Annotated in this window: 82 protein-coding genes and 7 pseudogenes (2 of these 89 running past the window's edge); 40 read left to right on the forward strand and 49 right to left on the reverse strand. The window is 68.7% G+C overall.

What is annotated here, in order from left to right:
* The 5 genes from OHA88_RS10965 to OHA88_RS10985 all read right to left on the reverse strand — a co-directional run.
* Positions 1 to 67 carry the beginning of a cytochrome P450 gene (locus OHA88_RS10965; RefSeq protein ID WP_328625331.1) on the reverse strand. The gene continues 1,532 nt to the left of window position 1, outside the view, so only the first 67 of its 1,599 coding nucleotides appear in the window; it begins with the start codon at positions 65 to 67; the stop codon falls past the left edge of the window.
* A 109-nt stretch (positions 68 to 176) separates the two neighbouring features.
* Positions 177 to 791 carry a GTP-binding protein gene (locus tag OHA88_RS10970; RefSeq protein ID WP_093779424.1) on the reverse strand — a complete coding sequence of 205 codons (615 nt, stop codon included), beginning with the start codon at positions 789 to 791 and terminating at the stop codon, positions 177 to 179.
* Positions 772 to 1,143, reverse strand: coding sequence for a DUF742 domain-containing protein (locus OHA88_RS10975; RefSeq protein ID WP_328625332.1), 372 nt, complete (start codon positions 1,141 to 1,143; stop codon positions 772 to 774). Before OHA88_RS10975 ends, OHA88_RS10970 begins: the two co-directional genes overlap by 20 nt.
* On the reverse strand, positions 1,140 to 1,547 hold the full coding sequence (locus OHA88_RS10980; protein ID WP_030929977.1) for a roadblock/LC7 domain-containing protein: 408 nt from the start codon (positions 1,545 to 1,547) through the stop codon (positions 1,140 to 1,142). Before OHA88_RS10980 ends, OHA88_RS10975 begins: the two co-directional genes overlap by 4 nt.
* Complete coding sequence (locus OHA88_RS10985) at positions 1,544 to 3,142, reverse strand: sensor histidine kinase (protein WP_328625333.1); 1,599 nt, start codon at positions 3,140 to 3,142, stop codon at positions 1,544 to 1,546. The genes OHA88_RS10980 and OHA88_RS10985 overlap by 4 nt, the downstream gene beginning before the upstream one ends.
* Before the next feature lie 307 nt (positions 3,143 to 3,449).
* Here OHA88_RS10985 and OHA88_RS10990 point away from each other — a divergent pair, with 307 nt between their 5' ends.
* Positions 3,450 to 3,689 (forward strand): hypothetical protein, encoded by a 240-nt coding sequence (locus tag OHA88_RS10990; RefSeq protein WP_328625334.1) that lies wholly within the window; start codon positions 3,450 to 3,452, stop codon positions 3,687 to 3,689.
* A 42-nt stretch (positions 3,690 to 3,731) separates the two neighbouring features.
* Here the strand turns inward: OHA88_RS10990 and OHA88_RS10995 are convergent, their stop codons facing one another.
* Complete coding sequence (locus OHA88_RS10995; RefSeq protein ID WP_266999790.1) at positions 3,732 to 4,238, reverse strand: MarR family winged helix-turn-helix transcriptional regulator; 507 nt, start codon at positions 4,236 to 4,238, stop codon at positions 3,732 to 3,734.
* A complete protein-coding gene (locus OHA88_RS11000) occupies positions 4,235 to 6,046 on the reverse strand; it encodes an FUSC family protein (RefSeq protein WP_328625335.1) in 1,812 nt (603 codons plus the stop codon). Before OHA88_RS11000 ends, OHA88_RS10995 begins: the two co-directional genes overlap by 4 nt.
* A 36-nt stretch (positions 6,047 to 6,082) precedes the next feature.
* On the opposite strand from OHA88_RS11000, the gene OHA88_RS11005 reads away from it, so the two are divergent.
* Positions 6,083 to 6,208 carry a hypothetical protein gene (locus tag OHA88_RS11005; protein WP_443044210.1) on the forward strand — a complete coding sequence of 42 codons (126 nt, stop codon included), beginning with the start codon at positions 6,083 to 6,085 and terminating at the stop codon, positions 6,206 to 6,208.
* Positions 6,208 to 7,602 (forward strand): 3-carboxy-cis,cis-muconate cycloisomerase, encoded by a 1,395-nt coding sequence (gene pcaB, locus OHA88_RS11010; protein ID WP_328625336.1) that lies wholly within the window; start codon positions 6,208 to 6,210, stop codon positions 7,600 to 7,602. Before OHA88_RS11005 ends, pcaB begins: the two co-directional genes overlap by 1 nt.
* A gap of 58 nt (positions 7,603 to 7,660) precedes the next feature.
* Here pcaB and OHA88_RS11015 read toward each other — a convergent pair whose 3' ends face one another.
* Complete coding sequence (locus OHA88_RS11015; protein WP_328625337.1) at positions 7,661 to 8,305, reverse strand: GNAT family N-acetyltransferase; 645 nt, start codon at positions 8,303 to 8,305, stop codon at positions 7,661 to 7,663.
* Positions 8,306 to 8,442: 137 nt separating this feature from the next.
* Positions 8,443 to 9,309 (reverse strand): phospholipid scramblase-related protein, encoded by an 867-nt coding sequence (locus OHA88_RS11020; RefSeq protein ID WP_328625338.1) that lies wholly within the window; start codon positions 9,307 to 9,309, stop codon positions 8,443 to 8,445.
* A gap of 102 nt (positions 9,310 to 9,411) precedes the next feature.
* Here OHA88_RS11020 and OHA88_RS11025 point away from each other — a divergent pair, with 102 nt between their 5' ends.
* From OHA88_RS11025 to OHA88_RS11040, 4 genes are all read left to right on the forward strand, one after another.
* Complete coding sequence (locus OHA88_RS11025) at positions 9,412 to 9,855, forward strand: hypothetical protein (protein WP_328625339.1); 444 nt, start codon at positions 9,412 to 9,414, stop codon at positions 9,853 to 9,855.
* 63 nt (positions 9,856 to 9,918) lie between these two features.
* Positions 9,919 to 10,569, forward strand: coding sequence for a DUF3105 domain-containing protein (locus tag OHA88_RS11030; protein WP_328625340.1), 651 nt, complete (start codon positions 9,919 to 9,921; stop codon positions 10,567 to 10,569).
* A 26-nt stretch (positions 10,570 to 10,595) separates the two neighbouring features.
* A complete protein-coding gene (locus OHA88_RS11035) occupies positions 10,596 to 11,216 on the forward strand; it encodes a DUF305 domain-containing protein (protein ID WP_328629650.1) in 621 nt (206 codons plus the stop codon).
* 109 nt (positions 11,217 to 11,325) lie between these two features.
* Positions 11,326 to 12,570 carry an ROK family protein gene (locus OHA88_RS11040; RefSeq protein ID WP_328625341.1) on the forward strand — a complete coding sequence of 415 codons (1,245 nt, stop codon included), beginning with the start codon at positions 11,326 to 11,328 and terminating at the stop codon, positions 12,568 to 12,570.
* 76 nt (positions 12,571 to 12,646) lie between these two features.
* Here OHA88_RS11040 and xylA read toward each other — a convergent pair whose 3' ends face one another.
* Entirely contained in the window at positions 12,647 to 13,816 is a 1,170-nt protein-coding gene (gene xylA / locus OHA88_RS11045) for a xylose isomerase (RefSeq protein WP_328625342.1), read from the reverse strand.
* Positions 13,817 to 14,088: 272 nt separating this feature from the next.
* Here xylA and xylB point away from each other — a divergent pair, with 272 nt between their 5' ends.
* The 3 genes from xylB to OHA88_RS11060 all read left to right on the forward strand — a co-directional run bounded on the left by xylB (position 14,089) and on the right by OHA88_RS11060 (position 17,825).
* Positions 14,089 to 15,573: a xylulokinase gene (xylB, locus tag OHA88_RS11050; RefSeq protein WP_328625343.1), complete on the forward strand. Its 1,485-nt coding sequence runs from the start codon at positions 14,089 to 14,091 to the stop codon at positions 15,571 to 15,573.
* A 120-nt stretch (positions 15,574 to 15,693) separates the two neighbouring features.
* On the forward strand, positions 15,694 to 16,980 hold the full coding sequence (locus OHA88_RS11055) for a VWA domain-containing protein (RefSeq protein ID WP_266999810.1): 1,287 nt from the start codon (positions 15,694 to 15,696) through the stop codon (positions 16,978 to 16,980).
* Positions 16,980 to 17,825, forward strand: a complete 846-nt coding sequence (locus OHA88_RS11060) for a hypothetical protein (RefSeq protein ID WP_328625344.1) — start codon at positions 16,980 to 16,982, stop codon at positions 17,823 to 17,825. The genes OHA88_RS11055 and OHA88_RS11060 overlap by 1 nt, the downstream gene beginning before the upstream one ends.
* Positions 17,826 to 17,871: 46 nt before the next feature.
* Here the strand turns inward: OHA88_RS11060 and OHA88_RS11065 are convergent, their stop codons facing one another.
* Positions 17,872 to 18,561, reverse strand: coding sequence for a ThuA domain-containing protein (locus OHA88_RS11065; RefSeq protein ID WP_328625345.1), 690 nt, complete (start codon positions 18,559 to 18,561; stop codon positions 17,872 to 17,874).
* Between the two features lie 154 nt (positions 18,562 to 18,715).
* On the opposite strand from OHA88_RS11065, the gene OHA88_RS11070 reads away from it, so the two are divergent.
* The 3 genes from OHA88_RS11070 (at position 18,716) to OHA88_RS11080 (ending at position 22,637) form a co-directional block, all read left to right on the forward strand.
* The gene (locus OHA88_RS11070) at positions 18,716 to 20,524 is read left to right on the forward strand and encodes an ABC transporter ATP-binding protein (protein WP_328625346.1); all 1,809 of its coding nucleotides are present in this window, start codon (positions 18,716 to 18,718) and stop codon (positions 20,522 to 20,524) included.
* 184 nt (positions 20,525 to 20,708) lie between these two features.
* Positions 20,709 to 22,076, forward strand: coding sequence for a cytochrome P450 (locus OHA88_RS11075; protein WP_328625347.1), 1,368 nt, complete (start codon positions 20,709 to 20,711; stop codon positions 22,074 to 22,076).
* A gap of 162 nt (positions 22,077 to 22,238) precedes the next feature.
* The gene (locus OHA88_RS11080; protein WP_326606730.1) at positions 22,239 to 22,637 is read left to right on the forward strand and encodes a DUF6221 family protein; all 399 of its coding nucleotides are present in this window, start codon (positions 22,239 to 22,241) and stop codon (positions 22,635 to 22,637) included.
* 135 nt (positions 22,638 to 22,772) lie between these two features.
* On the opposite strand, the gene yicI is transcribed toward OHA88_RS11080, so the two are convergent.
* Together yicI and OHA88_RS11090 are read right to left on the reverse strand one after the other, a co-directional pair.
* Positions 22,773 to 25,058: an alpha-xylosidase gene (gene yicI / locus OHA88_RS11085; RefSeq protein WP_328625348.1), complete on the reverse strand. Its 2,286-nt coding sequence runs from the start codon at positions 25,056 to 25,058 to the stop codon at positions 22,773 to 22,775.
* Positions 25,059 to 25,119: 61 nt separating this feature from the next.
* Positions 25,120 to 28,002, reverse strand: coding sequence for a glycoside hydrolase family 3 C-terminal domain-containing protein (locus OHA88_RS11090; protein WP_328625349.1), 2,883 nt, complete (start codon positions 28,000 to 28,002; stop codon positions 25,120 to 25,122).
* Between the two features lie 572 nt (positions 28,003 to 28,574).
* Here OHA88_RS11090 and OHA88_RS11095 point away from each other — a divergent pair.
* The 7 genes from OHA88_RS11095 (at position 28,575) to OHA88_RS11125 (ending at position 39,737) form a co-directional block, all read left to right on the forward strand.
* Complete coding sequence (locus OHA88_RS11095; RefSeq protein WP_328629651.1) at positions 28,575 to 30,179, forward strand: extracellular solute-binding protein; 1,605 nt, start codon at positions 28,575 to 28,577, stop codon at positions 30,177 to 30,179.
* A gap of 102 nt (positions 30,180 to 30,281) precedes the next feature.
* Entirely contained in the window at positions 30,282 to 31,373 is a 1,092-nt protein-coding gene (locus tag OHA88_RS11100) for an ABC transporter permease (protein ID WP_328625350.1), read from the forward strand.
* The gene (locus tag OHA88_RS11105) at positions 31,370 to 32,353 is read left to right on the forward strand and encodes a carbohydrate ABC transporter permease (protein WP_328625351.1); all 984 of its coding nucleotides are present in this window, start codon (positions 31,370 to 31,372) and stop codon (positions 32,351 to 32,353) included. Before OHA88_RS11100 ends, OHA88_RS11105 begins: the two co-directional genes overlap by 4 nt.
* A 76-nt stretch (positions 32,354 to 32,429) precedes the next feature.
* Positions 32,430 to 34,700 (forward strand): sialidase family protein, encoded by a 2,271-nt coding sequence (locus OHA88_RS11110; protein WP_328625352.1) that lies wholly within the window; start codon positions 32,430 to 32,432, stop codon positions 34,698 to 34,700.
* 14 nt (positions 34,701 to 34,714) lie between these two features.
* Entirely contained in the window at positions 34,715 to 36,691 is a 1,977-nt protein-coding gene (locus tag OHA88_RS11115) for a beta-galactosidase (RefSeq protein ID WP_328629652.1), read from the forward strand.
* On the forward strand, positions 36,688 to 38,985 hold the full coding sequence (locus tag OHA88_RS11120) for a glycosyl hydrolase family 95 catalytic domain-containing protein (protein ID WP_328625353.1): 2,298 nt from the start codon (positions 36,688 to 36,690) through the stop codon (positions 38,983 to 38,985). Before OHA88_RS11115 ends, OHA88_RS11120 begins: the two co-directional genes overlap by 4 nt.
* Before the next feature lie 44 nt (positions 38,986 to 39,029).
* Complete coding sequence (locus tag OHA88_RS11125) at positions 39,030 to 39,737, forward strand: GH12 family glycosyl hydrolase domain-containing protein (protein ID WP_328625354.1); 708 nt, start codon at positions 39,030 to 39,032, stop codon at positions 39,735 to 39,737.
* A 54-nt stretch (positions 39,738 to 39,791) separates the two neighbouring features.
* Here the strand turns inward: OHA88_RS11125 and OHA88_RS11130 are convergent, their stop codons facing one another.
* Together OHA88_RS11130 and OHA88_RS44570 are read right to left on the reverse strand one after the other, a co-directional pair.
* Positions 39,792 to 40,802, reverse strand: a complete 1,011-nt coding sequence (locus OHA88_RS11130; RefSeq protein WP_326818134.1) for a LacI family DNA-binding transcriptional regulator — start codon at positions 40,800 to 40,802, stop codon at positions 39,792 to 39,794.
* A 207-nt stretch (positions 40,803 to 41,009) separates the two neighbouring features.
* A pseudogene (locus tag OHA88_RS44570) lies at positions 41,010 to 41,150 on the reverse strand (carbohydrate ABC transporter permease); the annotation flags it as partial.
* Positions 41,151 to 41,193: 43 nt separating this feature from the next.
* Between OHA88_RS44570 and OHA88_RS11135 the strand changes: the two are divergent.
* On the forward strand, positions 41,194 to 42,408 hold the full coding sequence (locus OHA88_RS11135) for an ATP-grasp domain-containing protein (RefSeq protein ID WP_328625355.1): 1,215 nt from the start codon (positions 41,194 to 41,196) through the stop codon (positions 42,406 to 42,408).
* Between the two features lie 88 nt (positions 42,409 to 42,496).
* Here OHA88_RS11135 and OHA88_RS11140 read toward each other — a convergent pair whose 3' ends face one another.
* Complete coding sequence (locus OHA88_RS11140; RefSeq protein WP_443044211.1) at positions 42,497 to 43,750, reverse strand: cytochrome P450 family protein; 1,254 nt, start codon at positions 43,748 to 43,750, stop codon at positions 42,497 to 42,499.
* Positions 43,747 to 45,045 carry a cytochrome P450 gene (locus OHA88_RS11145; RefSeq protein WP_328625356.1) on the reverse strand — a complete coding sequence of 433 codons (1,299 nt, stop codon included), beginning with the start codon at positions 45,043 to 45,045 and terminating at the stop codon, positions 43,747 to 43,749. The genes OHA88_RS11140 and OHA88_RS11145 overlap by 4 nt, the downstream gene beginning before the upstream one ends.
* 270 nt (positions 45,046 to 45,315) lie before the next feature.
* Here OHA88_RS11145 and OHA88_RS11150 point away from each other — a divergent pair, with 270 nt between their 5' ends.
* Entirely contained in the window at positions 45,316 to 47,988 is a 2,673-nt protein-coding gene (locus OHA88_RS11150; RefSeq protein WP_328625357.1) for a glycoside hydrolase family 31 protein, read from the forward strand.
* A 207-nt stretch (positions 47,989 to 48,195) separates the two neighbouring features.
* Here OHA88_RS11150 and OHA88_RS11155 read toward each other — a convergent pair whose 3' ends face one another.
* Positions 48,196 to 50,238 carry a hypothetical protein gene (locus tag OHA88_RS11155; protein WP_328625358.1) on the reverse strand — a complete coding sequence of 681 codons (2,043 nt, stop codon included), beginning with the start codon at positions 50,236 to 50,238 and terminating at the stop codon, positions 48,196 to 48,198.
* 210 nt (positions 50,239 to 50,448) lie between these two features.
* Between OHA88_RS11155 and OHA88_RS11160 the strand changes: the two genes are divergently transcribed.
* Positions 50,449 to 50,622, forward strand: coding sequence for a hypothetical protein (locus OHA88_RS11160; protein ID WP_328625359.1), 174 nt, complete (start codon positions 50,449 to 50,451; stop codon positions 50,620 to 50,622).
* A 92-nt stretch (positions 50,623 to 50,714) separates the two neighbouring features.
* On the opposite strand, the gene OHA88_RS11165 is transcribed toward OHA88_RS11160, so the two are convergent.
* Both OHA88_RS11165 and OHA88_RS11170 read right to left on the reverse strand, forming a co-directional pair.
* A complete protein-coding gene (locus tag OHA88_RS11165; protein ID WP_328625360.1) occupies positions 50,715 to 50,927 on the reverse strand; it encodes a DUF397 domain-containing protein in 213 nt (70 codons plus the stop codon).
* On the reverse strand, positions 50,924 to 51,778 hold the full coding sequence (locus OHA88_RS11170) for a helix-turn-helix domain-containing protein (protein ID WP_328629654.1): 855 nt from the start codon (positions 51,776 to 51,778) through the stop codon (positions 50,924 to 50,926). Before OHA88_RS11170 ends, OHA88_RS11165 begins: the two co-directional genes overlap by 4 nt.
* A 166-nt stretch (positions 51,779 to 51,944) precedes the next feature.
* On the opposite strand from OHA88_RS11170, the gene OHA88_RS11175 reads away from it, so the two are divergent.
* On the forward strand, positions 51,945 to 52,409 hold the full coding sequence (locus OHA88_RS11175; RefSeq protein ID WP_328625361.1) for an ATP-binding protein: 465 nt from the start codon (positions 51,945 to 51,947) through the stop codon (positions 52,407 to 52,409).
* A gap of 169 nt (positions 52,410 to 52,578) precedes the next feature.
* On the opposite strand, the gene OHA88_RS11180 is transcribed toward OHA88_RS11175, so the two are convergent.
* From OHA88_RS11180 to OHA88_RS11210, 8 genes and pseudogenes are all read right to left on the reverse strand, one after another.
* Positions 52,579 to 53,091, reverse strand: a complete 513-nt coding sequence (locus OHA88_RS11180; RefSeq protein ID WP_328625362.1) for a hypothetical protein — start codon at positions 53,089 to 53,091, stop codon at positions 52,579 to 52,581.
* A gap of 163 nt (positions 53,092 to 53,254) precedes the next feature.
* A complete protein-coding gene (locus OHA88_RS11185; RefSeq protein ID WP_328629655.1) occupies positions 53,255 to 53,506 on the reverse strand; it encodes a 5-methylcytosine restriction system specificity protein McrC in 252 nt (83 codons plus the stop codon).
* 130 nt (positions 53,507 to 53,636) lie between these two features.
* The gene (locus OHA88_RS11190; protein WP_328625363.1) at positions 53,637 to 54,698 is read right to left on the reverse strand and encodes an alpha/beta hydrolase; all 1,062 of its coding nucleotides are present in this window, start codon (positions 54,696 to 54,698) and stop codon (positions 53,637 to 53,639) included.
* Positions 54,699 to 54,721: 23 nt separating this feature from the next.
* Positions 54,722 to 55,981: an esterase/lipase family protein gene (locus OHA88_RS11195; RefSeq protein WP_328625364.1), complete on the reverse strand. Its 1,260-nt coding sequence runs from the start codon at positions 55,979 to 55,981 to the stop codon at positions 54,722 to 54,724.
* Positions 55,982 to 56,493: 512 nt separating this feature from the next.
* Positions 56,494 to 56,933: pseudogene (locus OHA88_RS44575) on the reverse strand (ATP-binding protein).
* Between the two features lie 143 nt (positions 56,934 to 57,076).
* Positions 57,077 to 57,439: pseudogene (locus tag OHA88_RS11200) on the reverse strand (IS110 family transposase); the annotation flags it as partial.
* Positions 57,440 to 58,885: 1,446 nt separating this feature from the next.
* A complete protein-coding gene (locus tag OHA88_RS11205) occupies positions 58,886 to 60,202 on the reverse strand; it encodes an epoxide hydrolase family protein (RefSeq protein ID WP_328625365.1) in 1,317 nt (438 codons plus the stop codon).
* A gap of 502 nt (positions 60,203 to 60,704) precedes the next feature.
* On the reverse strand, positions 60,705 to 61,697 hold the full coding sequence (locus tag OHA88_RS11210; protein ID WP_266999883.1) for an alpha/beta fold hydrolase: 993 nt from the start codon (positions 61,695 to 61,697) through the stop codon (positions 60,705 to 60,707).
* Positions 61,698 to 62,097: 400 nt separating this feature from the next.
* Between OHA88_RS11210 and OHA88_RS11215 the strand changes: the two genes are divergently transcribed.
* Positions 62,098 to 63,258 carry an ATP-grasp domain-containing protein gene (locus OHA88_RS11215; protein WP_328625366.1) on the forward strand — a complete coding sequence of 387 codons (1,161 nt, stop codon included), beginning with the start codon at positions 62,098 to 62,100 and terminating at the stop codon, positions 63,256 to 63,258.
* Positions 63,259 to 63,353: 95 nt separating this feature from the next.
* Here OHA88_RS11215 and OHA88_RS11220 read toward each other — a convergent pair whose 3' ends face one another.
* Positions 63,354 to 65,471: a PQQ-dependent sugar dehydrogenase gene (locus OHA88_RS11220; protein WP_328625367.1), complete on the reverse strand. Its 2,118-nt coding sequence runs from the start codon at positions 65,469 to 65,471 to the stop codon at positions 63,354 to 63,356.
* 59 nt (positions 65,472 to 65,530) lie between these two features.
* Positions 65,531 to 66,493, reverse strand: a complete 963-nt coding sequence (locus tag OHA88_RS11225) for a hypothetical protein (RefSeq protein WP_328625368.1) — start codon at positions 66,491 to 66,493, stop codon at positions 65,531 to 65,533.
* 731 nt (positions 66,494 to 67,224) lie between these two features.
* Here OHA88_RS11225 and OHA88_RS11230 point away from each other — a divergent pair.
* Positions 67,225 to 67,698, forward strand: a complete 474-nt coding sequence (locus OHA88_RS11230; RefSeq protein ID WP_328625369.1) for a hypothetical protein — start codon at positions 67,225 to 67,227, stop codon at positions 67,696 to 67,698.
* Positions 67,699 to 67,793: 95 nt separating this feature from the next.
* On the opposite strand, the gene OHA88_RS11235 is transcribed toward OHA88_RS11230, so the two are convergent.
* Positions 67,794 to 69,881, reverse strand: a complete 2,088-nt coding sequence (locus OHA88_RS11235; protein ID WP_328625370.1) for a hypothetical protein — start codon at positions 69,879 to 69,881, stop codon at positions 67,794 to 67,796.
* Positions 69,882 to 70,589: 708 nt separating this feature from the next.
* Between OHA88_RS11235 and sph the strand changes: the two genes are divergently transcribed.
* Positions 70,590 to 71,570 (forward strand): sphingomyelin phosphodiesterase, encoded by a 981-nt coding sequence (gene sph / locus OHA88_RS11240; RefSeq protein WP_328625371.1) that lies wholly within the window; start codon positions 70,590 to 70,592, stop codon positions 71,568 to 71,570.
* 251 nt (positions 71,571 to 71,821) lie between these two features.
* On the opposite strand, the gene OHA88_RS11245 is transcribed toward sph, so the two are convergent.
* Positions 71,822 to 72,286 (reverse strand): transglycosylase SLT domain-containing protein, encoded by a 465-nt coding sequence (locus OHA88_RS11245; protein WP_443044363.1) that lies wholly within the window; start codon positions 72,284 to 72,286, stop codon positions 71,822 to 71,824.
* Between the two features lie 647 nt (positions 72,287 to 72,933).
* Positions 72,934 to 73,500 carry a histidine phosphatase family protein gene (locus OHA88_RS11250; protein WP_328625372.1) on the reverse strand — a complete coding sequence of 189 codons (567 nt, stop codon included), beginning with the start codon at positions 73,498 to 73,500 and terminating at the stop codon, positions 72,934 to 72,936.
* 185 nt (positions 73,501 to 73,685) lie between these two features.
* Between OHA88_RS11250 and OHA88_RS11255 the strand changes: the two genes are divergently transcribed.
* Positions 73,686 to 74,510, forward strand: a complete 825-nt coding sequence (locus OHA88_RS11255) for an N-formylglutamate amidohydrolase (RefSeq protein ID WP_328625373.1) — start codon at positions 73,686 to 73,688, stop codon at positions 74,508 to 74,510.
* A 111-nt stretch (positions 74,511 to 74,621) separates the two neighbouring features.
* On the forward strand, positions 74,622 to 75,302 hold the full coding sequence (locus OHA88_RS11260; protein ID WP_328625374.1) for a DUF899 family protein: 681 nt from the start codon (positions 74,622 to 74,624) through the stop codon (positions 75,300 to 75,302).
* A gap of 318 nt (positions 75,303 to 75,620) precedes the next feature.
* On the opposite strand, the gene OHA88_RS11265 is transcribed toward OHA88_RS11260, so the two are convergent.
* The 5 genes from OHA88_RS11265 to OHA88_RS11285 all read right to left on the reverse strand — a co-directional run bounded on the left by OHA88_RS11265 (position 75,621) and on the right by OHA88_RS11285 (position 79,328).
* The gene (locus tag OHA88_RS11265; RefSeq protein WP_328625375.1) at positions 75,621 to 76,277 is read right to left on the reverse strand and encodes a contact-dependent growth inhibition system immunity protein; all 657 of its coding nucleotides are present in this window, start codon (positions 76,275 to 76,277) and stop codon (positions 75,621 to 75,623) included.
* Positions 76,278 to 76,290: 13 nt separating this feature from the next.
* Complete coding sequence (locus OHA88_RS11270) at positions 76,291 to 76,590, reverse strand: RNase A-like domain-containing protein (protein WP_328625376.1); 300 nt, start codon at positions 76,588 to 76,590, stop codon at positions 76,291 to 76,293.
* A 72-nt stretch (positions 76,591 to 76,662) separates the two neighbouring features.
* Positions 76,663 to 77,226 (reverse strand): hypothetical protein, encoded by a 564-nt coding sequence (locus OHA88_RS11275; RefSeq protein ID WP_328625377.1) that lies wholly within the window; start codon positions 77,224 to 77,226, stop codon positions 76,663 to 76,665.
* A 27-nt stretch (positions 77,227 to 77,253) separates the two neighbouring features.
* The gene (locus tag OHA88_RS11280; protein ID WP_328625378.1) at positions 77,254 to 79,023 is read right to left on the reverse strand and encodes an RNase A-like domain-containing protein; all 1,770 of its coding nucleotides are present in this window, start codon (positions 79,021 to 79,023) and stop codon (positions 77,254 to 77,256) included.
* Positions 79,023 to 79,328 carry a WXG100 family type VII secretion target gene (locus OHA88_RS11285; protein WP_328625379.1) on the reverse strand — a complete coding sequence of 102 codons (306 nt, stop codon included), beginning with the start codon at positions 79,326 to 79,328 and terminating at the stop codon, positions 79,023 to 79,025. The genes OHA88_RS11280 and OHA88_RS11285 overlap by 1 nt, the downstream gene beginning before the upstream one ends.
* 233 nt (positions 79,329 to 79,561) lie before the next feature.
* On the opposite strand from OHA88_RS11285, the pseudogene OHA88_RS11290 reads away from it, so the two are divergent.
* Together OHA88_RS11290 and OHA88_RS11295 are read left to right on the forward strand one after the other, a co-directional pair.
* Positions 79,562 to 80,035 (forward strand): annotated as a pseudogene (locus OHA88_RS11290) (transposase); the annotation flags it as partial.
* Between the two features lie 112 nt (positions 80,036 to 80,147).
* On the forward strand, positions 80,148 to 80,546 hold the full coding sequence (locus OHA88_RS11295) for a WXG100 family type VII secretion target (RefSeq protein ID WP_328625380.1): 399 nt from the start codon (positions 80,148 to 80,150) through the stop codon (positions 80,544 to 80,546).
* A 326-nt stretch (positions 80,547 to 80,872) separates the two neighbouring features.
* Here the strand turns inward: OHA88_RS11295 and OHA88_RS11300 are convergent, their stop codons facing one another.
* The 5 genes from OHA88_RS11300 to OHA88_RS11320 all read right to left on the reverse strand — a co-directional run bounded on the left by OHA88_RS11300 (position 80,873) and on the right by OHA88_RS11320 (position 85,713).
* On the reverse strand, positions 80,873 to 81,634 hold the full coding sequence (locus OHA88_RS11300; protein WP_328625381.1) for an inositol monophosphatase family protein: 762 nt from the start codon (positions 81,632 to 81,634) through the stop codon (positions 80,873 to 80,875).
* The gene (locus tag OHA88_RS11305) at positions 81,631 to 82,257 is read right to left on the reverse strand and encodes a 2'-5' RNA ligase family protein (protein ID WP_328625382.1); all 627 of its coding nucleotides are present in this window, start codon (positions 82,255 to 82,257) and stop codon (positions 81,631 to 81,633) included. Before OHA88_RS11305 ends, OHA88_RS11300 begins: the two co-directional genes overlap by 4 nt.
* On the reverse strand, positions 82,254 to 83,087 hold the full coding sequence (locus OHA88_RS11310) for a carbohydrate kinase family protein (RefSeq protein ID WP_328625383.1): 834 nt from the start codon (positions 83,085 to 83,087) through the stop codon (positions 82,254 to 82,256). The genes OHA88_RS11305 and OHA88_RS11310 overlap by 4 nt, the downstream gene beginning before the upstream one ends.
* Before the next feature lie 20 nt (positions 83,088 to 83,107).
* The gene (locus OHA88_RS11315; protein WP_328625384.1) at positions 83,108 to 84,373 is read right to left on the reverse strand and encodes a DUF4145 domain-containing protein; all 1,266 of its coding nucleotides are present in this window, start codon (positions 84,371 to 84,373) and stop codon (positions 83,108 to 83,110) included.
* 71 nt (positions 84,374 to 84,444) lie between these two features.
* Entirely contained in the window at positions 84,445 to 85,713 is a 1,269-nt protein-coding gene (locus tag OHA88_RS11320; RefSeq protein ID WP_328625385.1) for a hypothetical protein, read from the reverse strand.
* A 619-nt stretch (positions 85,714 to 86,332) separates the two neighbouring features.
* On the opposite strand from OHA88_RS11320, the gene OHA88_RS11325 reads away from it, so the two are divergent.
* Complete coding sequence (locus OHA88_RS11325; protein WP_328625386.1) at positions 86,333 to 87,793, forward strand: amino acid permease; 1,461 nt, start codon at positions 86,333 to 86,335, stop codon at positions 87,791 to 87,793.
* Between the two features lie 172 nt (positions 87,794 to 87,965).
* Here the strand turns inward: OHA88_RS11325 and OHA88_RS11330 are convergent, their stop codons facing one another.
* The 6 genes and pseudogenes from OHA88_RS11330 to OHA88_RS11340 form a co-directional block, all read right to left on the reverse strand.
* Positions 87,966 to 89,639, reverse strand: a complete 1,674-nt coding sequence (locus OHA88_RS11330; protein WP_328625387.1) for an SWIM zinc finger family protein — start codon at positions 89,637 to 89,639, stop codon at positions 87,966 to 87,968.
* A gap of 509 nt (positions 89,640 to 90,148) precedes the next feature.
* The gene (locus tag OHA88_RS44580) at positions 90,149 to 91,000 is read right to left on the reverse strand and encodes a 3-keto-disaccharide hydrolase (protein ID WP_443044364.1); all 852 of its coding nucleotides are present in this window, start codon (positions 90,998 to 91,000) and stop codon (positions 90,149 to 90,151) included.
* A gap of 78 nt (positions 91,001 to 91,078) precedes the next feature.
* A pseudogene (locus tag OHA88_RS44585) lies at positions 91,079 to 91,282 on the reverse strand (PKD domain-containing protein); the annotation flags it as partial.
* A gap of 9 nt (positions 91,283 to 91,291) precedes the next feature.
* Positions 91,292 to 93,241: pseudogene (locus tag OHA88_RS44590) on the reverse strand (ThuA domain-containing protein); the annotation flags it as partial.
* Positions 93,242 to 93,244: 3 nt separating this feature from the next.
* Positions 93,245 to 94,273: pseudogene (locus OHA88_RS44595) on the reverse strand (ThuA domain-containing protein); the annotation flags it as partial.
* 203 nt (positions 94,274 to 94,476) lie between these two features.
* The gene (locus OHA88_RS11340; RefSeq protein WP_328625389.1) at positions 94,477 to 95,454 is read right to left on the reverse strand and encodes a multicopper oxidase domain-containing protein; all 978 of its coding nucleotides are present in this window, start codon (positions 95,452 to 95,454) and stop codon (positions 94,477 to 94,479) included.
* 882 nt (positions 95,455 to 96,336) lie between these two features.
* On the opposite strand from OHA88_RS11340, the gene OHA88_RS11345 reads away from it, so the two are divergent.
* From OHA88_RS11345 to OHA88_RS11380, 8 genes are all read left to right on the forward strand, one after another.
* Entirely contained in the window at positions 96,337 to 98,331 is a 1,995-nt protein-coding gene (locus tag OHA88_RS11345; RefSeq protein WP_443044365.1) for an OmpL47-type beta-barrel domain-containing protein, read from the forward strand.
* A 355-nt stretch (positions 98,332 to 98,686) separates the two neighbouring features.
* Positions 98,687 to 99,847: an ROK family transcriptional regulator gene (locus tag OHA88_RS11350; RefSeq protein ID WP_328629657.1), complete on the forward strand. Its 1,161-nt coding sequence runs from the start codon at positions 98,687 to 98,689 to the stop codon at positions 99,845 to 99,847.
* A gap of 125 nt (positions 99,848 to 99,972) precedes the next feature.
* Complete coding sequence (locus OHA88_RS11355; protein WP_328625390.1) at positions 99,973 to 100,134, forward strand: hypothetical protein; 162 nt, start codon at positions 99,973 to 99,975, stop codon at positions 100,132 to 100,134.
* 336 nt (positions 100,135 to 100,470) lie between these two features.
* Complete coding sequence (locus OHA88_RS11360; protein WP_443044366.1) at positions 100,471 to 101,709, forward strand: Ig-like domain-containing protein; 1,239 nt, start codon at positions 100,471 to 100,473, stop codon at positions 101,707 to 101,709.
* A gap of 710 nt (positions 101,710 to 102,419) precedes the next feature.
* Positions 102,420 to 104,297: a CocE/NonD family hydrolase gene (locus OHA88_RS11365; RefSeq protein ID WP_328625392.1), complete on the forward strand. Its 1,878-nt coding sequence runs from the start codon at positions 102,420 to 102,422 to the stop codon at positions 104,295 to 104,297.
* A 493-nt stretch (positions 104,298 to 104,790) separates the two neighbouring features.
* Positions 104,791 to 105,444, forward strand: coding sequence for a hypothetical protein (locus OHA88_RS11370; protein ID WP_328625393.1), 654 nt, complete (start codon positions 104,791 to 104,793; stop codon positions 105,442 to 105,444).
* 297 nt (positions 105,445 to 105,741) lie between these two features.
* Positions 105,742 to 110,025, forward strand: a complete 4,284-nt coding sequence (locus OHA88_RS11375) for an AAA family ATPase (RefSeq protein ID WP_328625394.1) — start codon at positions 105,742 to 105,744, stop codon at positions 110,023 to 110,025.
* 726 nt (positions 110,026 to 110,751) lie between these two features.
* Positions 110,752 to 115,343, forward strand: the 5' portion of a protein-coding gene (locus tag OHA88_RS11380) for a DEAD/DEAH box helicase (RefSeq protein ID WP_328629658.1). The gene runs 115 nt beyond the window's last position; 4,592 of the gene's 4,707 nt are visible here — the first part of the coding sequence; it begins with the start codon at positions 110,752 to 110,754; the stop codon falls past the right edge of the window.

Here is a 115,343-nt window from a genome sequence, read left to right on the forward strand (position 1 = left end):
CCGGGCACTCGGGCGGTGGAACCGGCCCCGCGGCCGCGCCGGGCTCGTATTGGAAAGGGGTTGTCACGATCGCTCCAGGGATGAGGCTGCCGAGATCGGATGTGTACGGGCGAGGGATCGAGCGGGTGCCAGGGTGTCCAGCGGAGTGCGCGTGGGGCGGGCACAGCCCGGTGGGGTCAGCCGAGTGGGACGGCCAGGCTGTGCAGATAGCGCATCAGGGTCATCAGCACATCGCGGCTGGACGCGCGCAGTCTCGCGTCGCAGTCGATCATCGGAACCTCGTCCGGCAGGTCCAGGGCGCTGCGCAATGCCTCGACCGGGTGCTTCGGGGCGTCCGGGAAGGTGTTGACGGCGACGACGAACGGCACGCCGCGCTCCTCCAGACGCCCGATCACGTCGAAGCTGACTTCGAGGCGCCGGGTGTCGATGAGCACGACGGCTCCGAGCGCGCCCTCGAAGAGTCCGTTCCACAGGAACCAGAAGCGTTCCTGGCCCGGGGTGCCGAAGAGGTAGAGGATCAGCTCGTCGCTGATGCTGATCCGGCCGAAGTCCATGGCGACGGTCGTGGCGGTCTTGCTCTCCACCCCGACGTTGTCGTCCACGCCGACGCCGGCCTGGGTCATGGTCTCTTCGGTGGTCAGCGGCCGGATCTCGCTGACGGAACCGACCATGGTCGTCTTGCCGACCCCGAACCCACCGACTATCACCACCTTCACAGCCGCTGTGGCCGTGGTGGGCAGGATGTCCTCGGTCCTGGGGCCGGTGATCGTGTCAGAGTTTCTGAAGTCCATGCATCACCGCTTCGAGAAGGGACCTGTCCGGGAGTGTGGCGCGGACGATGGGCGCGCGCGATTCGATCAGTTCGGTCGTGAGGAGATCGGTGAGGAGCGAAGTCACCACGCTGAACGGCAGGCTGAGGTAGGCCGAGATCTCGGCGACGGATAACGGTGCCTGGCAGAGCCGCAGGATCACGGCCTGTTCGGGCTGGACCGTCGGCGCCGGTTCCACCTTCGCGACGATCATCGTGACCAGGTCGAGCGCCGCCCGCTCGCTGCCGTCGGGATCGCCGGTGAGCACGTACAGCCGTTCCGGATCGCTCAGTGCCGGTTCGGCCTTTCGGCGTTCTCGTCGGGGAGAACTCATCCGGCCTGCCCGTCATGACGCGGCGGGCTCGTGAGGTGGGCGCCGATCCTGACGACCATGTCGCGCATCCGTGCTCCGACGAGTCCCGCGTCCACCGTCTCTCCGGCGAGGACCGCGAGGTAGGCACCGGTCCCGGCGGCCATCAAGTAGAAGAAACCGCCGGTGACTTCGATGACGACGAGCCGCATCATCCCGTCGCTGTACGGGATTTCGGAGGCGACGGCGGCGGCCAGGCTCTGCAGTCCGGCGCAGGCAGCCGCCAGCCGGTCGGCGACATCGGGGTCACCGCCGTGCCGGGCGATGCGCAGGCCGTCCGCGGAGAGCACCACGATCTGATGAATGTCCGGAACGTCGTCGGCCAGTTCCTTGAGCATCCAGTCCATATTGCCCCGCTGCTGGATCACTTCAGATCTCCCTTGTCCCACACATCGTCAGAGTCTTCGCCGGTCTTCGGCTCCTGCGGCACGCCGTTGACGGCGTTGGTGAATGCCTCCAGCCAGAGTCCGGGCGGCGGCTCCTTGGCGCTGTCGCTACCGTTGCGCTGCCCTGCGGCGGGGGCGGTCGACTGCGCGGGGAGATTGTGCGAGCCGAGCGGTGCGCGGCCGCGGCTGCGGCGCTGCGGGAGGCCGCCGGAGGTCCACTCGGTCACCACGGGGGCGTCGTCCCCCATGGCGGACGCGGACGCGGGGGCGGCCGGCCGGGAGTCGGAGGCGACCGGTCCGGTGGCCGGGCGGGATTCCACGGGGAGAGGCTGGCGGCGCTTGCTGCGCGGCGGAACGACGTGCTTCATGTTCGAGAGGTCGATGTCGCTGGTGGGCCTCGACGTGGCGCCGATGCCGTGGGCGATACCGGGTGCGGGGCCGGTGGTGATCATGGCGCGGGGCACGACGAGGACGGCGCGGACCCCGCCGTACGCGGACTGCCGCAGTGAGACCTGGAGGTCGTACATCCGGGAGAGCCGGCCGACGACGGCCATGCCGAGCCGCGGGGACTCGCCGAGGTCGTTCATATTGGATCCGGCCTGCGCCCTGGCGAGCATGTTCTCCGCCCGTTCGCGGGCCTCCTCGCTGAGGCTGACGCCGCCGTCCTCGATCTCGATGGCGATGCCGGACTGCACCTCGACCGCGGTGACGTGCACCCGGGTCTGCGGCGGCGAGTAGCGGGTGGCGTTGTCGAGGAGCTCGGCGCAGGCGTGGATGAGCGGCTCGACCGCGGTGCCGATGATGGCGACCTTGGCGATCGAGTGCAGATCGACACGCGGGTACTCGAGGATCCGGGACATGGCGCCACGCAGCACACTGAACAGCGGTACGGGCTTGGGCCATTGACGGCTGGGGCGGGCACCGCCGAGCACCGCGATGGAGTCGGCGAGGCGGCCGATCAGCGCGGTGCCGTGGTCGATGCGCAGCAGGTCGTCGAAGACGTCGGGGTTGCGACCGTGGTGCTCCTCCATCTCCCGCAGCTCGGAGGCCTGGCGGTGGACGATCGCCTGGACGCGCCGGGCGACGTTGACGAAGGCGCGCTGTCCGGAGTCACGCATCGCCTCTTCGTTGTCGATGATGTCCAGCACCGTGCGGACGAGGGCGCGTTGGGCATCGGGAAGATCGCGGTACGTCTCGTCGGAATCGACGACGTCGCGCAGTACCTCGTCGGGCGAGTTGCCCACCCGGAGCCGGTGGATCGCGGCCGGCAGCAGCTCCTTGCTGATCCGAACGGCCTCTTCGTCATGGGTGGCGAGGCGATGTTCAAGGACGGCGAGGCGGCGTTCGTACTCGGCGCGCTGCCTGCGCATCGCGCGCCCGCGGCGGGCGAGCACGACGCCGAGTGAGGCGACCACGACGGTGGCGGCGGCTCCGCACCAGACAACTACTGTCCGCGCGGGCTCGGAGACCAGTGCCGCGGCGGCGGCAGTCGCACCGGCCATCAGGAGCACGGGGAGCAACGCGGCGCGAGCGACGGGAATTTCTCTGTCGATCGGCGGTGATTCAACTCGAACCATCTAAGACCTCTGACGGTTGATTCGGGAGGTATGCGCGCATCCAGGGCGCGCAGGAACAAGTGCTCGAATTCATATCAACTCGACTTCACTGCGCGTGAGCTTAGCCAGATAGAAACAGTGCTTCGGCATATTCGCCCAACCCCCTGCGTGAGCGTTCCGGCGGTAATACACTCACGAGTTTTTGCACGCACCGACTTCAGCCGTGTGCGAGGAGTGACGAAGCGCCCTAACGCGAGCGATGTGACGACTCACGTACCGCTGTGCGGGACATTGTCAGGACTTACTTTCGGAGAGGGGTACGGCGGTAGTGGAGTTGGCAGACCGCATCGATCGCCGAATGGGCCATTCCGTCCCACTCCGAGGTACGCAGGCACACGCGATCGCGTACGGCGTGCTCTACCTGGCCTCCGACGAGTCCCGCATCGTGACCGTCACCGAACTCGTCGTGGACGGGGGCTGCACGGCGGTCAGAGCCGCCACCCCCGATTGCGTGCTGATCCTGGCCGCGCATCCGTGGGTCGGCCGACGGCCGGAGCGGGCCGTCTGACGGCCGTCGCCCGCCCGGGCGCAGCGGGGTCCGGTGCGTGGGTCAGCGCCGGGCCCCGCCGATGCGTCCCTCCAGCTGGACCAGCAATTCGCTGAGCTGCGCACTGAGTTCGCCGCGGGTCCGCTCGTCGAGACCGGAGAGCACGGCGCGTTCGTACGCCAGCTGCCGGGGCAGCAACTGGTCGACCAGGGCGCGCCCCTCCTCGGTCAGACGGACGTGTGTGACGCGCCGGTCGCGCTCGTCGCTGCGGCGGTCGACCAGGCCGCGCTCCTGGAGGATCCGGAGGCGCTTGGTGACGGCCGCACCGGAGGAGAACGTCTCCCTGGCCAGCTCGCCGGGCGTGAGTTCGCGGTCGGTACGCCGTACGGCGCCCAGCAGGTCGAATTCGGCGCGGGAGAGTCCGGCGGCGCGCAGCGGGGCATCCTCCGCCTGCTGGAGCAGGGCGGCGCAGCGGTTGATGCGGCCGATGAGTTCCATCGGTCCGGTGTCCAGCTCCGGGTTGACGGCGTGCCACTGCCGTACCACCGAGGCGACGATGTCGTCGGTCACACCGCTCCGTTCTCCGGGGCGGGGGCGATCAGCCCCTGCCGTGTTGCTGTCGCCGCGAGCGTACGGTGTCCGGCCTGCTCAGCCGCGAGAATGTGCTCCTCGGGCAGGGCGCGCTGCCACCATTCGCCGGCTGCCGTGTCGCCGGCCTCGCGCAGTTCGACGAGCGATCCGGTGAGCCTGCGGCGGGCTGCATCGAGGGCGACGGGCGCCGGCGCCGGGGCGGCGATCGTCTGTACGGCGTGGGCCCGGGCCCGGACGGTGGCGGCGAGGGCCCGTTCCAGGCGTCCGGTGGCCCGTCGGTTGGTGACGGCCATGGCGGCGAGGATTCCGACGACGGCGCCGATGACGGTGTCCAGGACACGGTCGCCGATGAGCTCTCCGGCCGGGTGCGTGCCGCCGAACTCCAGCACGAGGAGGGCCATCGGGGTCACGGCTATGGAGCCGAGCCAGTAGTTACGGGTGATCAGGGCCTCTGCGGCGAAGTTGAAGAAGAGGCAGCAGCCGATGAGTGCGAGTGAGCTCGTCCGGGAGACGGGGAGGACCGCGGCGAAGACGAGCACACCGAGGAGGTTGCCGAGGGTGCGCTGCAGGGCGCGGTTCCAGGAGAGCGTGACATTGGCCTGGTAGAGGGAGGCGGCGGTGACGATCGCCCAGTAGGGGCGGCCGACGCCGACGGCCATCGAGACATATCCGGCGAGGGCGCAGCCGATGAGGGTGCGGGCGGCGATGGGCAGCAGCGGGGAGCCGGGGGCGAGTGCGCGCAGCACCGCCCGGCGGGCGTCGCGTCGGCCTGCGGTCCGGCGCGCGGCCCGCTCGGCGTCGATCCCGAAGAGCTCCTCGGCGGTGCCGGGGGCGGGCGGCGGGGTGGGAACGGGGCCGCGGGCCCGGGTCTGCCGGGCCCAGGCGCGGAGCCGGTCGGGGCCGGCGACGCCGGCTTCGCGGTCGTGGTCGCCGGTGCGGGTGCCAACGGCCGTAGGGGCGAGCTCGCTGTCGAGGTCCGCCGTACGGGCGTGGCCGCCGCCGACCCGACGCGCGTGGACACCGGGGTGCGCACCCAGGGCTCCCCGGGCGAGCGCGGCTTCGGCGTGGACGACGAGCCGCTCCAGCTCCCGGCGTACGGGGGTGGGTCGCCCGGCGGCGAGCAGTGTCTGCCAGGCCGTGTGGACGGCGGCGGCCGCGGCGTGCCGGGTGCGGTGACCGGGGTCGTCCGCGTACGCGGCGGCAGCGGCCAGGGCTCGGGCGGTCGCGCGCCGCTCAGGACCCTCCCGCCGCAGCAGCGCGGGCCCGACGCTGACCAGCCAGGAGACCGCGCCCGCGGCCGCTGTCAGCGCCAGGTGTCCGGGCACCTGGCCGAGGTGCTGCGGGGCGAAGAGTGCGGCCGAGGTGACGAAGGTGAAGATCACCGGTCCGGGCGGCCCGATGCGGGTGGCGTCGCAGAGCACCTTCTGCCCGGCCGCGAGAAGCGCGCCGACGGCGATCAGCACGGCGGTCGAGTCGGTGAGTGAGGCCGTGACCAGCGATATCGCCATGCCGACGAGCATGCCGACGACGACTCCGGCGACGGTACCGGCGCGGCGGGCGTACGGGAGGCTGTGGCCGTACAGCGCGCAGAGCGAGCCGGCCATCGTGTACATCACGAGGTCGAGCCGGCCGAAGGCGAAGAGCGCCAGATTCGGTACGGCGGAAGCGACGACCACGCTCAGCGCCGGCTTGAACCACATGTCCGAGGGGCGGGTCAGGCGCAACGGGCCGACCAGGGGGAGTCTGCGGACGGAGGGCTGCCGGGTACGAATGGATGAATCGCTCACCCAAATACTTTAGCAGGTATTACACTCGTAAAACAATTGCTCGACTCGCCGGGTACGGAGCGCCGGGCCACACTGATCGCGACGCCCATGGACCGGCGCACCCGCCGGTTCGACATCCGACTGCACGGCGCCGGCGAAACGGTCCTCATGGAGTTCAGCTGATGTACGAGAGCGATGCCGGCCTGCTCGCCCCCGGGCGGGCCGGCTCCCCCGCCGAGGCCACCACCGGCGACAGCGCCTTCCTTCAGGCGATGCTCGACGCCGAGGCCGCGCTCACCCGCGCCCAGTCCACCTGCGGACTCGCCCCCGCCGACGCGGGGCGCGCGGTGACGGAGACCGCGGACGCCGACCGCTTCGACGTACGCGACCTGGCGCTGCGGGCCCGCTCCGGCGGCAACCCCGTCATCCCCCTGGTCGCGGACCTCACGGCGGCTGTTCCCGAGGACGCCCGGCCGTATGTGCACCGGGGTGCGACCAGCCAGGACATCCTCGACACCGCCGCGATGCTGGTCGCCTCACGGACGCTGGCAACGGTGCTGGACGACCTGGAGCGGGCGGCGGGCGAGGTGGCACGGCACGCGACCACCCACCGCGACACGCAGATGGCGGGGCGCACGCTCACCCAGCACGCCGTGCCGACGACGTTCGGGCTGAAGGCTGCGGGGTGGCGTGCGCTGATCCTCGACGCCCGGGACCGGCTGACTACGGTACGGGCGTCGCTGCCCGCCCAACTGGGTGGCGCAGCAGGCACGTTGGCGGCCTTCTCCGCCTTCTCCGCCCCCTCCGTCGCACCGGAGGACACCGAGGGGCAGGAGGACGCCGACGGGCAGGGAGAGGCCGACCTGCTTGCTCTGGTCGCCGCCTACGCGCGCGAACTCGGGCTGGCGGAACCGGTGTTGCCCTGGCACACCCTGCGTACCCCGATCGCCGATCTCGCCGGTGCGCTCGCCTTCACCGCGGGCGCTCTCGGCAAGATGGCCGCCGATGTGCTCACGCTCTCCCGCACCGAGATCGGCGAGGTCGAGGAGGAAGAGTGGGGCGGTTCGTCGGCCTTGCCGCACAAGGCGAATCCGGTGCACGCCACGCTGATCGCGGCGGCCGCCCGCCGCGCCCCGGGCCTGGCGGCCACCCTGTACGGCTCGCTGACCGCCGAGGACGAGCGGCCCGCCGGGGCGTGGCACGCCGAGTGGGAGCCGCTGCGCGATCTGCTGCGGCTCGTCGGCGGCGCCGCGCGCGACGGCGCCGCACTCGCGGCCGGACTGCGGGTCGTCCCGTACGCCATGCGGGAGAACCTTCAGCTCACCGACGGTCTGATCGTCTCGGAGCGACTGGCTGCCGTGTTCGCCGGCCGGATCGGCCGGGCGCGAGCCAGGGAGGTGCTTTCAGGCGCGGCGGACCGGGCCCGCTCCGAGACCGCCGACCTCTCCGATGTGCTCTTCGACGTCCTCCGCGAGGAACCCGAGCTCGCCGGCCTCGATCTGGCGGAACTGACCGACCCCGCCCGGTACACCGGGTCCGCGGGCCTCCTCACCGACCGGGCACTGGAACGCCGATGACTCCTCCGCCCGACCGTCTGCCACCGTGGCATTCGGCACGGGCAGGACGCTGCCATCCCTAGAGTCCTTCGGGACGGGCACCCCGACCGGCGGGCACGCTCGCCCCGTCGTCCCGGATCCGGGCATGGATGTGCATGTCGTGCCAGCCGTCGGCGTGCAGATGACCCCGCCGCCGGGTGCCCTCCAGCGCGAAGCCCGACTTGGTCGCGACGCGGCAGGACGCCTCGTTCATGACCGAGTGGGCGAGCTCCAGACGCTCGAAGCCGACCTCGTCGAAGGCCCATCCCGCCACGGCGGCCACGGATCTGGGGGCGACGCCCTGCCCCCGGGCGGCGGGCAGGGTCCAGTAGGCGCATTCGGCCTGGCCGATGCTCAGCATCAGCGAGCGGAGCGAGATCCGTCCGAGCAGTTCCTCGGCTCCGTCCGGCGCACCGTCCTTCGGGCGGACGACCGCCCAGTGGACACCGGTCTCGGCGTGCCAGGCGTCCTGCCACTGTTCGATCCAGTCGCGGGCCTCGTCCTGGGAGTCGGCCCGCCGCAGGTGCCAGCGTTGGATCGCCGGGTCCGAGAAGGCGGCGAGGACGGCGGGTGCGTCGGTGCACTCCCACGGTCGCAGGAGCAGGTCGCCGGCGACCTGCAGGGCGGGCTGCGCACCGTCCGCGAGACGGCCGGAAGGGATGTGGGGCGGCACCAGGTAGGGCATGCCTGTCATCGTCCCACCGGGGGGGCGCCCGTCCCGGGCAGCGGCCGTTCGGCCTTCCCGGCGACAAGCCTCCGCCCGCGCCCCCGTACACGTGTGTACGGATGCGCGGGCGGTGTGTGCCGTGCGGAAGGGGCTGGTCAGCCGAGGCCGCGGGCGTCCTGCTTGAGGGCGGTGTCCACGGTCAGTGCCGTCGCCACGACGAGGCTCAGCAGCGGCTCGGGCAGCTGGTAGTGGATCTGCAGCACGTAGTTGTCCGCCGTCGTGAAGAGCGTCTTCGCGAGGCCTTCCCAGGTCTTGGTGATCCGGGCGATCTCCGCGTCGTTGTGGTCGACGATCGCGAAGTTCCAGGCGCGCCAGTTCTCCGCCTTGATGGCACCGATCTTCTGACCGTCGACCATGATGGCGAAGTTGATCTTGCCGATGGCGTTCTGCTGGACGATCTCGCCGACCGGGCTGCCGTCCGGGCGCTGCACGACGACCCGGGACTTGATGAACTTCGCCGGGCGGGTCAGGAGCAGCTGCGGCTGACCGTACGCGTCACGGATCTCGAGCTTGTGGGTGAGGTACTGGTCGATGCTGGAGACGAACCGCAGCACCTTGCGCAGCACGCTCTGGCCGACCTGGATGACCGAGCCGATCGTGTTGCCGTGCTGGTCGAAGACGCTGTACTCGTTCGTCACCTCGATCAGCTTGGCCTTCTGGTTCACGACCAGGACCTGCTGGTTGAAGAGCGAGGCGCCGCCGGGGACGCCACCCTGCTGAGGCTGCGCCATCTGCTGAGGGGCGAACTGCTGGGGCGCTGCCTGCGGCTGAGCGGCGGCCTGCTGGTGCTGGGGGGCGGCCTGCTGCTGGGGCACCTGCCCCTGGACCGGCGCCTGGGGCTGCTGTCCGCCGGCCGGGTTGGTGTGCTCGGTCCACTGGGAGCCGTCCCAGTAGCGCAGCAGCTGGGGCGCGCCATGAGGGTCCGGGTACCAGCCCGCAGATACGTTCGAGTGCGTTGTCACCGGGGCACACTATCCCGCCGCTCCGACAGCGGAACCCTCAACTGCCGCATCCACAGGCTCCCCATACTTCTTGAACTTTCACACACCGCTACGATGTCGGTGATGACCAGGTTCGGAGAACGGCCCTACACGCGGCGCGATGACGTCCGTGTGTCTGCCGTTCTCGGCTGGCTGTTCGCCGTACTCGCCGTGGTCTCGTGCTGTTCGCTCGCCGAGACCGGCGTGGCCGCGCACCACGCCATGACCGCGACGGTGACCGCGACTCCCACTCCGGTCACGGCTCCCGGCGCGACTCCCCCGTCGACCGCGCGCATCGTCGTCGTGGCCGAGGCTCCGGGCGGCCGGGGCGCCGGCAGTTCCTGCCACGGCGCCTCGGAGCACGCGACACACGCCGTCCTGTCCCCCCAGGCCGCCCCCGTCGCACTCCCCACCTCCACGGTCGTCGCACCGGAGGGCCGGCTCACCGGCGCCGCCGGTATCCGCGGCCCCTCCAACGATGCCGCGGGCGCCGTCGACCGCCTCCGTCTCCAGGTTCAACGGACCTAGAAGCAGGCCCGGTTCCTCCGCCTGCCCACTTTCCGTACATCGTGTTGAACCCGAGGACTCCCCATGGCTTCCGCCAAGAAGCAGCACAGCCCTGCCGCCGCGCGCCGCGCCAAGCTGGAGGAGGCCCGCCGCAAGGAGCGGGCCCGCGAGCGCCGTAGCCGCATCATCACCATCGCCGCGTCCATCGCCGTCGTCGCCGGACTCGTCGCGGGCGGCGGCTATCTGATGTCCGCCGCCGACAAGCAGGACGCGGCAGAGGAGCAGGCCAAGTCCTCCCCCGTCCGAGGCGAACGGAGCTGGGACAAGCTCACCCAGAACCATGTTCAGAAGAAGGTCGACTACCCGATGAACCCGCCGGTCGGCGGCGACCACAACCCGGTGTGGATGAACTGCGACGCCGACGTCTACACCGCGCCGATCCCGAACGAGAACGCCGTCCACTCGCTGGAGCACGGCGCCGTCTGGGTCACGTACAACGAGAAGGCGAAGCCCGCCGACATCGAGAAGTTCACCGAACGCGTCGGCAGGACGCCGTACTCCCTCATGAGCCCGGTGAAGGACCAGGACGCCCCGCTGGTCCTCAGCGCCTGGGGCAAGCAGGTCACGGTGAAGAGCGCGACCGACACACGCGTCGCGCAGTTCTTCACCAAATACGTCCAGGGGCCGCAGACTCCGGAGCCGGGCGCCGCGTGCACCGGCGGGATCGCCCAGTGACGTCCTCGGTCCGCACTCCCTGGCGGATGGGTGCGGCGGGAGCTGCGGTGCTGCTGCTGGCTCTGGGGCTGGTCGCGCTGATGCTCGTACGCCCGACCTCGTCGTCCACCCCGCAGGAGGCGAACCGGGCGGCCGCGCCCGCGGACGCCTCGGTCGATGTGGGGTTCGCCCGTGACATGTCGATCCACCATCAGCAGGCGGTCGAGATGTCGTTCATCGTCCGTGACCGGACGGCCGACGAGGACGTGCGGCGGCTCGCGTACGACATCATCAACACCCAGGCCAATCAGCGCGGCATGATGCTCGGCTGGCTGGACGTGTGGGGCCGCGCCAAGAGCTCGAGCCGCCCGCCCATGGAGTGGATGGGCCACGCGGTCGAGCCCAGGGGCGACGGATCGCTGATGCCGGGCATGGCGACCGACACCGAGCTGGACGCACTGCGGGCGGCGAAGGGGAAGGACGCCGAGGTGATGTATCTCAGGCTGATGACCGTGCACCACCGGGCCGGTGCGGAGATGGCACAGGCGGCGGCCGCCGGGGCGGGCACCGACGAGATCAGGAACCTGGCGGCCGGCATGGCCCGTGGCCAGCAGTCGGAGATCGCGCTGATGGCGGACATGATCGAGGAGCGCGGCGCCACGGCATGAGCCGGACGGTCCGGGCTCGGTGGTCCCGCACGCAGGGGACCACCGAGCCGGGTCCGGAGCGGGCTCCGGACCGTACTGACGTACGGCATCGCATAGGCTCATCAGCGATATGAAGAGCAACCTCACGACGCTGGGGCCCAAGGCCGACAAGGACACCGTGCGACGGAGCAACCTCAGCCTGGTACTGCGAGCCGTCCGTGACGAGGGCGACCGCGAGGCGACCAGGGCCGGGGTGGCCGCACGCGTGGGGCTGACCCGTGCCGCCGTGTCCTCGCTGGTGGAGCAGCTGCTCGACAGCGGGTTCCTGACCGAGTCGGGCAAGACGTTCAGCGGGCAGGCCGGACGCCCCGGCACCGCACTCAAGGTGGCGCGCACCGGTCCCGCCGGGCTCGGCGTGGAGGTCAACATCGACTATGTGTCGGTGTGCGTCGTCGATCTGGCCGGCACCGGCCGGGTCCGGCTGACCGAGCACCTCGACAACCGGGGCGCCCCGCCCGCCGAGGTGCTGGCGCGGGCCGCCGGGATCGCGGCGCGCACCCTGGACTCGGCGGCCGAGCAGGAGCTGTTCCCGGTCGGGGTGGCGCTCGCACTGCCCGGTCTGGTGTCCGGCGGCGCGGTGCGTCAGGCACCCAATCTGGGCTGGAACCAGGTGCCGGCCGAGGAACTCTTCGCGGCCTCGCTCGCCGCGCTGCGTCCCGGCCGCACGGAACTGCCGGTGAGTTCGGAGAACGAGGCCAATCTGGCGGCGCTGGCCGAGCTCTGGTTCGGCGGGCTCGACGAGATCCGCAGCTTTCTGTATCTGACGGGTGAGATCGGCGTCGGCGGCGCCCTGGTCATCGACGGTGAACTGCTGCGCGGTGCGCACGGGTTCGCCGGGGAGATCGGGCATGTGGTGGTCGACGCGGACGGGCCGGAGTGCCGGTGCGGTTCGCGCGGCTGCCTGGAGCAGTACGCGGGACAGTCGGCACTCCTGCGGGCGGCCGGGATCGAGGAGACCGGCCGCGGCAGCGGGGTGGCCGAGCTGGAGCGGCGCACCCGGGCCGGGGACGAGCGGGCGGTGGCTGCGGTGGCCGATGCCGGCCGGATGCTGGGCCGGGTGCTGTCCGGGGCGGTGAATCTGCTCGACCCGGACGCGGTGGTGCTCGGCGGGATCTACCGGGGCCTGATGCCGTGGCTGTCGGCGCCCGCCGACGAGGAGCTCACGGACAGGGTGGTGTCCGGGCTGTGGTCCCGCAGCGGCGGGCGGCTGCGCGCCTCGTCGGTCGCGGGCGACGCCGCGCGGGGTGCGGCGGCGCTGGTGATGCAGGACGTGCTGGCCGACCCCGTGGCGTACGCGGCGCGGGCGGCGGGCTGACCACGAGGGATGTGCGGGCGGCGGGCCGAACCGGGGTGTGCGGCCGCCGGACAGGTCCGGCGGCCGCGCCCTGGCGTCAGCGGACCCCGAGCAGGTGGTCCAGCGCCAGCTGGTCCAAAGCCTCGAACGCCATGCTGCGCTCCGCTGCCGCGGTCACATCGAAGTCCTCGTACGCCGACCGGTCGGCGAGCAGACCCGCCACGCCGTCCTCGGCGGTGGGCAGGGCCAGCTCGTCGAGCCGGGACGCGCGCAGTGCCTCCTGCACGACCGGGTCGGCGCGGAAGGCGGCGGCGCGCTCCTTGAGGATCAGGTAGTTGCGCATGCAGCCGGCGGCCGACGCCCAGACACCGTCGTAACCCTCGGTCCGCGGCGGCTTGAAGTCGAAGTGGCGAGGGCCCTCATATCCGCCGGTCTCCAGGAGGTCGACGAGCCAGAAGGCCTGGCGCAGGTCGCCGGCGCCGAAGCGGAGGTCCTGGTCGTACTTGATGCCGGACTGGCCGTTGAGGTCGATGTGGTAGAGCTTGCCGGCCCACAGGGCCTGGGCGATGCCGTGCGGGAAGTTCAGTCCGGCCATCTGCTCGTGGCCGACCTCGGGGTTGACGCCGTACATCTCGGGGCGCTCGAGGCGCTCGATGAACGCGAGGGCGTGGCCGACGGTGGGCAGCAGGATGTCGCCGCGCGGCTCGTTCGGCTTCGGCTCGATCGCGAACCGCAGGTCGTAGCCCTGCTCGACGACGTACTCGCCGAGCAGGTCGAAGGCCTCCTTCATCCGGTCCAGCGCCACCCGTACGTCCTTGGCGCCACCGGACTCGGCGCCCTCACGGCCGCCCCAGGCCACATACGTGGTGGCGCCGAGCTCGACGGCGAGGTCGATGTTGCGGATGACCTTGCGCAGCGCGTAGCGGCGCACGTCGCGGTCGTTGGAGGTGAAGCCGCCGTCCTTGAACACCGGGTGCGTGAACAGGTTCGTCGTCGCCATGGGCACGACGAGACCGGTCGCGTCCAGCGCCTGCCGGAACCGCTTCACGAGGCCTTCGCGCTCGGTGTCCGTGGAGCCGAACGGGATCAGGTCGTCGTCGTGGAACGTCACACCGTACGCACCGAGCTCCGCGAGCCTCTGGACGGACTCGACCGGGTCGAGCGCCGCGCGGGTCGCGTCGCCGAACGGGTCGCGTCCCTGCCAGCCCACCGTCCACAGACCGAACGTGAATCGGTCTGCCGGGGTGGGCGTGAAGCGTTCCGTCATCGTCTGACCACCTTCGGTGCAGTCGGGTCCGCAACCGATCGAGGCCGCCGAACCCCTATTTGTTCAGTGTCATGATTAATCTTGCACGGCACCCTTCCGCACCGTAACCCCTCGTCACCCACCGTCTCCATGAATCCAGGGACGCCCCTGGTCCGAACGCACGCGATCGCGTAATTTGTTTTCAGCACGATCAAATCGTTCGCACCTGTGCCCACCAGCACACCAGTGCATCCACACACCCGCACACCCGCACCGCGAGAATGAGGTAACCCATGCCGCCGCGTACCGTCGTCATCGGCGTGGACAGCTCCACCCAGTCCACCAAGGCGGCCTTCGTCGACGCCGCCACCGGTCAGCTGCTCGCCGTCGGACGTGCCCCGCATGTCGTCACGGGTGAGGCGGGGGCCCGCGAGACCGACCCCGAGGTTTGGTGGCAGGCACTGCGCGCCGCCGTCGCCGCCGGACTGAAGGAGTCCGGCGTACCCGCCGCGGACGTCACCGGCATCGCGGTGGCCGGTCAGCAGCACGGCCTGGTCGTCCTCGACCGTGAAGGCCGGCCGCTGCGCCCCGCCCTGCTGTGGAACGACACCCGCTCCGCCCCGCAGGCCGCCGCCCTCACCGCCGCACTGGGCGGTGCGGCCGCCTGGACCGCCCGCACCGGGTCGGTGCCGGTGGCCTCCATGACCGCGTCGAAGTGGCAGTGGCTGCGCGAGAACGAGCCGGAGACCGCCGCCGCGACCGCGGCGATCCGCCTCCCGCACGACTTCCTCACCGAACGGCTGACGGGCGTGGCCGTCACCGACCCCGGCGACGCGTCGGGCACCTGCTGGTACTCCACCGCCACCGGTGCGTACGACCCCGAGCTTCTCGAACTGCTGGGCCTGGACCCCGCCTTGCTGCCCGAGGTGGCCACGACCGGAGCGGCCCGGGCCGGTTCGCTGACCGCCGAAGCGGCACAGACGCTGGGGCTGCCGGCCGGGATCGCCGTGGCGGCGGGCACCGGGGACAACATGAGCGCCGCGGTCGGCCTCGGTCTCGGTGGCGCCGGACTGCTGGACCACCCGGTACTCAGCCTCGGTACCTCGGGTACGGTCTTCGCCGCCTCCGGGACCCGGCCCGCATCGGCGGCGCTCTCCGGTTTCGCCGCGGCGGACGGTACGTACCTCCCGCTGGCCTGCACGCTCAACTGCACGCTCGCCGTGGACAAGGTCGCCACCCTGCTCGGCCTGGACCGCAACGACACGGCACCCGGCGGCGAGGCGGTGCTCCTCCCCTACCTCGACGGCGAACGCACCCCCGACCTGCCCACGGCCTCCGGCCTGCTCACCGGCCTCCGGCACGACACCACCCCCCAGCAGCTCCTCGGCGCCGCCTACGAAGGCGCGGTCGTCACCGTGCTGCGCGCCCTCGACGAACTGCTGCGGGCCTGCGGGCTCGACCCGGCGGACCCCGAGGTGGCCGCCCGGCCGCTGCGCCTGATCGGCGGCGGTGCACAGGGACACGCCTGGGTGGAGACGGTACGACGGCTCTCCGGACGGCCCGTCATCGTGCCCGGCAGCGGCGAACTGGTGGCGCTGGGCGCGGCCGCACTCGCCCAGGCGGCGGCCACGGGACAGGACCCGGTCGCGATCGCCACCTCTTGGGACACCGGTGACGACACCCAACTGCCGCCCGTCGAAAGGGACACGGAGACCTGGGAGCGGGTCGGCTCGGTGCTGGAGCGGGCCGCGGAGCCACTGCTGGGTGGGGTCAAGTAGCGCGGTGACCTCCCGCGTTCACCGGGTTGCGCAGCCCCCGGCCGCGCATTTGCCGTCAATCACCGGACGGGCCTGATTGCCGGTTTGGGGATGCCATGTGATCTTCACTAGTATCCGGCGATGATCATAAGAAGAAGGCTGACGGTCGGGGTGGGCATTCTGCTTGCCACCCTGACCGCCGGGCTCGGCACGGCCCTCCCCGCCGCTGCCGATGAAGCCCCCACCAAAGCCTCCCCCAAGGTCGAGCTGGTACTCGACGTCAGCGGCTCCATGCGGACCCGTGACATCGACGGCCAGTCCCGGATGACCGCGGCGAAGCAGGCGTTCAACGAGGTCCTGGACGCGGTGCCCGAACAGGTGCAGCTCGGCATCCGGACCCTCGGCGCCGACTACCCGGGCGACGACCGGAAGGTCGGCTGCAAGGACACCAAGCAGCTCTACCCGGTCGGCCCGCTCGACCGCACCGAGGCGAAGACCGCGGTGGCGACCCTGGCCCCCACCGGCTGGACCCCGATCGGCCCGGCCCTGCTGGGCGCAGCCGACGATCTCGAGGGCGGCGACTCCACCCGCCGCATCGTGCTGATCAGCGACGGCGAGGACACCTGCGGCCCGCTCGACCCGTGCGAGGTGGCACGCGACATCGCGGCCCGCGGCATCCACCTCGTCATCGACACCTTGGGCCTGGTGCCGAACGCGAAGATCCGCCAGCAGCTCACCTGCATCGCCGAGGCGACCGGCGGGACGTACACGGCCGTCCAGCACACCGATGAGCTCTCCGATCGTGTGACCCAGTTGGTGGACCGGGCGGCCGAGCCCGTCGTCACCCCGGTGGCGACCGAGGGCGCGGACAGCTGCTCCGCCGCCCCGCAGCTCAAGGCGGGTCTCTACACGGACCGCCAGAAGTTCGGCGAACACCGCTGGTACCGGGTGGATGTGCTGCCGGGTCAGGAGCTGCGCGCCTCGGTGAGTGTGTCGGCGGACCGAGCCGTCAACAACGACTACGGTGTGCTGCTGCGTGCCGTCACCGTGCACGGCCGCGAGATCGTCAGAGGGTCGGAGTCCGGCACCGGTCGCACCGACGCGATCTCGTCCGGTCTGCGCTACCCCAAGCCCGAGCAGGACGACACGGACAGCACGGACGGCGAGGACAAGCCCGCCGCGGAGACCGTCTGCCTCCAGCTCAGCAACTCCTTCTCGGCCCCCGCCTCCGTGAAGACCTCGCCGGGCATGCCGGTCGAGCTGACTGTCGACGTGGTGGACGCGCCGGACGACGCGGCCGACGCCGCCGCGTTCGGTCTCGGCCGCGGCTGGTGGCTGCTGGGCGTACTCGTCCTGACCGGACTGATCGCGGGTCTGCTCCTCGGCTGGATCTCGCGCTGGCGCATCGCCGTATGGAGGACCAACTGATGGTGCGTACAAGACGAGTACTCGCGGGTGCGCTGCTGGCCGGGTTCGCCCTGCTGACGTCGGCGGGGGCGGCCGCGGCCGACGACCCGTCCGCGAGCCCGAGCCCGAGCGCGTCCGACGGCAGTACGGGTCCCACCGAGGCGGGTACCACATTCCGTACCGCCACGGCGATCCAGCAGAACCAGCGCGCCACCGCGGGGGCGTCCACGGGTGACTACCTGTACTGGGTGTTCCCCGCCGACGCGGGCCAGCGGGCCACCGTCAAGGCGACGGTCACCCTGCCCGAGAGCGCGACCCGGCACGGCGTGTCGACCTGGCAGGTCGATGTGTACGACGGGCTGCGGCGCCGGCAGGCCTGCATGTACGGCCACCAGACCAGGAAGGCGGCCGCGGACGCGTCCACGGTCGAGCTCTCCTGCGTCCTGCGGACCGTCCGTGCCTGGTCCGAGCCGTGGGCCGACGACCCGCTGCCGGGCAGCTACTACGTACGCCTCACCGTCGTCGATCTGCCGTCGGCCGATCTCGGGCAGCCGGTGCGGACCGAGGTCGAGGTGACGGCAGCCGACAAGGGCGGGGCCCACGACGTCGACGGCGCACTGAGCGAGCCTCTGGTGCCCGGGGCGTCCTCCGCGCGGCAGACGTCCGACGACGCGTCCTCGGGCGACGAGTCCACGACCCGGGTGTCGCTCGGCAGCGAGCCGGACGACGGCTGGGCCTCCGGCTGGTGGACGGACCGCTGGATCTGGACCGTCGGCGGTGGCGTCCTCGGTGCGCTCGCGGCCGTGTTCGGCTACTCCCTGACCCGCGGCAGCGGCCGCCCGTCCCGGGTCCCGCCGGGCGTCTGACCGCCCCTCGGCCGCGCTCCGGCCCTCTCCACGGCGCCTTCGCCCCTCATTGCGGGGCGGGGGCGCCGTGGTGCGACAGGCCGACATGGCGGAGTCCGCCGAGGAGATGGGCGCGGAACGCGGGGTCGCGGTACGCCTCGCGGGTGTGCCCGAGCGCGGTGTAGAAGACCCGGGCTCCGGCATGTTCATGGGCCCAGACAAGGGGATGGTCGGCTCCCATGCCGCCGCCTTCGTACGAGGACTCGTCGGCACTGGCGAGCACCCGCACACTGGCCCGCGGGTTCGCCCGGAAGTCGTACCACTCGTCGGTGAACTCCCAGGTGGCGTCCAGATGCGCGGTCGCCGGGTGACCGTGGTCCTCGACGATCACCGTTCCCGGCTGGAGGGCGGGATGGCGGTCGAACCTGGCTCCGAGGAGTTCGCCGTAGAACGGCCAGTCGTACTCCGTGCAGGCCGCGGCATGCACGCCCATGAACCCGCCGCCCGCGGCGCAGTACGCCCGAAGTCCGGTGCGCCCGGCACGGGTGAGGACTTCCCCGCTGGTGGAGAGGAACACCACGGCGGCGTAGCCGGCGAGCCCGCTCTCGAAGACGTCCGGCGCCTCTGTCGCGTCGACGGCGAAGCCGTGCCCGGCACCGAGTTCACGGAACGCGGTGACTGCGTCGGGGATCGAGTCGTGGCGGTAGGCGGTGGTACGGGTGAAGACGAGAATCTTCGGAAGACTGCGCGACGCCATCACATGCTCCGGAGGCCGGCTCGGACGGGACGCCCCTCATCATGCGCGCCGGACGAGCACGATCTCACCGACTTCCGGACGGGGCCGGGGACGATCGGATCCAGCTGGTGGAAAGGGGCTTGTGCTGTTCGATCCGCCGGGATTCGCTTGTCCCATGCAGCGAACGGTCTCTTCGTACCACCATGCGCATGACCACGCATCCCACCGACCGGGCACGCTCGATCACCGTTACCGGGGCGAGCACCCGGTGCGCACCCTCGGCTATCTTCTGCGCCCCGACCGTCGACGCATCGCGATCGCCGCAGCCGCCTTCGTCGTCAAGCACAGCCCCGTGTGGCTGCTTCCGCTGATCACGGCGAACATCATCGACGTAGTCGTCCAGCACCGCCCCGAACGGGAGTTGTGGCTCAACGCGGGCGCACTGCTGTGCGTGCTCGTCCTCAACTACCCGATGCATCTGCTCTACGTGCGCTGCCTCGGCGGCAGTGTCCGTCGGATGGGCACCGCACTGCGCGACGCGCTCTGCCGCCGCATGCAGCAGCTGTCCATCGGCTACCACTCGCGGACGAGCGCGGGCGTTCTCCAGGCCAAGGTGGTCCGGGATGTGGAGAGCGTCGAGCAGATGGTGCAGCAGTCCGCCGACATGGGGCTGGCCGCCGTCATCACGCTGATCGGCGGGCTCACCGTCATCGCCGTCCGTGTTCCGTCGTTCCTGCCGGTGTTCCTGGTGGTCGTCCCGGCGGCCGCCCTGCTGGTCATGCGGCTGCGGGCCCGGCTGCGGAGCCACAACGAGTCGTTCCGGCAGGAGGTGGAACAGCTCTCCGCCCGGGTGAGCGAGATGACCAGCCTGATCCCCATCACCCGCGCCCACGGCCTGGAGCGCACGGCGCTCGGCCGCGTCGACGGTTCGCTGCGTCAGGTCTTCACGGCCGGCCTGCGCCTCGATCTGCTCAACGGCCGCTTCGGAGCGCTCGCCTGGATCCTGCTGAACTCGCTCGGCGTGGCCTGCCTGGCAGGATCGGCCCTGGTCGCGTACCACGGCTGGCTGCCCATCACGGCCGGCGACGTGGTGATGCTGAGCGCCTTCTTCACCACGCTCACCGGATCGATGACCACGCTGCTCAGCCTCGCGCCGATCATCAGCAAAGGCCTGGAGTCGGTACGTTCGGCCGGCGAGGTCCTTCAGGCTCCGGACCTGGAGAGCAACGCGGGCAAGGACCGGGTCGACGAGGTGCAGGGCCGTATCGACTTCGAGCGGGTCGGTTTCGGTTACGACGGAGTGGACAGCCCCGCTGTCGAGGACTTCACCCTGTCGGCGCGCCCCGGCGAGACGGTCGCTCTGGTCGGCGCCTCGGGGGCAGGCAAGTCGACGGTGCTGAACCTCCTCATCGGCTTCATCCGCCCGACGTCCGGCCGCATCCTGCTGGACGGCACGGACATGGCCACCCTGGATCTGCGCAGCTACCGCCGGTTCCTGTCCGTCGTGCCGCAGGAGTCCATCCTGTTCGAGGGCAGCATCAGGGAGAACGTCACCTATGGCATGGGCGAAACCGACGAACAGACGGTCCGCCAGGCCCTGCGTGACGCGAACGCGCTCGACTTCGTCGAAGACCTGCCCGACGGCCTGTCGACGGTCGTCGGAGAGCGCGGCGCGCGGCTGTCGGGGGGCCAGAAGCAGCGGCTCGCCATCGCCCGCGCGCTGATCCGCAACCCCCGGGTACTGATCCTGGACGAGGCGACCTCGGCCCTGGACACCCGCTCGGAGGCCCTGGTCCAGGAGGCGCTCGCCCGGCTGATCCACGGCCGCACGGTCTTCGTCGTCGCCCACCGGCTCTCCACCATCCGGGCGGCGGACCGCATCGTGGCCATGGACCGGGGCCGGATTGCCGAAGTGGGGACCCATGAGGAGCTGGTGGGGCGGGGCGGGGTGTACGCGGGGTTGCAGCCGGCGAAGTCCGCGTAGGGCGCCCCGGCGCAGGGACGAGCACGATACGCCCGACCACACTCCCGTAACGCGGCACGGTTACCCTCGACAACTCACGTACTCCACAAGGCAGATGGGCTTTCCACTCCATCGGCCACCGTGGAGTCCAGCCATGTCGCCGCGTACCGGATCCGGGTACGCCACCAGCGAGCGGAGACCTTTCATGTCCACGGAGACCGGCCCCGCCGTCGATGCCGAGCCGAGCCGCCACGTACCCGTACCGGGCCCCAAGGGGCTGCCGTTTCTCGGGAATCTGCCGCAGTTCGGGAAGAACCCCCTGGCCTTCTTCGAGCGGCTGCGCGGGTACGGGGACATGGTGAGCTGGCGCTTCGGTCCCAACTCCTGTGTGTTCATAGCCGATCCGGGGTGCATAGGCGAACTGCTCACCGAGACGGAACGCACCTTCGACCAGCCGGCGCTGGGCATCGCGTTCCGCACCGTGATGGGCAACGGCGTGGTGGTGGCGCGCGGTCCGGACTGGCGGCGGAAGCGGTCGCTGGTCCAGCCGTCGGTACGGCCGAAGCAGGTGCGGTCGTACGCGGCGACGATGGCGGGCAGCGCGGTGGAGCTGGCGGACACCTGGTCCGGCAGTGAACGCATCGACATCAAGCGGGAGATGGCCGCGCTGACGCAGAAGATCGCCGTCCGCACCATCTTCGGGGTGGACACCCCGGCGGACGCCGAGGCGATGGGCCGGGCGATGGATGTCGCCCAGCAGGAGATCGGCAAGGAGTTCAGCGGCATCGGCGCGCTGCTCCCCGACTGGGTGCCGACGCCGGGCAGGGCCAGGATCAAGAAGGCCGCCGCGGTCATCGACGCCGAGGTGGGCCGGGTCGTCGCCCGGCACCGCGACGGGGACGGTGAGCGCCCCGACCTGCTGAGCCGGCTGCTGACCGCGGTGGACGAGAACGGCGCGCAGCTCACGGACAAGGAGATCCGCGACGAGACCGTCACCCTCTACATCGGCGGGCACGAGACCACCAGCTCCACCCTGGTCTGGGCGTGGTACCTGCTGTCCCGCAACCCGCAGGCGCGCGCCGCGCTCACCGAGGAGCTGGACCGGGTGCTCGGCGACCGGGAGCCGGAGTTCGACGACTACGCGCGACTGACGTACACCCAGGCCGTGGTCAAGGAGACGTTGCGGCTGTACCCGACGATCTGGCTGGTGACCGGGGTCGCCAAGGAGGGGGCGCGGATCGGCGGCGTGGACATGCCGAAGGGCACCAGGGTGTGGACGAGCCAATGGGCGACGCACCGCGACGAGCGGTGGTTCCCGGAGTCCGAGGAGTTCCGCCCGGAGCGCTGGGACGCCGAGAACGGCGACGACATCGCGGAGTACGCCTGGTTCCCGTTCGGCGGCGGTCCCCGGGTCTGCCTCGGTACGCGGTTCGCGATGGTCGAGGCGGTGCTGATCCTGGCGGTGCTGGCGCGCCGGTTCGAACTGGAGGTGGACGCGGGCGACGTCAACCCCGTGCCCACGCTGACACTCCAGCCGGACCAGGATGTCATGGCGACGGTACGGGCCCGGTAGTCCGCCGGGAGCGTGTCCGGATGGCGGAACGGTCGCGGGCGCGATGTGCAGCCGCCGTCCGCCTTACGGCATCCTCGTGCTGAACGAGTAGTCCGGCCCCGGACCCGGTGGGTGATCACGCCGGAGCGGGGCCGCACCTGACGGCGGAGGATGCGGAACCCGATGACTGACAACTCCGAGATGGTGGCCTTCGTGCGGGCGCGCCTGGCCGAGGAGGAACAGGTTGCGCGAGCGGCCGGCGGCCAGAGTTGGCGGTGCCCGGCCGAGACGCCGGGGGAGGTCCACGACCGGACCGGTGCCATCGCGTTCAGCCTGCGGACACATGGTTACGACGATCACATCGCCCTGCAGGACCCCGCGCGCTCGCTCCGCCGCATCGAGACGAGCAGGGTCCTGCTGGACGAGTACGAGGAGGTCGCCGCCCTGGACGCCGACCGTCCCCACCACGACTTCGCCTCCGGCCGCGCGGTCGGACTGGGCTTCGTCGTACGGCAGATGGCCGCGGAGGACGCCGGGCACCCCGACTACCAGGCGAAGTGGCTGCCCCGGTTCACCCAGTGACGAACCGTCCGTGCGGCGCGGCGCCACCCGCGCCACTCCCGCGGTCGGGGTGGTGTCCCGCAGGACCGGCGTGCCCTCGCCCCGCCCCCGTGGCGCGGGCCGAGGGCACGTCCGTGCGGGCGTCGACGCGCCCCCTCAGACCGCCGGCACCTCCACCGTCCCCGCTCCCTGCCCCGTCGCCCCGGTTTCCTCCACGATCACGCGGTACGGACGGTCCGTCCCCTCGGCGGTGACCTGCGTCGAGCCCGAGGCACTGTCCCGTACGACCCGGAAGGCCGCCGCAGCGGCGCCCGTCTGGTCGACCAAGGTGACAACCGTGTCGGTCGTCGCGGGCGCCGGGCCGAAGGCCCGCAGCGTCAGGCCGTCCAGCCAGTCGCCGTCCGGACGCTGGTCGTCCGCGCCCCACGGGAGTACCGCGCCGGGGCGGACCAGGAGCGGAAGGCTGTCGAAGCCGTGCATCTCGTGGCGCCAGGCCGGTCCGGTGACCGTTTCGCCGGTCAGGAGGTGGGTCCAGGTGCCTTCGGGGACGTAGTACTCGACCTGGCCGTCCTCCGTGAAGACGGGGGCCACCAGCAGGTCCGGGCCGAGCATGTACTGACGGTCCAGCATCCGGGTGGTCGGGTCGGCCGGGAACTCCAGCAGCATCGGCCGCATCATCGGGATGCCCGTGCGGTGGGCCTCGGCCGCCACCCCGTACAGGTACGGCATGAGGCGGTGCTTGAGGAGGGTGAACTTCCGGGCCACGTCCACGGCCTCGTCGCCGAACGCCCACGGCACGCGGTACGACACGTTGCCGTGCAGCCGGCTGTGCGAGGAGAGCAGGCCGAAGGCGAGCCACCGCTTGAAGACCGCGGGGTCGGGGGTGCCCTCGAAGCCGCCGATGTCATGGCTCCAGAAGCCGAAGCCGGACAGCGACAGCGACAGACCACCGCGCAGCGACTCCGCCATCGCGGTGAACGAGGCGAAGCAGTCGCCGCCCCAGTGGACCGGGAACTGCTGGCCGCCGGCCGTCGCCGAGCGGGCGAAGAGCACCGCTTCGCCGTGCCCGCGCTCCTTCTCCAGGAGTTCGAAGACGGTCCGGTTGTAGATCTGCGCGTAGTAGTTGTGCATCCGCTCCGGGTCGGAGCCGTCGTGCCAGACGACATCCGTCGGCACCCGCTCACCGAAGTCCGTCTTGAAGCAGTCGACGCCCTGGTCGAGAAGGACCCGCAGCTTGGCGTTGTACCACTCGCGGGCGGCCGGATTGGTGAAGTCGACGAGTGCCATGCCGGGCTGCCACAGGTCCCACTGCCAGATGTCGCCACCGGGACGGCGCACCAGATAGCCGTGCTCGGCGCCCTCCGCAAAGAGCGGCGACTTCTGGGCGATGTACGGGTTGATCCACATGCTGATGCGCAGTCCGCGTTCCTTGAGCCTGGCCAGCATGCCGACCGGGTCGGGGAAGACGTCCGGGTCCCATTGGAAGTCCGACCACTGGTATTCGCGCATCCAGAAGCAGTCGAAGTGGAAGACCGACAGCGGGATGTCCCGCTCCGCCATGCCGTCGACGAACGAGGTGACGGTCTCCTCGTCGTACGACGTGCAGAACGAGGTGGTCAGCCAGAGGCCGAACGACCAGGCCGGGGGCAGCGCGGGCCGGCCGGTGAGGGCGGTGTAGCGGGCCAGGATGTCCTTCGGCGTCGGCCCGGCGACGATGTAGTACTCCAGCGACTGGTCCTCGACGCTGAACTGCACCTGGCCGACCGACTCCGAGCCGATCTCGAAGGAGACCTTGCCGGGGTGGTTGACGAAGACGCCGTAGCCGCGCGAGGAGAGGTAGAACGGGATGTTCTTGTAGGCCAGGTCGCTGCTGGTGCCGCCGTCCGCCTGCCAGATGTCGACGGTCTGGCCGTTCTTGACGTACGGGGTGAAGCGCTCGCCGAGTCCGTAGATGTTCTCGCCGACGTCCAGGGCGAGTTGGGCGATCATGTGATGGGCGCCGTCGGGGGTGGTGGCGAAGGCGGTGCCCTTGCTGTCCACTCCCGTCAGGCGGCGGCCCCGGGCGTCGAGGAACGTCATGCCCCACGGTCCGTCGCCGTCCATGCGCAACGTCAGCGGGCCGCTGGTCAGTTCGGTGACCGCGCCGTCCCGGCGAGTGCGGGCGGCGGCGGTCGCGGTGTCGAGTCCGGGGAACTCGAAGTCCGGTCCGTGGTTGACCTTGCCGGCGTGATGGGTGGTGCGCACGCCGATGATCCCTTCGGCCGGGGAGAAGCAATCGACCGTGATGAGGGGGGTGTTGAGGGTGTCGCCGCGCTGCTGGACCTGCTTGACCGCGGCGTAGGCGGTGAACTGGTCGGCGTCGACCCGCAGGTCACGGATCTCGGTCGCGTAGCAGGCGCGGACGCCCTCTCGCATGAGCCAGAAGCCGTCGGTGAACTTCATGAGGACTCCTTGCCGGGGGCAACTGGACGGAGGTGAGAGTCAGGACGTGGATACGGCGGGGTCACTCGGTTGCTCCCGGGAAAGCGATTCGGGCCAGACGCACCGTGCCCCGCAGCGTGACCTGTACGTCCCGCACGCCGGAGGCGGTCAGCGGCGTCTCGTGGCCGCGGTAGTCGTAGGGTCCGTCGGTGGCGGGGATGTCGACGGTTGTCGTGCGGCCGTCGACCGTGATCTCCACGGAGCCCTCCCCCGCCGCGGACACCTCGACGGTGCGGGTACCGGCCGCGAAGTCGCAGCGCCGGAAAAGGAGTTCGTTCACGGGGGCGGTGGCGGTGACGGCGTCGCCGTCCGTCTTCGTGCGGTCGACGATCTCGGTGCCGAACTGCTCGTCGTAGTCGGCCGCCTCGAGTCCGTGGTGCAGGACAGGGCGGGGGCCGGACGGTTCGCCGTCGACCGTGACGGCGGTGGTGAGCCTGATGTCCGCGGAGGAGGCTCCGGCCTGGACTTCGTACCCCCCGGGTTCGACGGTCCAGCGGCTGTGCGCCACGTCCCAGTGGCCCAGTTCGGTCACCGGGACGGCGAACTCGATGCGCTGCCCGGCGCCCGGCGCGAGGTGCAGACGCCGGTGGCCGACGAGCTGACGCAGGGGCCGGACGACGGACGGTTCCTGCGCTCGTACGTAGAGCTGGGCGACCTCGTCGGCGGCGACGACACCCGTGTTGGTGACGTTCACCGACACGTTCAGCCGGTCACCGTCCCGCTCGGCCGTCAGCCCGGAGTAGGAGAACGCGGTGTACGACAGTCCGTGGCCGAACGGGTAGAGCGGCGTGCCCTGGTAGTAGAGGTACGTCTGCCGTGAACCGATGATGTCGTAGTCGAGCAGGCCGGGCAGCTCCGCGTCGGAGGTGTACCAGGTCTGCGGGAGCCGGCCTGCCGGGGAGACGTCGCCGGACAGGATCCGGGCGAGCGCGGTCCCGGCTGCCTGGCCACCGTGCGCGGTCCACAGCAGGGCCGGGAGTGCGGCCGCAGCGTCGGTGAGTGCGTACGGGTAGGCGGAGGTGACCGCCAGCACGGTACGCGGGTTCGCGGCGTGCGCGGCACGCCAGAGGCGTGCCTGGTGGGCAGGCAGGTCGAGGGTGGTGCGGTCCTCGGTCTCGCGACCGTTGATGTGCGGGTCGTTGCCGACGACGACGATCACGGTGTCGGCGGCCGCGGCCGCGCGGGCGACGGCGTCCTCGCCGCGCTCGACGACCTCGATCTCGAAGACGGCGGCGGCCGGTCCGGCGCCCGTCCCGGCGTGTCCGGAAATTTTTTCGTCCACCCCGGCAACCTTTACGCCGTCGGCGGCAACCGAGACGTACCCACCCGTTCCGATGTGCACAAGGCGGTGCCCCCCGGCGTGACCTTCCACCTTCTCCCAGCGGAATGTCTCCTGGACGATCCAGCCGCCGGGTTCGTCCGCGGACGCGCGTACGTAACCGTCCTCGGCGACCGACAGATAGCGGCCGTCGGGGTCCCTCAGGGTGAGGACGCCGTTGCCCCAGTCGACGAGCGCCAGCTCGGACGGGGTGTCGCCGCACGTCAGTGGCGGAAGGTCGGTGCGGCCGGCGAGGAGCGCCGGGTCGAGGGCGCCTTCCGCGCCGTGGCCGGTGCCGGTGCCGGCGTCGGCAGGGATCTGCAGCCAGCCCGCCGCACACTTCAGACGGACCAGGTCGGCGCCCTCCGCGAACGTCACCCGGTCCGCGCCGAACCGGGTCCGCACTCCGTCGAGCGGGGTGGACCGGTGGATCAGCGTGCCGCTGTACCAGTCGAGCTTGCAGGCGTCGGCGAGCAGGCCGACGACCGCGATCGTCCCGGGCGCCCCGGGGTCGAGCGGCAGCAGACCGTCGTTCTTCAGCAGGACCACGGCCTGTTCGGCGGCCTCCTGGGCGAGCGCCCGGTGTTCGGCCGTGTCGAAGGCGGTGGTGTCCGCGTACGGGTCGAGGCCGGAGTCGAACTCCCCCAGCGAGTAGCGCAGTTCGAGCAGGCGGCGGACAGCCGTGTCGATGTCGGCCTCGTCGAGGAGGCCCTGCTCCAGTGCGCGGCGGATGCGGCCGGTCATGACGGTGGAGTCCTGGCCGTGGTCGGTGAAGCTGTCGACTCCGGCCTTCAGCGCGGCGGCCGTGGCTTCTTCATGGGTGTCGAAGTAGTGCTCGGAGTCGACCAGGTTGGACGGCGCCCCGGCGTCGGAGCAGACCACGAGCGACTGCTCGGTCCAGCGTCGCAGCTGCTGGGACAGGAGCGGCGAGACATGGTTGGGCCGCCCGTTGACCAGGTTGTAGGCGGGCATGACGCCTGCCACCGCGCCCGCCCGCACGGCGTCGCGGAACGCCCGGAGGTCGTACTCGTGCAGCACCCTCGGACGGACCGACGAGGAGGAGGTGTCCCGGTCGGTCTCGTTGTTGTGGGCAAGCCAGTGCTTGAGCACCGGGGCGGTGCGCCAGTAGTGCGGGTGGTCGCCGCGCAGTCCCCGGGTGTATGCGACGGCAATGGCGGAGGTCAGGGCGGCGTCCTCCGCGTACCCCTCCTCGCCGCGCCCCCACAGCGGATGGCGCAGCAGATTCACGGTCGGGGCCCAGACGTTGAGACCGACCCGGTCGTCCTTGGCCCGCTTGGCCCGGACCTCGTTGCCGACTGCCTCGCCGACCCGGCGCACCAGGTCGTCGTTCCAGGTGGCGCCCAGGCCGACGGCCTGCGGGAAGACGGTCGCGGGGCCCATCCAGGCCACGCCGTGCAGTCCCTCCTGACCGGTGCGGAAGGCGCCGATCCCGAGCCGGTCGACCGCGGGTGCGAACTGGTGCAGCATCGCGATCCGCTCGTCGAGGGTGAGCCGCTGAAGCAGATCGTCGATGCGCCGGGCGAAGGGCAGTCGCGGATCGCGGAAGGGCTGCGGTTGTTCCGTCACGTGCGGGTCCCCTTGGAGAGGTGGGAGGTTTTGCGATGTCCGGGCCTGCTGAGGAACTCCCAGGCCTCGGAAGATCTTTCGAAGCGCTTCGATGCTCTGCGTCAACCCCCACGGGTGTCAAGGGTGCAGCCTCGCCATTCACAGCCAACCGGGCTCGATCACGCCGGGAAACGGTTGGGAAACACGTCGGAGGAATCTGGAAACGGGCTCTTGTGCCTCCGGGGCCCTTCACTTAATCTCGCTGCAACATCGAAGCGCTTCGACAGAGTTTCGATGGGGCGCCGGTCGCCCGCAATCTCCTCGATCTCCCGGGACGGTGACACGTTCTGTCACCGTGTCACCTCTTGTTGAACCGCTTCACCTAGGCCGGTTCAGCCGGTTCCACCGGTCCGTCCGGTTCTACCGGCCCCATCCGGCTCAACCAGTAACGCCCCACCTCAGACACAGGAGCCGAACGGCGGTCGCCCGCCGTGTGTCGTCCTGGTGCGCCTCGAAGGGTTGACGCAATGACGCCGAATTCCTCCCCCGCCTCCACCGCCCCGAGCCGACGGAGCTTCCTCGCTTCGAGCGCAGTGGCCGCGGTCGCCGTGGCCGGCGGGGTACCGCTGCTCGCCGCCTGCGGCGGCGGCTCCGGTTCCGGGAGCAAGGAAGGTACGACGACGGGCAAGGCGCTCAAGAAGGTCCTGCCGAACTACGTCCCGTCGAACCTGGTCCAGCCCGACGTGGCGGGCGTCAACGGTTCGAGCCCCGGCTTCACCGAGCTGCCCGACCCGTTGGTCGCCTCGGTGAAGTCCGCACCGGGCAAGGGTTCCGCGTTCCGGATCATGACTCCGCTGTGGGGCACCGTCCCGAAGAAGAACAACCCGTACTACACGGCCGTGAACAAGGCGGTCGGCGCGACCCTGAACTTCGACCCGCAGGACGGCAACACGTACCAGGACAAGATCGGCGCGGTCCTCGCCGGCTCCGACATCCCGGACGTCGTGACCATCCCCGGCTGGAACATGCAGGGCCAGATCCGCAACGCGATCACCGCCAAGTTCGCCGACCTGAGCCCGTACCTGGCCGGTGACGCGATCAAGAAGTACCCGAACCTGGCGAACATCCCGACCGGCGCCTGGCAGTACTCCGTCTTCGGCGGCAAGCTCCGCGGTCTGCCCATGCCGCAGCCGGTCCTCGGCAACGCGATCTTCTACCGCAAGGACCTGATCGGCTCCGGCGCCGTACCGGGCAGCGCTGCCGACCTGCTGGCCTTCGGCAAGGAGTACACGGACGCGAAGAAGAAGGTCTGGGCCTTCGACGACCTGTGGACCTGCATCCAGAAGATCTTCGGGCTGCTGCCCGACGCCCCGCACTACTGGAAGCTGGAGAACGGCAAGCTCGTCCACAAGATCGAGACGCAGGAGTACCGCGAGGCGCTCGCCTTCGCCCTCAAGCTTCACGACGGCGGTTACGTCCACCCGGACGCCGAGGCCGGCAAGGACGCCGACTCCAAGATCCGCTTCACCGGCGGACGCGTCCTGATGTACAACGACGGCACCGGCGGCTGGAAGGGCATGGTCACCGAGCAGGCCGCCGCCAACCCGAAGTTCGACATGCAGGCGCTGGACTTCTTCAACCAGGACGGCGGAAAGCCGGTCCTGTGGCAGGACGACCCGGCCGGCATCTTCACCTTCCTCAGCAAGACGCTGCCGAAGGCGAAGATCGAGGAGTTCCTCGGTATCGCCGACTTCGCCGCGGCGCCGTACGGCACCAAGGAGTTCATGCTCACCAACTACGGCGTGCAGGACACCCACTACACGATCAAGGACGGGGTGCCGACCTTCACCCCGCAGGGCATCCAGGAGGCCCAGCCCTCCACCTTCCTGTTCCTCGCCTCACCTCCGCACACCATCGCTTTCCCGGACGAGCCGCAGCTGGTGAAGGACTACGCGGGCTGGATGGCCCGGCAGGCCCCGAACGTCAAGAAGCCGCTCTTCTTCGGCATGCAGATCGTCGAACCGCAGCGGTACGCGTCCCTGTACACACCCTTCGACGACCTGCAGAAGGACATCCGGCGCGGCCGCAAGAAGGTCAGCGACGTCGACGCCGCGGTGACGACCTGGAAGAACAGCGGCGGCGACAAGCTGCGCGCCTGGTACCAGGACATTCTCGAGAAGAACGGCTCCGGCAACTGACGCGTACGGCGGACACGGACCCGTACGCACGACAGCGAGACGGCCGCCGGGCGCAGGGACGCCCGGCGGCCAGGGCGGAGAGCACGACATGGGGAGCACACGGTGAAGCCACGGGCCACGGTTGCGACCGAAACGGACCGAGCGGCCGACCGGGCGACGGGCCCGATCGGCGACGGCGGGAGCGGGGACAGCAGGAGCGCGGACAGCAACAGCACCGCAGGCGGCAGGGACAGCAGCACGAAGCCCCGAGATGCGGCCAGGACTCGACCGGCAGCGGGCGGCATCACCTGGCGCCTGCGTCTGCGCCGGGACCGCACGCTGGTCCTGATGACGCTGCCCGCCATCGCCCTGCTGCTGATCTTCAACTACATCCCGCTGCTCGGAAACATCGTGGCCTTCCAGGACTACGACGTGTACGACCTGGGCATCACCGGCAGCCCCTTCGTCGGCTTCGACAACTTCACCCGGATCTTCGAGGACTACCGCTTCTGGCAAGTCCTCATCAACACACTGGTCATCTTCCTCACTCAGCTGCTCCTCTTCTTCCCCATCCCGATCGCCATCGCCCTGCTGCTCAACACGATCATGAGTGCGCGGGTACGGGCCTGGGTGCAGGCTGTCGTCTATCTGCCGCACTTCTTCTCCTGGGTGCTCGTCGTCACCGTCTTCCAGCAGATGTTCGGCGGGGCCGGCCTGGTCGCGCAGTGGCTGCGCGAACACGGCCATGAGGGCTTCGACCTGATGACCAATGCGAGCTTCTTCAAGTTCCTGGTCACCGCACAGGCCGTGTGGAAGGACGCCGGCTGGGGCGTGATCGTCTTCCTCGCCGCGCTCGCCGCCGTCAACACCGATCTGTACGAGGCGGCGGCCGTCGACGGTGCGGGGCGCTGGCGCCGCATGTGGCACGTCACACTGCCCGCGCTGCGTCCGGTGATCGCCCTGCTGCTCGTCCTTCGGGTCGGCAGTGCGCTCAACCTCGACTTCGAGCAGATCCTGCTCCAGCGCGACCAGGTCGGTCCGGGCGCTTCCGAAATCCTCGACACCTACATCTGGTGGACGGGCATCAAGACCGGCGACTTCGGCTACGCGGCCGCCGCCGGAATCTTCAAGGGACTGTTCAGCGTCGCCATGGTGCTGGGTGCGAACAAGGTCGCCCACATGCTGGGCGAGCAGGGGGTGTACTCCAAGAAATGACGACTCTCCTGGAAACTGACATGGCCAACGGCCGCACGGAACAGCCCTCCACGGCACCCAAGGAGTCACCGCTCCGGCGCGCGCTGCGGATCGAGCCCCGTCCCGTGTGGGAGGAGGAGCCCACCAAGGCAGGTCTCGCCTTCAAGGGCTTCGGTCTCTTCACGATCTGCGCGATCGTGCTCGTACCTCTGTGGGTGGTGGTCGTCACCAGCCTCTCCGACACGAAGACGATCAACAACGCGGGAGGTCTGGTCGTCTGGCCGAGGACCGTCACCTTCGTCGCGTACAAGGAACTCCTCGGCGGCGGCGCCGTCACCCGGGCCGCCCTGGTGAGCGTCGGCCTGACCCTCGTCGGTACGGCGTTCAGCATGGTGATCTCGGTGCTCTGCGCATACGGGCTGAGCCGGCGGGACTCCTTCGCTCACAGCAAACTGCTCATGACGCTGATGGCGACGATGTTCTTCGGCGCCGGACTCATCCCCACCTATCTGCTGGTCACCGGCATCGGACTGGGCAACAGCTACTGGTCGATGATCCTGCCCAGCGCGATCAGCGTCTTCAACATCCTGGTGCTGCGCGGCTTCTTCATGGACACCGCGCCCGAACTGATCGACGCGGCGCGCATCGACGGCGCGGGCGAGTGGCGGATCCTGCTGCAGATCGTCATGCCACTGTCCCGAGCGGTGATCGCCGTGATCTCGCTGTTCTACGCGGTCGGCTACTGGAGCCAGTGGTTCAACGCGATGCTCTACATCCAGGACAGCGACAAGTACCCGCTCCAGATGATCCTGCGCCAGCTCGTCCTCCAGCACCAGGTGCCGCCGGGCGCCATGGGCGCGGCGGTCAGCAGCGGGGCGATCAACAGCCTCGCCGTGCAGATGGCGGTCATGGTGCTGGCGCTGATCCCGGTCGCGGTGCTGTCGCCGTTCGTCCAGAAGCACTTCCAGAAGGGCATGCTCACCGGCGCCGTGAAGGGCTGACACGCACCACACGCTCCGGTCCCCACCGCTTCCTTCGCTCTCTCCCGCTCCTTTCCTCCACCGGAAGGTGTTCGCCATGCGCGCTTCGTCCGCGCCCACGCCCAGTCGTCGCACCGTGCTGGCGGGAGCAGCTGTCGCGGCTGCGGCCGTCGCTCTGCCGGTCGCGGCTCCCGCCGCCGCCCACGCCGCGAGCCGGCGGACGCCTCATGGGGTGCAGGGGGCCCAGGCCCACCGCTGGCGCACGGCGGCGATCGGCGGCACCGGCTTCGTCACCGGTCTGCTGTTCCACCCGTCGGTCAAGGGACTGGCCTACGCCCGTACCGATATCGGCGGGGCCTACCGCTGGGACGACACGCAGTCCCGCTGGACCGCGCTCACGGACCAACTGGGCTGGGACGACTGGAACCTGCTGGGCGTCGAGGCGCTGGCCGTCGACCGGGCCCACCCCGACCGGCTGTATCTCGCGCTCGGCACGTACGCCCAGTCGTGGGCCGGACCGGGTGCGGTGCTGCGGTCCGAGGACCGGGGAGCGACCTGGGCCCGCACGGATCTGACGGTGCGGCTCGGGGCGAACGAGGACGGGCGAGGCGCCGGTGAGCGGCTGCTCGTCGACCCGTGCGACAGTGAGCAGCTCTGGCTCGGCACCCGCCACGACGGGCTGCTGCGCTCCACGGACCGGGGCGCCACCTGGGCGACGGCCGACTTCCCTGCCACACCGTCGGCGAACGGCCAGGGCATCATGTTCCTCGTCGCCGCGGGCCGGTCGGTGTACGCGGGCTGGGGCGACGGCGGTACGCCTCTCCACCGTACGAACGCCTCCGGCGGCTGGGAGGCGGTGCCCGGTCAGCCGTCGGGCGGTGTCGCGGCGTCGAAGGTACCGATCCGGGCGGCGTACGACACCAACACCCATGCTCTGTACGTCACTTACGCGGACGCACCGGGCCCCAACGGTCAGTCCGACGGCTCGGTGCACCGCCTCGACACGGTCACGGGCAGCTGGACGGATGTCACTCCGGTGGCGCCGGACTCCGGCACCGGGGACGGCTTCGGGTACGGCGGGGTCGCCGTCGACGCCGGGCGGGCCGGCACGGTGGTCGTCACCACCAACAACCGGTGGTCGCAGATCGACACCCTGTTCCGGTCCACCGACGGGGGGACCACCTGGACGTCGCTGAAGGACACGGCGGTCCTCGATGTGTCGGAGACGCCGTATCTGCGCTGGGGCGGGGACGCGGCCAAGTTCGGCTGGTGGATCCAGGCCCTGGCCGTCGATCCGTACGACTCGCAGCACATCGTGTTCGGCACGGGCGCCACGATCTTCGGGACCCGCGATCTCGTCCACTGGGCGCCGCAGATCCGCGGCCTGGAGGAGTCCGCGGTCAAGTTCCTGATCGCCCCGCCGACGGACGGTGCCCGACTGCTCAGCGGACTGGGCGACATCGGCGTCATGTACCACGAGTCACTGACCGCGTCCCCGTCGCGTGGCATGGCATCGAACCCGGTCTTCGGTACCGCCACCGGTCTGGCACTGGCCGCGCTCGAACCGTCCTACGTCGTACGCACGGGCTGGCCGTCCGGCTCGGGTGCGGCCGGGGCGTACTCCGAGGACGGCGGCAGCAGCTGGCAGCCGTTCGCCGCGCAGCCGGAGATCGCGGCCGCGGCCCCGGGACCGGTCGCGGTCGGGGCGGACGGGGAGACTCTGCTCTGGTCGTTCATCCACTGGGACGGCACGAAGTATCCGGCCCACCGCTCCACGGACAACGGCGCGACCTGGACCGAGGTGACCACCTTCCCCAAGGGCGGCACACCGCTGGCCGATCCGCTCGACCCGACGCGGTTCTATGTGTACGACACGGACACCGGGGCGGTGTTCCGCTCCACCGACTCCGGCGCGACGTTCACCCAGGGCGCTGCACAACTCCCTTCCGGTGACGTCCAGTTCAAGCTTGCTGCCGCCCCCGGCCGCAGCGGTGACCTGTGGCTGTCGGCAAAGGACAACGGGCTGTTCCGGTCCACGGACGGCGGACTGACCTTCAGCGCCGTGGCGGGCTGCCAGGCCTCGCACGCACTGGGCTTCGGCGCGGCCGCGCCGGCCGGCCCCAGGAAGTCCGGCCGCCGGGTCCGCGACTCCTACCCGGCGATTTTCCAGACCGGCCGGGTCTCCGCCACCTTCGACGGGGTGGCGGTGCTGCGCTCGGACGATGCCGGCGCCACCTGGGTCCGGATCAACGACGACAACCACCAGTGGGGCTGGACCGGCGAAGTGATCACCGGTGATCCCCGCATCCACGGCCGTGTCTACCTGGGCACCAATGGCCGCGGCATCCAGTACGCAGACCCGGAATGAGGAACGAGAAGTCCATGCCGTCCCTGCGCGACGCAGCCCGTGGCCGCATCCTCTTCGGCGGCGACTACAACCCCGAGCAATGGCCCGAGGAGGTGTGGGAGGACGACGTACGGCTGATGAAGGACGCCGGGGTCAACTCCGTCACCCTCGGGGTGTTCTCCTGGGCGAAGATCGAACCACGCCCGGGTGCCCGGGAATTCGGCTGGCTGGACCGTCTGATGGATCTGATGCACACCCATGGCATCGGGGTCGTGCTCGCCACACCGACCGCGTCCCCGCCGCCGTGGATGGGCGCGGAACACCCGGAGACGCTGCCGCGCGGCGAGGACGGCTCGGTCGTCTGGTACGGCTCGCGGCAGCAGTTCTGCGCGAGTTCGCCGGTCTACCGGCGTTACGCGGCGTCCCTCACCGAGGACCTGGCGGCGCGGTACGCCGATCATCCGGCGCTGACCGTGTGGCACATCAACAACGAGTACTGCACGCACTGCTGGTGCGACGGGACCGCCGCGCACTTCCGCCGGTGGCTGCGCGGCCGCTACGGCACCATCGAGGCGCTCAACGAGGCCTGGGGAACGGCCTTCTGGAGCCAGCGCTACGACACATGGGAGCAGATTCTGCCCCCGCGCAAGGCGCAGTACATGAAGAACCCGACGCAGGTGCTGGACTTCAAGCGGTTCACGTCCGACGCGCTGATGGAGTGCTACCTGGCCGAGCGCGACATCGTCGCCCGGCACACCCCTCACATCCCGGTGACCACCAACTTCATGCCGTTGTGGTCGGGGCAGGACGCCTGGGCCTGGTCGGCCCAGGAGGACATCGTCTCCGTCGACATCTATCCGGACCCGAAGGACCCGCAGGGCGCCCAGTACAACGCGATGCTCTCCGACATGACGCGCTCCCAGGCGACCGGTCCGTGGATGCTGATGGAACAGGCCGCGGGACCGGTGAACTGGCGGGGCGTGAACCATCCCAAACCGGCCGGCCTCAACCGGCTCTGGTCGCTCCAGTCGGTGGCGCGCGGCGCCGATGCCGTCTGCTATTTCCAGTGGCGGCAGTCCCGTCAGGGCGCGGAGAAGTTCCACTCCGGGATGGTCACGCACGCGGGCGAGAACGGCCGCACGTTCCGGGAGGTCAAGCAGCTCGGCGCCGAACTGGCCACGATCGGGGCAGCGGTGAGCGGTGCGGACATCCCGGCCGAGGTGGCCATCCTGCACGACTGGGACTCCTGGTGGGCAGGCGCCCAGGAGGGCAGGCCGTCCAAGCTCCTCGACTACACGGAGATCGTGCAGAGCTGGCACCGGGCCCTGTGGGAGTCCGGAATCTGCACCGAGTTCGCCCGTCCGGAGGCCGACTTGAGCCGGTTCCGGATGGTGGCCGTGCCACAGCTGTATCTGCTGACGGATGCCGCGATCGACAACCTGGTCGCCTATGTACGGGGCGGCGGGACACTGGTCTGCGGCTTCTTCAGCGGGATAGCCGACGCGGACGACCGGATCAGGCCGGGCGGCATGGATGCGCGGCTGCGTGAGCTGTGCGGCATCCGTACGCTCCACGAGTGGTGGCCGCTCGACGCGGACACCACGGTGGAGTGCGATGGCTTCCAGGCCTCGGTCTGGTCGGAGGAGCTGGAAGCGGCTCCGGGTGCTGAGGTCGTCTCCGCATACCGGGGCGGCGAGCTCGACGGGCTGCCCGCCGTGGTGCGCAACGACCGCGCGTACTACGTATCGACGCTGCCCGAACCGGAGGCGCTGCGCGCCCTGCTCGGCCGGGTGGCGGCCGAGGCGGGGGCGGGGCCGGTGCTGGCCGGGCTGCCCGAGGGTGTGGAGGCGGTCCGCCGCGGCGATCTGCTGTTCCTGCTGCACCACGGCCGGGGCAGCGTCACCGTACCGGTTCCCGGTGCACAGGTGGATCTGCTGACCGGGGCGGCGGTCAACGGCTCTTTGGAGCTGGGCCGTTACGGCGTGGCCGTGCTGCGCGGCGCAACCCCGTGACCGCCGCAGGAACGGAGGCCGGCGCCCCGGGCCGCGACGGCACCTGGGAGCCACGCCCCGCAGTCCGCTGGGAGGACGCCTTCCTCGGCGGCAACGGCCGGCACGGAGCCATGGTGTACGGAGATCCGGCCGACGACCGGGTCATCGTCAACCATCACACCCTCGTCCGCCCCAACGGCAGCGAGCACGCCCGCCCGCCCCGGCTCGCAGACCGGCTGGAGCACCTCCAGGACGCGCTGCTCGCCGGGGACACGACGGCGGCCGAACAGTTCGGGGCGGAGCACCCGCTGCTGTGGGTCCAGCCGTTCCACCCCGCCTTCCAGACCCGGGTCCGCCGCCTGCCGGCGCCCGTCGACCGTCGCCCGGGGACGGCCGGCTACCGCCGCACCGTCGACTTCGCCACCGGTGAGATCTGCGCGTCGCACGAGGACTGGCGGAGCCGGGTCTTCGTCTCACGGGCCGACGACGTCATCGTCCAGTGCATCACCGGGTTCGGGCTCACCGCGGAGCTCACCCTGGACCACGCACTGCCGGGTGCACCGCCGCGTCTCGCGATCGGCCGCAGCACCGCACTGACGGCCGACGGCGCCCGGCTGGCCCTGCGGGCCGGCTACCCGGACAGCGATCTCGCCTACACGGGCGTCACCGTGGCCTGGGTGGACCGCGGATCCGTGACCGTTTCGGGCGAGGGCATCCGTATCGACGGGGCACGGACTCTGCTGCTGCTGACCCGGGTGCGGCGTCATACGGGCGACCTGGACCTCGCCGAGGAGTGGGGAGCCCTGCCGTACGCCGACTACGAGACGCTGCTCGCCCGGCATCGGCCCCTGCACCGCACCGCCTACGAACGCGCCACCCTCACCCTGCATGCCGAGGCGAGCGAACGCGCCATTTCAGGAAGCGAGTTGATACGCCGCCCCGACAGCCCCGCACTCCTGGAGCGGCTGTTCGCAGCGGGCCGCTACCACCTGCTCTCCGCCGCCGGGGCGCTCCCGCCACGGCTGACCGGTCTCTGGACGGGCGACTGGGACACCGCCTGGTCCGGTGCGTTCACCACCAACGCCAATCTCAATCTCCAGATCGCGTCGGCCGCAGCGGCGGCGCTGCCGGAGGTCTCCGAAGCCCATGCCGGTCTGATCCGCGGCCAGCTGGCCGACTGGCGGGACAACGCCCGCGCGCTCTTCGGCACCCGGGGGATCGTCGCCCCGTCACACACGGACGGCGAGTCCGGCCACACCCGCCACTTCCAGCGCGCCTATCCGCTGCACCTGTGGACCGCGGGTGCGGACTGGCTGCTGCAGCCCCTTCTGGAGCACGCCGAGACCACCGGCGTCACGGACCCCTGGCTGACCGATGCACTCACCGAAGTGGCAGAGTTCTACGAGGACTTCCTCACCCGGCACGCCTCGGACGGCACCCTCGCCATCGTCCCTTCGTACTCACCGGAGAACCGCCCCGCCAACGCGAGCTGGGGAACGATCAACGCCACCATGGACATCGCGGCGGCCCGTCACGCCCTGACCACCGCGGCCGGACACTCCCCCGGCCACCCGGCCGCAGGCGGCTGGCGCGCCCTCGCCGACCGGCTCCCCCGGTACCGCGTCAACGAGGACGGGGCGCTCGCGGAATGGGCCTGGCCGGGCCTGCAGGAGACGTACGACCACCGGCACCTCAGCCATCTCTACCCGGTATGGCCGCTGGGCGTGATCAACCCGTACGACACCCCGGAGCTGGCGGGCGCCGCACACCGCGCGCTGGAGCTGCGCGGTGCGGAGAACGACTCCGCCCATGGCCATCTGCACCACGCGCTGATCGCTGCACGACTGCGGGACGGTACGCGGGCCCTGGACGCGCTCGACGCCGTCCTGGGCGGCGACTTCTTCCACGCCTCGCTGATGAGCTCGCACTATCCGTCCCGCGATGTCTACAACGCGGACGCCGCCCATGCACTGCCCGCGGCGGTCATCGAGATGCTCGTCCAGTCCACCCCGGACCGGCTGGTGCTGCTGCCCGCGCTCCCCGCCACGTATCCGTCCGGCGAACTGCGCGGGGTGCGCACCAGGTTCGGCGCCCGCGTGGATCTGTCCTGGTGCGACGACGGTCACGCCAAGGTCGTCCTGCACCCCACCCGTGACGCCCGTGTCGATGTACGCGCGGGCGTCGGACTCACGCTCACCGATGCCGCGACGCGGCGCTGCGCCGAGCCCCCCACCGAGACCTCCGCCGGAACTCCCGTTGCTCTGCTGGACCTGACGGCCGGCGTGGACCGCGTCCTCACTCTGAGGCCGCGGTAGCACATCCCCCCACCCCAACTCCCCGCACCATGGAAGGGACAACCATGGCACGACGCATCCTCAGCAGGTTCGTACTGGCACCGGCGGCCGCGGTCGCCGCGCTGATCGGCTTCGCCGCCGCACCTGCCCAGGCCGCGATCTGGTCCTCCTCGGACCAGTGGGGCAACTACACCACCAGCGACGGATACACCCTCTACAACAACATCTGGGGTTCCGGCGCGGGCTCCCAGACCATCTGGGTCAACTCCTCCAGCAACTGGGGGGTCTGGGCCAACCACCCGAACACCGGCGGCATCAAGTCGTACCCCAACGCCAAGAAGGTCGTCGGCAAGTCCATCACCTCGATGGCGTCACTCAAAAGCAGCTACAACGTCACCGTCCCCTCGTCCGGCGCCTACAACACGTCGTACGACATCTGGGACACCGACTACGACTACGAAGTGATGCTCTGGGTCAACTACAACGGTGCGGTGGGCGCACTCGGCACCTCACAGGGAACGGTGACGCTCGGCGGCCACACCTGGACCGTCTACAAGGGTGACAACGGCGCCAACCAGGTGTTCTCGTTCCTGCGGACCTCGGACTCCACCTCGGGCACGGTGGACGTCCTGCCGATCCTGAAGTGGATCAAGGACACCAAGGGCTGGTGGGGCAACGAGACCATCGGTGACGTCCAGTTCGGCTACGAGATCACCTCGTCGTCCGGCGGCCTGGACTTCACGACGAACAGCTTCAGCGTCTCGTCGAGCTGACCCGCACAGGAAGGAGCCGGCCCCTCGCGGGGCCGGCTCGTTCGCTGCCTGATGTCAGCGCACGGGCGCGGGACCGCTGCTCGCCCGCACCGTCAACTCCGGTGCCAGCAGCTCGACTTCGTCCGTGCCGCGGCCGGCGAGCTTGGCGACGACCTGCTCGACGGCGCGCCGCCCCATCTCCTGTGCCGGTATGGCGACCGAGGTGAGCCGCACGGAAGCCTCGGAGGCAAGCTGCTGGGGACAGATGGCGACGACCGACACGTCCTCGGGCACCGCGCGCCCCTGCTGACGCAGCAGATTGAGCAGCGGCTCGACCGCCGACTCGTTCTGCACGATGAAGCCGGTGGTGCCCGGCCGCTCGTCGAAGATCCGGGCCAGCGTCCGCTCCATCGCCGCGTACCCGCCCTCGCAGGGCCGGTGCAGCACCCGCACCCCGGCCTGCTGCGCCTTCGTCCGCACGCCGTCCATCGTCCGCTCGGCAAACCCGGTGTGCCGCTCGTACACCGCGGCCGCCTCGCCGATCACCGCGATCTCGCGGTGGCCGAACCCGGCGAGGTGCTCCACGCAGAGCGCCCCGGTCGCCTCGAAGTCGAGGTCCACGCAGGTCAGCCCGTCGGTCTCGGCAGGCAGACCGATCAGCACGGCGGTCCGGTCGTTCTCCAGGAGCAGCGGCAGGCGTTCGTCGTGCAGCTCCACATCCATCAGGATCATGGCATCGGCGAGCGAACTGCCCGCGATCCGCCGAACGGCCGCCGGGCCTTCCTCCCCGGTCAGCAGCAGGACGTCATAGCCATGCGCACGAGCGGTGGTGGCGACGGCGATGGCGATCTCCATCATCACGGGCACATACATGTCGGTGCGCAGCGGCACCATGAGTGCGATGATGTTGGACCGACTACTGGCGAGCGCGCGGGCTCCAGCGTTGGGGTGGTATCCGAGTTGCTGAATACTTCGCTCCACCCGCTCCCGGGTGGACACGGAGATGGACCGCTTCCCGCTGAGGACGTAGCTCACCGTGCTCGCGGAGACTCCGGCATGCTGGGCGACCTCGGCAAGGGTGACCATTCGGCTCTCCATCACAGGACGACGGCGGATTCCGGCACACACTTTGACACGTACCGACAGTTTTGGCGAAGCGCTTCGATTCCGACTTACGCGCCTGCGACATGCACGGACAGATCGAGCCTAGACTGACTCTCACAGCGAGTCCAGAGGTTGTGTCGAAGCGCTTCGACACAACCTGACGCAGATAGGCCCAGGCGACCGGGTCCGCCCGGCGATGACGACGGACACCATCATCTGCGCGTACCGAAGTCCGTACGAGGTCTGGTTGACCGGTCCGACGGACAGCGTCATACCGTTCGGGGCGGTGGTGACGAGGAACGGCCACAGGAAGTTGTTCCACGTGCCGATTCTCTCGCGGCGGGCGCGAACGCAAGGATGACAGGTGAGAAGTGTGTCTGACCAAGTGACGTCGGCAGTGGCCCATTTCACGACGGTGGCGTCGGGGCCCGACGCACCCACCGTGCTCTATCTGGGGCTGCGCCGCTCACCCCTGGAGTGGCAGGCGGAGCTGGACGCCGCCACCGCGCTGGGGCTGCGCGTCCATGTGTCCTCCGACTCCGACGTCAGCCACACCGGGCTCCCTGCGGAGCAGCGGGGCTCCTTCGACTGCACCACCCCGCTCGCGGACCAGGCCGCCCGGGCGGCGCCCGACGAGGCCCCGGCGGCCGTCGCCTGCTGGGGTGACAGGCACGTCGGCCTCACCGCGCGGCTCGCCGAGGACTTCGGGGTCCGGGGCATCGGCACGGCGGCCGCGGCCGTCAGCACGGACAAGGTGGCACAGCGCCGCGCGATGGAGCCGTACGGGCTGAACCCGGCCTGGCGGTCGGGTACGACTCCCGACGCCCTCCGGGCCGCCGTCGAAACCCTCGGCGCGTCGGGGAAGCCCCTGGTCTTCAAGCCCGCCCACTGCTCGGGCGGCCGGGGCATCGCCCTGATCACCGCGGACTCCGACCTGGACGACGTCTTCAAGCTGACCGCCGAGAACTACACCGGCACCACCGACTTCCTGGTGGAGGAGTACGCGGACGGCTCCGAGCACTCCGTCTCCGGGCTCGTCGCCGACGGCACCGTTCGGATCCTCGGCGTCACCGACAAGTACCTGGAAGGTCCGCTGTCCGCCTCCTGGGCCACGACCGTGCCGTCCGCTCGTACGGACGCGCAGGTGGCGCAGTTGAAGCGGGCCGCCGAGCGGGCCGTTCTCGCCGTCGGCCTGCGGACCGGCGGCTTCCACGTCGACCTGCGGTTCACCGCCGAAGGGCCGGTCGTACTGGAGATCGACGGACGGCTCGGCGGCGATCTGATCAACTCTCATCTGATCCCGCTGGGCCGCCAGGGTGCCGTACGGCCCTACGAGGCGCTGCTCACGCTGCTGACCACCGGTGAACTCTCCGGCGAACTCGCCGAACCCACACGAGGCGCGGCCATGGTGCTGCTCCCCAAGGCCGGGCGACCGGTGACGGAGCTCGTCGGAACCGCGCTCGCCCATCCCCGTGTGACGCTCGCCGCCGACTGGCCCGGTACGGACACGGTGGTGGCGGTCGTCGTCACCGAGGACCCGGCGGAGCTGCCGGCGGCCGTAGCGGACGTACGGAAGCTGATCCCCTGACGGGCCTCAGCCGCCGCCGGTGGGCGCCCTCGCCTGCCGGAAGGAGGGGCCGACGGCACCATGTCGAAGCCGCGGCCCCCGTCCTCACTCATCCGTTCAGCAGCACCGGGAAGGCCTCCATGTCGTTCTGCGTCATCACCGGCAGCTTGCGGAGCTCCTCGTCCGGCACGGCAAGCCGCAGCCCGGGAAAACGTCCGAACAGCGCAGGCAGAGCGATCCCGGCCTCCACCCGCGAGAGTGCCGCTCCCGGGCAGATGTGCGGGCCGTGGCCGAAGGTCATGTGGCGGATCGGGGTCGGCCGGGTGATGTCGAAGGCGTCGGCATCCGGTCCGTGCTGCTCGACGTCACGGCCGATGACCCGGTAGGAGATGACGACCCCCTCCCCCTTGGCGATCACACTGTCGCCGACCTGAATGTCCTCCGTGGCGAACCGCATCAGCAGATGCGTGGTGGGGGTGTCCCAGCGCAGCGTCTCCTCGATCACCGTCTCCCACGGGATCTCGCCGTCGAGGACCTTGCGCAGCTGGTCGGGGTGGGCGAGCAGGGCCCGTACCGCATTGAGGATCAGCCCGATGGTGGTCTCGTGCCCCGCCGCCACCATGGCCTTGAGATTGCCGACCACCTCTTCCTCGGTGAGCGGGTCCCCGCCCTCCTCGGCAAGGATGAGCGCGCTGGTGAGATCGTCCGTCGGCCGAGCGGTCTTCTCGCGGACGAGTCCGGCATAGAAGACGTCCAGCTCGGCGAGCAGGGCCATCCGCTCCTCGTGCGGGGTGAGCATGGAGAAGAAGGCTTTGTACTTCTTCGTCAGCATCGCGTGCTGGGACTCTTCGACGCCCATCAGCATGCCGACCACCCGCATCGGCAGCGGCTGCGCGAACACGGACTTGAGGTCGACCACGCCGTTCTTGCCCTGTTCGGCCAGAGCGTCCAGCAGCTCCTCGGTGAACTTCTCGATGTCCGGTCGTATCGCTTCGAGGCGGCGCGGCGTGATCGCCTGGGAGGTCTTGGTGCGCAGCCGCCGGTGCTCCTCGCCGTCCACGGTGAACATGGAGCGCCCGGCATCGATCATGCCGATCAGCGGCCAGGCGTGGGTCACCGCTCCGCTCTGCCAGAGCCCCCACGCGCCGATGTCCTTCACCAGGCGTGGGTCGACGAGCAGTTGGCGGGCCTCGGCATGCCGGGTGACGGTCCAGGCCGGCACACCGAGCAGCTCGATCCTGGCGAGTGGTCCGGCGTCGCGCAGCCGCGCCGTCTCACCGTCCAGGTCCTGGACCATGGGGTCGATGACCACGGTCGCGCCGGCCGAGGCTGCCTCGTGGGCAGCGGCGTGAGGGCAGTTCAAGAGAAGTCTCCTGTCGTACGTACGGGGCTGAACCGGACGGGCAGCGATTCCATCCCGCGCAGAAAGGCGGACCGCCGCCGGACGAGCGTCTGCGCGGGAACCGCCAGGGCGAGATCGGGCAGCCGGTCGAGGAGCACCTCGATTCCGGTACGGGCGATGGTCTCGGCGATCTCCTGGGCGGGGAACGGGCAGCGGTACTCGCCGTAACTGAACGCCAGATGGGCACTGTTGCCACCTTGGCCGGACGGGTGACCGGTGGAGAGGTGCTGCCGTACATGCGGATCGGAGTTGGCCGCGCCCAGACCGAGCAGCAGCATGTCCCCGGCCCGGATCGACCGGCCGGCGAGCCGGGTGTCCCGGGCCGCCCAGCGGCCGGCGAGGATCTGGGTCGGGCTCTCCTCCCAGAGGACCTCGTTCATCGCTTCGGCGACACTGTGCCGGCCGCCGGAGAGGGAGTCGGCGAACTGGTCGTCGGTGAGCATCAGCCGCAGGGAGTTACTGATCCAGTCGGCGGTGGTCAGATGTCCGGCGGCCGTGATGGCCATCAGGTCGAGGACGAACTCCTCCTCGGTGAACGGTTCGTGGTACGCAAGCATCCGCGAGGTCACGTCGTCCCCGGGCGCCGCCCGCTTGGCCGCGACCAGCCGCTGCATGTGCTCGCCGAACCGCGCATACGCGCTCTGCGCCTCGGGCCCGCCGTCGGCCAGGTCCTTCAGCACCCGGGCGATGGCCGCCCCCTCCGCGTCGGGGAAGCCGACGAGCCGGGCGAGGACCAGCACGGGCAGCGGTTCGGCGAAATCCGCGACCAGATCGGCCGCGCCGCGCGTGCAGATGCCGTCGATGATCCGGTCCGCCAACTCCTCGCAGTGGCGCCGGATTTCGAACGGGTCCGCGCCCTCCAGGGCGGCGCCCACCATTTCGGCGTGGCGGCGGTGCTCGGCGCCCGCGGTGAAGTAGATCGACGGCATCGGGCGCCCGACCATCGGGAGCAGCGGCCAGTCCTCGGGGATGTGCTCCCACTGGTTCCAGAGCCCGACGTCCCGGGGGAACAACTCGCCGTCGCTGGTGACCTGGTGGAGTTCCCGGTAGCCGATGATCAGCCAGGCGGGGAACCCGCCGGGCAGCTCTACGGGCACGACGGGTCCGTGATCGCGCCGCATGGTGCGGTAGAGGGTCTGGGGCTCGGTATGGAACTCGGGGCCGCTGAGGGGCACTGCGCCCGCGGGGTGCCGAACGGGGCAGCCGGCGCCCCGCGGTTCCGCGGGCGTGGGTTCGGCGGTTGAGGGGCGCGTCATCGAGCTGACTCCTTCGGTGGCGGCGACTCGCGTTGCGTACCCACGATCAACGCGGCACCACTATAGGGATGCAGAGTGAAACTTCGATGCCAATCGCGATCACTCTCTCCACATCTCTGATCACGACACCCTCCGACTCGCACCGGACCCCGCAACCACCCGTTGACATGCACCTGCGTAATGGTGAATCCTCGCGCGAGAAGTTGCGCGATCTGACGTATGTTCAAGCATTTACAAACATCCAGTGCTTGGTTCGAAGGGATGTATCCCGTGCGAAGACTTCACCACCGGGCCCGCCGGCCGGCCCTGGCCGCGGCAGGACTTGCGGCCGCCCTGGCCGCCGCTCTGCTCGGCGCCCCCGCCGAACCCGCCCACGCGGCGACCCCCGCGAGCGCCGTGCTCGATGACGCCCACAAGAGCGTGACGTGGCAGAGCCCTGTCTATCCCAAGGGGACGGTCGGTGGCCCCAGCGACTGTCCGCCGGCTGCCGAGGACCCGGACAACAAGGTCTGCGACCGCTTCGACCTCACCGTGTCGACTCCCGACGGCTACTGGGACGACAACCCGGAGGGTGGTGTACCGATCTCCATCGAGTGGCAGAAGCCCGCCGAGGACTTCGACATGTACATCTACGACTCCGCCGGCAAGCAGGTCGCCTCCAGCGCGGGCACGGCCGACCCCGAGGCCACGGTGATCCCCAGAGCCGACGGGACGTACCACGTGATCGTCGTGCCGTACGACGTCACCGACAACTCGTTCACGGGCAAGGCCTATCTGCCGGAGACCACCGACTCGGGGAACCTGACCTCCTTCAGCGGAGGCCACGGCAGCTACTCCATCGAGGCCGGAGAGCTCAAGGCGAGGGCCGACTTCCTGACGGGTGGACAGCTCCGCCTTCAGGCGTCCCCCTCGGGTGAGTTCACCGACCCGGCCGGCTCGGCGATCATCCGCAAGCAGCCCGCGGTACAGAAGCACACCAGCACCTTCGACCAGGGCGACTACTACGGCATCCGCTCCCCCGACGCCGTCCTGCGCGTCTACAAGAAGCCGCTGCGCTTCGGCCTCTACAAGGCCGACAACCGCACCCGTATCTGGCAGGAGGACAAGCCCCTGCGCTGGTCCACCGGCGGTATGCGGCAGAGCCTTGAGCGCGGCACGGACGAGCAGTTCTTCGGCGGCGGCGAGCAGAACGGCAGCTTCTCGCACCGCGACAAGACGGTCTACGTGGCCAACAACACCAACTGGAACGAAGGGGGTTACAACAACTCCCAGCCCTTCTACCTCTCCAGTGCGGGCTACGGCGTCTACCGCAACACCTTCGCACCCGGCGTCTACCACTTCGGCTCCCCCGTCCAGACCGGCCAGCAGGAACGGCGCCTCGACGCGTACTACTTCATCGGTGACGCGAAGAAGGTGATCGGCAAGTACACCGCCCTGGTCGGCAAGCCGTTCATGCCGCCGGTGTACGGCCTGGAACCGGGCGACGCCGACTGCTATCTGCACAACGCCAACCAGGGCGAGCGCCACACCCTGGACGCCCTCAAGGTCGCCGACGGCTACACGCAGAACCAGATACCGCTGGGCTGGATGCTCGTCAACGACGGCTACGGCTGCGGCTACGAGAACCTGCCGGAGACCGCCAAGGGCCTCCAGGACCACAACGCCCAGCTGGGACTCTGGACCCAGAACGGCCTCGACAAGCTCACCGACCAGGTGAAGGCGGGCCAGCGGGTCGCCAAGCTCGACGTCGCCTGGGTCGGCCAGGGATACGGCATGGCACTGGATGCCTGCGACGACGCCAAGGCCGGCATCGAGGACAACAGCGACGCCCGCGGCTTCGTCTGGCTGCCCGTCTCCTGGGCCGGCGCGCAGCGCTGCGGCGTCCTGTGGAGCGGCGACCAGTCCCTTTCCTGGGACTTCGTGCGCTGGCAGATCCCGACCTACGCCGGCGCCACCATGTCCGGTATCGCCTACAACACGGGTGACGTCGGCAGCATCTACCGCCACGACGCCAAGATGTACGCGCGCGACCTGCAGGCCAAGTCGTTCCTCCCGGCCCTGATGACGATGGACGGCTGGGCGACGGACCTGACGACCAAGAAGAAGATCAACCAGCAGCCGTGGGTGGACGGCGAGCCGTACACCTCCATCAACCGCAAGTACCTCCAGCTGCGGGAGCGGCTGCTGCCCTACCTGTACACCCTGTCCGCCGAGGCCGCGAAGACCGGCGTGGGCTCGGTGCGCCCGCTGTGGCTGGAGTACCCGGACGACCCCGAGACCCTGGGCGCGAACGCCAAGTACGAGTACCTGGCGGGCTCCGACTTCCTGGTCGCCCCGGTCTACGAGGACTCCGACACCCGTAACGGCATCTACCTGCCCAAGGGCACCTGGACCGACTACTGGACGGGCAGGACCTACCAGGGCCCGACCACGGTCAACGGCTACCACGCCCCCCTCGACACCCTGCCCCTGTTCGTCAAGGGCGGCTCCATCGTGCCGATGTGGCCCAAGGGCACGACGTCCTGGCAGACCCGGGACCGAAGCGAGCTGGACTACGACCTGTACCCGCAGGGCACGAGCACGTACACCCTGTACGAGGACGACGGCGTGACCCGGAAGTTCACCGAGGGCGCCTCGGCAACGCAACAGGTACGCGTGCAGGCACCCACCCACGGAAAGGCGAGCGCCACCATCAAGGTCGGCGCGAGCGTGGGAAGTTACGAAGGGAAGCCGGCCGCCAGGTCGTACCGCTTCACCGTGCACGGCAAGGACGCACCGTCACAGGTGGCCATGAACGGCAGCCGCCTCCAGCGGCTCAACTCCGCGACAGCGCTCGCCTCGGCCGAGTCCGGCTGGTACACGGACCCCGCGACCGGGATCACGGAGATCAAGACGCCGTCCGTCTCGACAGCGCGCGGCTTCACAGTCGAGCTGCGCAAGTAGCAAGCACGAGGTCAGGGGCTGTCTTCGGACAGCCCCTGACGCGCGTCCGGGAAGTCGAGCACCCTGGCTCACAAAGAACCAGGGGCAGGAGTTGTTTCGTTGCGGAGCCGTTCAGCAGCGGGAGGCGCGCGCCGGGGCACCGCCCTGGTCCTGCCGAACGTCGAGTCCGGTGGACACGCGGGACGCCATCTTCCCCCAGCTGTCGCGTCAGTCCCCCGTCGGCGCCGTGGGCCGCTTCCGGTCATGGGCCTCCAGTGCTGCGCGGGCCCCGTGGACCACCTCGCCATGACGACCCTGGGCCTGCGCCAGCGCCAGGTCGATCGCCAGCCGCACCTTGGGGGCCTCCCCGTGGCCATAAGCAACGCCGGAGGTCTTCTGCCGGTTGCTCACCATGATCAGCGTCTGGGCCGCGCCCTCATGATGTTCATGGTGGAGCCACTTGCCGTAGGCCCACTCCCGTCGGCCGGCCACACCCGCGAAGAGAACACGCTTGTCGGTGACGGCGATCTCGCCCGCCCCCGTGTTCTCCGTGTGGCTCACGCCCTGTCGCGTACGGACCTCCACCAGCGACGCGGACGCGATCAGGAGCACGCGCTCGTCCCGTTTGCGGGCACCCCAGCGGAAGTCCGCCGCGCTGTACTCCGTGCCCCGTAGTTGACGTACGAAATCATGGTCGGCCGCGAGGCCGTCCCGGGTTCGCTGCCAGCCGGCCAGTTCGCGCTCGTATGCCTCCTGAGCACGCCGGAGCGCTTCCCGGCGACGGCGCGCATCGGCCTCCTGCCGTGCCACGCGGACACGAGCCGCACGCTGCTCGGCGGCCATCCGTGCGTTCTCCCGCCGACGGGCCCACCACGCGATGACCGCTCTGCGCCGCCGCCACAACAGAAACCCGCCGATAACCAGGACGAGCACTACGCCGGCCGCCCACAGCAGGGCGTTGCGGATGCGTGCAGCAGTCCAGTCGTCCGAGACGTGGACAGTGAGCTCCGTGCGGTTGATGTTGCCGTGGGCGTCGATGAGTCGGGCGACCAGCCTGTGGTTGCCGGGCGCTGAGTGCCAGCGGAACGTCCGGCGCTCCGCACCCAGGGTGACGGTCCGCTTCTCGCCCGCGCCGGACAGCGCCAGGCGGGCGCCCCGCTCTCCGGTCACGGTGAGGACTACGTCGCCGTACTTGGCACGTTCGGCGTCATACACAAGCCTCAGTGCTGGTGGAATGGTGTCCACTGTGAAGGTGCCTGAGCTCCCGGCGCCCGAGCGTCCGAAGGCGTCATTCAGGTTCACCAGCACACGGTGGGAACCGTCGTCGACCGAAATGGACACAGCGGCGTGCCCGTCGCTGTCGAGCCGCACGGGCTCGGACTCGCCTCCGGTGGAAACGATGCCTGCTGCACCGGGCGGCCCAGTGACTTCGACCTGCGTCGTTCCTCCGCCGACGGGAGGCTGGACACGCACCTGGGGCCGGAGCGTGTCCAGCGACACGGTGGCGGCGACCTCGGTACGCGTCCGGTTGCCCACCTCGTCCCGCACCACGGCAGTGAGCCGGTACGAACCGTTGGGGAGCCAGAGCGAGTCCCGCACCATGCCGTCGTCACCGACCGTGCCGCTGAGCTGTTCCTTGCGGCCCTCGACAGTCACTTCGTACCGTGCACCCGCTTCGGCCTCGAAGGAGACCTGGACCGCGCCCGTCACCGCGTCGGCCGCAGTCACGACCGGCTTGCCCGCCTCGGGCCGGCTCGCGTCGACGGTTACGGAGAATTCCTCGCTCGCCTCGCTCGCGTTGTCGGCCGAATCGACGGCCACGACCGAGTAGGTGTGGTCACCGTCCTTCGCTTTGAAGGTGACCGTCTGCGCGGAGCCGGTGGCCGTGGCTCTGCTCACGACCGAGTCCTCGGCGTCCCGCACCTCGATCCGCGATCCCTTCTCGGCGGTCACGATGACAGTGACGCGGCCACCGGCCACGGCCTTCGCGCTCTTGGTCCTCGGCCGGTCCGGCGCCTCGATGTCGTCGGCTTCTTCGTCTTCGGCTCCGGAGCCGGAGCCGGAGCTCGGCAGAGAGCTGTAGCCGCAATAGGTGAAGTACCCGAGGTCCCCACAGATGTAGGACCCGGTGTCGGACGGACAGGAGTGCCAGCGGTGGCACCCGTCCCGGTGCGCGGCCGCGGGCGGCGCGCCAACCCAGAGGGCGGCCGACGCGATGAGTAGCGCGAGTACGGCAGTAAGGGCACGACGAAGGCAGGTACGTATCTGCACGTGGCTGGTCCCCCCAGCTCAGCGACGGCTCAATGCACGCCGGATGCGGGATGGTGTCAGACAATGTGAAGAAATTGCAAGTTACCTGTGGAGAAGCCCGGCTGGCCGATCCGGTCATACCGGCGACGGCGTTCGATGTGCCACCCACGCGGTAATTGCGAGGTGAGGCCACACGGCCATCAGGCCTAACTCGTCCTGGATATCTATGAGTTGCTCACCCTCATCGGTGAGACCCGGATCGACGAGGGAAGCAACCTCGTCGACACCTACTACCGCTGTGACCAGAACGACGCGCAGCGGTTTCGCCTGGCCAAGGGCCTCCAGCCCTCCCTCAACCGCAGCGCCTGCCGCGCCGTGTGGCGGATACTCCGCCGTGACGAGTGAGGGGACGACGCGGCCTGACGTCCTGGGGCCGGACATACGCGTGGGACCTGTCACGGCGGTGAGCGGCAGGTCCCACGGAGTTGCGACAGGACTCAGGACGACCGGTCGGCGGCCAAGCCGACGAACCCGCACCATGCATGGGGGGAGACGGTCAGGACCGGTCCGGCGGTGACCTTTGAGTCCCGGATGTGTACGGCTCCGGTGGCGTTGGCCACCTCCACGCAGTCGCCCCCTTCGGCGCCGCTGTAGCTGCTCTTGAACCAGGCAAGTTCCCGAGCTGCGACCGAAGTCTCTGCTGTGTTCATAGCTCTCCCAGCAACTTCTCGACGAATCCCTGGGTCTCGCGCGGAGTGAGAGCCTGGGACCGGATGATCCCATAGCGCGCAGCGGCGAGACGGACCTCTTCACGATCCGTCAGCAGGCTACTTCGCCCTTGGACCTCCATGTACGTGAGCTGCTCGCCACCCTTGCGCGTGATGACGGTGAATGGGCCGTCCACACCCGCGTTGTCCTCACGGTCGAGGGGCATGACCTGGATCTCGACATTGCGCTTCTGACCGATGAGCAGCAGTTGTTCGAGCTGCCCTCGCAACACCGATCTCCCGCCAAGTGGCCTACGCAGAACGGTCTCTTCAAGCACGAAGCTGAGCAGTGGCGCGGGCCAGCGATTGAAGATTTCCTGTCGAGCGAGACGGGCTGACACTCGCAGCTCAATCGTCTCCTCGTCCAGCAGCGGGCGCCGCATGGCGAGCAATGCCCGCGTGTATTCCTCCGTCTGCAACAGCCCCTTGACGACGTGCGTGTCATAGGCGCACAGCTCGACCGCCTCCGCCTCCAGGCGCGCCATGTCCCGGAAGAAGGCCGGGTACTGCGCCCGCGCCACCTCCTCCTTCAGCGCCTTGAGAACGCCCCCGGCATCCAGTACCTCGTCCGCCCGGTCGATGAACCTCGGCGGCGGGATACGCCTCCCCTGCTCGAAGGACGCGACCGACTGCCCCGCGTAGCCCACGAGCTTCCCGAACTCGGACCGCTCCAGCCCCGCTCGAATCCGCAGCAGCTTCAACTGCTTCCCGAACGCGGCCACCACGCCCGATCCCGGTTCGTCCTCCGGCCGGGTCCCGGCGTCATCCCGTACGCCGTGCTCGCCCTGTTCCATCGGCTCCGAAGAGTCCATCGGCCCCACCACCTCACCGGCCCAACGCCGCGCCCCGAACTTCGTCACGCGGCGCGCCTCGTACACACCGCACGCCGTCGCGTACAACCAACACCCGACGGCGCGTCACTCCTGGTCACGCTACGCCACTGAACGTCACCGTGAGGACATGACGAGCAAGCAGCCACTCCCCGTACGTCTCACCCGCACCGGCCAACCCCGGTTCCCCTGGCAGCACTTCACGATGCGTTTCAGTTCCACCCCACGCGGTGCCCGTCTCGCCCGACGCCTGGCCGGGGAACGCCTCGACGCCTGGGGAATCCCTTACGGCAGCGACGCCCACGACGTGCTGACGCTTATCGTGGCGGAGCTCAGCGCGAACGCCGTACGCCACGGGCGCGTACCCGGCCGCGACTTCCGCCTCCGGCTCTCGGCCGAGCGCACGACTCTGCGCGTGGAGGTCACCGACTCACGCGGCAAGAGCGTTCCGGCCCTGGCCGAACCGTCCAACGAACTGGACGGACGCCGCGGCCTCCTCCTGGTGGCCGCACTCACCGACCGCTGGGGCTGGTATCCGTGCATCGACGGGCCCGGCAAAACGGTGTGGGCCGTTCTGGACGTGGACCTGTCGTAATCGCACATCCACCGCGCGACCGCCCCACCCCACCGGCCCGGAACCCCTCCCCCAGCGCCGCCGATCACCGCCAGGTGATCGACACGACCCGGCCGGCAGCTCCGCAGGAGTACCCCAGTTGCGGCGTGCTGCGAACGGTTGATCCGCTGCTCCACATGGCGCAGGCGGGTCACAGCTTGAACACCACTCCGCGCCATGTCCATCCCGCGTCGAGGACCGCGGCCCGCAGGGGATCCTTCATCTCTCCGGGGTCGAAGCGGAACACCTCCGTCTTGTGCAGGCGGCCGTCGGCTCCCCGCTCGACCTCCCACTTCCGGGAAACTGCGGTCACCTGTCCACGGGAGTACTCGCGCGACGTCCGCAGGCTGGGCGTGTCCCCGACCCACGTGACCTCCCACTGCTCGTCGAAGGTACGGACTTCGTGCTTCTCCGGGATCAGGCGCATCCGGGTCTTGATGGTCCGGTCCAGCCCGGTTCGGACGAAGAACGTGCGCAGGGCAGGTTCCAGGATCCGCCACTCCGCCACCAGGCCGTCACCCTCCTTGGGGGTGGCATTGCGCACGCGGTACGGCACGTCCGGGCCGTTGATCGCGAGCAGCGCGGCCCGGACTTCCTCGGCGGAACGCGGTGCGACACCACTGCTGGGGCGCTTGGTGCCGGTCAGTCTGTCAAAGATGCCCATCAGATCAATCTAGGAATGTCCGGCTACTCGACGCAAAATCCCCGGTCCGACTGCGCCGCAAGCACCGCACCACCCCCGGTCGTTCGACGCGGTGGCCGCCGACACTGCCGCCGGGCACTCGGAAAAGCATGTCCCTTCTGGTAGCCACGCAGCTGATCACCGGTCAGTACGGCGCTGCCCGGCGTGTGGGTCCCAGTACCTGGCGAGCAGGACGTGGCAACACGGACCGCGGCGTAGGCGCGCGGCGTGGCACAAAGAGCTTGTTCATGTTGAACAGATAGCCGTCGATGCGCAGCCCACCGGCCTGATGCTCGGGTGAAGCCCCGTCGAGCACGACGCCGGCCAGGTGGAGGGCGTGGTGGTAGCAGGAGTTGAGACGGGTGGGGTGCCAGACGGGCAGCGCCTGGCCGCGGATGAGCCCAGGTCTGCTCGACCGCCGGCGCTCGGGTACCGGCCAGAACCCTTGGCGCCGGGATGGCGCTTAATGACCTCGACGTCGACAGAGGACCGTACGGGGTCCGTACGGGGTGGACGGCCCGGCCGCTTCACCGGCCCGCGGTGAGGGTGTCCAGGAGGGCGGCGGTGAACTCCTTGGGTTTGTCAATGTGTACGGCGTGGCCGGCGTCCGGGATGGCGGTCTCGCGAACGGGGCCGCCGGTGGCGGCGTAGCGATCGAGTGCGTGGCGGGTCTGGGCGACCATGGGCTGGGCGGGGCAGTGCTCGGCGCCGGGCCAGCCGGGGACGGCGCCGAGTGCACCGAGGTGGGCGAGGTCGAAGAGGGAGGTGTCGGAGACGATGAGGTCGTCGGTGCCGCGGATCCAGCCGATGGGCGGTTTGGGATCGATCCGGTGCAGGTCGTCGATGCGGAAGTGGGTGGGGGCCATGGCGTTGAGGACACCTCGGGGGCCGGGGGCGGTGCCGGGCCATTGGTCGCTGGGACGGGTGTCGCCGGGGTAGTGGTCGTCGCCGGTGCGGGTGGAGAGCATGGCGTCGACGAAGGCATCCTCAAGGGCGGGGCGGAGCGGCGGTTTGACGTAGCTGGAGGCAAGGACGGCGCGAGGTGAGAGCGGTGAGTCCTCGCTGCGGTCGCCGTCTTTGAGACGCTGGACGAATTCGGGGTTGACGGTGCCTGCGCCGGAGCCGGCGCCGTCGGGGTGGTTGAGCCGGCCGTCGGGGCCGTGGGTGCCGCCGAAGCCGTACGGGGAAACGGGGTTGACGAGGGTGAGGCTGCGGACGGCAGCGGGTTGATCGCGGAGGTGTTGGAGAGCGATGCCGCCGCCCATGCTCCAGCCGACGAGGTGGACGCGGTCGAGCGCGAGAGTGTCACAAAGGGCAGTGAGGTCGTCGCTGAAATCCCGGACGCCGCGGGTGGCGTCGACGGGGAGGGCGTCGGTGTCGCCGAAGCCGCGGAGGTCTACGGCAAGGGGGCGGTAGGGGTGGGGCAGGTCGAGCATGGTCTGTTGCCAGAAGGTGGCGGCGGAGACGTTGCCGTGGACGAAGAGGACGGGTTCGCCGGTCCGGTCGGGGAGTTCGAGGAGGTTGAGGGTGAGCCGGGGGGTGGTGATCCGTCGAGCGCGGATGCCGGGGAGAAGTGCGGGCGAGGTCATGGTCCGTCCTTGGGAGTGGCGGGTCAGCCGAGCCAGGCGGCGATCTGGGCGCTGGCGGAGGAGTGCCAGCCGAGTTGGAGGTGGTTGGCGGTGGTGATGAGGGCGGTGCCGGCAACGTTGGCGATGCCGGTGCGGTCGAGGGCACTGTTCACGAAGACCACACCGTCGCTGGGGCCGCGGTTCTCGTTGTAGATGCCGAGGACGTTGGGGGATCCACCGGCGAGAAGGTAGGTGGCGACGGTGCCGGGGATGCCTGCCTTGTGGAGGGGGGTGATCAGGGAGCCGGCGTCGATTGCGGTCTGGATGCCGCTGCCGGAGGTGTAGAAGCCCTGGCCACCGTGGTAGGTGGTGTACCAGTCCTGTTGGGTTGTGTCGATGCCGTAGGTGGCGTCCCAGCGGGCGAGCATCTGACGCTGTCCAGGGTAGACGTCGTAGCCGTCGGTGGGGGCGAAGGCGAATTCGGGGTGGGCGGTGTAGGTGCCGTAGCAGGTCATGTAGAGGTGGGGCGAGGGTGCGTTGACGCTGCCGCCGCACTGGGGCCAGATGCTGAAGTCGTGGGCCCAGCCGTGGGCGTAGGGGTAGTCGTAGCCGCCGTTGGGGCCGCCGAGGGTGATGAGGCGGCGTACGTCTCCGGCGTAGGGGCGTCCCCAGGTGGGGCGCAGTGAGGAGACGTAGGCTCGTGTCGACATCTCCCCCTTGCTCCAGCCGACGAGGTCTACCTGGCTGACGCCGAGCCGGTCCTTGATGGCGGCGATGGCGTCGCCGACCTGCTGGGCCTGCATCAGGTTGTCGCCTTGCTTGTGGGCGAAGTTGACGGCGAAGACGCGGTAGCCGCGGGCGGCGAGGTACTGCATGAGTCCGGTGCTGGGGCAGGAGGCCGTACCGCAGCCGTAGCCACCGGCTTCGCCGGGGTTCGCCCAGGCGCGGTCAGCGTTGTCGTTGGCGCCGTGGACGAGGAGGACTGGGGTCTGGCGACTGCCGCTGTTCCAGCCGGGGGCGGAGTAGAGGAGGAAGCGGCCTGAGTAGGGCTGCTTGACGCCGCCGAAGAAGGTGCGTCGCTGACCGTCCTGGTCGCCACGACCGTCCTGGGGGTACTGCTCGGCATGGAAGCCGCTGGTGGTGTCGAGGTAGCGGTCGACGCGGTCCCAGCCATTGGCGACGCTGGTGTAGGTGGCTTCGAGGGTGAGGTAGCTGGGTGGGGCGGCGTGGGCCGGTGTGGTGGCTGCTCCGAGGCTCAGCAGTGTGAGAAGCAGGCCGAGCAAAGTGCTCGTTGCTCTGCGCATCGCGGCTCTCCCGTCCGGGGGCGGACTCGGCGGTTCGAGTCCGTCACGGTAGGACGGTGCGGGGGACCTTCCCATGGGGCGGGCAGCCATAGGTGCGGGCCAAAGGAGTGTGTCGTGCCGCCATGTGCTGGGTCCCGAAACCCGGGTTTCGAGGCCCGAGTTACGGCACCGCCCTCGTCATTCTTTCGTGGGTAGGTCCCAGGATCTTCGGCCGAGTCCTGAGCTTCGGAATCCGGGCGCCGGGACATGAGCGGCGAGACCCGGGCACCGGGATCCGAGTGCCTTCTTTGACCGGCGGGGTCATAGGGGGTGGGAAACCCCCCTGACCTCCCCGACCCGTAACGGCGAGCAAGTACGACCAATCGTGATCGGCTTGCGACGCGTCGTCGCGGCCACGTCACCACACCCGTCGCCTAACGTGATGTACGCGGTCTCGTTGCCGGACTTCGCGGCATGCTCAAGTCCCCCTGACCCGGCCTGACGTGGGCAAGCACAGCCCCCTGCCTGCGCCCTCAACAGTGCACTTCGGCCCACACGCACTTGGTGCAGACATCGAGAACCGCGCATCCCCAGCGTCTCGCGTACGCCTCGACGAGCAGCAGACCGCGCCCGGTCTCGTCCTCCGGACCGCAAGACTTCGGAGCTGTAGCCGGGGGAGGCGCTCGGGGCGGGTGTCGGTGACCTCGATACGGACGGTCTCGGGCAACAACCGCAGCGCCAGCCGGAAGTCTCGACCCGGCAGGCGTTCATGGGTGATCGCGTTGGACGCGAGCTCTGCCGTGACAAGTGCGACGGCCTGCGCGGCAGCCGAGTCGTGTGGGACTCCACGCCACTCGGTCAGTTGCTGAACGGCAAGATTACGAGCGAGTCGTGCACCGCGGCGGGTGCTGCTGAGCCGCAGCGTGAAACCCAGTTGCGGCGTTCTGCGAACGGCTGATCCGCTGCACCGGATGGGACACGGTCTCAGTAGCCTTGGAGTCCTCCGCCCAGCTCCGTGTCTCGCAGGCCGGTCAGAGCTTGAACTCCAACACCACTCCACGCCCTGTCCATCCCACGTCGAGGACCGCGGCCCGCAGGGGATCCTTCATCTCTCCGGGGCCGAAGTGGAACGCATGGAAGCCGAGAACGGCCGCGGCCTGTGACCATTGCGTCCTTGGCGTCGGTCTTGCCCATCCCCCGGTAGCCGGCCGATGCCCGGTTGACCGTGAGGCCAGGTATGTAGACGACCTGCTGGCCGTGGTTGAGCAGGATGTTGGTCCACAAGGCGGCCATGCCGTCGGCGACTTCGACCGCCCAAACCACGTCCTCGCTCACGGTCAGCACGTCGGTGAGCAGGGCCAGTAGTTCCGGTCAGTCGTTCAGCACCCGGCGCGAGAGCAGCCGCTTGCCGTCACTGTCCAGGACCGCGCAGTGGTGGTGGGTCTTGCCGATGTCCGTCCCCGTCCAGATCAGGGCCACGGTTCCTCCGCTCGCTCGATGTGTCCCGTTCTCCCGGACGACCTCGCCAGCGTGGTCCTACTCAGCGATGCACCCACAGGGGCCCGCAGCTCCTGATCAGCGGCCGATTCGTCGTCAGGCGCCGGGCGGCCAGGTGACGTGAACCATCGACGGCAACCCAATCAGAGCCATACCCGGCGCCTCTGGATCCCAGGACCATACGACTGGCCCGTCCGACCCACCAACAACGTAGGACTCGATCAAGTTCATTAGCGACGTGCGTCGTGGTCACGGAGCCACTGGACCTGGTCGAGGACCCACTGACGACGAGCATCGTCTTCGCTTACCTGGTTACGGCCGCGGTCATCATGGTGGTGGACCCAGTAGCGATGTCCATCTCGGTGGTGTACCCAATAACCACGACCATCACCGTGGTGCTCGCCCCAACCCTCACCCCAGCGACCGGACCAGCCCTCGTGGTGGGCGTCTGCGGACCAGTGAGAAACGACGGCGGGCCGGTCGCCAGTCGCGGGAGTCGCCGCCGAGGCGGAACCGCCGGTGGCGAGGAGTCCTGCCGCCGCGATTGCTGCAGAGGCCACTGCGACAGCAGCCCTACGCGCCAACGTGTATCCCATGATCTTTCCTCCTTGCTTGCCCCGTGACCTGCAAGATCAGAGCCGCGGGCTGCCTTTGATCAGGCACTTGCGACACTACGCCGAGTTAGTTGAACAGAAAACTATTTTGGCTGTGAGGAGGGCCACGGTCCGGAAAAGTAGTTGCGTCGAAATATTTCAACAGCTCGCATGCGTGCGCCGGCGGGACCTCGGCTCCCCACGGAGGCGGTGAGTGCTTGGGCGAGAGCGAGCCATGAGGAACGCGGGCGTCGCGGTCGTTCCCGCAGAGGCTGATGTCGAGCAGTTCGCCGCGACCGGAGCCAGCTCTCCACGGGAGGTCCGGTGGCTCCTACATCAAGACCTCGGACGCGTGTGGTACTCGAGAGCTGTGGAAAGTGCCGGCACTCCCAAGTACCACTGAGTCTGCGCTCTGCCGGAGCCGGTGCACTGCCCCCAAGGATTCCGGTCGCATCGGCGCGAACATGCGCCGACCACGGCCGCTACTGCGGACGCCATCTGCGGGTCTTTCTACATGTCCGCCGTGGTCGCAGCCCGATGCCGCCCCACCTCGAAGGCGTACCACGAGCGCAAACGAGCTGAAGGGAAGAGTCACAGGCAGGCCGTCATCGCCCTCGCCGCCGCCGCTTGATCACCGTGTCGTCGAGCCCCATCGTGCGGGGCTGATCCACTTGCAGCGAGTCACCGGCCGGGCTTGACAACTCCATCGGGAATCGCTGCAGGCCCCGCCAAGGCGTGGCCGGAACCGAACCGTGGAATAGCTTGGATAGACGAGCGAATACCCCCCCCGGTCCGCACCCACCGACGCACAGCTGGATCGAATCCGACCAGAAGGTCACTTCCCGACCGACCTCTGTGCATCGGGGCGTAGTGACCTGAATGCAGACCTCAGTTCGTTGGTGAAGATATCCGGCACTTCCCACGCGGCGAAGTGACCACCGTTGTGGACCTTGTTGAAGTAGATGAGCTCGTGGTAGCTACGCTTCGTCCAACTCAGCGGCGCCTGGTAGATCTCGCCAGGAAATACCGTGACGGCGGCCGGGATGGAAACCGAAACGGCATTGAAATTATTGGCGTTGTTCTCCCAGTAGAGGCGAGAGGAAGAAACTGCGGTATTTGTGACCCAGTAGAGCGTGATGTCGTCGAGCATCTCGTCTTTGGTGAGCACTCGCTCGGGATGGCCGTTGCTGTACGTCCATGCGGCGAACTTGTCGTACATCCAGGCGGCCAGCCCAACGGGCGAGTCCGACAACCCGTATCCCACGGTCTGGGGACGGGTTACCATCATGGCGGAGTAGCCTGAGCCCGTCTTGTAAAAAGCAGCAAGTTTGTTGTAGGCCCGCTTCTCCTCGACGGACAGGCCGGCCGGAGCCGGGTCGCCGCAGTTGAGTTTCTTCGCGATGTCCGCAGGCACAGTGGCCGGAAAATTGACGTGGATACCGAGCAAGCCCGCAGGTTGCTGTATCGCCATCTTGTCCGAGATTACCGCCCCCCAGTCGCCGCCCTGGGAAACGTAGTGCTTGTATCCCAGACGCTCCATCAGTACGGCCCAGGCGCGCGCAATGCGGTCGGGACCCCACCCGGTAGTCGTCGGTCTCTGCGAAAAACCGTAACCCGGCATCGATGGTATGACGAGGTGAAAGGCGTCGTCCGCACGTCCACCATGGGCGGTCGGATTCGTGAGCGGGTCGATCACTTTGAGGAATTCGAGAATGGATCCCGGCCAGCCGTGAGTCAAGATCATCGGCAGAGCGTTCGAATGACGGGAGCGGACGTGAATGAAATGAATGTCGAGCCCATCGATCTTGGTAAGGAACTGCGGCAAGGAATTCAGCCTTGCCTCGATCCTCCGCCAGTTGTAGGTCGTACCCCAGTAGCGTGCGAGTTCTTTGATGGTCGCCAACTGGACGCCCTGCGACTGATCCCGGACAGTCTCCCGGTCGGGCCACCTCGTCGAGATGATCCGCCGACGAAGATCAGCGAGATCTCGCTCCGGAACATCGACGCGGAATGGCCGGATACTCTCGCTTCCGTTCACGTCGACCGACCTCTCGGACAGCAGGCCGAAAGCCCCCGTGGTTGCCGCGGTCGTCGCAGCGGCCGAGGCGAGAAGCAACTTTCGTCGCGAGAGCCATTGGGACGTCTCGGGCATGAATATCTCCTTGGGCCATTTCCGCATTTTCGGGCGACCAGATATCTCGTCGTCGGCAGTCGAAACCGACGCGGAACCCCCTGTGACCCGGGGAACTATTCAACCCGGATTCGAGTCGGAAACAGGTGGCATTGAGACGTCAATGTTCACATTCTGGATATTGCGACCGAATGTCACGTTATTCACCTTCATGTGAACTCGCAACTCGGAGCCGGACAGCGCGGCCTGGAAGTGGCGGGCGAACTGTGGACCGACTCGCCGTTCGTCTCCCTCACCCGCCACGGCACGCCGATCGCATCGGCCGGCACTCACGCGATCGGCGCCGCATGGGCGACGAACGCCGCATCACCCGCGGCCGATTCGCCCGCTACCGAACTTGAATGCGTGAGGTCGGGCTGTTCAGGACATGCGACTGGCGGAACTGACGCCTTCCTCACGGGACTTCTTCGACCACACGAGCGGGTACGAGAGCGGGGCGCCGACACTCGGAGCCCGCCACCCCTCACGTGGCGCTGCGCTCACTCGCCTCGCGCAGATCGCGCTCCACGGCGCGGTGGTACGCGGAGTCCAACTCCCCCGCCGCGCTGGCGGGCCGCCCCACCCGCAGCAGCTCCCGCCACCGTTCCTGGCTCCAGTCGGCCGGGGCCGTGGTGCGCACGAAGTCCTCGACCAGGGCGCGGAAGCGTGCGGGGTCGCTGTGGAAGGGGAAGTGGCCCGCACCATGGAAGATCTCCAGGCGGCTGCCGGGCATCGCCGCGTGCGCGCGGTACGCGTGCCGGACCGGCACCACGCTGTCCCGCGATCCCCACAGCAGCAGCGTGGGCATGCCCTCCGCCAGGTAGCAGCGGTCGAGCATGGTCACCACCTGGCCCTGCCAGTCGACCACCGACCGCAGGGTGCTGATGAACGCGCTGCGCGACGTGGCGTCGGGAAGGGCATCCACCACGTTGAGCAGCTCTGCGGCATCCTGGCCCAGGTCGGTGTCGAGAAGCTTGGTCAATCGGGTGAAGAGGTCGACCTGGCTGCGCATGCCGGGCAGTCTCAGCGCGGACAGCATGAGGTCTGCGCCCGGCAGCGACACCGCACGCAGGACAGGGTTGACCTCGCGCCCCACACCGCCCGTGCTCACCAGGATCAGGCGATCGGTCCGCTCGGGGAATTGGTACGCGAACTGCATGGCCACGCCACCGCCAAGCGAGTGACCGACCAGGGTGGCACGCTCGATGTCCAGCACCCCCAGCAGGTCACGGATGCCGTTCGCGTATGCCGCCACCGAGTAGTCGGCCCGCGGCTTGTCGGAGGCCCCGTGGCCCAGGAGGTCTGGGGCGATGACGGTGTAGCTGCGCGCCAGGTCGGGGATCAGATCCGCCCAGGTCGCGGAGGAGTCGCCGATGCCGTGGATGAGCAGGATCACGGGACCCTCTCCGGCGATCCGGTACGCGCGGCGGTAGCCGTGCACCACGTGGTGGCGCAGCGGTACGTCCTGCCCCGACACCGAGCGCAGGCGGCCCGCTCGGGACGGGCTCGGTTCAGGTTCTGGGGCGCCGACCACAGGCTCGTCTCCCGTCTGCTTCTCCCGGTTTCCTCGCTTCCTCCTCGAGCGTAGGGCCTCCGGCGCACAGGGGATTTCCGGGACGTTTCAGGCAGTGCGCGTCCGTTCGGCGAATTCGACCGGTCGGAAAGTGGAAGGGCTCCCGGCGAATCGGCATGGAACCACGTGCCCGCGAATTCCGTAACACGGACGTAGCAGTCGGGTGGCTCTGCGCGCCCTATGATCACCCCCAGCACACCCGCCGCCGGCTTCCCTTCACCTGCCGCGGTTTTGTGCTTCTCCCTCTCCCTGACCGGGCACGGCCGTGCGCCGTCATGCCCGCGACCCCTGGAAGGCGGCCTGAATGGCTTCTCCCGTACGCGTCTGGCTCAACCGCACGTACGCGGAGAACGTGTTCTTCATGGATCAGCTGCGGGAGAATCCCCAGCGCCGTCCCGTGGAGATCCACGCCACGCACGGCGACCCCGATTCGCCCGTCCTCGCGGCCGCCGACACCGCGGCGCTCGAACCGGAGGGCCTGTCCCCCGCCGCGTACCTCGAATACGCGCTGGCGCAGTGCGCCCGGCATGCCATCGACGTGTTCGTCCCCGTCCTCCACCAGGCGACCGTGGCCGCGCACCGCGAGGAGTTCGCCGCGCTCGGTACCGCCCTGCTCACGCCGCCCGCCGAGGCCGTCACCACGTTCCAGGACAAGGCGCGTGCGTACGAGAAGGTGCAGGAGATCGGTGTGGCGGTGCCGCCGTGGTGGCGGGTGCGCACGGAGGAGCAACTCCTGACCGCTGTCGAGACGTTGGAGGAGGCGGGCCACAAGGCGTGCTTCAAACCGGCGGCGGGGGCGGGCGGTGTCGGCTTCCGCATCATCACGCGGACCCCGTTCTCGCTGCTCCACCTCGGCGGCTTCCCGAGCCCATACGTCCCCCTGCCGCTGGTCGTCGACGCGCTGCGCCGCACCGAACGCCGCGTCGACTGGCTCCTCATGCCGCGCCTGGACGAGCCGGAAGTCTCCGTCGACTGCCTCACCGGCCCCGACGGGCGGGTCAGGATGGCCGTGGGGCGCACGAAGAACGGACGCCGGCGCGGCTTCACGCTCGACCCTTCATGGACCGGACCGGCCCGCCGCATCGCGGAGACCTTCGGACTGCACCACCTGACGAACATTCAATTCCGGCTGTACGACGGTGAACCGGTCCTGCTCGACGTCAACACCCGCCCCGCGGGCGGCCTCCACCAGCTCTCCCAGTGCGGGCTGAACGCCCCCTGGGCCGCCGTGCGGCTCGCACTCGGCGAGGAACCGGGTGACCTCGAGCCGCGGTTCCTCGGTCCTGACTACGCGGTCGTGGCGGGACCGCGCCCGCTCCAGCCGACAGCACTGCCGCAGCAGCGGACCGACTCCCCGGTGCTGCAGCCCACAGCCCCGACCATGCCCACTCCCTCGCCGGCGACCTCGCCCACCCCCGCGCCCTCCGAGGCCGAGCATGCCGACGCGGCGTTGCCGATCAGCTGAGGCCCTCTTGACCTCCTGTCCGCGTGTGCCGTTGAGCCTCGGTCTTTCGTGACGGTGCGGGAGCAGGCCCACGGTCTCGGCCCGCTCCCGCGTGGTCAGTCGTCGGCCCGGGTGCCCGTCACCTTCAGGTGACGGACGCGGCCCGCGTTGTCGAAGGATCCGAAGCCCACCCGGCCCGAGGCGAAGACCGGATCGGTGGCCGTGATCAGCGGGTTGCGGCTGCCGTCCAGGTAGACGGCGGTCTCACCGGTGTCGGCGCAGTGGGTGAGCCGCACCTTGTGCCATCCGTCGTCCTTGATCGCCGGAGGTGCGCCGTAGGTTCCGTTCCACTGGTCGTCGATGCGCAGCCGGTCGGCGTCGTTGACGGTGAACAGACCGTTGTGCGGGTAGATGGTGTTGTCGCTCGACAGGTGTGCGTACTGGAACCGGGTGTCCGACTGATAGTCCCAGATGAGGATGACGTCACGGTTGGTGATCTCGACGGGGGTGTCGATCCGCACCTCCGCCTCGACGGTGACGGAGGAGTAGCGCGGGCCCGCGGTCAGGACGGCGTACTCGAAGGGGCGGCGCGGTCCCGGGCGGGCGACGCCCGGCTCGGTCATGATCGTCTCCCGTGTGGTGTACGCCCACTTGGCCGGGGTGACCGGCGCCCAGTTGTCGGGCCCCGTGGTGTGGGTGGTGGGGGTGTTGCCCACCTCGCAGTCGGCGAAGGTGCGGGTCCCGGTCACCTTCCAGACCTTGCCGTTGGCCTTCGAGACGATGTACAGGCCGCCGCTGCGGTCGGAGCCGAAGCGCAGGTCGACACGCTGGTCACCGGCGAGGTCGCGCATGGTGACCGTCTTCCCGGTGGACTTGTCGAAGAGCATCAGCTGTTCGAGCGGCGCGAGTTCACCTCCGCGGTGCATGTCGCGGGTGTCCGCGGCAAGGATCCGGCCGTCCACGAGGTCACCGAAGATGTACTTTCCGCGCAGCGCCGGCGCGTCCTTGCCGCGGTAGACGGAGCCTCCGGCGATGGCGCGGCCCACATCGGACCGGCAGTTCCAGTCGGGTCCCGGGTCGTGGTCGTAGGCGGCGACCGGATAGGTGTAGCCGTACTGGGCGTCGTCGGCTGGGAGGGGAAGGATGCGGGCGCACGGGTCGGTGGCCTTCTTGTCGAACACGAAGGGGCCCTCGCGCTCGCTCCAGCCGAAGTTGTCACCGGCCTTGACCTCGTACACCGACTCGATGGCGTGCTCGCCGATGTGGCCGAGATACATGCGGTGGCTGCCGCCCGCGTCCCAGCTGAAGCGGTGTGGGTCCCGCATGCCTATGGCGTAGATCTCCCCGAGCGCACCGGGCTCGCCGACGAACGGGTTGGACGCGGGGATGCCGTACCGGCCGTTGGCGCTGTCACGGCCCGCGGGGTCGATCCGCAGAAGTTTGCCGTGCGGGAGCGTCAGGTTCTGCGGCTCGCTGTTGCCGACGCCCTGCCCTCCGTCGCCCACCGCGAGGTAGAGGAGCCCGTAGTCCTCGTCGTGAGGCTTTGCCGTCGGGTTGAAGTCGATCTGCTGAATGCCGTGGACCTGGCCGGTGAAGCCGATGCGCAGCACCTCGCGATGGGTGCCGTGGAAGACGGTCGCGGAGGGGTCGTCGGCGGTCCACTCGGTGATGATGCCGTGATAGGTGAGGGTGCCGGCCTGCCGGTAATCGGGAGTCTCGGTGGCCTGTGAGGCGAGCTCGGTATGGATGGTGTAGAAGCGCCCGTTCGATCCGAACTCCGGGTGGAACGCGGCGTACCCGAAGCCCTGGCCGAGACCGCGGCCCGAGAAGAAGTGCGGGAAAGCCGCCTTGACGTCCAGGTAGGGGTGCGGGGTGCCCCCGGAGGTTCGCGTCGCGGTTCCGGGGTCGGTGAGGTACAGGGTGCCGTTGAGGTCGGGGGTCGCCATCCGGCCTGAGCCGTCGGGGAGTTCATTGATGGTGTTGATCCGGGCGTGGCGCATCAGGCGCGGGTCCGTCGGCGCCGGCACGGGTTCCGACTCGGGGAACTGTGCGAACTCCTGCAGGACGAGACCCGTCCTGGACTGGACGGGCTTCTGCGGAATGGGGTCGGTCAGGGCGGCTGTCGCCGCGGCGGGCTCGTCGGCATGGGAGGGCGCGGCGAGACCGCCCAGGGCGAGGGCCGCGCTGACGGCCACGGCCGCCCAGTGCCTTCGGTATGTACGTCGTGACGCCATGCGGGTCCCTTCGAGCTGGCGTGACAAGTAGGGAAAGGACGATCCGGGGACGAGACAGGTCAGTAGCCCCGCGTCATGCGCCGGTACTCCGCCGCCACCGCTCCGGCCGGCACCGGGCGGTCCAGGAACAGGAGGTCGTCCATGCGGCAGTCACAGGCGTTGTTCTCCCGGGTGTTCTGGGGGAAGCTGCCGCCGATCTTGATGCCGCGGGGATCGGTGGGCGAGGCGCGGTGGGGCGCCGGCGTGGTGGCGAGTTCCCAGGGGTCGCCCGGCGTGACGTAGAAGCCGTCCAGGGGCTTGCCGTCGCGGTAGAGGGCGAGGGTGCCGTCACGGAAGTCGAACGTCGCGGCCAGGTGGACCCATTCACCGCGGGGCAGCAGTTCTTCCCAGGGTGCGGCGGCGGCGAAAGTCTGGGAGGCGCCGCTGTCCAGGCGTCTTCCCAGCGCGACCAGTTTCAACTCACCGTTGACCTGGATGAGTTCGAGCAGTGCACGCACCGCGTGACCGTCGGAGGTTCCGGAGAGTACGCCGGCCAGCCCGATCGCGTTGTAGCGGTCGCTCGGGTAGGCCGTGTTGGAGTTGAGGGCGGGATTGTCGCCCGTCATCTTGAACCAGCCCATGACGGTGGCGCCACGGGCACTGCGGAAGGCGTCGAGGGACGACATGCCCTCGGCGTCCCAGGCCCCGGCCTTCCAGTCGTCGTTGCCCGCAGTGACCGGGTTCTGCTGGCGCACCTGCAGGGCGGGCGAAGCGCCCGGGTAAGCCTCGTCGGTCACGCGCATCGCGGAACCGCCGTTGATCAGGCTGAGCGCGGTGCCGGAGCGTCCGATGTCGCGCTCGCGACCGGGGTCGGCGGGGTCCGGGTGCCCGAAGTCGTACGCCGCCACGGCCTGGGCTCGCAGCGGAGTGTGGAGGGTTGAGGGGCGGGCCGCCTGGGCCGGAATCGTGGCGGCGGCGAGCGAGGCGGTCGCGGCGAGCGCGGCGACGGCGAGTGAGTAGCGTCTGGTGCGGGGCGGTGTCATACAGCCTCCGAGCGGCAGCGAAGGGGCAGTCGACCGGGGTCTCCCGGGCAACAGAAAGCGCTTTCGTCCGCGTGCAGGGAACATGTAACTCCTTCGCCGCGAGCCTGACAATGGGCGTGTGCTCGCCAATTTCTTGGGCGTCCTTCGGCGGCAGCGCGGACCTCCTCGCGGACAAGGACGCAGTCCGAAAGCGGCCCGTCGGGGCGCAGACGCCCTCGGCTCACGGCGGTCCACGAGCACCTCGCTCCAGGTCCGGGCGGGTACGGCGGTGCATGCAGCAGTCCGGTGGGCGGCCGCGCAGGTGCCGGGTCACCGCCGGGACGGCATCGCCCTGAGGCCTCAAGTCGTCGCGAAAACCCGCCAGTTGCCCGAGGTCTCGACCACGGCCACTCCCTCGCCTGTGACCTCGCACCAGCCCTTACCTGCCATCGCGCCTGCAGAACCCGAGCGGACTGCACGATCGTCACGGGTCCGCGCACGCTGCACCCGGGGGCACCGCCGCAGCGGCGGACGGACTCCCCCTCCGTCGCCACGACGGCGACCGCCACTGCCTCCCCCCGGAGTCCCCCTGCGGCAGCTCGATGGGGATACCCAGGGGCTTCCCCCAGGGGACAGCTGGGGGTTACCCCCCAGCAAAGTCGGGGATCAACCCGGTCGCTCGGACGACGCCCGGTCCGTAGGTTCCGGGGTGGAATCGAAACATCGTTCCACCCAGCCTACGGAGGCCCTTCGTGACCGCCCCTTCGCGTCCGCAGACGCGCACTCCTCATCCGCTCGTCGCGGCCTTCGTGCGGTTCGTCGTGTGCGGTGGCGGTGTCGGGCTGGCGTCCAGCGGGGTACTCGTACTGCTCAACGACCGGATCCCGATGGCTGTCGCCAACGCGCTGGTCACCGTCGTCTCCACGGTCATCGCCACCGAATTGCACGGGCGGATCTCCTTCCGCAGCGGGCGGAAGGGGTGGGGCGTCCATCTTCAGTCCGGGGTGACCGTCGCCGTGAGCTACGCGTTCACGACAGGGGCACTGTTCTGCCTGTACGCCGTCCGGTCCGAGCCCTCGGCCCTGGTCGAGCAGACGGTCTATCTGTCGGCGTCCGCCCTGGCGGGGATCGGACGGTTCGCGCTACTGCGGGTTGTCGTCTTCGCGGACCGGGCCCCCGCGCCAGACGCCTCGCTCAGCAAGGCTGCGGTGGCGATGGCTGCTTGAGGTCGCCGCCTTCCGGGAATCGTGGCGTGCGTCGCTGCGCAATTGGCTCCCGGCCCGCGGCCTTCGCTGCTTCCTCGGCCTCGTTCCCGTCGGCGTCAGTGCCGCCGCCTGCCGCCCCTGCCCCTGCCGCTTGCGCCCGGTCGGCGCCGCTGATGGCTGCGACCGAGATGCGCGGCCGGCCGCCGACGGGCCTGCTCGGCGACCGTCCTCAGATCCGCCAGACCCGCCTGGTCGGGGTGACCGGATGCGAGAGCGGCCTCAAGAGCCTTATGGGCAGAGAGTTCCTGGCCTCCCAGGATTTCGAGCAAGCCTTCGGGGCCCGCTGTCTCCAGGAGCTGGAGCAGACTCTCGGCGACCATGACGAGGCTCTCGGGCTCGTTGAGGTCCTCGGCACCGAGTACCTCCCGGCGCACCAGCACACTCAGGGCAGTGGGGCCGAGGAGCGGGTCGCCGCGCAGGCCGCGCAGCAGGGCCTCGCCGTCCGGGTACGCGTCGACGAGTGCGTCCAGCATGGCTTCGGCGCGGGTACGGAACGGGGTCGCGCGCACCGCGTCGGTCAGCTTCCGCAGCGCCTCGGCAGAGCTCTCCTGGGCGGCGACCCAGGCAGCGAGTTCGGTGCGGGCGGCGTCCGGGTCGTAGTGCTCGGCGATGACACCGAGGAGCCCGGCGGCGGGGGCGTGGGCGAGTTCGCCGACGCGCGGGGCATCACGCCCCTCGGCGAGCAGCCGACGGCGTACGGAGTCATGGCCGAGGGCGGTGAGCCGGATCAACTCGACTGGTCCGTCGGTCAGTTCCGCCCGCTGCTCCCTGCTCCGCTCTGCGGCATCCTCGCTCTCCCCGTGTCCACCGGCGACGACGCCGAAGAGCTCGGCGAGCTCCGGCGGCATCCCGGCGGGCGGCAGCACGGACTCCTCGAGCGGTATGTCGAGGAAGACCGGGTCGGCCATGCCCTCGTGCCGCTTGATCGCGCCGAGGTCCTCCAGCACGTCCAATGCGGTGCGCAGATCACGGTCCGCGTGTCCGAGTTCCATCTGCCAGGCGTAGTGCCCGGTCAGTTCGTACTCGGCGCGGTAGCGCAGGTGCAGCGAGTCGCGCAGCCGGGGCCAGGGCATGGCGTGCGGCAGGCTGTAGAGGGTGTTGAGAACATCCGGCACGGTGTCCTCGAAGCTGACGAAGAGCATCGACCCGATGTGTCGGCCGCCGCGGGAGCCCAGGAGTGGCACGCGCAGCTCGGAGAAGGTCTCGAAGGCGTGCCGCCACAGCGCGAGCGGGTCCTCGAGCAGGGGCTGCGCCTTGGCGACCGCGTACAGCCGCCCCTTGACCACTCGTACCAGCCGGGCCTTCTTCGCCCATTCGACCACGAGCCCGAGCCGCGGCAGCTGCGTGGAGGAGCGCACCTTGTCCACCGCGTCGCCTGTCCCCAGCTCGGCGACGAGGGCGCGCGCGTCCGCCATTCGCAGGTTGCCCGTGGCGGTGAGCGCGCGCCCCTCAGGGCCCGCCCAGTCGGCGATCCCTCGGAGCCACCGCAGCGCTCGGGACGTCTCGGCGCGTGCACGCAGCTCCTTCTCCGCGGGCAGCAGGACCGGCAGCTGCGGTTCGGCGCGTGTCACGGCTGCCGGGCCGCGCGTCAGGTGGTTGCGCAACACCTCGTCCAGTACGTCCTGGTCGTACGGCACCTCGCCCTGCTGAGCCTGCTCCACGAAGCACTCGAGCGCCGCCGGATCCTGGACATCGACCCCCTGCTCGGCTGCGGTGACTGCCCAGAACTTCGCCATTCCCCAGCGGCCGCGGTCAGCCATGGCGGGTGCGTACTTCGGTGCGAGGGTCTCGATCGCAGCAAGGTTGTCGGCCGACGAGGCCCCGCGCGGGTCGCTGAGGCCCATCGCATCGAGGTAGCGCAGCAGGGCTGCGAGCGTGCCGGGCGCATCCACCGGCTCTTCGCCGGGCAGCACGGTGGCCGTGCGCGGCAGCCAGTCCAGCAGATACTCCTCGATGTGTCGGGGTTCCCACAGCCCAAGCCGCCCGTCGCAGGTACCTCGGTGGCGATAATCGAGCGCAGTCTCGACGACGAACGGGTCCACGCTCTCGCCCCGCTCGCGGGCCCACTGACTCATCCGGCGGGTCAGCAGCGAACACGCTGCCTCGTATTCCGCGGTCTCCTCGGGCGCGAAGAACGTCCTCATCACACCAGCCCTGCCTGTCCTGTCGTACGGCCGGCGTCCCACAGCATGCCGGCGGCCCCGGGCCCGGTGGAGATCGCGGTTCCGCGGGACCAGGCGTCACTATTGAACCGTAACCGGTCTGCCGGTGGCCGCAGATGCTGACAGGGTGGAGGAGATGATTCTGCACTGTCGGCAACGCGTCCCCGTTGGGTTCAGGGCGCTGCGAAAAGTGCGGGAAGCGGGAGCGAGGACTGGGCCCCAGGTGAGAATGCGCCGCCGGGCGATGGCGCCCCACGGGTCGCAGCGGTCGGTGGGTCCCGGCGACCGGAACGGCGTCGGGCGGCGAGCGCGTGCTCGCCGTGTCGATTCCGCTCTTCGCCGCCGCCTCCTCGCACCGTGCGACGGCAACCGGCGCACCATACGCCGCGCCGGGGCTGCGGATGCCATGTCTCGGTGCACGGCCATCTGTGAGCTCGACCCGCGGCCCGTACGGTGCCCGGGTCGTACGCGGACCAACCGGTCGGTGAAGGTGTTACCGAAGTCGCCGTACGGGTCGGCGCGTTGACCGTCTGCCGACCGGAAACGGCTACGACGCGCGCGCCGGATCCCCCACACCATTGGTACGCCGATGGAGAGACTCCCGACACCCGACGTCTACCCATGAGTAACTCCCGCTGATTTGATGTGGGTTGCTCGATCCACCCCCCATCAGCAGAAGCAGGAGACCCCGTGCCGCTCACCGCGCTCCGTCGCACCTCCGGCGTGACTCTGTCCGCCGCGCTCGTCGCCGTCACGCTGGCCGCACATGCTCCTCAGGCATCGGCCGCCGACACCCCGTCGCTGAGGGTTCTCACCTACAACACGTTCCTGATGAGCAAGAACCTGTACCCGAACTGGGGTCAGGACCACCGGGCGACGGAGATAACGAGGGCATCGTTCTTCCAGGGCAACGACGTCGTGGTGCTCCAGGAGGCGTTCGACAACTCCGCCTCGGACGCGCTGGCACAGAACGCGTCCGCCCAGTACCCGTACCGGACACCGGTGGTGGGCCGGAGCAAGAGCGGCTGGGACGCCACGGGCGGTGCCTACTCGGCCGCCACTCCGGAGGACGGCGGCGTCACCGTACTGAGCAAGTGGCCGATCGTCCGCAAGGAGCAGTTCATCTACAAGGACGCCTGCGGCAGCGACTGGTGGTCCAACAAGGGCTTCGTCTATGCCGAACTGAACGTCAACGGCACGACGGTGCATGTGGTGGGAACCCACGCGCAGTCGACCGACTCCGGATGCGGGACGGGCGAGCCGGCGCAGATACGCAGCCGGCAGTTCAAGCAGATCGACGCCTTCCTCGACGCCAAGAACATTCCCGCGTCCGAACAGGTCATCGTGGCGGGCGACATGAACGTCGACTCCCGCTCCCCCGAGTACGCATCGATGCTCGCCGATGCCGGACTTGCCGGAGCCGATGCCCGCACCGGGCACGCGTACTCCTTCGACACCCAGGACAACTCGATCGCCTCGTACCGCTACCCCGACGACCCCCGCGAGGATCTCGACTACGTCCTCCACCGGGCCGGGCACGCAAAGCCGTCCGGGTGGACCAACGAGGTGGTCAAGGAGCAGAGCGCGCCCTGGACCGTCTCCAGCTGGGGCACGGACTACACGTACACGAATCTCTCCGACCACTACCCGCTGATCGGCTCCGTCGGCTAGCGGGACCGTGTCAACCGGCCGGCCTCGGAATCATCCGCGTCATACGTCGTGCCGACCGGTGCCGCCTCGACCGCAGCCACGGTGTGGGGGTGCGCCACGAAGTGGGGGTGTGCCGTCTGTGGCTGCGGGAACGGCTGTCGTCGGCAGGCCGGTCGAGGGGACGCGGCCTGCGGTTCTTCGCCCGGTGGGTCTTGTTCGGGTGCTGGTCGCCCGGGACTTGCTGGGCGACCGTGGTGCTTCGTCGGGCCGGATCAGTAGGCCGAGTTGACGTTGTCGATCGAGCCGTAGCGGTGCGCGGCGTAGTTGGCGGAGGCCGTGATGTTGGCGACCGGGTCGTAGATGTTCGTCGAGGTGCCGGCGACGTGGTACGCGTTGAAGGTGGGGTCGATGACCTGCATCAGGCCCTTGGACGGGATGCCCTTCATGGCGTTGGAGTCCCAGTTGTTGATGGCGTTGGGGTTGCCGGAGGACTCGCGCATCAGGTTCTTGTGGATGCCCTCGTAGGTGGCCGGGATGCCCTGCTTGTGCAGAATCTCCAGCGACTGCTTGATCCAGGTGTCGACGTTGCCGCCGGACTGGGCGGGGGCGGGGGCGGGGGTGGCGGCCGAGGCGGCCGGGGCGCTGACGACGGTGCCGGCCATGACGGCGGCGCCGGCTGCGACCATGCCCAGCGAGATCTTCTTGGTCTTGGTCATGCGGGCGAACTTCGTGGGCATCGCGGTGATCTGCACGTGGTAATTCCTGTTCTGTCGGGGGGTGATGCCAAGAATTGTTAATCGGAAGGGAATCCCGGGTCAATGACCGCCTCTTACTACTGCGATTAGTACCAAGTGCAGAAAATGATTGAAGAAGGGCCTTTACGGCCGGGGGAGCGGGCCTCGATGGTCTACTATTCGGCTTCAGAGTGACGCCCGTCATATGGCCCACCCCACACGGCAAATGCCTCAAATCGGTACAAGAGTGACGCAGGTCATGTGGCCTGCGTCATATCGAGGGCGTTCAATTCACTCACCGTAATGCAATAAAAGCACTCTGCATTCATGGCGAGGTGGTGGAATACCGGCGCTCGTCGGCGGGGAATCCTGGCCGGTGATTGAGGATCGATGGCCGGGGCCTGACGTCTGCCGACGGTATGTACCGGGGCTGATTCAGCGCGGCACGGCCGCGGGAATGCGCCGACTACGGGGCGTGGCTCCCGCCGACGGTCGTGAGGCATGGGCGAATGGACCTCGGCACGCTGATCAGCGGGCGGGATCCTCCCCCGCCGCCTGCGGATCGGCGCCCCGGCGGGGTGGCCTGGCCTCACGCTGCGGGCAGTGGACGACCGCCCACGAACGACACCTGGTGCGCCGGCCCGGAAGGATCAACGGAATGGACCGGCCACACGCCAGGGCGTGGGGAGTGTGTATTCCCATCCGGGCTGCCACGGGGAGAAGGCTTCGACGAGCGCTTGCCAGTGGGCGCCGGTGAGCAGACAGTCCAACGCCCAGCGGTTGGCGGAGTGCGCGATCACGAGGACTCGGGTTCCGTCCCGGTCGGCAGCGAGGTCACCCAGGAAATCATCGGTGGCGGCCTGGACGTCGCGATAGCTCTGGCCGCCGGGGAAAGGGTCATCGATGTGCCGGGCCCGCTGGGCCTCGACGAGGGTCACCGGCCGGCCGTTGAGCTCTCCATAGTTGCATTCACGCAGGCGGGGGTCCTGGTGGATGGGCAGCGAGGTGTCGGCGAAGGCGATCTGCGCGGTCTCCACGGCGCGGTCCAGATCGGAGGTGAAGACTGCGACGATGCCGTCGTCGCGGCGGCGGCGGCCGAGTTCGCGGGCCTGTAGCCGGCCGGTCGCCGAGAGTGTGCCCGGCAGCCAGCCGGTGGCGATCCCCGCCTCGTTGTCGGCGGTGGTGGCGTGGGTCTCGTACACGATCTCGATGGACATGCGCGGACTCCTTCGGGATCAAGCGCCTCGGCGAGGGGGCGTCCGTCGGATCGGGGGACTTCTCCGTCTCCAGCAGGCCGCACAACGCCCTTGGCAGATAATCGCGTAGCGGGGCGGGAGACTGCACGACCGGCGCTCCACCCCGACCATGTCCCGGACCTGCGTCACCCCGAAGGAACCTCTCCATGGGCCACGCCCTCCCGCCGTTCCACCTCCTGCCCGGTGCACCCGCGTCACCGGTCCTGCTGCACGTACCGCACTCGGCACGTGTCGTCCCCGATCACGTACGCGCCGGGATCAAGCTGGACGACGAGGCTCTGGATCTCGAACTCGACCACATCACGGACTCCCACACGGCCGAGTTGGCCGCCGAGGCGGCTAAGGCAGCGCCTCTCACGCCGTGGCGATTCGTCAACGGTCTGTCGCGACTCGTCATCGATCCCGAACGGTTCCCCGACGAACGCGAGGAGATGCTGGCCGTCGGCATGGGCGCGGTCTACACGCAGACCACGCACCGCGAGCCGCTTCGCTCACCGGACGTTGATCCGCAGCCGTTGATCGACCGCTACTTCCACCCGTACGCGGCAGCAATGACGGCCGCCGTCGACGAACGCCTGGCGGCCACCGGACGCGCGGTCGTCATCGACGTCCACTCCTATCCGTCGGCTCCGCTTCCCTACGAACTCCACGGCACCGGACCACGCCCACCGATCTGCCTCGGCACCGACGCCTTCCACACACCGCCGGACCTGCTGGCCCAGGCCGAGGAGGCGTTCGTCAGGTTCGGGGGCACGGGCATCAACAGTCCCTTCGCCGGTACGTACGTACCGCTGAAGCATTACGGCGTGGACCCGCGTGTCAGCGCGCTGATGATCGAAATCCGCCGGGACGTGTACATGCCCGAGCCGGGAGGCCCCGCCCACCCCACCGAATCGACCGCGCTGGCGTCGGCGCTGGCCGCCCTGGTCGGCGCGCTGTCCGGTGCGAGCGAACAGGATGCACGGGTGTGACATCCGCCCATGCTTTTCACTGCAACACTGCCGCCTCGCGGGCCCCTGTGCGGGACCAGACAATGGTGACCAGGGCGGCAGCTCCGTGCCGGTCCCCTCGAGGAGGTAGCGATGCGTCTGACCAATCTCGTCGGGGAGTCGGCCGAACACGTCAGCGCCCGCGAGGAGCTGCGCCTGGCCGAGATCGAGCTGATGCGCCACCGCGAACGCGTCGCTGACCTGCGCCGCCGGCTGCCGCTGGGGCCCGTCGTCGACGACTACGCGTTCGAGGAAGGCCCCGCGGATCTCCACGCGGACGATGTGCCGGTGCAGACCGTACGACTGAGCGAGCTGTTCACCCAGCCCGGGCGCGACCTCGTCGTCTATCACTTCATGTACGGCAAGCAGCAGACCCAGCCTTGTCCCATGTGCACGATGTGGATCGACGGGTTCAACGGAATCGCCCACCACGTCGCGCAGAACGTCGACTTCGCGATTGTGGCCGCAGCCGACCTGCCCACACTCCGCGCGCACGCACGGGACCGGCACTGGGAGAACCTGCGGCTGCTCAGTGCCGGGGCCGGCACCTTCAAATACGACCTCGGCAGCGAGGACGCCGAGGGCAACCAGGACTCGACGGTGTCGGTGTTCACCCGCGACAGCAACGGCTCGGTACACCACTTCTACTCGGCACACCCCCGGATGTCCGACGCCATCGACCAACGCGGCATCGACCTGCTCAGCCCGGTATGGCACATCCTCGACCTCACCCGCCGAGGCCGGGACAACTGGTTCGCAGAACTGAGCTACTAGCCGGAAGCACGTAAGTGCCCGGCCGCCTTGGATCAGCGCGCGGCATCAGATGCGGTGCATCGCAAGACGGAGGGACGTCCTCATACTGGACGTATGCGGGCGTCCCGACAACGCGGCGAGGCGCCGTAGCTGTCGTCGCGCGCCCGCCAGGGATTACGGGACAGCCCTTAGCCAGGCGTCCTTGTCGATTCGGTGGAGGTTGTGCTGCCGAGGCTCCGGCGGTGCGTCCGCCAACCCTGGTCGGTCTCGACGACGGTGAAGTCCCAGATCGCTGAGCTGAGACTTCGTACACGAGTGGTTGGCGGCCTCAAGACCGGATCAGATGCTGGACGACGTCGTCGCCAAAGACTGGAACCAGGCGCCGTGGGAAAACGGCTCCGGCGGGCCGACCTCCATGCCGAGTTCGGCGGCCGCCAAGGCGTAGTCCCCCTCGTCCAGGGGGAGGGCGAGCAGCTCGTGGAGTTCGCCCACGAGGCGCGCGACCAGTTGGGGGTCGGTGGTGGCGGCGTAGTCGGCGACGGCGGCGTCGTGGTCGGGGAATTCGTCGACGATGTCCTGCGAGAACCAGCCGCCGAGCAGCTGCGCGGTCTCCGGGAAGCGCGCGTGCCACTCCCAGTGCGTCTGGGGGGACGACGGTTCCGGGACGTCGCCCTCCTCGATGCTCTTCTTCAGATGGTCTGCCAGCACCATCAGCCAGCCACCGATCTCCGACTGCGGCTTTCCGTTGTCCGGGATCGCGTAGAACTCGCCCAGCTCCTGCCGGATGCGGCCCGGAGGGTTGCGGCTGTACTCACGCAGCTGGCGCTCCGCCTCCGCGATGGCCGAGGGGCGGGTGTGCCAGGTGTGACGGAGGTACGCGTCCAGCGCACGACTGCGCCGCTCCGGGGTGTCGTCGGCCGGCTGCCCCAGGTACGCGCGCATCACCTGGTCCAGCTCGCCGTACCGGCGGTCGTGTTCGAGGGGCTTCATGGACATGTGCGTGCGACCCCTACAGATAGAACGGGACGGTCGTGTGGACGACGAAGCCGTGCGGTCTCGACGGCTCGCGGCGCAGCACCACGCGCGCCGCGCGGACGTCGACGGGCCCCCGACCGGCCAGCAGCTCGGCCTCCAGCTGAACTCGGCCCACGGGCTCCTCGCGGGAGGGCCAGGCGGCCTCGACGGTGAGGCGGGCCCGGGTGTTCTGGGCGAGCCAGCGGTGGATGGCCAGCTCGTTGGCGGTCACCACCTGCTGGGTGGCCCACTGGGCGGTCTCCAGGTCGGGATAGGAAGCGGAACGGGTCAGCACGGGGGCATCCTCTCAAATCCACCTGTTCGGGAGCTGCGCTCATTTGGATCGGCAGCCGGACTCCCAGCCGGATCAGTAGTCGGAGAAGTTCCAGAACAGGCCGACCTCGGTGTCCGTGACGACGACCAGGCCGTAGTCCTCCGTGTAAACGCTCAGCGGGCTGTACCCCCAGTTCGGCGTCGTGAAGTCGAGCGTTCCGGTCACATGGCCGGGCCTGTTGACGTTGGTGTGATAAGTGGCCTCGTCCCCGTAACGCCCGAGGATCGTGCGCGCCATCGCCCGCAGCTCCGCCTCGCTCTCCGTGAAGCGCTCCAAGTTGGACAGGGTGCAGCAGTCGTCCGTGAGGGCCAGCAGCAGGTTCTCGGCGCTGGCCCGGTCGATCTCGTGGAGGCGCTGCGACACGTACTCCGGAGGGTGGACGGCGAACGGATATGTGGGGAATCCCTCTCGCTCCGGGCTCTGCGCCGCGTCGTCGAGACCGGCCCAGCCCCGGGGGTCCGGGACGGCCCGGGCCATCACCGCGAGGACATCGAGGACCCAGTCCTCGTGGCGACGCGGGCCGGTGGCGTCGTACGGGTACGCGTCCTCGAATAGGTAGCGTACTGCGGCTTCCCAGGAGGTCTGGTCGACGGACATGTGGTGCTGGCCTTTCTCGGCGGGGCGCTAGGACTTGGAGGGCATCGACGTCATGACGGTGAACGGCGGGGTGCGGCTGCTGTCGTACCGAATGCGCGTGTCGATGCCGTGTACGTCGTAGGCCTTGGCGTTCAGGCCGCCCTGCTTGTATCCGGACAGCGGGTCGCTGGGGTCCACCGGCTGCTTGCTCACGCTGCGGCCGCTGGTCTCACCGTTGGGCGCCGTGTCGTAGAACGACTTGACGTCGCCGTCGGACGCCGGCGGGGGGCCCTTGATCCATGCCTCGATGGAGACCTTGTTGTTGTTGAGATTGCGCTCGGTCAGCTCCTCCGCACGCCGATAGTTCGGGAAGGCAGAGGAGCCGCTGAGCCCGGGCTTGCCGTGCGGCCAGGCCGCGGTCGGGCCGTTCGACTGCTGGTCACGCAGGCGCTGCGCCAGCTGCTCGTCCGTTTTACCGATGTGCTTGTCCAGGGTATGGCCGTTTGCCATGTACTCGTTGGCGGCCAGGTTGAGGTCGTAGTTGCCGTTCGAGTTGATCTTCAGCCAGACCTGCGAGTCCTTGAACTCCTCCAGGGCCCGAGTGCCGAAGCCGTGCGCACGGGCGACGCCGGCCTCGAACTTGGGGGCGCTCAGGTATGCCTCGTCCAGCGGCCCCTTCAGCGCCTCCATGCGGGTGGTCAGGCCTCCCAGGATGCCGGTGTATTTGTCGACGATCCCGTTCAGCTTGCTCGTGTCGATGTTCAGTACCGTCTTGACGTCGAACGACAGGATCAGGCCCGCGCCCTTGCCGATCACGGAGGTGACGGTGCCGAGGATGCTCTTGGGGTCCTTGGGCTTGGCGAGGTCCTCGATGATCTCCTTGGCGGCCTTCCACATGGCGCGGTGGAGCTCGTCCGCGACGTCGCGGTTGAGGTCGACGGCGGCCTCGGCGTACTCGCGCAGGATGGTGGCGATGTTGTCTGCCGTGTCCTTCAGTACGGCCAGGACGGGCTCGCTGCCCGTGGGGACGCGGGGCGTGCCAGGGCCGGAGTTGGCGGTATGCGCCCACTGGTAGCCGTGCTGCTGCTGTCCCCAGTCCGTCCCTCCCCACAGGGCGCTGCAGAAGGTCCGCATCGCGGCTTCCCAGTCGGCCTGCTGGTGGTTGGTGATGGCACCGACGGCCTGGGTGAGCTGGTCCGCCCCCATCGAGGCGTCGACGGAGACGTTCATCCAGCTGTGGCAAAGGAAGTTGAGGTAGTGCTGCTGTGGGAAGGGATGGACGTCCGCCACCCTCCCGACCCGGAACACGTTCTTGCACAGTGGCTGAAGGACGTCCCGGACGACTTCGGGGATGCCCTCCATCAGGCCGCGCAGGATGTCGTCGCCGCCGTCGTCGTCACCCCATTTGATGTCGGGTATCGAGTCGAAGTTCGGGGCCTTGTCGATGACCGCGGGCCGCGGGCGCTGCTCGGCCGTCTTCCCCGGCTTCGGGTGGGCCGCCGCGTCAGCCCTGGTGTAGGCGTTGGCTGTCTCGGTGAACCCGACCGCCACACCACCGACACTGAGCACGGAACGGCCCCAGACCCCCAGCCAGCGATTGCCGATCTTCATGTACGACTGGGCGAACTTCCGAGCCTCGGTGCCGGCGCCCCCTGCGTCGGGGTACTTGCCCAGCTCCCCCAGAAGCTTGTTGGCACCGCGTAACAGGTGCTCCTGCTGCACGGCGACCCGACCGGAGACTGACCAGAGATCGCTGGGCTTGACGTCGATGGTGCCATTGCCGCCCGGTGACTGGGTGGGTGAGGAGGGGCCGGCCATCAGGCGCCGCCTCCCCAGCCTTCAAGTACGGACCTGTTGGCCGCGGCGTAGTTCAGGTGCCCCTTCACCACTACCTCGTGGAGCCAGGCCTGGGTGGCTTTGAGGTCGTCGGCGGAGTGGCTCCACTTGTCCAACTCGTCGATGAAGGCCTCACGTGCCTCACCGTCCCAGCTCAGCACGACCTTAGTGGCCCGCTCGTACAACGTGTCCAGCTTCTCGTTGAGGACGCGGAGTATCGCCTCCAAATCCCCCGAAAGTCGCTGCAAGGTGGCGAAATGGACGGTGATCCGGTCTTCGTCCGGCATGGTGCTGATCCCCCGTGGTTCAGACGTCCAGAGTGTGGCTCATCGGCTGGCCTGCATCCGATGCGGGCACCGCGTCGGGCACGGTGAGGGCGCGGCGACCCAGTCGACCTCGGCGAGAGTGGCGTTTCGCATCCTGAGCCCCGTTCGTCGCGCCGTTCGTCCGCGTGCCTCTATGTACGGATCTTCACTTTAGCGTCCGGCGGCTCATGTGACTTTTTCCGGTTACTCGTTGGTTGGGACACGGGTGGAGGGATCCGACGAATCGCGAGTGGTCGCTTCTGAAGCCGCATCTGCCGCCGTCGGGCGGCCGGGCGGCCGATGGAACAACCACTGCGTGGTGACCAAGGGGGTCCAGTTCCGGGTCCGAACCAGTGTCCCGTGGCGTGATCCGCCGGAACGCATACAGCTGCTGAAAGACCGTCCGTGAACGGCATCGCCGCTGGTCGGCGAGCGGAACTTGGGACCGGATACTGCAGGCGGTCCAGGCGGAGGCCGATCTGGGGAGCGGATCGACCGGGGCATGGCCGATGTGGACTCGACGTCCTGCCGAGCCCATCAGCACGCGACCGGCGCCCGCAGGGCCAACTTGCGGGTCCCGAAGCAAGAACGACGCCTCGGCGCCACCCCACAACGAGGGACTCGGACGGTCTCGGGGCGGCCTGACCTGCACGATCGGCCTTGCCGAAGTAGAAAGATGCCTCCCCCTGCACATCCGCACTTGTGGGCTGAGTCGAGACAAGGGGGCGGCACGGTACAACTGTCTTATTGCTAGGGTGAGTTTGCTGCTCAGTGCACAAGTTCGAAAGCAGGGGGGAGCGCATGGGTGTTGAGCCCAAGCTCGCATACACGTCTTCGCAGTTGAAGAAGCTCGCGGACGATCTGGATGACATGCAGGAGTATCTTGGCCAACAGGTCACACGCATGGACGAGATCGTCGACGGCATCGAGGTCGGATGGCGCGGACCCACCGCCAAGGACTACCGAGCTCTCCATCGTGGCGCCGCGCAGGATGCCGTTCGCATCCAGCAGACCATACAACTGCTCGCGCAGGCCGTTCGTCTGAGCGAAGACGGCTTCACAAAGCAGGAACTCGAGACCCTCGACCAGTTCCGTAGAGTCCAAGCCGACATCGACATCGAGGTAGCCGTCGACGCTCTTTCTACGGCGGCGGCTGTCCCCACCGTGCCAGTTCCCAGCAGTCGTCTGGAAAACCTCTGACACATGGTCAGTGAGGAGACCCGAGACGATGCCGGTGACCACGACGCTCACATCCGTTTCGGTTGGGATGAGGCTGAATGCAAGGCGGAAGCACGAAGGTGCTCAGCCTCGCGGCCATCGACATGTTTGCCTGGACGCACGTTCTCCTTGTGAACGGCGAACTTGAATCCGCTGTGCCGAAGAAGCTCCGCTACCAACTGCGGCACGTCGTCGCCCGCCTCACCCGCGGCGGCCGGCGCCTACGCATGCGAATATCGGCGACCTGGCCCTGGAGACGTGAAGTGGCCTTCTCGCCGAGCGTTGCCCGCTGTTCGCGCCACCCGGATTCAGGATTGCGCCTCCCAACGGGCCATGAGTTCCTTCGCCAGGGCTTCCCGGCCCGCGGCCAGTACCGGTGAGCCGAAGGCGAAATTCCGGCCGCCCGGTCCGAGGACTGCCATGCCCCGTTCTCGGACCAGCGCAGTCCCCGCTGCGACGTCCCACGGCTTCGGGCCGATGCAGATGCAGGCGTCGAGCCACCCTTCGGCCACCCCCACCAGGTCCATGGACATCGCCCCCTGCATCCTGATCCGGTACGCCTCCCCGTACAGGCGGCCGATGAAGGCCTTGTGCCGGGGATTCCCGGCTCCGGCTCCGGTGATGCCGATCACCGCTCGGGGCAGTTCCCGGGCCCCTGACGGCGGCGTTGCCGGGCCGGGCGTTCTCGCCGTGACCCAGCGGCGGCCGAGGGCCGGTGCGTCGATCACGCCCAGGGATGGCTGCCGGTCCTTGACGTAGGCCAGCGAGAGCGCGTAACCGGGGGCGCCCCGGGTGAAGTTCATCGTTCCGTCGATGGGGTCCAACAGCCAGCAGGTGGGCGGCAGCGGACCGCCGGCCGCGGACTCCTCGCCGATGACCGGAACCTCGGGCGTGCGCCGACGCAGGACGCGTGACACCCGGTTCTCGACTTCGACGTCGGCGTCCGTGACCTCCTCGCCCGACGGTTTGATCTTCCTCTCCCGCCACTCCGCACCCGCCAGAGCCAGCCACTCCACCCCCGCGTCCATGGCCTCCTCGGCGACGGAGCGCAGCTCCGCGTCCTCTGTCACGCCGGATCCAGCGACCGCTCCACCAGCTTTTCCGCATGGGCCCCGTGTTCGCCCATCACGTAGAAGGTGAGGCGGTCGAAGGTCCACTCCTTCTGCACGGAGGTGCGCTCGTGGGCCGACCCGACCAGTTTCAGCGCGATGTCCTCCTCGGCGCGGCCCAGCGTGATGTGAGGTGCATACGCGTCCCCGGTGTACCGGTACCCGTACTCGGCGAAGCTGGCCCGCTCGTCCGGAGTGAACCGCGAGGTGTCCTTGGACGTGTCGAACGCGGCGCGGTCGAGGTGGGGTGCGAGCACCGACAGGACGGCTGCTTGCAGTTCGCTCAGGAGCTTCGGCCTCTCCAGCGAGAGGAAGACCCAACCGGTGGGCTGGTAGACGATGCCCGTGGAGGCGAGCCGGATCTCCTCGGGAAGGCTCATCGAATCCGCGATGGTCCGCAGTTCCCTCTCCGGGCTGAGGGAGTCGAGGAACGGGCCCTGAAACACGGTGACGTGAGGAAGGTTGCCGTCGGGGCTCAGAGGGGGTTGCAGTCCATGGTCCTCCCCCACGTCCGTCTGCAACTGGACAGCGGAACGGGTGTGTTCCGCGGACGGCAGCAAGGCAACACCCAGCCATCGGGTCACGGTTGAGCTCCTGTCTTCGTAATCACGTGCAGCGCGGCGTCGAGTCCCCTGCGCATGCATTGCGCAGGGGTCTCCCCGTACAACCAGCCGGCGATCACTCCGGCGTTGAAGGCGTCCCCGCCTCCGGTCCGGTCGACCGGCTCGACCGGCACCGTCGGCTCCTGGACGAGTCGGCCGTTGGATGACGCCCAGAGTGCGCCATCGGACCCCAGGGTCAGAATGACATCCCCGGAGAGCAGCTTCGCGTACCGCTGTGCCGTACCCGCCGTGTCGCCCGGTGACGCCTCGGGCAGGCGGCTCGCCTCGTCGGAGTTCATGAGGTTCAGCAATGCGCCCCGGGCAAGTGGACTCATGTCCCTGCCGTTCCATTCGACGGAGACCGAGCGGCCGGTCCGGTGGGCGAGCTCCGCCAGGCGTCCGAGCGAGGGTGTGGGGTCGCCGACCAGATGTATGTGATCCGCGCGGCGTACGTCGTCCTCCGTGACGGCGTTGAAGGCCAGGTCACGGTCTGCTCCCGCGAAGGTCATCATGCGTTTTCCGGTGGTGGAGGAGAGAACGATCGCCATGCTCGTGCGGGTAGTTGTGTCGACGCGCATCAGCGATGTGTCCACCCCGCCCGCCCGCAGGCCGTCGAGGCAGACAGTGCCCAGGGTGTCATTGCCGACGGCGGACACCAGCTCGGCCGTACATCCCTGCTTCACCAGGCCCAGAGCGGTGTTGGCCGCGGATCCTCCGGGAAAGGCCGCGTAGTCGTTGCCACGGAGCTTCTCGTGCTCGTCCGGAAGTCTCGTGGCCCGGACGATGATGTCGAAGTTGGTACCACCGGCCACGAGGACATGCTTCCCGGCGATCACGGCTGCCCCAGACGGTAGCTCTCGAACAGGACATGCCGCACCAGCCGTTCCCTGCTTCGGGGACTGCTCTGCTGCGGAAATGTCGCATGGGCGACAAGGTCGTGGACCAGCTCCTCGAATCTGTCGTCGTCCGAGCCGATGTCGTGGAATCCACGCATGAGTTCTCGGTGGAGCTCCCCCGGCTGCACCCTCAGCTCGTCGAGCCAGGACCGGTTGGCCATGAGAACGTTGGCCGCCGCCGCGCGAAGTCCCGCCTGTGCACTGTGCGGAAGCATGTCCGAGTTGAGCAACTCGAAGTAGTCGTCGTCATCACGGGCGTGCATCCGGAGATTCTGCCCGCCGACCGCCAGGACGTCCCTGTTCAGATGGAAGAGCTCCAGGCCGAGATGGTGCGGAACGTCGAGGATGCTCACGCCGCGCTCCGCCAGACCCGCTTCATCGGTCGAGAACGCCGCCAGAATGTTCGCGAACATGTCGCTGTGTTTCGGCACGGCGATCTGAGCTCCTGCAGGATCGGCGAGAAACTCCTCTGCCGTCGACATTCCCCAGCGACCGCCACGAGCCGCCAGGAGATAGAAATTCCGGCCGCCCATCGAGTATCCCACTCGCCCGACGGGCACGACCTGGGACCGGAGCTCCTCCTCCGCGTCGAGCATCCGGAGCAGGCGTTGTTCGTTGTAGATCGCGAGATCCAGGGTCCGCTGGGCGACATCCCTGACCAAGTGGTCGGACCAGGGCAGCTGCACGGCAACGACCCTGTGGTTCCGCCTGGCCAGCACGCGATCGAACCCGCACCCGAGGAGCAACGCCTTCACTACGACCAGCGTGGAGTCGGCAAGGCGGGTCGTCCCCCTGGCACGCCGGACAGCAGCCAGGCTCTGCCGTGCCTCGTTCTCTGCAAGAGACGTACTCGTCTCGCCGTACCAGACAGCCAATTGCGTCAGCGCGTTGAGACACGACTGCACGTCGTCGGCGGAGATCTCTTCGCCCGAACCGTCCAGGGCATGGCTGCCGAAATTGCCGTAGTTCTGAATGGTCCGAATGGCCAGTACGACCTTCGGCGGAACCAGCCCTTTGCTGGTGAGTACCGTCAGGAGGGACTCCAGTGTCGGTTTGGAACCGACAGCTTCCTGCATGGCGATATCCAAGAGGATCGACTCCGCTGCCCTTCTCGCTGTACTGAGGAAGACCTCGGGATCCGACTCCGCGTATCTCAAGGCCTTCTTGTAAAGCCGGAGCGACTCGCCCTCGTTGACCGTCACGTCGTCCGTGTCCTCTGCGGCAGTTTTGGCCTGACACTAGCAAGTTCGTTTCTGGTGGAGCCAGTTGTCATTCAGTCATCGCGGTGGGGGCCGCCGCGGAGGGATCCCAGCACAAGACGCCCGTAGCGGGTGCCCAGGGCGGCTGCCGTGGAAGCGAAGGCGACGCCCAGCCCGATCAGGAGATGGACGGGGTCGTCGTCACCGAGCACCTGGAGGATGCTCAGAGCGGTTCCGAGCGGAAGCCCGAGGATGGTGAGAACACCGAGGGCTCCGGCGATCTGCTGACCGTCCTGGGTCTGGACGAGACGGGAGTAGTCGGCCGCTTCGGCGAGGATCTCCGCGAAGCGGGCGGGCAGGCGATGCTGCCCCTGATAGGCCAGGAGCAGCTCATTGGCCGGGCCGTGCGCGGTCAGATGCTGTCGCCAGTACGTACTGCGGAATCCGGCGATGTCCTGTTCCAGCGCCGTGACTCGGCGGGCGAGCCCTGGACCGTCGAACACGTCGGCGAGGCCGTCGGTCAACTCGTCGATGTGGTCACGCTGGATCGTGCCGAGAAGCAACGCGTCGAGATAGACCGTACGGAAGTGCAGTTCCGCGAAGTCGTAGAAATCGCCGTCCCCCCGGTCGGGACGGTGGCCGAGGAAAGCGGCCCCGTGCCGCAGCACAAGGGCGCTCCAGTCGGCGGAGACGCGCACGATGTGCTCGGTCTGGTCCCGTAACTGCTCCGGGGTCGTCGGAAAGTCGGTCTCGTCGGAGCGGGAGGCCAGCGACCAGAGCCAGCTGTCGGCAGTGTCGGGAAGCCGGCCGTCGCTGCGCAGAGCTGAGTTATGCGTGTCGTCGGGGGTGAGGAAGGCGACGGTATAGGGGCGGGCGAGGGCGAAGGGCGCTTCGGCACCGCGGGGTTCCGCGACCCCGGCCAGGAGTTTGCCGGGCGCCAGCGGCCCGTCGAGAGGGTCGGCCCCTGCCGTGTGCCGATGCCCGATGGCACGCAGGACGTCCAGGAGGACAGGTCCCTCGACGGTGAAGTGCAGGACCGCCAGTGCGTATTGCTGGTCCTGGGCCGTGACCGTGCGCAGGAGTTCCATGCCGTGCAGGTGCAGGGGCCCGTGCGTGATGTCCGTGAACCGGTGCCAGCGACGGGGCCGCTCGCGGGTTCCGTAGAGCCCGCGTGCGGCGGCCGGGGTGAAGTAGGTCTGCCGGGTCTCCGCGTCTGTTCTTCGACTGCCGAGCTCGAAGGGTATGGGGCCATCGGCCCAGGAGGGAGGGGAAGGGAGCCGGACAGGGATGACTACGGTGATCGCCTGCCGGACACCGGTGAGGGAACCGATCTCGGTCGTCACTGGATTTGTCCCCGTCCTCGCAAGTGCGCCTGTGTCCATGCCTGCGTCTGCCATGCGGGCGCGTGTCTGCCCGACGGACCGGAGAACCGCCCTGCGTCGACCGCCAGTTGCCGTCATCCGAATGCTGACTGCCGGTCAAGGTTACCCAGTTGTGGATCATTGAGCACGCGGGGCCTGCCCCTCTCAGTGACAGGCATGACCCCCAGGCCCGGTCCTCGGCGGAGCGCGCTCAGAGCACCTCGGACTCCTGAGCTATGGAGCAGGCGAAGTCACCCCGACGGAAGTGAGGCATTCGCCCCTCGCGCAGCCCTCGATGCCGGTGACGTCATCCATCTGGAGAGGCAGAGGGGGGAAGGAGAAGTGTCAGCCGGAGCCAAGCCGGCGAGCGCCTTGTCCGGCGAGACCGCGCCACCGCCGCCTCGCGGCATCGGGGGTGCCCCCCTTGCTTACCGCCCCGTAACCTCTGAATTACCTCAGATTTATTCCTGCGTGTCGTTGGGCACTGTCAGAATCGCAGGATTCCCGGATGATGCGGCGTCGGACCGTGTCACGGCGACGACTCTCTGACCCGCCACGGCCGGGAACGCCCATCTTCCCCTCACAAAGGCGAACCCTCTCCATGAGTGACCGCATCACAGCGGCCGAAACGCTCGTTGCCGCCCCACCGGCGGCGGGCTCCCCCCACGTGGACGCCGGCGATGCCGGGTACAGCAAGGACCTCAAGTCCCGCCACATCAACATGATCGCCATCGGCGGCGCGATCGGCACCGGGCTCTTCCTGGGCGCGGGCGGCCGGCTGGCAGGGGCGGGTCCGTCACTGGCCATCGCCTATGCGGTCTGTGGCGTCTTCGCGTTCTTCGTCGTGCGCGCGCTCGGCGAGCTGGTGCTCTACCGGCCGTCCTCCGGCGCCTTCGTCTCGTACGCCCGTGAGTTCATGGGCGAGAAGGGCGCCTTCGCGGCCGGCTGGCTGTACTTCCTGAACTGGGCGACCACGGCTGTGGCGGACATCACCGCGGCTGCCACCTATGCCCACTTCTGGGGCATGTTCAGCGACATCCCGCAGTGGATCCTCGCGCTGATCGCCCTCGCCCTCGTCCTCACGGCCAATCTCATCTCGGTGAAGTACTTCGGCGAGATGGAGTTCTGGTTCGCGATCATCAAGGTCGGCGCCCTGGTCGCGTTCATGCTGATCGGCATCTTCCTGGTGGTGACCCAGCACCCGGTGGACGGTCACACACCCGGTTTCTCCACGATCACCGACAGTGGTGGCATCTTCCCCGTCGGCATGCTCCCGATGCTGCTGGTGATCCAGGGTGTCGTCTTCGCGTACGCGTCCGTCGAGCTGTGCGGCGTGGCCGCCGGCGAGACGGAGAGCCCCGAGAAGATCATGCCCAAGGCGATCAACTCGATCATGTGGCGTGTCGGTCTCTTCTACGTCGGCTCGGTGGTGCTGCTCGCCCTGCTGCTGCCGTACACCTCGTACTCGGGGGACCAGAGTCCGTTCGTCACCGTCATGGACAAGCTCGGCATCCCGGGTGCCGCCGGTGTGATGAACCTCGTCGTGCTGACCGCGGCGCTCTCCAGCCTGAACTCCGGGCTGTACTCCACCGGCCGCATCCTTCGCTCGATGGCGCTTTCGGGCTCGGCGCCCAAGTTCACCGGGCGGATGAACAAGGGCCAGGTGCCCTACGGCGGCATCCTGCTCACCGCCGGCTTCGGTGTCCTCGGCGTCGGACTCAACTACGTCATGCCGGGCGAGGCGTTCGAGATCGTCCTCAACTTCGCGTCGATCGGCATCCTCGGCACGTGGGGCATGATCATGCTCTGTTCGCTGCTGTTCTGGCATCGCTCGCGCGATGGCCGGGTCACCCGCCCCTCGTACCGGCTGCCCTGGGCCCCGTACACGCAGATCGCCACGCTGGCGTTCCTTGCCACGGTCGTGTTCCTGATGTGGTGGGGCGGCGGAGTGGGCCGTACGACCGTGATGTGCCTGCCGCTGATCGCGGCTGCGCTGGTCGGCGGCTGGTTCGTCGTCCGGCGACGGGTGAACGACCTGGCGCAGGAACGCGAGGACGCCTGACGGTCCTCGGTACCGGCGACGGCCCTCGCGGAAGGCTTACTTCCGCGGGGGCCGTTCCCGTGCCACCCGGCCACCGGGCCGGGCGGCGGCGCCACCCGGATCGTGCCGTCCGGACCGGATGTGACGTCCCGTGATCTCTGGCGCAGGGAGTTCTACGTCTTCGCCGTCGGCTTCACAGGCCGTTTCGGTCGAGGAGCCGCATCAGATTCCGCTTGCGCTTCTGACCGGCGCGCACGGTGGCAAGGTGCGCGGTGAAATCGTCCGGGGTACCCAGGAGGCGGTGGCAGTCGCGCATGCTCAGGAGCAGGCGGGTCAGCTGCTCGTAGACCGCGTTTCCGGTCTGCTTCTCGAGGGGGCCGGCCAGGCGCCGGTAGACGCGCAGCGCATCGGCGGGGCGGATGGGGCGGACCTCGTCGGCCAGAGTGAGCCACTGCCGGTCGTCGGCGCCGGTCGCAGTGGCGTCCTGCCAGGCGGCATCGATGTCCTTGTCGTCGAGCAGAGCGTCGATCAGGACCGGGCCGCCGTCCCAGCCCCGCTTGCGCTGTGCCGTGTCGGCGCGCAGCAGCGCCAAGGCCTCCCCGCGCTCGGCCTCCCAGCAGTCGGCCGCCAGTGCTGCCGTGCGCAGCTGCTGGTACGCAGCAAGGGATCGGCGGGCGGCGAAGTGGGCACGGCGAAGGGCGACGGCGTCGGGGAGCCGATCCGAGCGTGTGTAGCGGTCGCAGAGGTAGTCGACCAGGCCGATGGCGGGGGTCGTGGTGTCGGAAGCTTCGTCGATGCCGCGCTCCGCCCAGCGCAGCGCGTCGCCGGGGCGACCGGCGGTGTCCAGTTCGCGGGCGATGACCAGATGGGTGCTTCCGTCGCGGGCGAGGTCGGCCGCGTGCACGGCGATCACGGCGTCCACATCGCCCGCCGCCTTGGCCAAATGCTCCATCAGGTACTTCTCCGCCCAGCCTGTGCGGTGGCCGCGCCAGGCTTCGAGCGCCAGCTCCCTCACGGTGACCAGTCCCTGTTCGCCGAGGACGTCCGCGTAATCGAGCGGGTCGATGGCGGTCAGGTCGTCCAGGTCGCCGAGCACATGGCCGACCAGCCACCGCGCGGTCTCGTCCGGATCGGGGCGTGCCACGCGGCACCCGTCAAGGTGAGCTTCGGCCAGAGCGGCCCCGACCCTGCCCAGGTGTCCGTCGGAGTCGTCGATCGCGTCCTGCACCTCGCTCAGCAGCCGCATCGCCTCCCGGGACAGGGAGATAGCGTCCGCGGCCCGCCCGGTGGCGGTCAGGGCAGCGATGGCGGAAACCGCCCGCGCGGCCTGTTCGCCATAGGCGCGGGCATCGGCGTAGTCGACGTATCCGTACCGCGCGAAGCGGCCGACGTCGAAGAGTTCGCGCATCCGGGAACGGACTTCGGCGAGGTCTCCGCGGGCGCTCGCCGCACGCAGCTCCAAGCGGCGGCGCACCTGCCGGTCCTCGGCGATCTGCTCCCGTACGAGCGCGAGCAACTCGTCCCTCGAGAGCGCGGCCAGCCACGCGTCCAGGTCCTGAGCGCGGTTCCGGGCCCCGGTACGCTGCCCCGGCAGGCTCTCCGACCGCGCGAGCGCGGTCAGGCCGAGCGCAACCAGGTGCTTGCAGAAGTTGCCGTCCAATCCGTGCGCGCAGTCGCACTCCCCGGCGAGCCCCTCAGGCTCGTCGAGTGACAACTCCACCTCGTAGGCGTCCGTCCCGTGGACCGTGGCGGTGACCCAGCCGTCGCCGACCTCCAGGGCGGTCACGGCGTCCAGATAGCCCTGGCCCCGCTCGAAAGAACGCGGCCCGGCCAATGCCCGCAGATCCGCCTCGGTGAACCCAGTCATGATCTCCCCGCCTCGGCCTTCCCACCTCGGTCCCTGAACCTACGCCCCTCATCCTGCCTGCTGGGAACATGGTTACGTGGCCGACCTGCACCGCGCGAAAAGTCGAGGGCGCTTCGCGGGCCTCACACGCCGGCACGGCATCATCGCCGCCCGGCGCTCACTGCGTCAGCGGCATGTCGTACCTGTACGAGACGTCACAACCCGCCTGGTGCTGCGTCTGCAATCCGGGGACGAAGTCGCCCTGGTGGCACCGCCGCTGCCGAACGGAGACGACGCGGTGCTGATGGCGGTGCGACCGCACCGGCCCGCGCTGAAGGTGATCGAGGCGTTCCTGACCCAGACGGGGTATCCGCGTGGGCGGGTGTCCCCGGCTGGGGAAGGCGGAGCAGTAGAACGCTGCCTCCGAGGCTGCGGGGCTGAGCGAGCGAGCCGGCCCGGCGACGGTCCGCATGCTGGGAAGAGCCGGGCTCGGGGCTATTGCCCCGAGCCCGGCACCGGCCGCTGTGCGACTACAGGTTCCGCACCCGGATGTTGCGGAACTCGATCAGGTCGTTGTTGCTGTGGTTCTGCAACCCCACGTAGCCGCTGAGGAACTGACGCAGGTCCGTGGGCGGGTCACCCGCCCGGGACGACGACTTGCCGGGCGTGTTGTCGAACTCGTTGATCACCACGCCGTTGCGGATGATCGTGTAGTGCTGCCCGACCGCGCGGATCTCGTAGTCGTTCCACTGGCCCTTCGGGGTCACCCCCGCCTTGTCCAGGCCCACCGGCTTGAAGTTGTACACCGAGCCGGTCTTCTGGACCTCGCCCGTGGTCCCGTCGTAGATCTGGATCTCCTGACCGCAGTAGATCGCGAGCCACTCGGGGGCGGTGCGAGCCGAACCGACCGTCCCACAACTACCGGCCGGACGGTCGGCCAGTGGCGTCCGCGGATCCGGGAACCGGATGAAGACACCGCTGTTGGCGTTGCCGTTACCCGGAGCCACGTCCCGGAACTGGAGCCTGACCGAGAAGTCTTCAAGCTCCTGCTTGGCGTACCACAACATGCCCAGGCCACCTGAGCCGCGGATGGTGCCGTCGGGCTGGAGGGAGAACTTCCCGGGGCCGGCCTGCCGCCAGTCGGCGAGGCTCGCCGCGGTCCCGTCGAAGAGGGACCGGTACCCGGCGACCTTGCCGATCTCGCTCTGCGCCGCCGCCTTGCTGATCGCCGCCGACTCGCGGTTGTCGAGGACGTCCTCCTTGCGGAGGTCGTTGACCACGGCGTTGACGTGGCTGACGAACTCGCCGTGGTTCGGCCAGGACACCTCGTCGTCGATCAGGTCGTTGACGGTGCAGCCGCCGCCCGCACGGTGGTTGGCCACGCCGGTGTCCGTGTCGAGCAGCTTGACGGTCGGACGGGCGTCGGGCGCGGGGCAGCCGGCCTTGGCGTCGAACGTCGCGGTGGCCTTCTCGCCGTCGGCGTAGGTGACCGTCAGCTTCGCGTGATACGTGCCGTAGTCGGCGTAGGTGTGCGTGGGGTTGGCCTCGTGCGACGGCGCGCTGCCGTCACCGAAGTCCCACTCCCAGGCCACACCGCCGACCTTGGCACCGGAGAACGCCACCGTCTTGGGCTTGCTCTGGGTGATGACGCGCGCCCCGGCGTCCTGCGGCTTCGGGGTGGCCGGGCCACCCTGGTAGGTGATGCGGATGAGCTTCTGGTTGGAGTGCAGACTGAAGAAACCGCCCGCGTAGTCGAGCATGTACAGCGCACCGTCGGGACCGAACTTGGCGTCCATCCAGCTCTGCAGCTGGGTGGAGCCGCTGCCGGGCGCGATGATGCTGCGCAGGTCCTCGCCGAAGGCCGGCGCGCCCGCGTCCTTGACCCGGTCGGGGTCGACGGTCACCGCGACCCGGTTGTTGGAGTTGGACTCGTCACCGATGAACCACTTGTCCTCCCAGTACGCCGGCCATGCGACACCGCTCTTGGTGTCCACCTGGGAGCGGTGGTAGGTCGGACCGGACATGATGGCCTGGCCGCCGCCCTTGAGGTACGGCTGGGTGTAGGTGGCGTCGCTCTCGACGTAGGTCGGCAGGCCGCTGCCGTCGGAGCGCTTGGGGTAGACCGGGCCGCCGCCCTGGGGCGAGTACCAGATCATGTTGTCGCGGGCCGGCGGGATATCCACCAGGCCGGTGTTGCGCGGCGACTCGTTCTTGAGGTGGTCGCAGTCGTACCAGCCGGTGAGGACACTGGCGTCGGTGTTGCTGCGGTCACGGTACGGCTGCTTGTTCCCCATGCAGTACGGCCAGCCCTGGTTGCCCGCGGAGGTGATGATCGTGGCCGTCTCGTACTTGGCCGGGCCCAGCTCGGGGCTCGGCGCTCCCGCGTCCGGCCCGACCCAGCCGGCGTTCAGCCAGTTGTGCACCGGGTCGACGGAGAGCCGTGCGATGTTTCGGACACCCATCACGTAGATCTCGGGGCGGGTCTTGGCCGTGCCCGGCGGGAACAGGTTGCCCTTGGGGATGGTGTAGGTGCCGTCGGACTCGGGGTGGATGCGGATGATCTTGCCGTTGAGGTCGTTGGTGTTGCCGGCGGTGCGGCGGGCGTCCTGGAAGGAGACACCCTTGTAGTCCTGGGTCCAGTTGTTCCCGGAGTAGCCGCTGGAGCCGCCGGAGGAGTTGCTGTCACCGGAGCCGATGTAGAGGTTGCCGTCCTTGTCGAAGGACATGCCGCCGCCGGCGTGGCAGCAGCTGTGGATCTGGGTGTCCCAGTGCAGCAGGTCCTTGCGGGTGCCCTGGTCGATGGACTCGGTCGCAAAGTCGTAGGTGAGCCGGGAGACCGTCCGCTGGCCGATCCGCTTGTCGCGGTCGATCGACTCGTGCGGCATCCAGTAGATGTAGATCCACCCGTTCTTCTCGAACTTCGGGTCGAGGGTGACGCCGACGAGGCCTTCCTCGTTCTTGACCAGCTCGTCACCGCTGCCCCGGTTGCCCATCACATCGAGTGTGGTGAGCAGTTTGACCTTCTTGGTCTTCGGGTCCCACTGGTGGATGGTGCCGCAGCCCAGGCCGACCTTGGGGTTGTTCCAGTCGGCGATCGCGCCGGACGGGCAGGCGGCCTTGCCGATGTAGAAGGCCTTGCCGTCGGGGGCCATGGTCAGACCGTGCGGCTCACCGATCTGGTCGAGCTGCCCCCCCTGGTTCTGGGCGGTCAGCCGCTCGGTCGTGTAGTTGGACGCGATGGTCGCCTGACAGTCGCCGCGGACCATGCCGGTGGTCCACTCGATGGCGCCGAGGAGGTGGCTCTGGAACTTCGTGTCGGTGGTGTAGCTCTCCTCGGTGCGGCCCATGCCGGTGTAGAAGGACCGGCCGCCCTCGTAGTCGCGGCACCACGAGATCGGGTGGAACGGGCCGTTGGCGCTGAGCCCCGGCTTGTATTTCCCCTCCTCGACCTGGGCAATGGTGTGGACCTTGCCGATCGGGTTGGGATCCCAGTTGATCCACTGGTCGGAGCGGGTCCAGTTGAGCGGAAGTCCCTTGTTGGCTGGGTGCTGACCATCCGTCACATCGACGACGGCCTGCTGGACCTTGGTATCCTGCGGAGGCGTCGGGTTGGCGCTGAAGAGCCGCAGCTCGGCCAGCTGGGTCAGCGGCTCACCACTGTTGGCGGTGATCTCCAGCCGGTAGTGCTGGTAGGCCGTGCTGTTGGTGAACTGGAACTGCCTGGTCTGGAACCGCGACGAGAAGGTCTCGCCGGTCCGGGTGTCGAGGGTCTTCCAGGTCTCGCCGTCCTCCGAGCCCTGCAGCTTCCAATCCTTCGGATCCCGTCCCGAGGAGTCGTTGGCGGAGGTCAACGCGTAGTTGACCACCGCGGCAGGCTTGTCCAGCTTCATGGTGACCCAGCCGGTCGGCGTACGGGCCAGCCATTTGGTGTCGTTCTTGCCGTCGAACAGCTTGTCCTTGGTCTCGTTCGGCGGGTTGTCCCCGTTGACCGCGCTCTCGACGACCTTCTCGGGGTCGGGGAGGCCCAGGGCAGGGCGGGTGCCGATCAGCCCGGTGAACCAGGAGGAGTCGGACTGGGCCCGGGCGGCGTCGTGGACGCCGACGAAGCCGCCGCCGTTGTTGATGTACGACTGGAACGCGGCTTCCTGCTCGGCGTTGAGCGTCACGCCGTCGGCCGACAGGAACACCACCCCTCGATACTTGGCGAGGTCGGCGGTGTTGAACACGCTCGCGTCCTCGGACTCGACGACCTTGAACCCGTTCTTCTCGCCGAGGTTCTCGATCGCCGCCGTGGCCTTGTTGACCGGGTCGTCCTGCTTGGCGGCCGGTCCGTGGAAGACCAGGACGTTCACCCGGGTTTCGGTGGCGGCGCCCTGGTCCTGGCTGACGCTTTCGACGGGCGGCTGCGCCTGTGCCTGCACGGCCGGCAGCCCGGACAGCCCCACCGTCAGTGCGGCGCTCGACAGCAGAACGACCGCGCGGCGCCAGGGCCACGCGTGACGAGTGGTCCGCGCAGGACGCGACGGCGGTGATCCGCTTCGTCTCGACAGGGCGAACCGGTCTCTCTTGCCCATGTGTGCTCCTTGACTCGATCCGGAAACGGAAGAGTGATCAGGGGATGGAGCGAGGGCTGCCGCAGGGGCCCCGCCCGGCATGCGCCGGGCGCGACGGCTTTCGGCGGGCGGTCACGCTGCCCGGGAAGGACGAGGTGCCGGAACAGGGAGGTCAGGTTCGCCTCCGGTCCTGGCGGGCGAGGACCGACCGGCGGCAGGTTGGTACACGCCCGTCAGGCCGTCAGGCAGGCCTGACGGGCGCGGCTTCGGGGGCGGAGCCCGCATCGGGACCCCGCCACTGCCTTCTAGTGATGGGGCATGCCGCCGGGGACCGTGCCGTCGGCCTCGGTTACGAGGAAGATCCCGGCCATGCCCATGTCCGCGTGGCTCTGGACGTGACAGTGGTACATCCAGGCACCTGCGCCGACCCGGGCACCCGCGATCACCTGGAACCCGAAGGAGTCCGCGGGGCCGACGGTCTTGGTGTCGATGACCCGGCTCACGTCCTGCGGACCCTGCAGGATCCCGGTGCGGTTGTCCACCCAGCGGTGGCCGTGCACATGGAAGGTGTGGAAGAAATCCCCGTGGGTGATGACGATGAACTCCACCCGCTCGCCGCGGACGGCCGTGAAGGTGGGGGTGTCGTGGTGGGCCTTGTTGTTGATCGTCATGTCGTTGAACACGACCGTGAACTGCTTGTCGGGCAGCACATCACCCTTGCGGCGCACGATCACGGGGCCGTACAAACCCTTCTTGAGGCCGCCCGTGCCGTGTTCGGTCCCCACGTTGTGATCGTGATAGTGCCAGTAGCCGGCGCTGCCGGCCTCCCACGTACCGTCGTGGTTCGGTCCCGGGGCGTGGGTGCGCCAGACATAAGTCCGCCGGCCGCCCGGCTCGACAACGCTGTCATTCATCTTGGTGCCGTCGCTCGCGACGTCGTAGTCCACGCCGTGCACATGCAGACTCGCGGCGACGGCCAGGTTGTTGACGACCTCGATGTGCATCGTGTCGCCCTCGGTCAGCTCGATGAGCGGGCCGGGAATCGACGCCTTACCGGGCTCCAGGCCGTAGCCCATTTCCCCGTTCGGCAGGTTCTCCATGTACAGCGTCAGCTCACGGACGGTCCCCTTGTCGTTTCCTTGACCGCTTCCTTCACCGGGCTTGTCCTTCGGGGCGGCCGCGGAGGCGCCGAGCACCGTGGGCACGACCGCCGCGGCGGCCGCGCCGGTGGCGAACGCTCGCCGGGAGAAGAAGCGTCTCGTGCCTGTGCCTGAGTCGGTCATCGCTCTCCAATCCTCGAAACGCGAAGGTGCCCGAAGGCGTTTCGTGGTCGTGGTGTGAGCCGCCGCCGACGGCGGCTGTCCCGTCACGGCGGTACGCGGTGGTGCGCCGGGCGTTCGGCCCCGCGAGGCAGGCGGGGCGGTCGTCGGACCGGACTCCGGTGGAGACGGTCCGACTTGGCCGGACCCCGGTGGAAGCAGTCCGGCTTGGCACGATGTGCGGGCTACAGCCGGGATCGGATCGGCTGGGCGAAGGGGATGCGCCTCGAGACCTGGACACCGTAGCGGGCACTCATCCAGTTTTTCCAGACTCAGGTCAAAGTTGGTTGGATTCCCGTCATAGGTCTTGGCGGATAGTCAAAAGACCCGCTAACTTCCCATCGTTGCCGCATGGTAAAGAGGTTGCGTGACCCCCGCCCTCGGGTTCGCGGTGCCGGCAGCCTCGCAGCGACAGGGGCGGATGCTGCCTGTGCGTGAGTGACGGCGGCCCCGCCGTCGTCGCGCGGGTGATCAACCGCAGCGCGGCACTCGCCCCGTTCCGTCCAGGGCGCCGGTCCGGTGAGCGGAGTACTCGCGTCTCGAACGCGCTCATCCCGGCGGCTGGTTGTCCATCCGGCGGGACCGCGAGTCCCTGCGCGGTGCCGCACAAGCGAATTCCCGAAAGGTGCAGCGGTGTTCAGAAGACTGCTCCATGCCCAGACGGATCCGCCCCCCTCAAGATCCGCGCTACGTGACCGATTCAGCGAGCATCCGGCGCTGATGGCGCTGATGGCCGTTGTCTTCACGGCTTTCGCATTGGCCGTTCCGGCCGCATACGCGGCGGTGAATCGCGCGGAGGAGACCGCAGCGACCCAGGTGCTCACCTGGACGGCCGGCAACGATTACATGAGCTACGCATCAGCTCCCGCCACCGCGGTGGCCGGCAAGGCGACCATCGTGTTCGAGAGCAGCGCCGCGACCGGCAACACGTCGGGGTTGTCGCACACCCTGACGTTCGACGCCTCGAACCCCGACTACAACAGCGACGTCAGCCTCAACATCCTGGCGAGCCCCTTCGATTCCGAGGGAGGCAGGCACACTGCCGAAGTCACCCTCACACCTGGCGTCTACCACTATTACTGCGCGATGCCGGGCCACCAGATGATGTCGGGTGAGCTCATCGTCACCACCGCGCCCGGCGACGACACCACTGCGCCGGATACGTCAGCGACGGTGTCGGGAACGAAGGACTCTGCCGGAAACTACGTCGGCAGCGCGAGCGTAACGCTGACCGCTTCGGACGCGGAGTCCGGTGTGGCCGGAATCGAGTACTCCCTCGACGGCACCTCATACAGCAACTACACAACGCCAGTTGAGATCAACAGCGTGGGCCGGCACACACTGACCTACCGAGCGACCGACAAAGCAGGCAACACCTCGCCCGCGAAAACGGTCGACTTCACCGTCGTAGCACCCGAACCACCGAAGGACACCACACCACCCGACACCTCCGCGACAGTGTCCGGAACCAAGGACTCCGCCGGAAACTACGTATCGAGCGCAACCGTCACAGTGACCGCTTCGGACGCCGAGTCCGGTGTGGCCGGAATCGAATACTCCCTCGACGGCGCCTCATACAGCAACTACACAACGCCAGTTGAGATCAACAGCGTGGGCCGGCACACACTGACCTACCGAGCGACCGACAAAGCAGGCAACACCTCGCCCGCGAAAACGGTCGACTTCACCGTCGTAGCACCCGAACCACCGAAGGACACCACACCACCCGACACCTCCGCGACAGTGTCCGGAACCAAGGACTCCGCCGGAAACTACGTATCGAGCGCAACCGTCACAGTGACCGCTTCGGACGCCGAGTCCGGTGTGGCCGGAATCGAATACTCCCTCGACGGCACCTCATACAGCAACTACACAACGCCAGTTGAGATCAACAGCGTGGGCCGGCACACACTGACCTACCGAGCGACCGACAAAGCAGGCAACACCTCGCCCGCGAAAACGGTCGACTTCACCGTCGTAGCACCCGAACCACCGAAGGACACCACACCACCCGACACCTCCGCGACAGTGTCCGGAACCAAGGACTCCGCCGGAAACTACGTATCGAGCGCAACCGTCACAGTGACCGCTTCGGACGCCGAGTCCGGTGTGGCCGGAATCGAATACTCCCTCGACGGCGCCTCATACAGTAATTACACAGCGCCAGTTGCGGTGAGGAACGTGGGCCGGCACACGCTGACCTACCGAGCAACCGACAAAGCAGGCAACACCTCGTCGGCGAAATCGGTCGACTTCACCGTGGTGACGGCTCCGCCCGAGGACAGGACGCCGCCGCAGGTGTCGGCTTCCGTCTCCGGCACGAAGAACGACTCCGGTGACTACGTCGGCAGTGCGACGGTGACGGTGACGGCCTCGGACACGGGGTCGGGTGTGGCCGGGATCGAGTACTCCCTCGACGGCGGCCCCTACCTGCAGTACTCCGCACCGGTGGTGATCGACAGAGCCGGGAGCCACACCTTGCTCTACCGGGCCACCGACAAGGCCGGCAACACGGCCACGTCGCAGTCGCTGTCCCTCACCATCGCCGACAGTAAGCCGCCGACCAACTGTCCTGAAAGGGACGACCGCTCCACCGTGTTCCTCGGCTCGATCAACACCGGTGTCCCGAACCGCGTCACGACCAACGGCTGCACGGTCAACGAGCTGATCGAGGATCACCGGGCCTGGAACAACCATGGCGCGTTCGTCTCGCACGTCGGGGAGATCGTCACGACGCTGCGCAAGGAAGGGGTCCTCGACCAGCGGGAGGCCGCCCTGATCAAGAAGGCGGCCGGCCAGTCCGACGTCGGCATGCCGCACCACGGTACCGCCGGTCGCTGAGTCACGGCCGGGCGGTGACGCCGCCTGAGCCGTGTGCCTCGGCCGGCTGCGGCAGCGGCCTGCCGAGCGAACCGGACAGCGCACCAAAACCGATGGGGTGGAGAGCTGGACGGCTCCACCCCATCGGGCATGGCCGCCCTCTGCAGGAACCTGGGCGGTAGCGAGACTGTGCTGCTTCGAACCAGCTTTGTCCATCTCCTGATGAGTGTCCTGTTACTCGGTGCACAAGTTTCTTTTGCCGTCGACGGCACGGTGCTACGGTCCGGTGGAAGTCGCGCCCCCAAGCACCGGGCATGCGAACGGCTTTGACCACGACGGGGGCGGCGTGAGGAGTACGACGGTTCGACCGGCCAATATGCATCAGGCCCGGCTGCTCCGCCTCCTGCGCGACCACGGCCCACAGTCCCGGGTCGCCCTGGGGGACCTGGTCGAGCTGTCGCGCTCCACACTGGCGTTCGAGATCGACCGGCTGCTGGAAACCGGTCTGGTCGTCCCGGACGGCCTCGCCGCTTCCCGCGGCGGCCGCCGCTCGCACAACGTCCGGGTCTCCCCGTCGCTGCGGTTCCTCGGCGTGGACATCGGCGCCACCTCCGTGGATGTCGCGGTCACCAACGCCGAGTTGGAGGTCCTCGGCCACGTGGCCGAGCCGCTGGACGTGCGCGACGGCCCGGTCGCGGTCGTCGAGCGGGTACTGGCTTTGGTCGGCAAGCTGCGCGAGACGGGGTTGGCGGAACAATTCGACGGCGCCGGGATCGGCGTTCCGGGACCCGTCCGGTTCCCCGAGGGTGTCCCCGTCGCGCCGCCGATCATGCCCGGGTGGAACGGCTTCCCCGTCCGCGAGGCGATGAGCCAGGAGCTCGGTTGCCCCGTCCTCGTCGACAACGACGTGAACCTGATGGCCCTGGGCGAGCAGCAGGCCGGCGTCGCCCGGTCCGTACGTGACTTCTTGTGCGTGAAGCTCGGGACCGGTATCGGCTGCGGCATCGTCGTCGGCGGCGAGGTCCACCGCGGTATCACCGGCAGTGCCGGCGACATCGGCCACATCCAGGTGGACCCGGACGGGCCGCGGTGCGCCTGCGGCAACACCGGTTGCCTGGAGGCGTACTTCGGCGGGAACGCCCTCGTACGCGACGCGACCACGTTCGCCCAGTCCGGCCGCTCGACGGAGCTCGCCGGACGGCTCGAATCGGCCGGGAGGCTGACTCCCGAGGACGTGTCGGCCGCCGCGGGCGCCGGGGACGCCACGGCCCTGGATCTGATCCGCTGGGGAGGAAGACGTACCGGTCAGGTCATCGCCGGCCTGGTCAGCTTCTTCAACCCCGGCCTGGTGGTCATCGGGGGAGGGCTCACCGGACTGGGCCACAACCTCCTGGCGAGCATCCGCACCCAGGTCTACCGTCAGTCGCTGCCGTTGGCGACCGGCAACCTGCCGATCGTGCTCGGCGAGCTCGGCCAGGTCGCCGGCGTCGTCGGCGCCACCCGGTTGATCAGCGACCACATCTTCTCACCGGCCTGACGCTTCGAAAGGTCATCAGGCCAGTACGGCTCCGGCCGGGGCGACGTCTGTACCGCCCTGCCGGTCCGAGCTCTCCCGGCAAGGACGCGGTCTTGCTGCGCCACGGAACCGTACCGTGCGAGGCCGTGAGCGCCGGCGCCTGGCGTGGCATGAACAGCAGCGCGATCACGGCGACGGCGCAGCAGCCGACGATGTACCAGCTGATCCCTGTGCGGGAGCCGGTGTGCTCGACGATCGCCGCCGCGATGAGCGGCGCCGGTCCACCCGCTATCACCGAGGCGAGCTGATTTCCGAGCCCGGCACCGCTGCAGCGCTCGTCACCCCATTCCAATCTGCTTCGCCGACACCCGCGGCTCAGGTCGAGATCGTGCAGAACATCGGCCGGGCGCTCCGCCTGAACCTGGCATCCCGCCATGATCGGCTCCGGGCGGCGAGAGCGGATCGACTACGCGCCGTCCCTTACTCGAGCAGGGCCTCGGCGACGCGCTCGACGGCGCGTGGCCTTCACCACAATTTACTCATTAAGGACAGATAAGCCCATATAAATGGTTTTATAACTAGCTGCACTCCCTCGGCATCCAGCTCCAGGGATTCAACGACCAGTGACAAGGGAGAAGCGTTTGATCACGACACGTATAGGACGCACCCGGCTGGTGGCTGCGGTCGGTGTACTCGGCGGTGTGGTCTCACTCACGGCCCTCGGCGGTACCAGCAACGCTGCTACCAGCGGTGACGACGTCGGGAATCACCCGAAACCGCAGGCGCGGGCGGAGCAGGCGGCCAGCCAGGAGGCTTCCGACGCCCGAATAAAGATCACGCCCAAACAAGGTGCCTACGACGTCGAGATCAACGACTCCGTCAAGGTCACCGTCAGCAACGGCAAGCTCACCAAGGTGACCATGACCGCCGTCGCGACCGGCGTCGAGGTTCCGGGCACCCTGTCCGCCGACGGCACATCCTGGAAGCCGAACGGCCGACTGGAGCGGGCCACCAGGTATCAGGTCGCCGCGGAGGCCAAGGACGCCAAGGGCCGCTCCGTCACCGGGAACGCCACGATCACCACGCTCTCCCCGGCCAATAACTTCATCGGGCATCTCTCCCCCGAGGACGGCTCGACCGTCGGCGTGGGCATGCCGGTGACGGTCAACTTCGGCAAGGCGATCAGCGACAAGGCCGCCATGGAGTCGAAGATCCACGTCAGCTCCAGCAGCGGCCAGCAGGTCGTCGGCCACTGGTTCAACGACGACCGCCTGGACTTCCGCCCCAAGAACCACTGGAAGCCCGGCTCCACCGTCACCGTCACGCTCAACCTCAACGGCACCCAGAAGACGGTCACGTTCAAGATCGGCCGGAGCCAGGTCAGCACGGTCGACGCCAAGACGAAGCAGATGACCGTCGTACGGGACGGCAAGACGATCAAGACCATCCCGATCTCGTCCGGCAGCACCGAGCACCCGACGTACAACGGTCAGATGGTCATCTCCGAGAAGTTCAGGCAGGTCCACATGAACGGTGCGACCGTCGGCCTCACGAAGAAGGACGGCAAGCCCTCCTACGACATCGAGGCCGTACCGCACGCCATGCGCCTGACCGCCTCGGGCACCTTCATCCACGGCAACTACTGGGGTGCCGACGCGCTCTTCGGCAAGGTCAACACCAGCCACGGCTGCGTGGGCCTGAAGGACGTCAAGGGCGGTGGCGACGGCAAGCAGCCCGCCGCGTGGTTCTTCGACAACTCGATGATCGGTGACGTCGTGATCGTCAAGAACTCCGAAGACAAGACCACGCTGGCCCCCGACAACGGCCTCAGCGACTGGAACATGCCGTGGAGCGAGTGGGTGGCGGGCAGCGCGACCGGCTGACGCCACGTCACTCCCCAGGCATCTGAACCTGAATCCCTTCCGCCAGGCGGCGGGCGACACCGTGTCGCCCGCCGCCTGCGGCGTCAGAGCGCTCGAGCAGCCCTCGCCGCGTGTGGGACCGCGGTTGCGTCACGTCGCCCGACAGGCGACCGATACCGGCGGACCGGAGGACTGTTCGACACCGGTACTGTGCGCCCATCGCCCGCCGGTCCCGCCTGGTACTGCGATGGAAGAGGCTGATCGCGAACAGCGCGATGTTCAAGTTCCCCGGGGCCACAGGTCATGCGCGGCGTCGTCCATCATGTCCTCCCTCCACGGCGCATCCTGCGGTCCGGCCGCCAGGCGGCCAGGGCAGTTCCCGGCTGCCGCCTTCAGGGTCGTGGCGGGGGCCGGCGAAGACCCGGCCGACATGGCAAACCAGCCCCATCCGCTGGGATGCAGTAGACGTTTCCACCGTCGTCTCCCACAACCTCCCCTGCCAGAAGCGGACTTGTTGCCGTCACATCAGTAACACGACGGACACACAGCACCGTTGACGCGTTTCAGTGCTGACCTTAGGCTCGCTCGCCAAAGGTTCCGGCCAGGGTTCGCACACATGGTCCCGTTCCTGACATGTATGCGACCGTCCATCGTCCCTGCGATGGCGGGCAGGGCGCTGCCGCTCGACCGGAAACGCCGTTCCGCTACGTATCGACGACTCGGGAGAGCATGTGAACAGACGTCGCGCGCCCGGCTGGGCCGCCTCGGCACTCGTCACGACTCTGGCGCTGACCGGCGCACTCGCCGGCCCCGCCGTCGCGTCACCGGGCGCCGCTTCCGCTCAGACCCCGACCACGGCGGCCGCCACCGCGACCGACGGCATCACGCACGAGCAGAACGACCGTGTCCCAAAGGGCTCGGTCTGGACCCAGCACTACTTCCCGTCCTCGGACGGCTCCGGTACCGAACTGCACGGCGACCTGCTGATGCCCGAAGGCGTGCCCGCCGGGCAGAAGGTGCCGGTCATCCTCTCCATCGGCCCGTACTTCGGGCACATGGGCCAGACGAACCCCGAGGGCTGGACCCACACCGGTCCCTCGAGTCGCTTCCAGGACTTCATCGAGGGCAGCGACCTCTTCGCCCACGGCTACGCGTTCCTCATGGTCGACCTGCGCGGCTTCGGCGGCTCGACCGGCTGCCTCGACTGGGGCGGTCCCGGTGAGCAGGCCGACGTGAAGGCCGCGATCAACTGGGCCGCGAGCCGGCCGTGGTCGACCGGCGCGGTGGGCATGTACGGCAAGTCCTACGACGCCGTCACCGGCCTCATCGGAAACGACCTGAAGCAGTCCGCGCTGAAGGCCGTTGTCGCCGGGGAACCCCTCTGGGACATGTATCAGTACATCTACTCCAACGGCGTCCCCCGCCCGAATGTGACCGGAACCGCGAATGCCTACAACGGCATTGCCACGATGGCCCCGCTGTCGGACGACGACGGGCACTATCAGGCCAACGCCCGGTACGAGGACGACCACCCCGGGTGCCTGACCGAGAACTCGGCCGGCTACCGGATATCCGACCGGAACGACCCGTTCTGGACCTCCCGTGACCTGGCCAAGATGGCTCGGGGCACCAACACGCCGCTCTTCGTCACCCAGGGCTTCATCGAGAACAACACCAAGCCCGAGGAGATGCAGGAGTACCTCACCAACCACACCGGCCCGGAGCGCGGTTGGGTCGGCCAGTGGGACCACGTGCGTGGTGGCGACCGGGTGAGCGACGGTCGCCTGGCCATGGGTCGCGAGGGCTGGTACGACGAGGCGCTGTCCTTCTACGACCAGTACCTCAAGGGAGTTCAGCCCTCGGTCGACTACCCGACGTACTCCGTCGAGGACTCCACCGGTCACTGGCGGGCCCAGGACACCTGGCCGGTGGTGGAGCGCGACGTCACCCTCCCGCTGGGTAGGGGCAGTTACCTCGACGACGGCGGTGCCTCCGCCCGCGCCGGCCTTGCCGCAGCCGGCACACCGGCGCCCAAGGCGGTGCAGCCGTCGGGCAACTGGGACATGGAGAAGGCGCCGGCGACCGAGCAGCCGGTGCCCAAGGGGCTGGCCAAGGGGATCGCGAAGAGGCAGCAGGCCGGTGAGGTCGGCTCCAGCTTCTTCGTCTGGTCGCAGCCACTCGCCCAGGACGTACGGGTGACCGCCACACCGAACATCTCGCTGACCGCGAAGGGCGAGGGCAACGTCATGCTCAAGCTCTACGACGTCGGCCCGGACGGCAAGGCCGTGATGTTCGACGAGCAGGTCTCCCTGCTGAAGGCGGGCCGGATGAGCGTCGACCTCAAGGCGACCGACTGGACGCTGGCGGCCGGGCATGTCCTGGCCGTGGAGATCGGCTCGATCCAGACCGGGTCGTGGCGTGACATCCCATCGGGTCGGACCATCAATGTCTCGGGCGCCGTGCTGAGGCTGTCCCTGGACAACCCGTCCGACGACGTGGCCGGCCAGGGAGACCGCTCACCGTATCTGGACACCTACCTGCGCCAGTACACGGTGGACCTGCCGGCCGGTCCGGCATCCTTCACCGTGACGCCCGGCGGCCACATCTGATCCCACGCCCACAGGTCGGCGCCGGCCGGCACGGCTCCGGGCCCCGCTCCGGAGCACCGTCCGGCACCGACCCCGGCACCGGGCGACGTCTCCCCCGATCAGTGCCGCGTTGTCCTGATCATGTGCGGCAGGGGGAGTTGACTGACGACGAGTGGGCGGTGCCAGAGCCTCTGCTGAATTCTCCGGATGCGTCGTAGCCCGTCAGCATCGTGGTGGGGAATGGCGCGTGCGCACGCCATTCGGCAGGCAGAACGGGCTCGCCTTCGTCCACGACTCCGGAAAACACAAAGTGCTGGTTGAGACGAGTCTCAACCAGCACGTGGCGACAACCCGTAGGTTGCCGTTCGGTGGGTCGTTCACGAATTCCCTTGACCAGGCACAACAGAGCCAATTGATGTTGAGGTTCCCGCGAGTCGCAAGATCACTCCCCGAGAGTATGCACGCGCAATTATTTTGATTGGATGCGCATCCTCCCAGCAGCCGCAGCCTGCCGATGGCCAGGTTCCGCAAAGCGGCCATCGCCCGCAGCGCGCTGCCGGTGTGGACGGTGGAGGCGTGCCTAGTGCCCGCGCGCGTATCCGCCCAGGTCCGCTGGCCGCTGCCGTACTTCCCCGAGAACGACCAGACCCCTCCGAGCGCGCGCGGCGCCGCGGTGGACGACGCGTGGAGGCCCCGCACGGCCTTCGTCCGGAGAATGGGAGCCGCGGCGGCAGACCACGGCCCGGACTACGATCCGCTTCTCGCCGCTCTTGAGGACCTCGTCGCGATCAAGAAGGCCGCCGATGAGCAGATTCGGCTGCTCCTGGCCTACGGCCGGGTCTACGTCACTCCGCGCCCGCATACATTGGAAACCCTCGGTCAGGCTGCCAGCCTCACGCCCTCCGGCGTCAGCCGCGCCTTCGGCGCCAAGGAGATCCTCGCAGTCGGGGACCTAACCGGCCAGCGCCCCACCGCAGTCGAGATCAACGATCACCACCCCGATCTCTTCCCCGGTGATGACAGCCGACGGCGGTGCACCTGGGGAGGCAGCAAGAACAACCCCTGCACCGACGAACCCAAGTACGCCGTCACCGACAAGTACGGCACCAGGTGGGCCTGCTGTGACAGCCACCTGCCCGGCTACCTCCGCTCCCGCCCCCGCACCTGAGCCGAACAGGCACTCCCCGTAGGCCCTGCACTGCCGAAGCTGCCGCCGCGATGACCCGGATTCCCGGGGCACCCGCCGCTCAGGCCGCGGGGCAGGGCTCGCCGAGGCCAGCGGCGTCTTCGCGCTGGGGGGCGCTGTCTTCGCGTTCACGGCCTGGGACACGCCCTTCGGCGCCGCCCCAGCCTGATGGACCGGATCGCGCAGGGCGAACCTGGACGAGAGCTGCGGGGCGATGTCGGATACTTTCCTCACGCTGAATTCCCGGCTGACCGGGAACGTGTGCGAACGGGGGCATGGATGCGCCGTCAGGCACTTGTGGTCGGTGTCGAAGGCGACGCCGGGAGTCCCGCGGACGAGGCGCCCCCGAAGCGGCAGCCGCTTGAGTACGCGGTGCCGTACGCACGGCGCTTGCGCGAGGTGCTCGGGAAGCAGTACACGTACCTCCTCTTGGAGTCAGATCCCGACCCCGCCTCCACCTCAGCCGCGCTCGGTGACGCTCTGACGAAAGCGGTCACCTCGGACACCGACTTCACGATCATCCATCTACTCGCGCACGGGGAGCCCACCCGAAACGGCCACGGTCTACAAGCGGTCGGCGGGGACGGGCGATTCACCGAGACATTGGCCCGCTGGGTCGACATGGCCGAGAACCGGAACACGGACGGGGTAAGAGAGCCATGCGTCCTGCTGGTCCTCGACCTTTGTCACTCCGGTGCCGTGGTGACCGAGCATCTGCGATCGCTGGTCCGCCCGGAGCGCCGTCGCGTATGGGTGTTGGCCGCCTGCCACTCCGACGGGTCCGCTTACGACGGCCGGCTCACCCTCGCCGTCGAAGAAGTACTCCGCGGCTTCGCCTCCGGCGTTTTGAAGCTCGACGAGTCTCTGCCGTACATACCGATCGACCGCTTCTGCCGCGAGGTCGCCCGCAGCGTCGAGGCGCAGGGGGCGGATTCATATCCACAGACGGTGGAACGCCCACTCGCCGCTCTCGGAGACGACCTGTCGCATCTCCGTTTCTTCCCCAACCCGCGATACGACTCGAACAGCCTGCGCAGCCGCGGGGGCTTGGACGCCGCGGCGTCCACGATCTTGGACGAGGTGGCCGACTCGCGTCACTTCGTGAGCCGGGCCCACGGCGCCGACAGCGCTTTCGGGGACGGCTGTGTGCCGACCTTCAGCGGCCGCAGTGACGAACTGCGCAAGCTTGCAATGTGGTTGGAAGGATCGGGATCATCCCTGCGCGTCGTCACAGGAGTGCCCGGCGTCGGCAAGTCCTCGTTGGTCGGCCTCCTCGCCTGCGCCGCCCATCCGGAACTTCGCGAGGTCACGGAATCGGTGTGGAGGCCATCGGGCGGCGACCTGCCCGGGGCAGTCAAAGGGCTCGCCGTCGTACACGCGCGGCGGAGGACCCTCGCTGAAATCCTCTCGTCCCTCGCAGCTCAATGGGACTTGGATTCACCGCCCCGTGGAAGCACGTGGACCGCAGACCGGTTGGTGGCCGCACTCCGCACGAGGGTCGAACCTGCGCATCTGATCGTGGACGCCGTGGACGAGGCCGAGCACCCGGCCGATCTCGTCACCGCTCTACTGTTGCCCCTGGCATCCACGCAACGAGCCGACATGAAACCGCTGTGTCGGGTTCTGGTCGCGACCCGTCCCGAGGAGGGACTTCGACACCTTCTCGACACCGCCGATGCGCACGGCGGTCTCATCGACTTGGACCATGTCCCCGCCGAACGGCTGCGAAAGGACCTGGTGAACTTCGTTGGCCGTGTGCTGCGCCCCACGGGCCTCGGCGCATCCGCATGGTGCTCGCTCCCGGTGGCCGAAAGCCTGGGCAGTGCAATGGCCGACATCCTTGTGAGCGGCACGCGGGAGTGGGGCGAGTTCCTCGTCGCCGCGCTCTATCTCCGCCACCTCCGACAGCAGAAGACCGCGCCGACCACCACCGCCGAAGCCGAAGCCATGGGAAGGGACGTGCCCCGCAGCCTCGACGCGGTCCTTGACCTAGACCCGGGAATCCTCGCCCGACCGGGTCTGCACAAGTTTCTGGCCGCGCTGGCGTGGGCCGAAGGATCCGGCATGCCGGAGGAACTCCTCGCCCGAATCGCGGGCATCGCGCCGGCCTCGGGTGGGGAACGGCAGCCGGACTCCTCGGAGCTCCTCCAGGTCGCACGCTTCTACATACGTCGAAACGTCGACCGCGACGGCACACCGCTGTACCGCCTCTTTCACCAAGGACTCGCCGATCGACTACGCGAGCGGCCCATCCTGGACGCGGTCACGGTCTGGGAGCGCCTTCTCGCAGCAGTACGCAAGAGCGATACGGGTAAGCGGCGTTGGGTCAGCGCCGAGCCGTACCTGCTCCGCCACGCCGCGCGCCACGGCGCGTTGGCGGGCAGGCTCGGCGAGTTGCTCGAGGACTCCGAGTTCCTGGTCCACGCAGATCCGGCTCCCCTGACGGACGAGCTCTACCACAGCGAGCGGAGTCCTCTGGGCGCGGTTTACCTGACATCGTACGAAACCCATCACGACCGGTCGCCCGATCAGCGACGCAACGTGCTGGCCGTCGACGCGGCACGGCACCAGCAGTGGCAACTGGCCGCTGAACTCTCGCAGGACACGCCCTGGCGAATTCGCTGGACCGCTGGCCGTGACCTGCATCCCGGACTGTTGGCGACGCTCACGGGGCACCGAGGCGAGATCTCGGACCTCGCGACCCTCGTGGTCCGAGGACGCCCGCATGCTCTGACGGCCGGACAAGACGGCACCGCACGACTGTGGGACCTCAATTCGACCGAGACGACGCACGTACTGGACCACCACGGCTCGGCGGTGAACTGTGCCGTCGCCACGGAGACCGCAGGTGTCTTCCTTGCGGTAACGGGGTGCCACCGCGGCGTCCTGCGAGGATGGGACTTGACGACGGGGCGTTGCCTCTGGACGGCCCAAGGGCACCAAGGTCCGGTCCGATCGATGACAGTCGTGCCCTACGAGGGGGTACCGGCGATCGCCAGCGCCAGTGGAGACAAGGTCATTCGGTACTGGGACCCGGTGACCGGGGAGTTGCTGTCCACCACTCATCTCAAGGCGTACCGGATCTACGGCGACGTCTGGCAGCTCTCGCCTGTGAACGTCGCCGGTCACGGCATCTGTGTGGTCGCCTGCTACAGCGAGTGGCTGTCTGTTCTGACCGTCCACGGCGAAGAACTCGGCGATGGAGACCTGCCACTCGAATGGGCGGAGTGGCCCACTCGCGTGCGTTACTTCGAGCTCGGCCTCGGTCTCGAACCGGTCTCGGGCGACCACCGCGGCACGGTGTGGATCAGCGACGAGGTATTGGACGACGCGCACGCCGATGCCATCACCGATCTCGCCTTTGTGCGCCTGATGGATTCCGCCTATGTCGTCAGTGCAAGCGAGGACGGAACCGCGCGCCTGATCGAAGGAGGACCTCCTTGGCACTCGCGGCAGGTCTCCGTCCATCCCCCGAAGATCACTCGCGTGGCGGTCGTCCAGGGCCCGCACGATGCCCGACTCCTCACGGCCAGCGATGCTGGCACCGTCCGCATCTGGGACTTGACGGCAGACGCGGTGCGGCAAAGGTACGCCGGACACACCCACACGATCACCGCCTTGTCGGCGCTACCCGACGGCCGATTGGTATCGGCCAGCGACGACGGAACTCTGGTCTTGTGGAACACCGAGACGGGCGAACGACGACACACCACCCTGCTCTTCGAAGATGACGGTCACCCGATCCCCGACGCTGCCACCGGCATCGCGGTGCTGGAGGACCGCGAGCGACTCCGGATCGTCGCCTCGTGCCGCAACGGAGGTTTCGCTCTGTGGGACACGAGCGTGACGCAGGAGTACCTCGTGGAACGCATCGACGGCTCTTCGATCACGATCGAGGGCGTCCCGCACATCTCGTGGACCAGCGGTGGTCTGGCGCTCTTCGCCTCTGATCGCATTGGCGTCCCGCCCAGATGGTGGAGTCAAGGCAAGACGGACTCTTCAAACAGTCCGGAAGAAGAGCATGTCCTCATACCGACGGCCGGAGCCGTCACACGACTGGAAGCCTCGACCGCCTACGTCACCACGGAGGTCCGCTCGGGATCGGTTTGGTCGGTACGCCTGCAGGGAACGCCCTGGCCACGGCAGTTGATTCGACATCCCGTGAACGTAACTGTGATCGCCATGGTCGAGCTCGACGGGCGGCCTCACATCATCAGCGGTGACGAAGAAGGCGGACTCCGACTGACAGCATTCGACGCCGACCAAGGGCTCGATCTCGTCGGACACACACATGCGATCTTCGCCATCACGCCGGTCATGCTCCGCGGAAGACCTCACGCTCTTACCGGTAGCCGAGACCGCTCGATGCGGCTCTGGGACCTGACAACCGGCGAACAGCTCGACGCCTTCTGGTTTCCGGACAGCGTGCACGCCATCACAGTGGCGGAAGACGGCACCGTATTCGCAGGGGTGGGCCCGGACATCGTCAGCTTGGCCCCGGACGTCCGGCATCTCCCCCTGCGCCCATACACAGCCCTCGACCGAGGACGCGCGATCGGATGACGACATCGCCCCGTTCGACTGCCACAGCGCGGCCCCCTCTCTGAGCACCGCCGCCGTGACTGCGACGCACGCTCCATTTCCGGGGACGCCGCAGTGACGTCCTTTCTGACCTGCGTGACGCCGGCGGCCGAGGCGAGGGCTCAGCCGACTCCGCCAGGCTCTGGCCAGCATTCGGCGGACGGATGCTCACGAAGTGGCGACTTGGCCGAACGAACCGTGGAAGGTTCAACACGCTTCGACGCTCCGCTGGATGCTGCGACTCGGGGGCATCCACGAAGCAGGAACTTCGTCACGGCCGAAGCCAGCCCAAGGGAATGGCGTAGTGGTCCACCCGCCGCTGCGTGATCAACCCGCTTTGCGGCACCTGAGCTGGCACATCGTCCCTGTTTGAGGTCTCGCTTCTTGTCGCCTTTGTCGGTCGCGTCGTCTAGATTCACATGCAGTCGGGATAAACGGCGTCACACACGGCCGACCGACGTACGGCGATAGGTGGGGGCTGGGGTTGCAAGATTGTGATAGAGCGGGGTGGGGGGATGCTGGCGTCGTAGCCGAGCGAACCACCGGATGCCCGGGCGTCCACCCGACAGCGGAACTTCAAGACCTGGCTCGCGTGGCGGTCTCAGGACCGACGGTGCTCGGTCCCTCTGTGGTTCAAGCCGCTCCGATCGGACGTACGACCGGTCGCAGCGTCGGTACCCCGGGGGCGAGGTGTGTTCGCCCGTGACGATGACACGACGGTCTTGGACTCCGGACGAGAGTCTCACGCAAGAGGTCAAGGATCAATTCGACAGGGCCATCGCCTCCTACCGGGCGAATCCGCACCTCGTCTCCGAGCATGCGAACCACGAGGAGTCCATCCGAGTGGGCGGCTATGCCAATCGGACGCTCCTCGAACTCGTCCAAAACGCCGCCGACGCCATGTCGGGAGTGGGCGACGCACAAGAGGACTCCACCGGTCACGTGGAGATCGTCCTCGACACGGAGAGTCAGACCCTCTACTGCGCCAACGCGGGCCGCCCGTTCTCGAAGAACGGGCTCACCGCGATCACGCACGCGCACCTCAGCGGCAAACGAGGCGACGAGATCGGGCGCTTCGGACTCGGGTTCAAGTCGGTCCTCGCCGTTTCGCAAGCTCCTCAGGTCTTCAGCCGCTCAGTGTCGTTCGAGTTCAACTCGCCTGCAGCTCACGCCGAGATCGGCAAGATCGCACCGACTGCAAAGCGTCATCCGATCCTGCGCACCCCGACCTTGATGGACCCGGCCGCCGCGTTCGCCGAGGATCCCATACTCGCCGAGCTCGCCGAGTGGGCGTCCACCATCGTAAGACTCCCACACGCATCGAACCTCGGACGGATCCGCCGAGAGATCGAGGGGTTCTCCTCGGAGTTCCTCCTCTTCGCCACCGCCGTGCGAGAGGTGAAGCTCAGGGTGTTCGGTGCCGAGGCGTTCGCGACGAGTCACGCCTCTCGTGATCTCGGTGGGGGCGTGTTCAGGATCGAGGACCCGAGCGGCAACGGCGAAGAGTGGATCGTCGAAGATCAGATGCACGAGCCGACTCCGAGGGCTCGAAAGCAGGTCGGCGAGGCCGTCTCCCGCGCACAGGTCAAGGTCACCGTCGCGATTCCGAAGCACCAGGTCCGACAGCGCATCGGGCGGTTCTGGTCCTACTTCCCGCTCCAGGATCAAACCTCGGCGTCGGCTCTCTTCAACGCTCCGTGGAGCGTGAACGACGACAGGACCACGCTACTCAAGAACGACTACAACCGCGAGATTCTCCGGACGTTGTCGGAGATGTTCGTCGGCATGTTGCCGCGGGTGGCGACGCCCGCCGATCCGGCTGCCCACCTGGACTACATGCCGGCGCGGGGAAGGGAACAGCTTTCGTTCGGCGACGAATTTCTCTGCGCACATGTGCCGCAGATGTCTGCGTCCCTCGATCTCGTTCCCGACGCCACGGGCACCCTGACGCATGCCGACGAACTTCGACCGCTGGACTTCGCCATCGAGGTCGATCCGACCGTTCATCAAGCCTGGATCGAGTCTCCGAACACCGATGCCAACGTTCCGCATTGGCGGTGTTACACGTCGTCGCAGCGGCTGGCACGTCTCCGGCAGGTCTTCGCTGCGTCGGTGTCCCGCAGTCTTCTGGATCGAGACGACAGGGATATGAAGCGTGCCCTGGGGGCGTTGTCAAAGCGGGGGCTTCTCTCCTGGCTGCGCGAGTGGGCCGAGGGAGTGGACGATGTGTCCGCCGCAAACGCGTTCAAGTTCGTACTCGGACACAGGAGTCTGCCCGATGTCGATCGGGCGAAAGTGATCCCCACTACCGACGGCATGCGCGCGCTTGAGGACTGGAGGACCATCTTCCTACACCAGGAGGAGGACGTCGAGATCGAAGGAGCTGTTTTCGTCTCGTCCGGTTTTCTGCTACAGCCAGGGGTGGACGAGGGTCTAAGGAAAGCCGGTTTCCGGGATCTCGACCCGCTCGCAATCCTCAACGCGCGCCTTGCGGCTCTCTCAGACACGTCAGGAGATGAGGAACTCACCAAGCTTTGGGACGCCGTCCTTGGAGTACCCGTGTCCCTTGCGGTGAAGGCGCTGGCCGATCACTCGGCAGCGGTCAAGGTACCGACTCGAGACAGCGGGTGGGCATGGCCTCACCAGGTCTTCGACCTCGAGGAACCCTTGGGCGACGAGCATGCGAAGAGGACGCTGGATCATCGACGTTGCCTGCCCGCGGTCGCCCACGGGCTCGGGGTCGTTCGCGAGGCCGTGAAGAAGTATTCCCTGGAGGACGAGCCGTGTCTTGAGCAGTACCGAGAGTGGGTCCTGGCGGCGCTCAACGAGGAGCAGGGCCCCGGCGAACGGCCGATCGACAGGGTGGAGTTCTATCCCGGTGAGGGCCCGGGCCCGTTCTCAACGCTGTTGATCCTGCGTGACTCGGACGCGTCGAAGTCGCTGCGCGCAGCCTGGACGGTCAAACTGCTTCAAGCAGGCGACTCCGACTGGACCTGTGAGGATCTCGGCACGGGCAGGACTCATGCTGTTCGCTCGCCGGTCCGGTGGGCGGTGGACCATGCCGGTCTGCTGCGGTCGAATCGAGGGTCGTTCCACCGGCCAGCCGACATCGTCGCCCCGTCTCTCATCAGATACGAGAACCTCCTCCCGCTGTACAAGGGGCCACGAGAGGTCGCCGACGCCCTGGAACTCCCGGCCGAGCTCGACGCGGTGCCCGCTCACGTTCTCAAGGAAGCGCTCGAAGCAGACCTGTTCGCTCCGGGCACAGATGACACCGTCCTGGTGGATTTCATTCGAACGGCGTGCCGCATCGCGTATCCGGGTGCACAGCCCCCCAGGATTCCCGCCAGAGTCAAGCGTGCGGTCGAGCCACGCTCCCCTTCATCGGTGTACCTCGCCACGACGGACGAGCAGCAGGATTACCTCTCAACTCGTCAGCGCCCTTACTTGAGGGTGACGGATGATCAAGTCGATGATCTCGTGAAGTCCGTCGGCTGCCGCCGATTCGAGGACAGCTTCGCATTCTCGATGGTCATCGAAGGAGCCCAGGAGAGCGAGCGGGTGCTCGACGTCTTCACCGGACTCCGTAACACACACGTCGCCGACAGACTCGGCAACGCGACGGTGACTCGGGCGATCCAGTTGGTCAAGCGTGTGACCACGGACAACGGCGCCGAGGAGCAGTCGCTCGAGTGGCACCTCGACGGACTGAGTCTGGTGGCGTGCAGCGATGCCGACGAGCGCCGACTCCTCGGTTTCGTCAACGAGGCCTTCGACTTGCGCCTCACGAATGCGGACCTTGAGGGAGTCCTCAAGACGGGCCTGGACAATCGGCTCCAAGCACTTCGGCAGGAGGCCAAGGCGGCGTCGACCGACGCAGAGCGGCTTGACGTCTATTTCGGCCCGGACGACCTGCGCGACGCCTTGCCCAAGGGGCTTTGGCAGGCGCTTGCGGCCCAGGAACTGGTCGATGAAAATACTTCCGTCGCTGAACTTTTCCTAACAGTATACGGCTCGGACTCGATCGAGGTGCTCGCCGATCTGTTCCAGAAGGAGGGTTTTCCCGACGTCCCGAAGAAATGGGCGGGTGGGGCGACTACTATCTCGTGGCTGCGGAAGATGAGCTTCCCTGCCAAGTACGCCGGGCGTCCTTCAGAACGCCAGGATGCTGAGTTCATCGTCCCCGGGGCCGTGAAGCTCGCCCCTCTACACGACTTCCAGCAGAAGATCAGTCGGCAGCTCAGTGACGTACTGACGCTTTGTGAGGCGGGCGGTCGTCACCGCAAGGCGATGGTGGAACTTCCGACCGGTGCCGGTAAGACGCGAGTTGCCGTGGAGAGCATCCTCAGGCTCTTTATGGAGTGGCGCCTCTGTGGCCCGGTCCTGTGGATCGCTCAGTCACGGGAACTCTGTGAACAGGCGGTGCAGACCTGGACCACAGTATGGCGAGGACTTGGGGACGAGCGCCCTTTGGCGATTGGGCGTCTATGGGAAAACAACACAGTGCATGAGCCGGACACCGAGTTCAGCGCCATCGTGGCAACGGACGCCAAGCTCGATGAGATCCTCGGCAATGCCGAATACGAGTGGCTCAGCAAGGCATCGGCGGTCATCGTCGACGAGGGTCATCGTGCGGGCGGTTCCGAACGGTACACGAGGATCCTGACTTGGCTGGGGGTAGCCGGCCGCGGATGGGAACGCCCCTTGGTCGGCCTTTCCGCGACGCCGTTTAAGGGGACATCCGAAACGGCCAACGCCGCCCTTGCGAGCCGTTTCGGCAACCTCAAACTCAAAGCATTCGAGGGAAACGCCTACAAGGAACTCGCACAGCGCAGAGTACTCGCGCGGGTTCAGCACGAGGTGCTGCCCGGCATCGAGATCGCCCTCCGCCCGGAGGAGATCGCCGAAGCCACGCAGCAGCGAAAACTCAGCTCGACCGTTCTGGACCGCATCGGCCAGAGCCAGGCCCGCATGTCCATCCTCACCAACCACATCATGGGGCTGGATGACACCTGGCCGGTGCTGGTGTTCACTCCCAACATCACTTCGGCCCAGGTGCTTGCAGCGACGCTCCGATGCCGCGGTATCGAGGCTGCGTCGGTGAGCGGAAAGACCGGTAGACAGGAACGTCGCGACATCATCACGAAATTCAAGAACAACGAGATTCGTGTCCTCACAAACTGCGACTTGCTGATCCAGGGCTTCGACGCGCCGGGCGTCCGCGCGCTCTACATCGCCCGCCCGACCCTCAGCCCGAACGCGTACATCCAGATGGCCGGCCGCGGCCTGCGCGGCCCCGC

Origin of the sequence: Streptomyces sp. NBC_00353, assembly GCF_036108815.1 — a bacterium.
Classification (GTDB): Bacteria; Actinomycetota; Actinomycetes; order Streptomycetales; family Streptomycetaceae; genus Streptomyces.

Excerpts from the sequence above, each read along its gene's own strand:
- OHA88_RS10970 (WP_093779424.1), bottom strand. The coding sequence starts at position 791 with ATGGACTTCAGAAACTCTGACACGATCACCGGCCCCAGGACCGAGGAC.
- OHA88_RS10975 (WP_328625332.1), bottom strand. The coding sequence starts at position 1,143 with ATGAGTTCTCCCCGACGAGAACGCCGAAAGGCCGAACCGGCACTGAGC.
- OHA88_RS10985 (WP_328625333.1), bottom strand. The coding sequence starts at position 3,142 with ATGGTTCGAGTTGAATCACCGCCGATCGACAGAGAAATTCCCGTCGCT.
- pcaB (WP_328625336.1), top strand. The coding sequence starts at position 6,208 with ATGTACGAGAGCGATGCCGGCCTGCTCGCCCCCGGGCGGGCCGGCTCC.
- OHA88_RS11015 (WP_328625337.1), bottom strand. The coding sequence starts at position 8,305 with ATGCCCTACCTGGTGCCGCCCCACATCCCTTCCGGCCGTCTCGCGGAC.
- OHA88_RS11025 (WP_328625339.1), top strand. The coding sequence starts at position 9,412 with ATGACCAGGTTCGGAGAACGGCCCTACACGCGGCGCGATGACGTCCGT.
- OHA88_RS11030 (WP_328625340.1), top strand. The coding sequence starts at position 9,919 with ATGGCTTCCGCCAAGAAGCAGCACAGCCCTGCCGCCGCGCGCCGCGCC.
- OHA88_RS11035 (WP_328629650.1), top strand. The coding sequence starts at position 10,596 with ATGGGTGCGGCGGGAGCTGCGGTGCTGCTGCTGGCTCTGGGGCTGGTC.
- OHA88_RS11040 (WP_328625341.1), top strand. The coding sequence starts at position 11,326 with ATGAAGAGCAACCTCACGACGCTGGGGCCCAAGGCCGACAAGGACACC.
- xylA (WP_328625342.1), bottom strand. The coding sequence starts at position 13,816 with ATGACGGAACGCTTCACGCCCACCCCGGCAGACCGATTCACGTTCGGT.
- xylB (WP_328625343.1), top strand. The coding sequence starts at position 14,089 with ATGCCGCCGCGTACCGTCGTCATCGGCGTGGACAGCTCCACCCAGTCC.
- OHA88_RS11055 (WP_266999810.1), top strand. The coding sequence starts at position 15,694 with ATGATCATAAGAAGAAGGCTGACGGTCGGGGTGGGCATTCTGCTTGCC.
- OHA88_RS11060 (WP_328625344.1), top strand. The coding sequence starts at position 16,980 with ATGGTGCGTACAAGACGAGTACTCGCGGGTGCGCTGCTGGCCGGGTTC.
- OHA88_RS11065 (WP_328625345.1), bottom strand. The coding sequence starts at position 18,561 with ATGGCGTCGCGCAGTCTTCCGAAGATTCTCGTCTTCACCCGTACCACC.
- OHA88_RS11070 (WP_328625346.1), top strand. The coding sequence starts at position 18,716 with ATGCAGCGAACGGTCTCTTCGTACCACCATGCGCATGACCACGCATCC.
- OHA88_RS11075 (WP_328625347.1), top strand. The coding sequence starts at position 20,709 with ATGTCCACGGAGACCGGCCCCGCCGTCGATGCCGAGCCGAGCCGCCAC.
- OHA88_RS11080 (WP_326606730.1), top strand. The coding sequence starts at position 22,239 with ATGACTGACAACTCCGAGATGGTGGCCTTCGTGCGGGCGCGCCTGGCC.
- yicI (WP_328625348.1), bottom strand. The coding sequence starts at position 25,058 with ATGAAGTTCACCGACGGCTTCTGGCTCATGCGAGAGGGCGTCCGCGCC.
- OHA88_RS11105 (WP_328625351.1), top strand. The coding sequence starts at position 31,370 with ATGACGACTCTCCTGGAAACTGACATGGCCAACGGCCGCACGGAACAG.
- OHA88_RS11110 (WP_328625352.1), top strand. The coding sequence starts at position 32,430 with ATGCGCGCTTCGTCCGCGCCCACGCCCAGTCGTCGCACCGTGCTGGCG.
- OHA88_RS11115 (WP_328629652.1), top strand. The coding sequence starts at position 34,715 with ATGCCGTCCCTGCGCGACGCAGCCCGTGGCCGCATCCTCTTCGGCGGC.
- OHA88_RS11125 (WP_328625354.1), top strand. The coding sequence starts at position 39,030 with ATGGCACGACGCATCCTCAGCAGGTTCGTACTGGCACCGGCGGCCGCG.
- OHA88_RS11130 (WP_326818134.1), bottom strand. The coding sequence starts at position 40,802 with ATGGTCACCCTTGCCGAGGTCGCCCAGCATGCCGGAGTCTCCGCGAGC.
- OHA88_RS11145 (WP_328625356.1), bottom strand. The coding sequence starts at position 45,045 with ATGACGCGCCCCTCAACCGCCGAACCCACGCCCGCGGAACCGCGGGGC.
- OHA88_RS11165 (WP_328625360.1), bottom strand. The coding sequence starts at position 50,927 with ATGAACACAGCAGAGACTTCGGTCGCAGCTCGGGAACTTGCCTGGTTC.
- OHA88_RS11170 (WP_328629654.1), bottom strand. The coding sequence starts at position 51,778 with ATGGAACAGGGCGAGCACGGCGTACGGGATGACGCCGGGACCCGGCCG.
- OHA88_RS11175 (WP_328625361.1), top strand. The coding sequence starts at position 51,945 with ATGACGAGCAAGCAGCCACTCCCCGTACGTCTCACCCGCACCGGCCAA.
- OHA88_RS11180 (WP_328625362.1), bottom strand. The coding sequence starts at position 53,091 with ATGGGCATCTTTGACAGACTGACCGGCACCAAGCGCCCCAGCAGTGGT.
- OHA88_RS11190 (WP_328625363.1), bottom strand. The coding sequence starts at position 54,698 with ATGACCTCGCCCGCACTTCTCCCCGGCATCCGCGCTCGACGGATCACC.
- OHA88_RS11195 (WP_328625364.1), bottom strand. The coding sequence starts at position 55,981 with ATGCGCAGAGCAACGAGCACTTTGCTCGGCCTGCTTCTCACACTGCTG.
- OHA88_RS11205 (WP_328625365.1), bottom strand. The coding sequence starts at position 60,202 with ATGCCCGAGACGTCCCAATGGCTCTCGCGACGAAAGTTGCTTCTCGCC.
- OHA88_RS11215 (WP_328625366.1), top strand. The coding sequence starts at position 62,098 with ATGGCTTCTCCCGTACGCGTCTGGCTCAACCGCACGTACGCGGAGAAC.
- OHA88_RS11220 (WP_328625367.1), bottom strand. The coding sequence starts at position 65,471 with ATGGCGTCACGACGTACATACCGAAGGCACTGGGCGGCCGTGGCCGTC.
- OHA88_RS11225 (WP_328625368.1), bottom strand. The coding sequence starts at position 66,493 with ATGACACCGCCCCGCACCAGACGCTACTCACTCGCCGTCGCCGCGCTC.
- OHA88_RS11235 (WP_328625370.1), bottom strand. The coding sequence starts at position 69,881 with ATGAGGACGTTCTTCGCGCCCGAGGAGACCGCGGAATACGAGGCAGCG.
- OHA88_RS11245 (WP_443044363.1), bottom strand. The coding sequence starts at position 72,286 with ATGCCCACGAAGTTCGCCCGCATGACCAAGACCAAGAAGATCTCGCTG.
- OHA88_RS11250 (WP_328625372.1), bottom strand. The coding sequence starts at position 73,500 with ATGTCCATCGAGATCGTGTACGAGACCCACGCCACCACCGCCGACAAC.
- OHA88_RS11255 (WP_328625373.1), top strand. The coding sequence starts at position 73,686 with ATGGGCCACGCCCTCCCGCCGTTCCACCTCCTGCCCGGTGCACCCGCG.
- OHA88_RS11260 (WP_328625374.1), top strand. The coding sequence starts at position 74,622 with ATGCGTCTGACCAATCTCGTCGGGGAGTCGGCCGAACACGTCAGCGCC.
- OHA88_RS11265 (WP_328625375.1), bottom strand. The coding sequence starts at position 76,277 with ATGTCCATGAAGCCCCTCGAACACGACCGCCGGTACGGCGAGCTGGAC.
- OHA88_RS11275 (WP_328625377.1), bottom strand. The coding sequence starts at position 77,226 with ATGTCCGTCGACCAGACCTCCTGGGAAGCCGCAGTACGCTACCTATTC.
- OHA88_RS11280 (WP_328625378.1), bottom strand. The coding sequence starts at position 79,023 with ATGGCCGGCCCCTCCTCACCCACCCAGTCACCGGGCGGCAATGGCACC.
- OHA88_RS11285 (WP_328625379.1), bottom strand. The coding sequence starts at position 79,328 with ATGCCGGACGAAGACCGGATCACCGTCCATTTCGCCACCTTGCAGCGA.
- OHA88_RS11295 (WP_328625380.1), top strand. The coding sequence starts at position 80,148 with ATGGGTGTTGAGCCCAAGCTCGCATACACGTCTTCGCAGTTGAAGAAG.
- OHA88_RS11325 (WP_328625386.1), top strand. The coding sequence starts at position 86,333 with ATGAGTGACCGCATCACAGCGGCCGAAACGCTCGTTGCCGCCCCACCG.
- OHA88_RS11330 (WP_328625387.1), bottom strand. The coding sequence starts at position 89,639 with ATGACTGGGTTCACCGAGGCGGATCTGCGGGCATTGGCCGGGCCGCGT.
- OHA88_RS11340 (WP_328625389.1), bottom strand. The coding sequence starts at position 95,454 with ATGACCGACTCAGGCACAGGCACGAGACGCTTCTTCTCCCGGCGAGCG.
- OHA88_RS11345 (WP_443044365.1), top strand. The coding sequence starts at position 96,337 with ATGAGCTACGCATCAGCTCCCGCCACCGCGGTGGCCGGCAAGGCGACC.
- OHA88_RS11350 (WP_328629657.1), top strand. The coding sequence starts at position 98,687 with ATGCATCAGGCCCGGCTGCTCCGCCTCCTGCGCGACCACGGCCCACAG.
- OHA88_RS11370 (WP_328625393.1), top strand. The coding sequence starts at position 104,791 with ATGGCCAGGTTCCGCAAAGCGGCCATCGCCCGCAGCGCGCTGCCGGTG.
- OHA88_RS11375 (WP_328625394.1), top strand. The coding sequence starts at position 105,742 with ATGCGCCGTCAGGCACTTGTGGTCGGTGTCGAAGGCGACGCCGGGAGT.